Raw genomic sequence first — 115,343 nt, forward strand, 5'->3', positions numbered from 1 at the left:
CACCGGGTCTTATTAACTTAGACTTTGCAGACGTGAAAACGATTATGTCCAACAAAGGTTCAGCCTTAATGGGAATTGGTATCGCGACAGGCGAAAACAGAGCTTCTGAGGCTGCAAAGAAAGCTATTTCAAGTCCATTGCTTGAATCGTCTATCGACGGTGCAAAAGGTGTTCTTATGAACATTACAGGTGGTTCAAATCTTAGCTTATTTGAAGTACAAGAAGCGGCAGATATCGTAGCTTCTGCGTCAGATGAAGAGGTAAATATGATTTTCGGTTCTGTTATTAATGAAAATCTTAAAGATGAAATCATTGTTACAGTCATTGCGACAGGCTTCACAGAGGAAGCTTTACAGCAACAACGACCAACAGCAAAACCGACACTTAACATGAACAGACAATCTGCTCCACAGCAACAAGCACCTATTCGTGAACAACGACAAGAAATGCATGTGCAACATGAGCAGCCACGTCAAAATCAGCAAAATTATGCACAGGATGACATGCTTGAGGTTCCAGCATTTTTACGTAACCGCAAAAATCGTGGTTAATTAACTTCTAAAAAGCTCGTATTTTACATATGTAAAATACGAGCTTTTTATATTGACTGTCATGATGTTCAAATGTGTAAGGAAACCATGTTTTTTGTCAAAACATTTTTAGGAAATGATGCGATTGTTTGACAATATTTGTGGGAGTAACGTGCTAACTTTGTAAGTAGGAGGCGGCTGTTATGTATGGAGAATGGCTGGTGCTCATTAATACGCTTTTTAATCTAGCGATACTCACGTTTACGGCAAGAGTAACAGGAGTCCTTGTAAAAAATTCAAGATTATTAATGAGTTCTATTTGTAGTAGTTTTGTAGCTGTCATTGGCGGTCAAATGCTGTGGACGACAATTCTTAGTTTTATATTATTAATTGGTATAGCGTTTCATTTTAAGATTCGAAGCTTTCAGAAGCAAGGACCGATTGTGTTAACAGCAACGATCGTTATTGGCGGATTGTTAACAGCACTACAACCTTTTTTAAAAAATCTTTCTGCCACCCATTTCATAATCATTTGCTTTTTGCTGGCAGTTTTAAATCTTGTTGCATTTTATAAGCAATGGGGTTTTGTAAAGTTAGAACGCTTAAGTGGTCAATTTGTATTTGATACGAATTTAACAATCTTTGGGGCAACAATACCACTATCTGCCTTTGTAGATACAGGAAATCAAGCTATTGAGCCATTATCAGGAAAGCCGGTTCATTTTGTTTCCTATACTGCTTTGAGACCACATTTACCTTCAGCGTTCAGGGAAGCATTAATGGAATGGCAAGAAACAGATCCGTACAATGTATCTATGTTTTCAGAAGATTATCAGCGTTATATACGATTTATTCATGTCAATACAGTACAACAGCAAACCGTTGTCCTTGGTTTTCGCTTTGATGAGTGGCATATAAAGGGGGAGCCTTCACAAGTGAAAATGAATGAATATATTGTATTAACCAAAAAAGCTAAAAATTTTCCACATAGCACAGCAGCAATTTTACATTTTTCAGCGCTTTCAAATAACTCATAGAGGGGGAGAACTATTGCTTCTTAGGCTACTTGCTAGCTTGAAAAAATTATGGAGTAAGTTTCGGAGTCGTGAAACGTACTATATAGGGGGAAATGATTCATTGCCAGTGCCATTAAGTCGAGAAGAAGAAGTTACAGTCATTGCATCCTTTATGAACGGTGATTTACGAGCTAGAGACACACTAATTGAACGTAATTTACGTCTTGTTGTTTATATTGCTAGACGTTTTGATAATACGGGAACGCCAATCGAAGACTTAATCAGCATTGGCTCCATTGGTTTAATAAAGGCGATTGAGACGTTCAATACGGATAAAAATATTAAGCTTGCAACATACGCATCACGCTGCATTGAAAATGAAATTTTAATGCATTTACGAAAAACAAGTCGTATGAAGGGTGAAGTATCCTTAGATGAGCCACTAAATTCTGATGCAGATGGAAATGAATTATTACTGTCAGATATTTTAGGAACAGAAGAGCATATTATTTTAGATAATGTGGAGAAAAAAATTGAACGTCAGCATATGTTCCACGCTATTAATTTACTAGGTGCGCGTGAACGTTATATTATGGAATGTCGCTTTGGTCTCAATGGAAAAGTTGAAATGACACAAAAAGAAGTTGCAGATCATTTAGGCATATCGCAATCATATATTTCCCGTTTAGAAAAGAAAATTATTCAAGATTTACGTGAAAATTTAAATCAACCAATTTCTTAGAAAGGGAAATTTAACCTACCTAAAATTGGTCGCAGCTTTTGTGCATATTCTTGTTTCTCTCGGACAAACTGATGTCACGGTTTAGTCAGAGAATAACATCCGGAGGAATCGAATATGCGAACAAAAGTAGATCTTTGCGGCTTAGATACATCGACTTTGCCAATTCTAAAGCACGAGGAAATGAAGGAACTCTTCATCCGGTTACAAGCTGGAGAAACAGAGATTAGAGAAGAGCTTGTGATGTGCAATTTAAGGCTCGTGCTTAGTATTGTCGGTAGATTTGCCTATAGAGGTGAACAGGCAGATGATTTATTTCAAGTGGGCTGTATTGGCCTCATGAAAGCCATTGATCATTTTGATTTAAAGCATAATGTACGATTTTCGACATATGCTGTACCAATGATTATTGGTGAAATTCGTCGCCATCTGCGTGATCATCATGCATTACGTGTATCTCGCTCTCTAAGAGATATAGCTTATAAGGCAATGCAGGCAAAAGAGCAATGGATAACCGATAATTTGCGAGAACCAACGATTGAAGAAATTGCTGAAATGATTGACATGAAAAAGGAAGATGTTTTATTTGCTTTAGATGCCATTCAAGATCCAGTTTCATTACAAGAGCCCATTTATTCAGATGGCGGAGATGCTGTTTATATGATGGACCAATTACGTGATGATGATGTATCTGAGGATCAATGGGTTGCCTATGTGTCGGTAAAGGAAAGCTTGCAAAAGCTAGATGAACGTCAGCAAATGATCGTTGCCAAACGATTTTATTATGGAGAAACCCAAACTGAGATTGCCAAAGAACTTGGGATTTCTCAAGCACAAATATCACGTCTTGAAAAAAATGCAATTGAAACAATGCAAAAAGATTACAAATAAAAAAATGCGCATCGTATAATTCGGTGCGCATTTTATCTTCATTCAATGAACAAGTAATACATAAATATAATGTAACAGCAAAGTTTGATGGTAGAAATGATTATACGAAAGTAAACAATAGAGGAGGTATGTCATTGCGTTTTTCGATGTTACAACAAAAAGAAGTCATTGAAGCAGGAAATGGACGATTTATAGGCTTTGTAATAGATGCTGAAGTATCAAAAGAAACGGGCTATGTGACAGCATTTTTGATTGCAGAGCCTCGCAAATATCTTGGTTTTTTTAAAGGCGAAGAGTCTGTGAGGAAAGTGTATATGAAGGATGTGCTTGTTGTTGGCAAGGATGTCATTTTAGTCAAAGCCCTTTCCTAAGACATAGGCTCATTAAAATTATGAGGATTGTATGCTGACATAGGTCAGGCTATTCATTGATAAATCAAGCATTGCTTGTTACAATAAAAGAAACTATTGTTGTAAAGTTGGGAAAAACAGTGACAAAAATCTTAACAAATTTAAACAAACTAAATGAATTAATAACAGCAGCAGAAAAAAAAGGGAATCGTGTGGGCGAGAAAGTCCAAATAATTGCCGTGACAAAGGAAGTTTCTGTTGAAAGAACGCAAGAAGCAATTGAAGCAGGACTCACTCATTTAGGAGAAAACAGACCAGAAGGCTTACATCGCAAAATTACTGAGATTCACGCTGATGTACATTGGCATTACATTGGGTCGCTTCAAACACGTAAAGTAAAACAAGTGATAAACAGCATCGATTATTTGCACTCCTTAGATCGTTTGAGTTTGGCAGAAGAAATTGAAAAAAGAGCAGAACAACCTGTTAAATGTTTTGTACAAGTAAATGTTTCTGGTGAAGAATCAAAGCATGGGTTAACTATCGAAGAAGTTTTGCCTTTTGTAGAAGCATTAAAAGGTTTTACTAAAATTCAAGTTGTAGGTTTAATGACTATGGCACCAAACACCGAAAACGAAGCAATTATTCGCTCTGTTTTCAAGCAATTAAAACAATGTCAACAGCAAATAGCCGAGCAAGGATTCGCACACGCACCTTGTACCGAGTTATCAATGGGCATGTCTAATGACTTTGAAATTGCGGTAGAGGAAGGGGCTACTTTTGTTCGAGTCGGAACGGCTCTTGTTGGAAATGAAAGAGGGGAACAGGATGAGCATGAAAAATAAGATTAAAAACTTCTTTTACCTTGAAGAAGAATTAGAAGAAGAAATCACGCAAGCTCCTATTCAGCAACAACAACCCATACAACAACAGCAACCGATTCATTCAGTTAAGCCAAAAAAAATGATGAAAGAACGCAAAGCACCTATTCATGAAATCATGCCACAAAGCACAGCAACTCCTAATAACATTGTCAGTTTGCAGGCAGCGATGAGTTCTAAGGGAGCAAAAGTTGTTTTAATAGAACCGAGAGTTTATGCAGAAGCACAGGATATCGCAGAGCATTTAAAAAATAAACGCGCAACAATTGTCAATTTACAACGTATTGAACGAGAGCAAGGCAAACGCATTATTGATTTTTTAAGTGGCACAGTCTATGCTCTTGCTGGAGATATTCAACGTATCGGTAAAGATATCTTCCTTTGTACGCCAGATAATGTAGAAGTGACTGGTGAAATTACAAACTTTATTTTAGACGATAATTAATAGCGAGGATTGTAGTTTATATGACTTTTTTTATTATACTTGGTTATGTATCATTAGCATTTAAGATTTATTCATTCATGCTAATTGCATATATCTTAATGTCTTGGGTGCCTGCCGCTCAAAATTCAGCCATTGGTCGCATGCTTGAAAAAGTGTGTGAGCCATATTTAGGGATTTTCAGAAAATTCATTCCGCCACTTGGTATGATTGATATTTCGCCAATTGTAGCCATCTTTATGCTGAATTTTATAGAAAGAGGGCTTTATATAGTCATTCAGAAAATATATTTTATGTTCGCTTAGAAATAAATCCTCACGTTTTGGTGGGGATTTTTTATTTATTTTAATTATCTCCGCTATTAAAGCGACTAATAAAAAATTTTAAAACAATGACGTCCAAACGTCATTAATTGGGAATACTAAGTTTCCAACTAATAAAGCAAAAAGGAACGAGTGAAAGAGGAGACAACAAGATGGAACACTTAATACAGCATTTTCGAAAAGATGAACAGCCCTTTATTGAACAGGTAATAAACTGGCAGCGTGAGGTTGAAGATCGTTATGCACCTAAGCTGACAGATTTTCTTGACCCAAGACAGCGTTTTATTGTGACATCGATTATCGGGCAAGATGATACCCTGAAAACTGCCTGTACAGGTTTATTTGAAGGGGCAGAGAGGCAGCGTATGCTCATTTTTCCTACTTACTATGAAGCGACAAATGAAGACTTTCAGTTAGTAGCATTTACGATTCAGTACCCGGTGAAATTTGTCCAATTACGACATCCCGATGTTTTAGGTGCATTGCTATCATTAGGTTTAAACCGTGGCAAATTTGGCGATATACGTGTAAATGATCAGCAGGTGCAATTTGTTGTAGCTCAAGAAGTAGCAGAATATGTTCGGTTACATTTAACAGGTATTGGTAAAGTAAAGGTGCATATCGAGTCTTTAAAAGAATCAGAGTCCCTTATTATTAATGAGGAAGAATGGTTGGAGGAATCTCATACAGTATCTTCGATGCGATTAGATGTAATTATTGCGACTATATTAAATGTATCACGCCAAAAAGCTCAAGCTTTAATTACTGGAAAAAAAGTGCGTGTTAATTGGACAGAACGAGATACAGTTGCTTTTGAATTACAAGAAGGAGATATATTATCAATACGAGGAAGTGGTCGGGTGAAAATTATTATGACTGAAGGCCGAACAAAAAAAGATAAAATCCGTCTTCAAATCGGTCGATTGGCCCAAAAAAGCTGAAAGTGAAGTAAATTTCATTAATTTTTACTGCTAAGTTGTCGGAACAATTGTATAATAGGAGTTACGAATGTACATGTAAAGGAGAGAAGGATTGTATGCCATTATCACCTATTGATATACATAATAAGGAGTTTACAAAAGCCTTCAGAGGTTATGCTGAAGATGAAGTAAATGAATTTTTAGATCAGATTATTAAAGACTATGAAATTCTGCTTCGTGAAAAAAAGGAAGTTGATAAGCAATTAGAGATGGCTTTAGAACAAGCGAGACATTTTAACTCCTTAGAAGAAACTTTGCAGAAGTCTATTGTCGTTGCACAAGAAGCGGCTGATGAAGTGCGAAGAAATTCTCAAAAAGAGGCAAAGCTCATTGTAAAAGAAGCTGAAAAAAATGCTGATCGAATTGTCAATGAAGCTTTGACGAAGGCTCGTAAGGTGACAATTGAAATTGATGAGCTGAAAAAGCAATCTAAGGTATTCCGTAATCGTTTCAAGATGCTTGTAGAAGCACAGCTAGATTTACTAAATGCAGATGATTGGGATCATTTGCTGCAATATGATATTGATTTAACAGAAATTCAAGCATCTGTTGATGAAGCACAGGATGCTGAAGATATTTAACTTTTCTTTTTAATTGTTGCAATTGACAAATGAAACTTGACGCGATTGTGTGAATTTCATATACTTTGTAATAGTAATTATTTTGAACAGATATGCATAAAAGCAGAGACGAAGACAGTATTTGTTAGGCGTTGTTAAGCGATTTGGGGACAGTGAGAGCCCAAACATACAACTAGCATTGAACATCACTTCTGAGCTAAATAACTGAAAAAAGTAGGTTATTTCGTGATGCACGACGTTAAATGTGCTTTTAAGAGGTAGTGCAATTTTTTGTGCTACAAGTAGGGTGGTACCGCGAGTAGAAGCTTCTCGTCCCTTAGTGGGATTGAGGGCTTTTTTTGTTTGTTTCCGAATCGTTTTAGATAAAATTGCCAATAACTGTCTTATGAGAAAAATGTCTAACTGTTTATGTAAAATAAAGGAGGAATTTTAATGGTTGAATACAAAGATACTTTATTAATGCCAAAAACTGATTTCCCAATGCGTGGAAATTTACCAGCGAATGAGCCAAAAATGCAAGAAAAATGGAATGGTATGGATATTAACAAATTACAGATGGAACGTACGGAAGGTCGTCCAGAATTTGTTCTACATGATGGTCCTCCCTATGCAAATGGTGATATCCATATCGGCCATGCTCTAAATAAAGTATTGAAGGATATGATTACACGTCATCGTTCCATGACTGGCTACCATGTCAACTATATTCCAGGCTGGGATACACATGGTTTACCAATTGAGCAAGCATTGACTAACAAAGGTGTAAAACGTAAAGAAATGTCAGTAGCAGCATTCCGCCAACTTTGTGAAGAGTATGCTTACGAGCAAATTGACAATCAACGTGCTCAATTCCGACGTCTAGGCATCCGAGGTGATTGGGAAAATCCTTATATTACGTTGAAGCCTGAGTTTGAAGCACGTCAAATTGAAGTATTCGGTAAAATGGCGGAAAAAGGGTATATCTATAAAGGGTTAAAACCAGTTTATTGGTCTCCATCTTCTGAATCTGCTTTGGCGGAAGCTGAAATTGAATATAAGGACATCAAATCCCCATCAATTTATGTAAGCTTTGCTATTAAGGATGCGAAGGGCGTTGTTCCAGCAGATGCAAAATTTATCATTTGGACAACAACACCATGGACATTACCAGCAAACTTAGGGATTTCTTTGAATCCTGAATTTATCTATGTAGTAGTTGCAGTGGCTAATAAAAAATTCATCATTGCCAAAGAATTATTAGAGTCAGTGGCAAATACGCTTGGATGGGAAGACTATGAGGTTGTACAAGAAGTAAAAGGTGAGGCACTAGATCGTATTGTAGCGCAACATCCATTCTATGATCGTGAATCTCTTATTATGGTAGGTGAACACGTAACTGCTGAAGCGGGTACAGGTTGTGTTCATACAGCACCAGGACACGGTGAAGACGATTATCATATTGGTAAACAATATGGTTTAGGTATTCTTAGTCCTCTTGATAATAGTGGCTGTTATACAGACGAAGCACCTGGCTTTGAAGGCGTGTTTTATAATGATGCGAATAAACTAGTCACAGAAAAACTAAAAGAAGTAGGAGCATTAGAAAAGCTTGATTTCTTTACGCACTCCTATCCACATGACTGGCGTACGAAAAAGCCTGTTATTTATCGTGCGACTCCACAATGGTTTGCATCTGTTGAAGCATTCCGTGGGGAGTTATTAGAGGCTGTAAAAGCAACAGCATTTACACCAGCTTGGGGAGAAACTCGTCTTTATAATATGATTCGTGATCGTGGAGACTGGGTAATTTCTCGTCAACGTGCGTGGGGTGTGCCAATTCCAATTTTCTATGCTGAAAATGGTGAACCTATTATTACACCTGAAACAATTAGTCATGTCTCAGCATTATTCCGTGAGCATGGATCAAATATTTGGTTCCAAAAAACAGCGAAAGAATTATTACCAGAAGGCTTTACACATCCAGGTAGCCCGAACGGCGAATTTACAAAAGAAAATGATATTATGGACGTTTGGTTCGATTCAGGGTCATCACACCAAGGTGTACTTGTAGAACGTGGCATGAAATATCCTGCTGATCTATATTTAGAGGGTTCTGACCAACACCGTGGTTGGTTTAATTCATCTCTAATTACATCTGTAGCAATTAACGGCTATGCACCATATAAAGGACTTTTAACACATGGTTTTGTTCTTGATGGTGAAGGACGTAAAATGAGTAAATCTTTAGGGAATGTGATTATTCCACAAAAAGTAATGGATCAGTATGGAGCAGACATTCTTCGTTTATGGGTTGCATCTGTTGACTATACAGCAGATGTGCGCATCTCTATGGATATGTTAAAGCAAGTATCTGAAGTGTATCGTAAAATTCGTAACACTTTCCGTTTCTTACATGGCAATATTGCTGATTTCGATCCTAAGCAAGATCGTGTAGCTTATGCAGATCTTCGTGAAATGGATCAATATGTGTATATGCGCTTACAGGATGTCTTAAAAGCTGTGCGTGCTGCATATGATCGCTATGATTTTGCTGCTGTTTATCATGTAGTCAATAATTTTGTAGCTGTGGAGTTATCTTCATTCTATCTTGATATTGCAAAAGATGTAGTCTATATCGAGGGTCATGACAATAAGGATCGTCGTGCGATGCAAACAGTTATTTATGATACATTGATGACATTGGTAAAAATCATGACACCAATTATCCCACATACAACAGATGAAATGTGGTCTTACCTACATGCTCAAGGTATTGTAGAAGAAGTTTCTGTTCAATTAACAGATTTCCCAGAGGTAGATGTTCAAGCGAATTTTGATAGCCTACGTACAAAATGGGAAAAAATTATTGATGTACGCGACGATATTTTAAAAGCATTAGAGGAAGCACGTAATGCGAAAACAATTGGTAAATCACTTGAAGCAAAAGTCACTGTCTACGCAAAAGAAGATGTTGTTGCATTATTGAACGATGCGAACATTGACTTTGCACAACTTTCTATCGTCTCAGCTTTTGAGGTAGCTGCCATTGAAGAGGCACCTGCACAGGCTTTAGCACTTGAGCATGTTTCCATTGTTGTTGAAAAGGCTACAGGTGAAAAATGTGAGCGTTGCTGGTCAATTTCTGAAACAGTTGGTTCAAATGAGGCGCAACCTACAGTATGTGCTCGTTGTGCAGAAGTTGTAGAAAAGTATTACGTTTAATCGATAAATAATAAGAATCTGCATTTTAATGTAGAGGATGTGCAAGTCTCCTTGATGGAGGCTTGCTTTTTTCATGGAAGTTTTGCAGATTCTTTTCCATTATTTAAATAAAATTTCTGTCGTATTGCGATAGTCCGTAGGAGAGATACCTACATATTTTTTAAAGGTTAAACTATAGTAATTTGGTGTATTGAAGCCACAGGTGAAGGAGATTTTTTCTATGGTGTAGTCGTACTTGCGTAAAAAAGGTAAGGTTTTGATAATACGTGTATAAGCAACATAGTCAACAAAATTGCGACCCGTTTCTTTTTTAAATAGTCTACTAAAATGAGTTGGGCTAAAGTTAATATATTTTGCAACATCACGAATGGTCAGTTGTTCGTCGTAGTGTTCTTCAATATACTGAATAGCTTTTTGAAGCTGTTCATGCTTTGTTAAATCTTCGTAATATCTGATGTGTATATTATGAATAGGTGGTTTTCTACGTGCTTTTCTTGCCTGACTATAGGATTCCTTCACTTGCATAGCATCCTGAAATACACCCCCAACCCCCATAAAAAGATGAATAGAATAATCCCTTTTTAGTGTCTCGATCACCTCTAATAAACAGGCTTCACCCTCTGTCCAATGTTTAAAAGAGTTGTACTCAGACGGAATTCGCATGAGAAGTAATAAATAGCGTTCAAAATGTAAAAAGGATATTGAGGCCTTATCAGCAAAGTGCTGGCGAAAAACAGTTGTAATACGACTACTTGCATCATGTGGGAGAGCTCTCTTATTATCCCCATCAATATAGCCTTGAATTAAAAATACAATATTAGGAATACAGCTTGTCGATAAAAATGATGCAGATTGTATTATTTCTTGTTCATTGTCAATTTCTCCGCGGATCAGACGTTTTAAAAATGCTTCCCTGAATGGAGAGGTATGTTGTTGGGATACTTGTTGTGATAGCTCAAGCATTGTAAGTGTACTCGCCTTTTTTTCCTGATAGGACGTATACAGCTTTTTTACGATTCGCAAAAACTTTGATTTTTGTAATGGTTTTATGAGAAGTGCAGGTAAAGCTAATTCAATTGCTATACCAGTCGAGTAGGTAAGGTGTTCTGTAACAAACGGGACAATTATACTATTAGGATAATTTCTTTTTAATCGATTAATCTTTACCCAATCAAATAACCGATTGACTTCATAGACAATAATGACCTCATCTTCTGGCTTTGGCACTTTACATTCCTCTAAAGCGTTTGGTAAAACCTCTTTTAACCATTCACTCATTTGCTGCTTGTCAAATGAGCTTTCCATATACCATACCACCTTTAAAATGCTATCAGCCCCCTATGAATAAAAAGATAAAAATATTTTAACTTAAAATAGCAATTTTTTGTACTAATACAGCAATATTTTATATCTATATTGAAGTTGAAATAGAATAGAATAATTGTAGTGAATAATAATTTGAAATTTCAGACAATTATTCACTTATCAGAAAAGGGGGAGTTTGCTGATGGCGGAAGTAGGCAGTCATGATTATGACTATGTAGAAGCAGGAACAATTGATGTGAGAGATCTACCACCTTTAGATGCGACAACAAACAAAATTATGAAAGATGAATTTACTACAGGTTTAGGTTTAACGATATTTTATTTTATATTGATTTTTAGTATCCCTGTTATGAATTGGTTTGCGCCAGCATTTGCATTTAAGAAGATCTGGGGTGGTATGACAGTCACATGGTTTGTGACAACGATTGTAATGATGGCTATGGCATTTATTATTGCATATGTTCACACAGCCATGTACGAGAAACGTCTAAAAAAATACGATATAGCAAATAAGTAGTTGGTACGAAGGGGGAAATGTTGAATGATGGAAGCTCTATTAGAACCAAAGATGTTAATGACCATTGCTTTAATGGGAACAATTGTATACATTACGTATTTAACAAAAAGAAATGCAACAGCATCGGATTTCTTTGTAGGAGGCCGAAGCTTCGGATGGTTTACAAATGGTTCTGCTATCGGTGGGGATTACTTAAGTGCAGCAACATTCCTGGGCATCGCAGGTTTAACATTTCAACTTGGATATGATGGTGCTTATTATGCTTTTTGCTTCTCCATTGGGTTAACATTATTAGCGATTTTTGTGGCGGGTCCTTTAAGACGCTTTGGTGCGTTTACTGTTGCAGATTTTTTAGGCTATCGTTTTCACAGTAGACGAGCACGGCTTGTAGCAGTGGCAGTGGTTTTAGCTATTTCTGGTTTTTATGCAGCTCCCCAATTATTAGGTGCTGCACAAATTTTAAGTATGTTTTTTGGTACTTCTTATGAATTTGGCATTATTTTTACTTGTGTGGTAATGATTTTTTATGTAGGTATTGGAGGTATGAAAGGCACAACCATCAACCAAGCATTAGAGTTGTGGATTCGTCTTGGTGCGTTTATCGTGATGTTAATTGCAGCGGTTTATGGTGGTTTGCATTACGATAAAATTTTAGCAGCCATCCATTCATTTAGTGGTCCGATCACAGGCACTTCACCGTATGCCTTAGATGGCAATGAAATAAATTTTGATGGTGCTGCTTGGACAGGCACGGGCTTCTATTTCCCGACGTTCTGGCAAACCATTAGTATGACGATTGGATTAGCGCTAGGTACAATTGGACTTCCTCATATATTATTGCGCTTTTATACAAATCCAAGTGCTAAAGCAGCACGTAAATCTGCACTCATGGCCATTGGGATTGCAAGTGCATTCTTCTTATTAGCTGTTTATTTAGGTGTTGTAGGTCGATCTATTTTCATTTCTGGAACAGCTAGTGAGGAAGTTATGCGTGATTTAGTGCTAGGTGGTAATAATATGGTTATTCCTACTACAGCCCTTGCACTAGGGGGTAAATGGCTACTAGGATTAGTTATAGCAGGAGCATTTGCAGCGATCTTCTCCAATCTTTCAGGGTTGTTTATTACAAGCTCAGGTGCACTAGCTCATGATTTATATGCCAATATCATGAAAAAGGATATTACACAAAAGCAACGAGTGATTGCTGGGAAAGTGGCTATTGTATTATTAGGTATTTTATATGGAGCATTGGGCTTACTTGTAAAAGATGCATCCATTGGTCATTTAGTGGCGCTCGCCTTTACTGTCGCTGCAAGTACATTTACACCAATATTTATTTTAGGTATTTGGTGGAGAGGCATGACAGAGAAGGGAGCCATTGCTGGATTATTAATAGGACTTGGCGTGTCGATGTGGATGATCTTTTTACCAGGAACGTTACCAAGCTTCTTGCAGTTTAAAATTCCAGGTATTGTGACTGTGCCTGTGGGCTTCTTATCTGTTATTATTGTGTCATTAATAGATCGTAAAGTACCTGCTGATGTAAATGACTTCATGAAGCGAGTACATTCAAAAGAATCTGAAACTGTCTAACCAATAAGTTATGGCTATTTCTATTGCGTAAACGTAATAGGGATAGCCTTTTTATATTTCTTGAAGAGATTTAGAATCAGCCATATTTAGATGTGATATTAGTTATTGTGAATGGTACTGTTATGGTAGAATAGGTAAGATGTTGAGTGAACGGAGGAATGTCTGTGTATAAATATTATGGATTAGCCGCTTTTGTCGTTTTATTGGATCAATGGACAAAATGGCTAATTGTGAAAAATATGGAATACGCTGAACGCATTGCTGTATGGGACCCATGGTTTGGTATTTTGTCTCATCGAAATAGAGGAGCAGCATGGGGGATGTTAGAGGGGCAAATGTGGCTGTTTAGTATTGTTACAGTTGCTGTTATCTGTGCGATTATCTATTTTTATCATAAAGAAGCAAAGGGAAAGCCTGTTTTTCAAGTCGGCTTAATGCTCTTGCTTGGTGGTGCAGTAGGAAACTTTATTGACCGTCTATTTAGAGGAGAAGTGGTCGATTTTGTAGATGTATTAATTCCAATTATTAATTATGATTTCCCTATTTTTAATGTAGCGGATGCTGCATTAACAATAGCGGTAGTTGTGCTGATGATTGGCTTAATTATGGAAGATAAAAAAGAGAAGAAACAGGTGAAACAATGACGCAAGTAACATATACAATCGAAGAACAGCAGCAAGGAGAGCGCATTGATAAAGCACTTTCCAGCATACAATCTGAGTGGTCACGCACGCAAATTGGGAACTGGATTAGTGAGGGAGTCATTAAAGTAAACGGTGATGCTGTAAAGGCAAAATATAAGGTGAAAGCTGGTGACATCATCGCTATTGATGTACCAGAAGTGGAAGAATTGGATGTTGTCCCAGAAGATTTAGCTTTAGATATTGTTTATGAGGATGCACATGTTCTTGTTGTGAATAAACCAAAGGGTATGGTGGTACATCCAGCACCGGGCCATATGGGAGGTACACTGGTAAATGGGTTAATGTATCATTGTAAAGACTTATCAGGGATTAATGGTGTACTACGACCAGGAATTGTCCATCGTATCGACAAAGATACATCGGGCTTATTGATGGTTGCTAAAAACGATACGGCTCATGAATCATTAGTCAATCAATTAGTTAATAAAACAGTTACTCGTAAATATATTGCTCTTGTCCACGGGCATATTGCACATGATAAGGGGACAATTGATGCGCCAATTGGACGTGATCAAAAAGATCGCCAAAAACAGGCAGTCGTTGATAATGGTAAACATGCTGTCACACACTTCCAAGTTGTTGAACGTTTTGGTGACTATACGCTAGTGGAATGCCGTTTAGAAACAGGACGTACACACCAAATTCGTGTGCATATGAATTATATTGGTTTCCCACTTGTTGGAGATCCAAAATATGGTCCGAAAAAGACAATCGACTTTGGTGGACAAGTTTTACATGCAGCGACTTTAGGATTTGATCATCCTTCATCTGGAGAATATTTGGAGTTTGAAACACCACTTCCTGCTGATTATGAACAATTATTAAATGATTTACGAAATAGGCATTGACGTATACGAAAAGAAAGTCTATACTAACGACAGTGAATGAACAACCTAACTAAATATTCACCTTTAATGGCAGTCCAGAGAGGCTGAGAAGGGACATGTGATAGTGTTGTGGAAATTTGTGCTGCAAATTTTTCCAACATGCTTTTTCGACACGTATACAACCCTCTCAGGCTATTCGCCTCGAGAGGTTTTTTTATGGACACATGGCCAACACTAGATTGAAGAGAGGAGGATACGAATATGGCACAAAATGAATTATTAGATGGCCCATCAATGACACGAGCATTAACACGTATTGCCCATGAAATTATTGAACGTAATAAAGGAATCGATGAATGTATTTTAGTTGGCATTAAAACAAGAGGTGCCTTTCTAGCCAGACGTTTAGCACAGCGAATTGAAAAAATAGAAGGTAAACCAATTCGTACAGGGGAACTTGATATTACACTTTACCGAGATGATTTAACAACAAAACATGAAAACGAACAAGCACATGTAGAACAAGTTGATATCGAGTATCAAGTGAAAAATCAAAAGATCATCTTAGTGGATGATGTACTTTATACAGGTCGAACAGTACGTGCAGCTTTAGATGCTGTAATGGATTTAGGAAGACCTGCACAAATTCAGCTTGCCGTTCTAGTGGATAGAGGACATCGAGAGCTACCAATTAGAGCCGACTATGTGGGAAAAAATGTTCCAACTTCTGGCTCTGAGCGCATTGTTGTCAATTTACAGGAAGTAGACGGAGAAGATTGCGTCATTATTTACAAAGAAGACGAACAATAAAGTGAGGAAACAGTATGTCAAATGCAGTTTTAGATATTAAGGATAAACCGACCCCGCTCCAGCTAGTGACATTAAGTTTCCAGCATATGTTTGCGATGTTTGGTTCAACGATTTTAGTACCGCAGTTAGTAGGACTTAGTCCAGCGATTGCCCTTTTAACAAGCGGAATTGCTACATTATTCTTCCTATTAATTACGAAATTTCAGGTACCCGCTTATTTAGGATCATCTTTCGCCTTTATTGCACCAATTTTACTTGCTGCAGGTGGTTTAAATGAAGACGGTTCAAGTGTAAACCCAGGCAATGCCATGATCGGTGCCATGGCTGTCGGCATTACGTACGGAATTGTATCCTTAATTATTTGGAAAAGTGGTTATAAGTGGATTATGAAAATCTTGCCACCGATTGTGGTAGGCCCAGTAATTATGGTAATTGGGCTTGGACTTTCTGGTACGGCTGTGAATATGGCGATGAACGTCAATGGAGAGTATAGCTTTTTACACTTCTCAGCTGCTTTAGTGACGGTCTTTACAGCTATCATCTTTACGATTTTCTTTAAAGGAATTTTAAGCACTATGCCAATTTTGATGGGTCTAATTGTAGGATACATTTACTCCATGATGATCGACATAGTAGACTATACACCGATTGCTAAAGCAAAATTCTTCGCAATGCCTGATTTCTTACTACCAGGTGTGCATTATGAGTTTGAAATAACAACAAAAATTCTACTTATCATGGTGCCAATCGTAATTGTAACAATTTCGGAACATATTGGTCATCAACTGGTATTAGGAAAAGTAGTAGATCGGGATTATATTAAAGAGCCAGGACTACACCGTTCGCTACTAGGTGACGGGCTTGGTACATTTGTGAGTGCTTTAATCGGAGGTCCTCCGAAAACAACGTATGGTGAAAATATTGGTGTACTAGCCATTACTCGAGTATACAGTATCTATGTTATTGCAGGGGCAGCAGTGGTTGCTATCTTACTATCATTCTTCGGGAAAGCAATGGCAGTAATTGCAACGATTCCAACCGCAGTACTTGGTGGAGTTTCCATCTTACTCTTCGGAATTATCGCGGCAAGTGGCTTACGTATGCTAGTGGATAATCATATTGATTTTGGTAACAGTCGTAACCTAGTAATTGCTTCGGTGATTCTAGTCATTGGTATTGGCGGTGCCAAGTTTGTTATCTCAGAATCATTGAGTGTTGAAGGAATGGCACTAGCGGCGATTATTGGTGTGCTATTGAATGCGATTCTACCAGGTAAAAAAGAAGCTGATATACCCGTACAATACAATCAAAATAAAGATTCATAGTAGTACCTTTTAATGAATTGTCCAGAGAGGCAAAAAAAGGGAAGTTGTGGACAGGCTGAAGTAGGATATATGTCTTGCTGTAGTTTGTCACGCCTCCTCATGCCTCGTTGATGACATCAACGGGGCTTTTACTTTATATACAGAGAACGTCATATATAGACGTTCACGATTCACAACCTAATGGAGGTCACATGATGAAGAACTTATTATCGATGGAACATTTAACAACAGAAGAGATTAACCAAATCCTAGATCTTGCGCAAGCATTTGAAAATGGTGAAACATCATCGTTATCTCGCACACACAAAGTGGCCAATTTATTTTTTGAACCAAGTACTCGCACAAAAACAAGCTTTGAAATGGCAGAATACAAAATTGGCTGTCATGTTATTTCTTTTGATGCAGGGTTTTCGAGTGTTACGAAAGGGGAAACGATGTACGATACTGTCAAAACGTTAGAAATGATTGGTTTAGATGCTGTCATCATTCGAGCGTCAGAAGATGAGTATTACAATGAGCTGCTGGATGGTATTAATGTAGCGATTATTAATGCAGGGGACGGTGCTGGACAGCATCCTTCACAATCCTTATTGGATCTTTATACCATCAAAAAAGAGTTTGGCTATTTCGAGGGGTTGAATGTCACAATTGCTGGAGATATCTCACATAGTCGAGTAGCGAAATCAAATGCAACAGCATTACAAAATTTAGGGGCAAATGTTCATTTCCTTTGTCCGGAAGAATGGTCTGGCGGCTTTGAAGCGCACCATTCATGGGATAATCTGATCGAAATAAGTGATGTCATTATGTTACTACGTGTGCAACATGAACGTCATAAGGTAAATAAAAGCTTCTCAAAGGAAGGTTACCATCAAGAGTTTGGTTTAACAATTGAACGAGAAAAGCAAATGAAAGAATCAGCCATTATCATGCATCCAGCACCCGTCAATCGTGATGTCGAAATTGCTTCTGAGTTAGTCGAGTGTGATCGCTCTCGAATTTTTGAACAGGTGCGGAACGGTGTTTACACACGGATGGCTATTATGGAAACCATTTTAAAGGGGAGAGAATAAAATGACAAAGGTACTTCAAAATGTACAAATGCTAGATGAACAAGGTGAATTGAAGACAGTCAATATAGCAATGGCAGACGGAAAGATTACGGCTATTGGTCAGGATGTAACTGTAGCAGGTGCAGAGCAAATTGAAGGACATGGTTTAATCGTGGCACCAGGCTTTATCGATGTTCATACACATTTACGAGAGCCAGGATTTGAGCATAAGGAAACCATTGCAACAGGTTCGGCATCAGCAGCAAAAGGTGGCTTTACAACAATTTGCGCAATGCCTAATACAAAGCCAGTACCTGATTCAGTTGAAAACATGCAGCTCATCAATGGGCTCATTAAGGACAGCGCTGTTATTCGAGTACTCCCATATGGTTCCCTAACAAAGGATATATCGGGTGAGGTTCGAACAAATATCGAAGAATTAAAAGCATATGGAGCAGTAGCATTCTCAGATGATGGTGTTGGCATTCAGCTAGCCTCTACGATGTATGAGCAAATGAAAGATGCAGCCCAGCACGATATGGTCGTTGTAGCACATTGTGAGGACAACTCATTAATCTATGATGGTGTGATGCATGAAGGAAAGCGTAATAAAGAGCTAGGCCTCCCAGGAATACCTTCCATTTGTGAATCCGTACAAATTGCACGAGATGTACTACTTGCAGAAGCAGCAGGCGCTCGTTACCATGTTTGTCACGTATCGACGAAGGAATCAGTGCGTGCGGTCAGAGATGCAAAGGCTGCAGGAATCCGTGTCACAGCAGAAGTTTGTCCACATCATTTATTACTAGAAGAGATGGATATTCCATCTGATGATGCGAATTGGAAAATGAATCCACCATTACGCGCAGCGGATGATAAAGATTCTCTACATGCAGCACTACTTGATGGCACAATCGACTGCATCGCAACAGATCATGCGCCACACACAGTAGAAGAAAAATGCTGCGGTATGGTTGGCGCACCATTTGGTATTGTAGGTTTCGAAACAGCTTTCCCACTACTTTATACACAGTTTGTAGAAACAGGAAAGTGGACGTTAAAACAATTAGTTGATTGGATGACAGTGAAGGCAGCTGAGATTTTTGATCTGCCATATGGCACATTAGAAGTGGGTGCTTCAGCTGATATGATTTTAATTGATACTCAAAAAGAACAAACGATTGATGCAGAAGGCTTTGTATCAAAAGGTCGTAATACACCATTCAATGGCTGGGTGGCAAAGGGTTGGCCAGTACTAACGATTTTTGAAGGCAATATCGTATATCAGGAGGCAGAGTAATGAAAAAACGTTTACTAGTTTTAGAAGATGGCACAGTATTTACAGGTACAGCATTTGGTAGCGAGCGCGCTTCACAAGGTGAGGTTGTATTCACAACAGGGATGACGGGTTATCAGGAAACGATTTCAGATCCCTCATTCTATGGACAAATTGTCACTTTAACTTATCCTTTAGTTGGTAATTACGGCATTAACCGTGATGACTTTGAATCGATTACGCCAGCCATTCGTGGATTTGTTGTGCGTGAATTAGCTAAAAATCCTTCAAATTTCCGCTGTGATTTAACTTTAGATGATTATTTGACATCAAAGGATATCCCAGGAATTGAAGGGATTGATACACGAAAATTAACACGTATTATTCGTAGTAAAGGTTCCGTAAAAGCGATTTTGACAGCTGCTGATGAAGAAGTAAATGTGGATGAAATTGTGGCACAATTACAAGCAACGCCAGCCATTACGCACCATGTTCGTGAAGTATCACCAAAAGCGGCCTACCCATCTCCAGGACGTGGTAAACGAGTTGTCCTAATTGATTATGGTATGAAGCATGGGATTTTACGTGAATTAAACAAACGTGATTGTGATGTGCTAGTAGTACCTTATAATACGTCAGCTGAGGAAATTTTAGCTTGGCATCCAGATGGCATCATGCTGTCGAATGGACCAGGAAATCCTGAAGATGTTCAAGAAGGCATTGAAACAGTACGTAACTTAATTGGGAAAGTGCCAATGTTCGGTATTTGTTTAGGCCATCAAATCTTTTCTTTAGCGAGTGGTGCGAAAGCCTTTAAATTACCGTTTGGACACCGTGGTGGTAACCATCCAGTAAAAGATTTACGCACAGGTCGTACAGATTTAACATCTCAGAACCATGGCTATGCCATCGATATCGAATCATTGAAAGATACTGATTTAGAATTAACACATATCGCGTTAAATGATGGAACATGTGAAGGTGTGCGTCATAAAAAATATCCAATTTTCACTGTGCAATATCACCCAGAAGCATCACCAGGTCCAGAAGATTCAAACCACTTATTTGATGAATTCATCGAAATGATGGAAGTAGAAGCAGGGAAGGGGAAACAACATGCCTAAACGTACAGATATTGAAACTATTTTAGTAATCGGCTCAGGCCCAATTGTTATCGGACAAGCAGCAGAATTTGACTATGCAGGAACACAAGCATGTCTTTCATTAAAAGAAGAGGGCTACCGCGTTATTTTAATCAATTCAAACCCTGCTACAATCATGACAGATACAGAAATTGCAGACAAAGTCTATATTGAGCCAATTTCTCTTGATTTTGTATCACGTATATTACGTAAAGAACGCCCAGACGCGATTTTACCAACACTTGGTGGTCAAACGGGCCTAAATATGGCGATCGAATTAGACAAATCAGGTATTCTAGATGAGCTTGGGATTGAAATTCTTGGTACTAAATTAGATGCCATCCATAAAGCAGAGGACCGTGATTTATTCCGTAATCTAATGTATGAGCTAGGAGCTCCAGTTCCTGAATCTGATATTATTCATAACTTAGATGAAGCGAAAAGATTTGTTGCGAAAATTGGCTATCCTGTTATTGTTCGACCTGCCTTTACACTTGGCGGTACAGGGGGCGGTATTTGCTACAACGATCAAGACTTAGAAGAGATTGTGACATCGGGTTTAAAATATTCACCTGTAACGCAATGTCTATTAGAGAAATCAATCGCAGGCTATAAAGAGATTGAATACGAAGTAATGCGTGATGCAGCTGACAATGCCATCGTTGTATGTAACATGGAAAACGTTGACCCAGTAGGGATTCATACAGGTGACTCAATCGTTGTTGCACCAACGCAAACACTATCTGATCGCGAAAACCAAATGCTACGTAATATTTCACTCGATATTATTCGCGCATTAAAAATAGAAGGTGGTTGTAATGTACAGCTTGCACTTGATCCATATAGCTTTAATTACTATGTGATTGAAGTAAATCCACGTGTCTCTCGTTCATCTGCATTAGCATCAAAAGCAACAGGTTATCCAATTGCTAAGCTAGCCGCTAAAATTGCAGTAGGCTTAACGTTAGATGAAATTAAGAACCCTGTAACAGGTTCAACATATGCTTGTTTTGAGCCTGCACTGGACTATATCGTAGCAAAAATTCCTCGCTGGCCATTCGATAAATTCGAATCTGCTAAACGTAATCTTGGTACGCAAATGAAAGCGACTGGTGAAGTAATGGCGTTAGGTCGTACTTTTGAGGAAGCTATGCTAAAAGCGGTTCGTTCTCTTGAGACAGGTCAAGTACATTTAGAGTTAAAACATGCTGAAGAAAATTCCGATTCTTGGATTGAAAAACGTATTCGCAAGGCTGGGGATGAACGTCTATTCTTCATCGGTGAAGCTTTACGTCGAGGTGTAACAATTGAACAAATTCATGAATGGTCAGCAATCGATCAATTCTTCTTAAATAAATTTAAAAATATTGTGGATATGGAACAAACGCTTGCAGACAATAAGAATGACAAAGACGTACTACGAACAGCTAAACGTTTAGGCTTTGCAGATAAGAAAATTGCTGAACTTTGGGAAACGACACCAGAAGATCTTTACGCTTATCGTAAAGAGCATGGCATTATGCCAGTCTATAAAATGGTGGATACATGTGCAGCAGAATTTGAATCAGAAACACCATATTTCTATGGCACATATGAAGACGAAAATGAATCGATTAAGTCAGAAAAACCTTCTGTTGTGGTACTTGGTTCAGGTCCAATCCGTATCGGGCAAGGGGTAGAATTTGACTATGCCACTGTACACTCAGTATGGGCGATTCAAGAAGCGGGTTATGAAGCAATCATCATCAACTCAAATCCAGAAACGGTGTCAACAGACTTCTCAATTTCCGATAAGTTATACTTTGAACCATTAACAATTGAGGACGTTATGCATATTATCGACTTAGAACAACCAATTGGTGTTGTTGTTCAATTTGGTGGTCAAACGGCTATCAACCTTGCTGATAAATTAGCTGCTAATGGCGTGAAAATCCTAGGTACATCTCTTGAGGATATTGACCGTGCAGAAAACCGAGATAAATTTGAGCAGGCGCTACGTGAATTAGATATTCCACAACCTCAAGGAGAAACAGCGGTTTCTACAGAGGAAGCTCTTGCCATTGGTGAGCGTCTAGGCTTCCCAGTGCTTGTTCGCCCTTCATATGTACTTGGTGGACGTGCAATGGAAATTGTTTATAACCAAGAAGAATTACAGCACTATATGGAAAATGCGGTAGAGGCATCTCCAGATCATCCAGTTTTAGTAGACCGTTACTTAACAGGTCAGGAAATTGAAGTAGATGCTATCTGTGACGGTGAGAATGTGTTAATTCCAGGAATTATGGAGCACATCGAGCGTGCAGGAGTTCACTCTGGTGACTCAATCTCTGTTTACCCACCGCAAAAATTAACACAGGCACAAAAAGATACATTAGTTGACTATACAACTCGTCTTGCGAAGGGGCTAGGCATCATCGGCTTAATGAACATTCAATATGTTATTTCACAAAACGAAGTATTTGTTATCGAGGTGAACCCACGTTCATCACGTACAGTACCGTTCCTAAGTAAGATTACAAATATTCCAATGGCTAATATTGCAACAAAAGCAATCCTTGGCAAATCCATTGTAGAGCAAGGCTATCCAACAGGCTTAGCAGCGGAGCAAAAAGGCGTATTTGTAAAAGTACCAGTGTTCTCATTCGCTAAATTACGTCGTGTAGACATTACATTAGGGCCTGAAATGAAATCTACTGGTGAAGTAATGGGGAAAGATGCAACATTAGAAAAAGCTCTTTATAAAGGCTTAGTTGCAGCAGGTATGGAAATCCGAACAGAAGGTACAGTATTATTCACTGTGTCTGATAAAGATAAGGAAGAAGCGATTGCATTAGCAAAACGCTTCTCAACAGTAGGCTATCGCATTGTAGCTACTGAAGGTACAGCAAAAGCATTTGAAGCAGCAGGCGTAAGAACGGATGTAGTAGGTAAGATCGGGGCGAAAGGACAAACATTGATTGACCTTATTCAAAATGGGGAAGCTCAGCTTGTTGTCAATACATTAACAAAAGGCAAGCAACCAGCTCGTGACGGCTTCCGAATTCGTCGTGAGTCTGTAGAAAATGGTGTACCTTGTCTAACATCTCTAGATACAGCAGAAGCAATGGTACGTGTTATCGAATCTATGACATTTACAGCAGAACAAATGCCAAAAGCGGAGGTAGTACACTAATATGATACGTCAAGAGAAAATGACGGTCGTCTCTCAAAAGCAAATTGCGACAAACATTTTCGAACTGACACTTCATGGTGAACTGGTTCAGGAGATGACTCCTGGCCAGTTTGTCCATGTAAAGGTGTCGGATTCACTGGAGCCGCTTTTACGTCGACCAATTAGTATTGCAAATATTGATCAAGACAACAATGAATTTACGATGATTTATCGTGCCGAGGGGCGCGGTACGAAAGTGTTAGCGACGAATCGTGAGGGGCAACAAGTCGATGTACTTGGCCCAATAGGGAATGGCTTTCCAGTAGATGCAGTTCAGGAAGGAGGCACGGCGCTATTAGTTGGTGGTGGTATTGGTGTACCTCCATTATATGAGCTAGCCAAGCAATTGAATGCTCGTGGTGTGAAAACAATCCATGTCCTAGGCTTCCAAACAGAGGATGTCTGCTTTTATGAGGATGAATTTAGTGCACTTGGTGAAACGCATTATGTTACGGTGGATGGCTCGAAAGGTACAAAAGGCTTTGTAACCACGGTTTTAGAGACGCGTGCTCCTGAATTTGATGTTTTTTATTCCTGTGGCCCCTTACCAATGTTAAGAGCATTAGAAGGCTATTACCCTGAAAAAGAGGGCTATTTATCATTTGAAGAACGTATGGGCTGTGGGATTGGAGCTTGCTTTGCATGTGTATGCAAAACAACGGATCAAGTTGAAAAAGACTATGTTAAAGTTTGCTCTGATGGTCCAGTTTTCCCGAAAGGAACGGTGGCACTATGAGTCGTTTAGCAATTCAAATACCAGGCTTAGATTTAAAAAACCCTATTATGCCAGCCTCAGGTTGCTTTGGCTTTGGTCGTGAATATGCACAGCTTTATGATTTGTCTAATCTAGGTGCTATCATGATTAAGGCAACAACGGTCGAAACGCGTGCGGGTAACCCTACGCCTCGTGTTGCCGAAACAGCAGCAGGAATGTTAAATGCCATTGGTCTACAAAATCCAGGCATTGAAAAAGTGATGAATGAGGAATTAAAATTTTTAGAGGGTTTTGATGTGCCTATCATCGCCAATGTCGCTGGAACAGAGACAGCAGATTATGTAGAAGTAGCACGCCGTATTTCAACAGCACCAAATGTTAAAGCGCTGGAGCTGAATATTTCTTGCCCTAATGTGAAATGTGGTGGTATTCAATTTGGAACAGATCCTGCTACAGCCCGTGAGCTTGTCAAGGCAGTAAAGGCTGTGTCAGAAGTGCCAGTCTATGTGAAGCTATCACCAAACGTGACGAACATCGTTGATATTGCCCTAGCTGTTGAAGCAGGTGGAGCAGATGGTATTACGATGATTAATACATTGGTTGGTATGCGATTAGACGAGCGTACAGGTAAGCCAGTCATTGCTAATGGCACAGGTGGACTATCTGGTCCTGCTGTAAAGCCTGTAGCAATACGAATGGTTTATGAGGTGTACAAGGCTGTCAATATTCCGATAATTGGTATGGGCGGTGTAACAGAAGCGCAGGATGTCATTGATTTTATGTCTGCAGGTGCTTCAGCTGTAGCAGTAGGAACAGCTAACTTTGTTGACCATTTCGTTTGTCCGAACATTATTGAAGAATTACCAGCAAAGCTGGATGCATTAGGTGTAGAACATATAACAGAGATTATTGGAAGGAGCCATCGTTGATGAATACGAAACCTATACTAGCTCTAGATTTTCCAGGAGAAAAAGAAGTATTCGATTTTCTTAAAAAGTTCGATGAGCCTCTTTTCGTGAAAATTGGAATGGAATTATATATGCAAGAAGGACCTGATATCGTACGCAAAGTAAAGGATTTAGGTCATGATATTTTCCTTGATTTAAAATTACATGATATCCCAAATACAGTAGGCTCTGCGATGAAGGGTCTAGCAAAATTAGGGGTAGATTTAGTTAATGTCCATGCTGCAGGCGGACGTCCTATGATGGAAGCTGCTCTAGAAGGACTTGAAGCGGGAACGCCATTAGGCAAAGTACGTCCTGCACTAATAGCCGTTACTCAATTAACATCCACAACAGAAGAACAAATGCAAGCAGAGCAAAAAATTGCTCTTTCATTGCAAGAGTCTGTCCTACACTACGCAGGGCTCACAAAGGAAGCTGGCTTACAAGGTGTTGTTTGCTCTGTCCATGAGGCTAAGGCGATTGCTGAGGCGTGTGGAGATGAATTTCTACGTGTCACACCTGGAATTCGTTTAGCTGGCGGTGCTGCACACGATCAAAAACGTATAGCAACACCTGATGGGGCAAAGCGTGATGGTTCATCACTCATCGTTGTTGGCCGTGCTGTAACAGGTGCACAGGATCCAGTAGCAGCGTATAAAATCGTAAGTGAATTATGGGAGGCATAAATTATGACATTACAAAATGAAATTGCACACGCTATGTTAAAAGTTGGGGCTGTAGAATTAAATCCTACAGAGCTATTTACATGGGCATCTGGTATTAAATCACCTATATACTGTGATACACGTTTAACCATTTCCGATCCAGTTATTCGAAAACAATTAGCAAATGGTTTAGCCTCTGTCATCAAAGAGAACTTCGGTGCGACAGAAATTGTAGCAGGAACAGCTACAGCAGGTATCCCACATGCAGCATGGGTAAGTGATATTTTAGAATTACCAATGGTTTATGTACGCTCGAAAGCGAAGGAGCATGGTCGTGGCAATCAAATTGAAGGAAAATACGCAGCAGGACAAAAAGTAGTGGTTGTGGAGGATATCGTCTCTACAGGTGGCTCTTCCATTACAGCAGTAGAAGCATTGCGTGCAGCAGGCTGTGAGGTGCTTGGCGTTGTATGTGTTTATACATATAATCTTCCACGCGCTGAACAAGCATTTGATGAGGCTGGCATCCAATATGTATCATTAACAAATTTTGATTATCTGATTGAAGCAGCAAATGAATCCGGCGCTATTAAAGAAGAAGATATTCCATTCTTAAAAGAGTGGCATGGAAAATTAAAAGCTGGAGAGCTATAATTAGAAATCTTGTAAAAGTAGTAGTAAAACATAGAGTTACTGGAATATAAAAGAGAGCAAATGCATAGAAACAACTATCGATACTTTTGTTGATAGTTGTTTTTTGTGTTTTTTCGACGTAGTCAAAGGAAAATAAACTTTGTTAACTTTTAAAAGAAGTATGGCCTATAGATTAAAGAAATTGTAAAAATAATTTATTTTTCTAATGTAATATAAAATACTTTATTTGTTTAGCACTTTAATAAATAAAATTATTCATTAATAATAATTAGGAAAATTTAGTATCATTCTATGAATTAAATAAACAATAAAAATCCTTTTATAATCATGTTTTCCAAATAAAAGTAAATTTTAACGTAGTATGAATAGGTCAATTGAGTAGGTTGTTATTATTTTAGTAAAATAAAAAAATGATACTTTAGGCAAATAAAGTTAAAAATGAACAAATGTTCAGTATGGCAAAACCTAAAGCATCTAATTTAAAATGGTATAGTTGTATGGATTATTTTGTATGTAATATTATGAGAATTGTAAAAATTCACTTGATTAAATGTATTATTTCCAGATAAAATAGCATTACGCCTAATTGTCAGAATATTATATACTGATCCAGTTACTATTACATTTGGAAAATAGGGTCAATTTTATGTAAGGAAGATGTTCTTTTTAAAATTTGATGTTTTTTTTAGCTAATATAATTTTGAAATAGGTTTAACACCTTATGATCTAATTTTTCGGAATATTGGATCTTATGAGGGAATCCAAAAGCTAATTTCTTTTTACATCTTTTACTTAAAGAATACATTTTAGACATATGTTTCTGTTGCTTACATAAAGGATGTAGTGATTTTTAGTAAAAAAATTAAAGGTGTGATATTAAATGAGCTTAATGTTAGAAGTGAAAAACCTTAAAACTGGTTTTGATATAGATGGGGAGATTTATCATGCTGTTGATGATGTTTCTTTTTCAGTCAAATCAGGTCAAATTATTGGGGTAGTTGGAGAATCTGGATGTGGAAAAAGTGTCATGTCCCTTTCAGTTATGCAGCTTCTTCCAAAAGGGATTGGTAAAATTACAGGCGGAGAAATTAAGTTTGAAGGCAAAAACATCGAAAATTATTCTAGCGATGACATGAATAAGATTAGAGGAAAAGATATCAGTATGATTTTCCAAGAACCCATGACATCATTAAATCCCGTTTTTACAATTGGTTCACAAATACAAGAGATTATCTTAAATCACTCTAAAATCTCAAAGGCAGAGGCTAAAAGTAAAGCAATAGACTTATTAAAACAAGTTGGCATACCGAGAGCGGATCAAATTGTTGATGAGTATCCACACCAATTATCTGGTGGTATGAGACAAAGGGTTATGATTGCCATTGCCATTGCATGTCAACCTAAACTATTAATTGCAGATGAACCTACTACGGCTCTTGATGTGACGGTACAAGCTCAAATCCTAGATCTATTAAAGACAATTCAAGCAAAGAATGATATGTCCATCGTGCTTATTACACATGATTTAGGTGTCGTAGCCGAAATGTGTGATGAAGTAATTATCATGTATGCAGGGAAAATTGTAGAAAGAACAAATGTAGATAATTTGTTCCACAACCCTCAGCATCCTTATACAAAGCTATTAATGGCTTCTATACCAAGAATCGATGAGGAAGTTGAAAAGTTAACGACCATTCAAGGGATTGTACCTTCGTTGAAAAATATGCCCCAAATAGGTTGCCGTTTTGTGGATAGATGTCCTTCAGCTATGCCTGATTGTAGCAAGGTTACGCCGCAACTTTCCTTTATAGATGATGGACATGAGGTATCTTGTTTACTTTATGAAAGTTGCGATACTAGAAAGGGTGTGAGCTGACAACATGAATGAAACAATCGTAAAACAAAAAAAGGATAACTTATTAGAAATAATTGATTTGAAAACATATTACCCAATCAAAGGTGGCTTCTTAAGGCATACTGTTGGTCATGTAAAAGCAGTGGATAACATTTCTTTTTCTATTAAAAATGGTGAGACATTAGGGTTAGTTGGAGAATCGGGTTGCGGCAAATCGACAACTGGACGGACAATTTTAAGATTATTAGACTCGACGGATGGAAAAATTATCTTTGACGGTAAAGATATTACAAACTTGAGAGGGAAATCTTTAAGAGATATACGAAAAGATATTCAAATGGTATTTCAGGATCCATACGCATCTTTAAATCCTATGCAAATGGTAGGAAGCATTGTTGCAGAGCCGATTATGAATTTCAGTAACAAATCATTGAAATCATTAAAAGGCGAGGTAATGGAGCTATTAAGAAAAGTCGGCTTACCTGAAGATGCCTATTATAAATATGCTCATGAGTTCTCAGGTGGCCAGCGCCAGCGTATTGGTATTGCTCGGGCACTTGCACTTAGACCAAAGCTTATTATTGCAGACGAGCCTGTTTCAGCCTTAGATGTATCAGTACAATCACAAGTTCTTAATCTATTAAAAGAACTTCAGGATGAGTTTGATTTAACATTCCTGTTTATCGCACATGATTTAAGTGTGGTCAAGCATATGAGCGATCGAATTGGCGTGATGTATCTAGGAAATATTGTAGAAATAGCTGATAAGGAACATATTTACGATGAGCCATTACATCCTTATACACAAGCATTGATCTCTGCAATACCTGTGCCAGATCCGAGAAAGAAAAATAGTCGTATTGTTTTAGAGGGAGATATACCGAGCCCTGCTAATCCACCATCAGGCTGTCCATTCCATCCAAGATGTCCAAAGGCAATGGCAGAATGTTCATTATCTAAGCCAGCTTTAAAGGAGGTGAAGTCGGGGCATAGTGTTGCTTGTCATTTATATTAAAAACTAAAAACGGAAAATAGTTATTGACAAAAATAAAATTACGGGGGGAAAAAAATGAAAAAATCAGCATTATGGTCATTTATGCTATTGCTAGTTATGGCATTATTTTTAGCTGCATGTAATAATGACTCATCAAAAACAGAGAAGGAAAATGAAAAGGATACAAGCGGGGATACAACGACAACAACAGATGAACCTTCTACAGAGGGTGGCATCGTAACATATGGTACAGATGTTGCACCTGAAGGCGTATATGATCCTGCTTATTCAGGTAGTATTGTAGACAGCTATATTCAAAATTTCACAATGGAAGGTATTTATGATGTAAATGATGACTTAGAATATGTTCCAAACTTAGCTTCATGGGAAATTAGTGAGGATAAATTAACGTATACGTTTACATTCCAGAAGGGTGTAAAATGGCATAATGGTGAGGAATTAACAGCTGATGACTGGGTTTTTGCTTTAGAAACTCTTGCGCATCCTGATTATGCTGGACCTCGCTACAATTATGTTGAGGGAATTAAAGGTGCCAAAGCTAAAAAAGAAGGTAAGGCTGACAAAATCGAAGGTATTGAAGTAGTAGATCCATACACTGTAAAAATCACTTTTGAACAAGTGAAAATTAATAATTTAGAAAATCTATGGTCAAATCCAATGCCGAAGAAACATTATGAAGGTATTGCTGTTAAGGATTTAGAGGAGTCAAAGCAAGTTCGTGAAAATCCTGTTGGCTTAGGGCCATTTAAGGTGAAAAAAGTTGTAGATGGAGAATATTCTGAATTAGAGCGTTTTGATGATTACTGGAAGGGCAAACCACAGCTTGATGGTGTTATTGTAAAAGTAATTGACCCATCATTAGCAACTGGTGCATTCCAAAATGGAGAAATTGACATTATGGATATTAGACCACAATCTGTAAAAGAATTAGAAGCATTAGGCAATGTACGTATTGAAGAAACTAATGGTGTGGGCTATTCATATATCGGACTTCGTTTTGGTCATCGTGATAAAGCTACATTAAAAAATGTGGCAGATTTTGATAAATTTAATGCAAAAGAATTACGTCAAGCATTATTATATGCAATTAACCGTCCAGCAATGATCGATGCTTTCTTAGAAGGAAAAGCAACAGTTGCCAACACTGTGATTCCAACTACTTTCTGGACTGCTGCACCAGAGTCAGAACTAAACCAATATGAATTCAACCCAGAAAAAGCAAAAGAGCTATTAGCATCTGCAGGTTATGTAGATAAAGATGGTGATGGTTTCGTAGAAGATCCAAAGGGACAACCATTTAAAATTTCATTTGGTCACTATGCAGGTTCCGCAGCATTTGAAGGACGTGCACAAGCAATTGTTCAATCTTGGAATGATATTGGTGTAAAAACAGAATTAGCGACAGGTAGTTTAATTGAGTTTAACTTATATAATGATATGAAAGATAATGATGATGCAGCTTTAGAAGCATTCTTCGGTGCGTGGAGTACAGGTGCTGATCCAGATCCATCAGGATTATGGGGTAATGACGCTGAGTGGAACTATGGTCGTTGGGTAGATCCTAAAAACCAAGAATTATTGGATAAAGGCTTAAGTGAAGAAGCATTTGACAAAGAAAAACGTATGGCAACATATGTTGAATGGCAAAAATACTTCAACGAAGAATTACCTGCACTTCCTTTATGGGAAAACTTAGATTTATATGGTATTAATAACCGTTTACAAGGTGTTCATGTCAACGCTGTTGGCTTCCAAACGGATGTTTATAAATGGCATATTAAAGAATAAGCTATTGTGTACTTTAATTCTTGCTAACTAAGTCCTTGAAAAGAGGACTTAGTTAGTAAATTTATAGATAAGGAGACGTTACATGCTTCAATATACACTTCGACGACTACTTGGCATGATCCCATTGTTACTCCTTATTTCGTTGGTGGTATTCTTTTTAGCGAAAATGATGCCAGGAGATGCATTTGCTGGTGAAATTGATCCTTCTAATACGAATCCACAATATATCGAAGAAATGAGAGAAAAATTAGGCTATAACGATCCTATTATCCAGCAATACGGTAGATGGATTGTTAATTTTATGCAAGGGGATTTTGGTAAATCAACTGTTTATAAGAAACCAGCAGTAGAAATTATTGCGCAGCGTATACCTAATACCATATTTTTAGCCCTAACATCGTTAATTTTTACCTACATATTTGCATTTATCATGGGCATGTATGCTGGTAGAAAACCCTATACACTTGGGGATAATTTGATTGCAACGTATAATTATCTAGCTTTAGCCATTCCGTCATTTGTTGCGGGAATTGTAGCCATTTACTTTTTCTCGTTCAAGTTAGGTTGGTTCCCATTTAACGGATCTGTTGGTGTCGGGCTAGAGCCTGGAAATTTGGACTACTATATAAGTAGATTCCACCATGTTTTACTACCTGCGCTTATATTAGGATTGATGGGAACAGCATCCTATACACAATTTTTGCGGAATGACATTATTGAAAATAGTAGAAAAGATTTTGTAAGAACTGCGAGAGCAAAGGGAACAAAAGAATCGAAAATTTATAACAAACATATTTTACGAAATTCTATTATTCCTCTTATTACGTTCCTTGGGTTTGATATCGCAACTTTAATTAGCGGTGCGGTAATAACAGAAACAATCTTTACGTATCCTGGAATAGGTGCTCTCTTCCTTGAATCAGTTGGAAGAAGGGATTATGCAGTCATGATGTCGATCACAATGTTACTTTCGTTTTTAACACTTTTTGGAAATTTAATAGCGGATTTATTATATGGTGTAGTAGATCCACGTATTAGATTGGATTAAGGAGGGGGAAATATGACATTGGTAACGGATCAAGAAGTTTTAACGCCAAAATCGCCAAAGAAAAGCCCCTCGCCATGGGTAATTGCGAGACGAAAGTTCTTTAAAAATAAACTAGCCTTGATTAGCCTTATATTTCTACTGATCGTTATTATCTTATCGTTTCTAGCACCATATATTACAACTAAAGATATTGTCCGGGTTGATTTTACCCAAATAAGTAAACCACCATCTAGTGAAAATTGGTTAGGAACAGATACAAATGGACGAGATGTGTTTACAAGAATGCTCTATGCTGGTAGATCCTCCTTAACAGTAGGATTAAGCTGTATGTTCTTTATTGTTTTAATTGGAACTGCTGTCGGCGCCATTTCAGGGTACTTTGGTGGAAAAATAGATCAAATACTCATGAGATTTACAGATTTTATCTTAATGTTTCCATTTATGATTTTTGTAATTGTTTTAAATCAAATTCTAATTGGAAAAGTATCTGGTCTATGGACTTTGATTTTTGTTATCTCACTGTTAATGTGGGGATCAGTTGCAAGGATTGTACGGAGTAGGGTGCTTGCTGAAAAGGAAAATGAGTATATATTAGCAGCTCAATCAATAGGATGTAAATCATCAAAGATTATTATGAAGCATTTACTACCTAATGTTGCTTCGACGATTATTGTACAAGCAACATTGCTGATGGCTGTAACAATCGTCGCTGAATCTGGTTTAAGCTTTTTAGGGTTGGGCGTACCAGCAGATACACCAAGTTGGGGGAATATGCTGTCCGAAGCTAGAAACTCAGAGGTATTAAAGGAGAAGCTTTGGATGTGGGTGCCTCCTGCAACAGCTATTACGCTAGTAATTTTGTCCATTAATTTTATCGGAGAAGGGTTAAAGGATGCATTAAATCCAAAATCTAGAAGGTAATTAAAAAATGGATATTAAATAAGTGACAAGAAAATAGGGCACCTTTAAATGTAAAAGTAATCACATTTAAAGGTGCCGAATTTTATAAAGGATAATAGTTTAATACATAGTAATATTGATTGTCCTTACAGAGACCATAGAGACCTGGAAATAATGTTTTGAGAGCAACTATTATGGTCTAATCACACAAGGCTTTGGACTGTGGCATGGACCAGGGTAGGCAGATGCTGTGGTAGAACCAACACTAATTAATACGATTGTAAAACAACATGTAGCAAGAAGAAGTTTCATACTTTTTTTCATTGAATACACCCCTTTATTCGTGTTAACTCTATCATAATATATTCCTTAAAATATTTAAACTAATTTTACATAAATGGTATTTATTAACTAATTATTTTATGTAAAATAAAAGAATGAAGGGAATTATAGTCTACTAAAAGGTAGTAAGTTTATTTAGGTTTACACTGATCGGGATATTGGGTAAGGAAGAAGTAAAATTAAAAAAACTCCCATCTCAGTAATTATACTGTCGATAGGAGTTATAGCTTTTAGCGATTAGCAACCCAAGTTTTTACTAGATCAGCAGTACCATAAACATAATGCTGATCACCTACTTCATGGTAGGTTGCACTTTCGTCAACCTCTGTATGCTTGTACTGAATACGTTGACGGCGCTTCTCTGACATTGGATCAGGAAGTGGGATAGCTGATAGTAAAGATTTTGTATACGGATGAACAGGGTGATTGTAGATATCATCTGCTTTACCGATTTCCATGATTTTACCACGGTACATTACAGCAATACGGTCACTGATGTATTTTACCATAGATAAGTCATGGGCAATGAAAAGATATGTTAAGCCACGTTCTTTTTGTAGTTGTTTTAGTAAGTTAACAACTTGCGCTTGGATAGATACGTCTAGCGCAGAGATTGGCTCATCTGCAATGATAAACTTAGGATCTAAACTTAGTGCACGGGCAATCCCAATACGTTGACGTTGACCACCAGAGAATTCGTGTGCGTAACGATTCGCGTGTTCTTTGTTTAAACCAACAGCTTCAAGTAACTCTTGAATTTTTGCACGACGTTCTTTTTTATCCTTGTAAAGGCCATGAATATCAAAGGCTTCACCAATGATCTCACCAGCCGTCATACGAGGGTTTAAAGAAGCATAAGGATCTTGGAAAATCATTTGCATTTGACGGTTAAATTTCTTTAACTCATTTTTAGATTTTTTTCCATGGACATTTTCACCATCGAAAACAATCTCGCCACCTGTAATATCATATAAACGAATAATTGAACGACCAGTTGTTGACTTACCACAACCTGATTCACCCACAAGACCAAGTGTTTCACCTTCGTAAACATCGAAGCTGATACCATCTACAGCTTTGATAGGATTACTTGGCGAACCAAAATGCTGCTGTAAATTTTTGATTTCAAGAATTTTTTTCGCACCAGTTTTAGTCATTTTCTTGTGCCTCCTTTGCTAAATACCCTTCAATACGTTTAGCAACCGCATCTGGAAGAGGAATCTTTGGTGCATCAGGATGCAACAACCAAGTCTTTGCAAAATGTGTTTCACTTACTTGGAACATTGGTGGCTCTTGTTCATAATCAATGGCCATAGCATACTCGTTACGAGCTGCAAATGCATCACCCTTAGGTGGATTCGTCAGATCTGGTGGTGAGCCTGGAATCGTACGTAATAGCTCATCAGTATCATTATCTAAATCTGGCATTGAACCAAGTAGACCCCATGTGTAAGGATGCTTTGGATTATAGAAAATATCATTTACAGTACCATATTCAACGATTTGTCCAGCGTACATTACTGCTACACGGTCAGCGATATTCGCCACTACTCCTAAATCGTGTGTAATGAAAATGATAGATGTTTGCGAGTTTTTCTGAATTTCTTTCATTAATTCTAAAATTTGCGCTTGAATTGTTACGTCTAGAGCTGTTGTCGGCTCATCTGCAATTAATAGCTTAGGATCAGCTGCAAGGGCAATGGCAATAACAACACGTTGACGCATACCACCTGAAAATTCATGTGGGTATTGGTTATAGCGTTTTTCAGGGAAGGGGATACCTACCTGTGTTAAAAGCTCAATCGCACGTTTTTTCGCTTCGTCTTTAGAAACTTTTTTGTGTTGCAAAATTACTTCAGTTATTTGACGTCCGACCTTCATTGTTGGGTTCAAACTTGTCATAGGATCTTGGAAAATCATTGCAATTTCATTTCCGCGTACTTTAGACATTTCTTTATCAGTTAATGGAACTAAATCACGGCCATTAAATAAAATTTGTCCTGACTCATAAATACCAGGTGGCTGGGGAATTAGTTTCATTAATGCATTACTTGTAACACTTTTACCAGAGCCTGATTCACCTACTATAGCGAGTGTTTCACCCTCTTTTAAATCAAAGTTAACACCACGTACAGCATGGACAAGCCCTGCATAAGTTTTAAAGTTAATTCTTAAATCTTTTACTTCTAGAATTGTTTTACTCATTTCGGCCACCTCCTTATTTACGTAGTTTTGGATCTAGAGCGTCACGTAAGCCGTCACCAACTGCGTTAAACGCAAAGATTGTCAGTGAGATAAATACTGCTGGGAAAATCAAGCGCCATGGAGCATTGGCAATAGCTTTATTACCATCAGAGGCCATTGTACCCCAAGAAGCAGTTGGAGCAGGCACCCCAAGACCAAGGTAGCTTAGGAATGATTCAGTGAAAATAGCAGATGGAATTGTTAACGTCATCGTTACTAAGATTGCACCAAGAGCATTCGGAACTAAGTGTTTAATAATTAAATGGCCTGTACTAGCACCTAATGTACGAGCAGCAAGAACATATTCTTGATTTTTAATAGATAATACTTCACCACGAACGATACGAGCCATGTTAATCCATCCAGTGATGGACAGGGCAATAATCATAGGAATTAAACCAGGTTGCATAACAACTAAAAGTACGATTACTACTAGAAGGTAAGGTACAGCTGTTAAAACGTCGGCAATACGCATCATGATGTTATCAACACGACCGCCTGCTAAGCCTGAAATACTTCCCCATAAAACACCGATAATTAAATCAATAATCGCTGCAGCAATACCGATAAATAGGGAAATACGAGCGCCTTCCCAAATACGAACGAAAATATCACGACCAAGGTCATCCGTTCCAAACCAAAATTGTGCAGATGGTGGTGCGTTGTAAACACCTAGCTGATCACTTGCTTTATATTGAGAAAACATTGGTACGAATGTAGCCATTAAAATAACAATGATTAAAATGATTATCCCAATGATGGCTAATTTGTTATGAGAGAAACGGAGAAATACTTCTTTCCAAAAGGAGACTGATTTATCAGCTAATTTTTCCGTTGCTTCATGATTTCCACCAACAATTTTAAACTTATCTTTTTCAATTTGTTGCTGTGTCATTATTTTTTCGCTCCTTTCAGTTTAATACGCGGATCAATCACACTATATAGAATATCAACGATTAATACCGCAAATAAAAGGATGATGGAATAGAACACCGTCGTACCCATAATTACTGTATAGTCACGGTTTGTAATACTTTGAACAAAGTGCTTACCAAGTCCAGGAATAGCGAAAATTTGCTCAACAATGAAACTACCTGTTACAACACCAGCTGTTAATGGACCAAGGTATGTTACGACTGGCAGAAGGGCATTTCGTAATGTATGACGGAATACGATTGTCCATTTACCAATACCTTTTGCACGAGCCATTTTTACATAATCACTATTGTTTTGTTCAAGCATACTTGAACGTGTTAATTTTGCGATAAAGCCCATGTGAGAGAAAGCGATTGCAAGGGCTGGTAAAATACTATAAATAAAGCCCTTCCACCCACTAATAGGGAACCAGCCTAGCTTAAAGGCTAAGAAATACTGCATTAAACCTGCTAAGATAAATGAAGGTACTGATATACCGAGCACCGCAAAGGACGTTGCCAAATAATCCGGGAACCTATTATGATATAGCGCGGAAACTACGCCAATTAATACACCGAATCCAACTGCTAATAGCATAGCTTCAATCCCTAATGTTAATGAAACAGGGAAACTTTCAGAAATCATATCATTTGTAGAACGCGCTTTATATTTCATTGACTCACCGAAATTGAATGTGGCCGTATCGATTAAATAATCTTTATATTGAATATACCAAGGGTTATTTAATCCATACGTTTCGTTTAACTTCTCCTCAATTTGAGGTGGGAAATTACGTTCACTCGCGAAAGGACTACCAGGAGCGAGACGCATTAAGAAAAACGTAACCGTTACGATGACGAAAAGCGCGAGAAGTATATACATCAGCCTTTTCAAAATATATTTAATCACATAAAACTCCTCCTTCTATTTGTCAATTTTCAGACAAATATATGCCTTCGTATTTTAAAAAGAGCTGACTCGCGCCGAAGTGGCTACGAGGCAGCTCTTCGCTGTAGAGCTAAATAAGCGAATTATTTGTTGATTATTTCTCTACTTTAACCTCTTTAAGAGAGATGTTACCAAGGATGTCTGCCTTCATGTTTTTCACATAATCTTGTACTACAGATAGGTTCGTGTAGTAGTAGATTGGAATAACTGGGAAATCATTTACAGCAACTTTTTCAGCTTGTTTTAAAAGCTCAAGACGTTTAGCAGGATCTGCTTCAACGTTAGATTGATCTAATAATTTTTTGTATTCTGCACTTTCCCAACCAGTATCGTTGTTACCGTTTGCAGCAGTGTCATACATTTCTAAGAATGTATAAGCATCGTTGTAGTCACCAACCCAGCCCATACGGCCAACTTGGTAATCTAATTGGTTAAGTTTTTCTAAATATACTTGCCATTCAGAGTTATCTAGACCTACAGTGATACCTAGGTTTTTAGTCCAGCCCTCTTGAACGTATTGAGCGATAGCAGCGTGTGCTTCACTAGTGTTGTAAGAAAGGTTAATTTTGATATCTGCTGGGTTTGTAATTCCAAGTTCTTTCATACCAGCTTCAAGTGCTGCTTTAGCACCTTCGATATCGTTATCTTTGAAGTAACCACGGTCTTCTTCAAAGCCATGAACTGCGATAGGAACCATGCCTAATGCAGGTTTTTGCTCACCTTTAGTAATGTTGTCAATTAAACCTTGACGATCAACTGCTAAAGCTAACGCTTTACGGATGTTAGCGTTTCCAGTGATTTTATCTTTTGTATTTAGCTTGTACCAGTAAACAGAAGCTTGGTCATTAATATTTAATGAACCATCAGCTTTAAATGCGTCGATTGAATCAAGTGCCACAGATTGGAATGGTGCACCTAAGTAGTCAATTTCTCCAGCTTTGAAGCTTGTTGCTGCAGTTGCTTCAGACTCAACCATACCGATATTAACAGTTTCTAAAGAAACTTTATCAGCATCCCAGTACTCTGGGTTTTTCTTTAATACGATTGTATCATTGTGTCTCCATTCAGCTAATGTGAAAGGACCGTTTGTTACATAGTTTTCACCAGCATCTGCATACCACTCATCATTACCTTCAACTACTTTTTGGTTTAATGGTGCATATGTTTTGAATGCTGTTAATTCTAAGAAGTAAGGTGTTGGGTTTTCTAAAGTTACTACTAATGTTTTTTCGTCTTGTGCTTTAACGCCTACATCATCAGCAGAACCTTCACCATTGTTGTATGCTGCAGCACCTTTAATTGGGTAAAGGATTGAAGCATATTCAGAAAGATTGTCTGGGTTTAATGCCCATTTCCAAGCGTATTCGAAGTCACCAGCTACTACTGGATCTCCGTTTGACCATTTAGCATCACGTAATTTGAACGTGTATGTTTTTAAATCTTCACTAACTTCCCAGCTTTCAGCAGCAGCTGCAACTGGACGAGCGTCTGCATCAAGTGTTGTTAATCCTTCAAAAGTATTTGTTAGAATAACACCAGAAGTTGTATCTGTTGCTAATGCAGGATGAAGAGATGGCGGCTCAGAAGCTACTACTACATTTAATTCGCCACCTGATGAAGTTGTTTCTGAAGAACCAGAATCTTTTCCTTCGTCTTTAGATTTGTCAGACGAATCTCCACCGAAGCCACATGCAGCAAGTACTAAAGAAAATACTGCAAGGACTGTTAGTAATAAAAACTTTTTGTTTTTATTCATGTGAATCCCCCTTATACAATTTTTAAGCCTTTTGTGAAGCTCCTATTTAATATACCAAAAAAATCATTGTGTACAAAATAAAAAAGATTCGAATTTATATAGTATTATCTGACATTTAGGAGAATAATAAATTTTTCCGATTTATCACGCTAAAGAGGCGAAGTGTATATATATTAAAAATTTGATATTTACTTATTCTGAATATCAAAAATAAAGTAAAAATAAAAAAATGATTTACTATACGGAAAATTCCTATTTTTTTGATAATATTATCGATATTTGAAAAATGAATCAAAAGTCATAGATGTAATACCTTGAGGAATTTGTATAGATTTGTAGAAAATCTATGTAAAACTCAGTGAATTAGATTCTTTTACAGGTAATTTCTTGTAATTTATTATCGCAAAACATGAATATTTTTATCTATTAATGATATATAAGAAACTTGTTTTGTATTTTTCTAGGATTATCCATTTGTGGGGAAGAAAAAGAAAAAAATGAGCATTTGTATGAAAAAAGGTACCCATACTAAGAAAAATTTGGATTTAGTGACAAGCTAGTTTACGAGATTAAGTTTTTTTGAAATAATTTTGGGGCTAGTTGTATATACATGCATATATGCAGTCGGTTACTGTTTTATTCATCAGTTAAAAAATAAAAGGAATGCTTCATTTCGCCTTGTATTCTTCCAAAGAGAACTGTTTAAATCGTATTGTTTTTTTGAGGATGTCATTTGTCTTACTGAAGAGGATTGATAATGCAAATAATTACTAAAAATCTGTTTATTCATCGAATGAAAACGTTAACAATAGCTATTCAGAAGGATATTCTTCCACTTTTTAAGTGGTATACCATGAAAAAATATAAAAAACAGTGCATCCCATTTATAAAATGCACTGTTTTCTATTTAAAGTTTAAATTGATTGATCTGATTCTGTAAATCTAAGGACTTTTCGCTTAGATCTGAGGCAACTTGGTTTACTTGTTGTACTGTTATAGATTGTTCTCTTGTTGCTGAAGCTACAATTTTTGTATTATCCGCGCTCGTTGAAGCACCATGGGCGATTTCTGCAACGGACGCTGCAACCTGTTCAGCGCTAGCTGAAATTTCTTCAGAGGTAGCTGATATATCTTCTATTTGATCTGTCATCGTATTAATTGCTTTCACAATTCCTTCAAAGGCTTGTCCTGCATGTCCGATGATTTTAACGCCCTCTGTGACAGAATGAAGTCCATCAAAGACTGCTTTTTCTACATTATGTGTATCCTGTTGAATATCTAGCGTTAAGGCAACGATTTGGTTGGCTGATTGTTTGGATTCCTCAGCTAACTTACGAACCTCATCTGCTACTACCGCAAATCCTTTACCATGCTCTCCAGCTCTAGCCGCTTCAATTGCTGCATTGAGTGCCAATAAATTTGTTTGATCTGTAATAGCTGTAATAACAGCTGTGATCTGACTAATCTCATCTGATTGCTTACTCAATTTTTGAACAAGATTATTAATCGTTTGTGTTGATTCATGGATGACATTCATTTGTTGCTGAGCTTCTTCTACCGTCTCATTTCCATTTGTTGCTAATTCTGAAGTTGTTATAGCATTCTGATGTAGTTGTTGAGTTGCCTCAGCTATTCGTTGAACACCTACAGCCGTTTCATCCATAGCGTGTGCGCTTTCGTTAGCTGCAACTGTAGCTGTCACTGCAGCCTCAGCTGTTTCGTTAATCCGTATTGTAATTTCATCAGCAGTGGCAGTAATTTCTTCAGTTGAGGCAGAAAGTTCCTCTACTGAAGCTGTTAAATGCTCTGCATTGTCCTGTATATGCGTTAATAAATTTTTCAGATTCCCCTTCATGGCATTAAAAGCTGCTGAAAGTTGACCAATTTCATCTTTTGATTGATGGGTAATATCTGGATGAATTAATTCTCCATTAGCTACATGGTTTGCAGCCAGAACGACAGATTTTAAAGGGCGTGAGATTGTCCGTTGTATATAGAAAATAAGGAAAATACCTAGAGCGATACCAATAATGATTGCGATAATGGAAATAATTTGTGAATTAAACACGGCCTGTTTAGATTCTTTTGTCACAATATCTAGTTGTTGCTTTTGATAGTTTCCAATTTGATCGGATACATCTTGTATACCTTTATTAGCTTGTTGGACTTCACCATTTACCTTCTGCAAAGCACCTTCTAGATTACCAGCTTCAAATAAAGCTATTGCTTCAGTTGCTGCCTTGTTAAAAGAATCATTATGAACTTTTAATTCCTGTGCATATGTTTCCATTTCAGCTGAATTCGATTTTTCAGTGATTTCATCTACATGTGTGTCGAGCATACTTGCATATTTTGAGAAACTCTCTTTGTTAGCAGGTTTGTCTTCGATGATGATGGCACGAATGAAAAGACCTTGCATAGCCATTTCGTATTGAATATCATCTGCTAATTCTACCAGGGCAACATGTCCTTCTAATGCATTTTCAATCTTTTTTTCAATGTTTGAAAATAACAGGAACATAATGAACAAAGAAATGATTAATGTGAGAATAATTGCAAAGAAACCAAAGCTTAATTTTTTACCTACAGACATATAGATACGCCCTTTCCTGAATGCTCTATAAAAATTTTTATACTTTAATTTAGCGTTTCTCAGTAGTAGAAGTCAATATACGTTGAAGGAAACAGTGCAGATTATTCATGTGTTTTTATATTGTTATTATAATAAGGAAGATTGTCTGTAAAAATCAATCAAGATAAGGTTGTTTTCATCGTTTTATAGTACGGATTACGTGTACTCGTTATAAAAAGGAAGAAACCGATACTATTTGTATCGGTTTCTTCCTTTATGACTGTTTCTTTAACTGTAAAATGACTGCCTCATCCGGGTCAATATACAGTGTCTTTTGTTCAAAATAGATGACGAAACCAGGTTTGGCACCATTTGGTTTTTTGACCTGTCGTATTTCGGTATAATCTACAGGCACAGAAGAGGATTCTCTGGCCTTAGAAAAATAGGCGGCTAGAGTGGCAGCTTCTCGCAATGTCGTTTCATCGGGTTCACTTGAATGAATGACAACATGAGATCCAGGAATATCTTTTGTGTGTAACCAAATATCAGTCCGCTTTGCTAGTTTGAATGTCAGCATGTCATTTTGTTTATTGTTTTTTCCAACAGAGATTGTTACACCTGTAGAAGAAACATAGCGTTCTGGTTCAGGTTTCGCTTGTTTTTTCTTTTTCTTCGCATGACGTAGTTTTAAGTAACCTTGCTCTGCTAGCTCTTCACGAATTTCCTCAATATCTCCAGGAGAAGCCTGCTGAACTTGCTGTGCAAGCATTTCGAAGTAAGAAATTTCATCAGTAGTTTTTTCTAGCTGCTCTTGAACCATGACCAGGGCATTTTTTGCCTTTGTATATTTTGTATAATAACTTTGGGCATTTTCAATAGGTGTTTTACGTTCGCTTACTGGAATCGTTATTTCTTCGCCAGTTTCACTATAGTAATTTGTGACAGTAACTTCCTTAACTCCTTTTTCAAAGGCATAGATATTAGCCATTAATAGCTCACCATATAGTTGGAATTGATCGAGCTTGGAGGCACGTTCATAATCCTTTGTTAACTTTTTTGTTTTTAAAGCTAATTTGTCAATCTCATTTTGTAGCCAGCGCTCTAAATCGCCTGCTTGTTGTTTTACACGATCTCGCTCTGCACGGGCAAAGAATACACGATCAAGAAGCTCATGGACATTAGGATAGATTGTTATATCCCCATCATGCAAATGCGTTAATTCGATAGGGGAAAAGTATACTTTCTGATTGAAGAGTACGTACATAGGCTTCATTCCACCGTTCGCAAAGGAGGCCATAAAATCCTTGAAACATACTAGCGTATTTGAAGTCGTCTTCATTCGATACAATAATTCTTCCGCGTGAAGAGGTGAAAAACCAGCTAATTGTTGCACTAGCTCTTTAGAGGTTTTCCCTTCAGCAAAAAATGCTGTTAGCTCTTCATCTGTCACCGTTAAAGGATTCCATTTGTTTTGTGAGGGTGGTGCAATATACGGTTGCCCTGGTAGTACAGTACGGAAGCTATTGACTGAAGGCGGTAAATGTTTTAGGCTGTCAATAATTTTTCCCTGCTCTTGATCAATCAACAGTAGATTACTATGTCTACCCATAATTTCAGCATGTATTTCTCTTACAATTGGATCTCCAATTTCATTTTTACTTTCAATTTCTACTATTATAATGCGATCAAAATCACGCTGTTTTATAGAAGCAATAAAACCACCCTCTATATGCTTACGCAAAAGCATACAAAACATTGGCGGCTCTGCTGGATTTTCAATCACCTGTTCAGTAAGGTGTACACGTGCATAAGAAGAGTGGATGGAAAACAGTAATTTATGATTCTTTCCGTTCGCTCGCACATGTAAAATAACTTCTTGTGCATTGGGTTGATGTATTTTGGTAATCCGACCAGTGACTAGCTGTTGTAGGTCGGCAGTTATTGAATAAGTAAATAAGCCATCAAATGCCATATGAATTCCTCTTTCCAACGATATCAAGCATCTTGGTACTTTCGTATTTTTTTCTTAATGTATCTGCATGCACTATTTTTAAGCTCGCAAATACTCTTTTGGTATGTTTATCATAGCATTTTTTAGGTGAATATTAAAATATAGCTTCAATTGTGGTAGAATTAGCTTTTACTTTAACCAAATTTTTTTGGAGAGTCGTCATAATCGACAAAGCTTATGTTATAATAATCCCAGTATGCAAAGAAAGGTGTGACGAACCTTGGTGCGTAGTATGACTGGTTTTGGCAGAGGTGTCACAACAACTAGAGACTTTCAATTAACCGTGGAAATGCGCTCGGTCAACCATCGTTTTTTAGAAATTAATGCAAAATTTCCGAAAGAATGGCTTGAAGCTGAAATTTTTGCAAAGAAACTAATTTCTCAAGCTTTGTCACGCGGCAAAATTGATGTGATGGTATATGTGAAGGACTTAGAGAACGTAGAGCAATCTATTGAGATTAATTGGTCATTAATTGAAGCGTATCGTAAGGCAAAAGAGCAATTAGCAAGTAAAGTACCACTTGAAGAAAAATGGACGATGCAAGAGCTTTTATCGTTAGAGCAGGCACTTGTACAGCAAAAACCCCAGCTTACACCAGAGGATTTGCTCAGTGCTGTAGAACAAGCGATTTCACAAGCGATTTCACAGCTCGTTCAAATGCGTGAGCGTGAAGGGCAAGAATTACAAGAGGTTGTTGTACAATATAAAGAACAGTTAATGGAGCAAGTCAATCAGATTCGTTTGTGTTCTTCACTTGCTGTTGAAAAATATCGTACACGATTAATAGAGCGAATTAATGAAGTTGCAGATGGCACATTGCTAGAAGATCGTTTACTAGCGGAAGTAGCCATTTTTGCAGAACGAGTAGACATCTCCGAAGAATTAGACAGATTAGATAGTCACTTCAATCAGCTGGAGGAAACATTACTTGAAAAGATTTCGGTTGGGCGTAAATTGGACTTTTTAATGCAGGAAATACATCGCGAGATTAATACGATTGGTTCAAAAAATCAATCTACAGAAGCAGCGATTGCTGTTGTTCAGGCGAAAACAATTTTAGAAAAGATGCGTGAGCAAGTGCAAAACATCGAATAACTTGCACGTGTCTGTTATAAATTAAGGGAGATATAGAGAATAAATGATAAAAGAACGTGGATTATTAATTGTTCTGTCTGGCCCCTCTGGTGTAGGTAAAGGGACAGTGCGAAAAGAATTATTTTCTCAGCCGAATACGAATTATGAGTATTCCATCTCGATGACAACACGAAATCCTCGCGAAGGTGAAGTAGATGGTGTAGACTATTTTTTCAAGACACGTCATGAATTTGAAGTGTTAATCGAACAAGGTGGCTTATTAGAGCACGCTGAATTTGTCGGTAACTATTATGGAACACCATTAGCTTATGTAAATGAAACACTTGATGCAGGTCGTGATGTATTTTTAGAAATCGAAGTGCAGGGTGCAGCACAAATTCGTAAAAAAGCACCAGATGCCTTATTTATTTTCTTAGCCCCTCCAAGTTTAACGGAATTAAAAGATCGTTTAGTTGGACGTGGGACAGAAACGGAGGATATCATTGCCAAACGAATCGCTACTGCAAGTGAAGAGCTTGAAATGATGAGCTTGTATGATTATGTTGTGGAAAATGATGAAGTGACGAATGCCTGTGATCGTATAAATGCGATTATTAAAGCCGAGCATTGTCGTAGAGAACGTGTTGAAAAAAGATATTTGTCAATGTTGAGAGGAGAATAAAACAATGCTATACCCATCAGTAGACGCTTTAAAAAAAGAAATCGATTCAAAATATTCATTAGTGAGCCTTGCTTCTAAACGTGCTCGCCAAATGCAAGAAGAGCAAGACACAGAACGCTTACACAAGTATGTTTCCCATAAATATGTTGGGAAAGCGCTTGAAGAAGTAGCGGCAGGTGTACTTACGAAAGTATCACAGGATGAGTCAACTGTGTATGAGGACGAAATCTAACATCATGTAAAGAGCTTTACTATGTTTACATGCATGCTAGTCTAGTTAGCAGTAGATTTTAATTATACAGAATGCCGAAAGCTCCCAGGGAATCCTTCTTTGGGAGCTTATCATTTGAAAGGACGACACCTAGCATGAATAAAAATATTTTACTTTGTGTTTCAGGCGGGATTGCCGTATATAAAGCTGTGGCACTTGTAAGCAAGCTCTCACAAGCAGGAGCCAATGTAAAAGTCATCATGACAGCCTCTGCTAGACAGTTTGTAAATCCATTAAGTTTTCAAGTGATGTCCAAAAATGATGTTTATTTTGACACGTTTGATGAAAAAGATTCAAGTGTGATTGCTCATATAGACTTAGCAGACTGGGCTGATTTAATTTTAGTAGCGCCCGCTACAGCAAATATAATAGGGAAAATGGCCAATGGTATAGCAGATGATATGATCACAACAACCCTGCTTGCTACGACAGCACCTGTATGGATTGCACCAGCCATGAATGTACACATGTACGACCATCCAGCGGTAAAACGTAATTTGGATAGGCTATCAGCTGATGGCTACAAATTTATTGAGCCTTCCGAAGGCTTTTTAGCATGTGGCTATGTCGGGAAGGGCCGTCTAGAGGAGCCAGAAAAAATCACTGCACTTGTACAAGATTTTTTTTCTGGAAAAACTACACCACTAACAGATAAAACAGTCATAGTGACTGCGGGTGCCCTACATGTACCATTGGATGAACAGCATGTAATTAGTCCACAGGCAAATGGAGCCATAGGCCGAGCTTTAGCACATGAAGCAAGAATGCTAGGCGCACATGTAATTGAAATAGAAAATTCTAATTTGTTTGATGCTATACAGCAACTGGAGGCTTATAAAATCCAATATCCTCAGGCAATATTGATCCATGCAGCAAATGTGCCGACTATAAAGGAAACGCCGATCATTTCGGTAGAAGGCATAAAAGCGATCACTTTCGGACAAAAAGTGCAAGGAACTCCAATGCTTAATATACTTTCTGAGAGATGGATTGATTTTAGTGAAAAAGCGCAGCTTAACGGACAGTTTTTGGCTACAATTAACCCACAACTTTTTGCTCAGACATTATGGTCATATATTATAAAGGGTGAGGAACAATGAGCTTCTTGATAGCAGAGGTCATTGTAGATGTCTCTACTTACCATGTAGACCGTCCATTTGATTATCAAGTACCTGTAGAATGGGTTAGTGTTATCGAATTAGGAAGTCGTGTTAAAGTGCCATTTGGTCCAAGGAATGTCCTGGGTTTTGTTGTTGGATTGAAGAAAGAAACAGATGTACCGTTAAATAAACTAAAGGCAATCAATCAAATTTTAGATATGGAGCCAGTCCTAACAGAAGAGATGTTGCGAATGGCGAAGTGGTTGAAGAACGATACGATTTGCTATGAAATAGATGCCTTGCAAGTGATGTTACCATCTGCACTTCGAGCCAAGTATGAAAAAATGATTAAGCTACAACAAGGTCAACAATTGCCACTAGAGGTACAGGCTATATTCGGGAAGCGTCAACGAGCAAATTTTAAAGAATTTGAGCGAGCAGGTTTACTACCCCTTTTGAAGCAATTGGTTGCAGAAAACATTGTTTCAATCGAAAATGTTGTGAAGCAACAGGGAAATGTGAAAGAAATTCGAATGGTTCAAATAACAGCAGACCAACAACTTATTGAACGTGCTTTAGAGCAATCATCCAGAGCAGCTAAACAACGGCTATTACTGCAATGGATGTGCCAACACTTAGGAGAGATTTTTACTCCCCAACAAATTTGTGACGAAGCAAGGGTCTCTATTTCAGTTTTAGAGGCAGTAATTGATAAAGGAGCTGCTCAATTTATTCAAGAGGAAGTATTTCGTGATCCATTTACGAAGGAAGTTTCACGTACACATGCCTTACAATTAACGAGTGAGCAGCAGGTTGCTCTCCAAGCTATTACTACAGCTATGGACCAGCAAATAGCGCAAACCTTTTTATTACATGGTGTAACAGGAAGTGGCAAAACAGAGGTTTATTTGCAGGCTATTCAAAAGGTATTAGAAGAAGGAAAAGAAGCCATTATGTTGGTACCTGAAATCTCTTTAACTCCACAAATGACCGAACGATTCCGCAGTCGCTTTGGTGAGATGGTTGCTGTGATGCATAGTGGATTATCTGTAGGGGAGAAATATGATGAATGGCGTAAAATCCAACAAGGCAAAGTGAAGGTCGTAGTTGGAGCTCGTTCAGCTATTTTTGCTCCTTTTACGAATATAGGGCTTATTATATTGGATGAGGAACATGAATCAACTTATAAGCAAGAAGATTCACCGCGTTATCATGCAAGAGATGTAGCCATCTGGCGTAGTGAATATTATAAATGTCCTATTATTTTAGGAAGTGCGACACCAGCATTAGAGTCATTTGCAAGAGCTAAAAAGGGCGTGTATACGCTACTCTCATTAAAACACCGTGCTTTACATCAGGCTTTGCCGACTGTTTTTATTGCAGATATGCGTGAAGAGCTGAGACAAGGTAATCGTTCAATGTTTTCTCAAACACTGATTGAGGCAATCCGTGCAAGACTTGAGAAAAATGAGCAAATGGTGCTGTTTTTAAATCGTCGTGGCTATTCTTCGTTTGTACTCTGTCGAGATTGTGGTACAGTCGTTCAATGTCCAAATTGTGATATTTCCTTAACCTATCATCGAACAACTGAAAAATTGAAATGTCATTATTGTGGTTACGAGGAACATGTTCCTCAAATATGTCCGCAATGTCAAAGTGATCATATTCGTTATTTTGGTACTGGTACACAAAAGGTGGAAGAGGAACTGTATAAATTGTTTCCTGAGGCAAGAGTAATACGTATGGATGTAGATACTACGAAGCATAAAGGGGCCCATGAAGAAATATTGGAGACTTTTGGGGCAGGGCGAGCAGATATTTTGCTGGGTACTCAAATGATCGCAAAGGGCTTGGATTTTCCAAATATAACACTAGTCGGTGTACTTAGTGCCGATACATCCCTACATTTACCTGATTACCGCGCAGCAGAGCGGACCTTTCAGCTATTAACACAGGTAAGTGGCAGGGCTGGGAGACATGACAAGCCAGGGGAAGTCATCATTCAAACGTATACACCTGAGCATTACGCAATTGAATTAGCTAAAACTCAGGATTATGAGCCATTTTATGAACGAGAAATGTTTTTACGTCGCCGATCCAACTATCCACCTTATTATTTTGTAGCTCTTATTCAATTATCCCATGAAGATGTCATGATGGCTGCTGAATATGCTGGTCGAGTGGCTGATTGGTTACGAGGAAACTTATCGAATCAAGTAGCAATTATAGGACCAACAACTGCGAGTATTGCTCGTCTTCAAAATAGATATCGTTATCAATGTTTGATAAAATATAAAATTGAACCAAATCTAATTCCAGTGTTACAACGTCTACTTGCCATGTATAGAGCAGAGTGGGTTAAACAAGGAATATTAATGACCGTAGATTTAGATCCGTCTACTATATAGTTAGCGTGTAATAATAGCACGATTATTAATAAAAGTATCAAATAGCTAGTGAACTAGCTTTAAAGCAGAAATGAGGAAATCATAATGGCAATAAAAAAAGTAATTGAAAACCCTGCAAACGTACTATCAACACCGTGTGCTGAAGTGACAGAAATCAATGATGAAATTATTACATTACTTGATGATTTATATGACACAATGGTGGAATATGATGGCGTTGGAATTGCGGCACCACAAATAGACGTAGGGTTACGCGTAGCAATTGTTGAACTAGGTGAAGAACGTGATATTTTAGAAATGATTAATCCAACTGTCGTTGAAACGGACGGAGCAGAAGTAGATATTGAAGGATGCTTGAGCTTTCCAGGGTTATATGGAGAAGTGGAACGTCCTAGTTATGTCAAAATTGAAGCATGTGATCGTGAAGGACGTGTTTATGAATTAGAGGCAGGTGGCTTTGATGCTCGTGCGATCTTACATGAAATTGATCATTTAGATGGCGTGCTTTTCGATTCAAAAATCAAGCGTATTGTTACTGCAGAAGAGCTAGAAGAAATGTACGCAGAAGAGGAGGAATAAAATGACATCTATCATTTTTATGGGGACACCTGACTTCTCCGCACCTATTTTGCGTATGCTACATGATGAAGGATATGCTATTAAGGCAGTTGTAACACAACCAGATCGTCCAGTAGGGCGTAAGCGAGTACTAACACCGCCTCCTGTAAAGGCAACGGCATTGGAACTTGGCATACCGATTATTCAACCCGAAAAATTGCGTGGCTCTGAGGAATTACAGCAAATTCTTGCTTTACAGCCCGATTTAGTAATAACTGCTGCGTTTGGTCAAATATTACCAAAAGAGCTATTGGATGCACCATCTCTTGGTTGTATTAATGTCCATGCCTCACTATTACCAAAATATCGTGGAGGTGCTCCAATTCACCAAGCCGTCATGGATGGTGAAAAAGAAACTGGGGTAACAATCATGTATATGGCAGAAAAGCTTGATGCGGGAGATATTATCTCTCAAAAAGCAATCCCTATTGAGGAAGATGATCATACTGGTGGCCTTTTTGATAAGCTAAGTAAGGTTGGGTGTGAATTACTTAAGGAAACACTTCCTTCTATTATAAATGGTACAAATAACCGTACAGTTCAAGATGAAGCACAAGTTACCTTTGCAAGTAATATTTCAAGGGAGCAGGAACGCATCGATTGGACAAACGATGCTACTACTCTGTACAATCAAGTGCGCGGTCTTCATCCGTGGCCTGTTGCTTATACGACTTTTGAGGATGGGAATTTTAAAGTATGGTGGGCAACGATTGGCAAAAGTAAACATGAGGCTAATCCAGGTACAGTGGTTGCCATTGACAAAGATCATTTTGAGGTAGCAGCTGGCAACGGAACAACTTTAGCATTATATGATGTGCAACCAGCTGGTAAAAAGCGCATGACCGCAGAGGAATATTTACGTGGGACAGGTTCTAAATTACAGATTGGGGACCAATTTAAATGAGTAAAAAAAGTGTAGTGATTTGGGATGGCAATGTACGAGATGCCGCCTTGTCAATTCTATTAGCAGTTGATAAAAATCAGGCCTATAGCAACTTATTGCTAAATGAAACAATTAAACGACATAAAATTGAAGCAAAAGATCGTGCTTTATTGACTGAAATAACGTATGGAACTTTACAGCATAAAATGACACTTGATTATTACTTAGAGCCATTTATTCGCGGTTCAATTGATCATTGGGTTCGCTGGCTATTAAGAATCTCGTTGTATCAAATCCATTATTTAACACGTATTCCTCCACATGCTGCGGTAAATGAAGCAGTAGAAATTGCCAAGCGTCGAGGACATCGTGGAATCGCCTCTATGGTCAATGGCATATTAAGATCCGTGTTACGCAGTGGAGTCCCTTCAACAGATGACATAGCAGATCCAATTGAGCGTCTTTCTATAGAAACAAGTCATCCAGTGTGGTTAGTTCAACGATTTGTTGATAACTATGGTCTGGCAGTAGCGACTGAGATGTTACATGAAAATAATAGACCGCCTGTGCAGACTGTTCGTGTTAATAAAACAAAAGCAACCGTTGAACAGGCTATTGTCGAGTTAAATTCAGAGGGTTTAACTGCCAAGCAAAGCGATGTTATACCAGAGTGCTTACACATTACAAACGGCCAACCAGCTCGTACGAAAGCCTTTAAAGAAGGTATGATTACTATTCAGGATGAAAGTTCAATGATACCTGCTAATGTGCTAAATCCATCTCCAGGTATGCGTGTCTTGGATATGTGCGCGGCACCTGGTGGAAAAACAACGCATATAGCCGAAATAATGAAAAATGAAGGTTCCATTTTAGCAACAGACCTTCATCCACATAAATTAGATTTAATCGACCATAATACAGAGCGTCTAGGGCTTGATATTGTTGAAACAGCCCCGATTGATGGAAGGAAAGCGCCTGAATTTTTACAAGCAGCGTCTTTTGATGCTATCTTAGTGGATGCACCATGTAGTGGACTAGGGGTTATGCGACGTAAGCCAGATATTAAATATACAAAGCGTGAGGAAGATTTAGAAAGTCTTCAAAAAATCCAATTAGCTTTACTCGATGCAGCCACAAAAGTATTGAAAACTGATGGCAAGCTTGTATACAGTACGTGTACAGTAGACATACAAGAAAACGAAGGTACAGTGCAAGCCTTTTTAATAGCACATCCAGAAATGGAAGCTATACAACTAGAGTCTTTACCAACAAAATTAGCGGAAAAGCAAGCTAATGGCATGCTTCAAGTCTTTCCACAAGACTTTGGCAGTGACGGTTTCTTTGTCGCCGCCTTTCGTAAAAAAGGAGAATCCAACTAATGGTGGATCAAGAGAAATTTAATGAACGTATTAACGATTTAGTCGAAGAAGCAGAAGAAAAGCCCGTTCGACGTGTAAAAAAAGAAAAGCCAAATTTAAAAGAATCCATTTATTCTTTACAACCTCATCAATTAGAAGAATGGCTAAAGGAAAATGGTGAAAAGCCTTTCCGCGCTGCTCAAATTTTTGACTGGTTGTATAATAAACGTGTAAAGACATTTGAAGAAATGTCAAACCTTTCAAAGGGATTACGCGAAAAGCTAACAGCAAATTTTGCATTATCCACACTCTCAACCATTATTAAACAGGAATCTAAAGATGGTACCATTAAATTTTTATTTCAACTACAAGATGGGTATTCAATAGAAACGGTATTAATGCGCCATGAGTATGGAAATTCTGTTTGTGTAACAACACAAGTAGGCTGCCGAATTGGCTGTACGTTTTGTGCATCCACTCTAGGTGGTTTGAAGCGACATTTATTAGCAGGAGAAATCGTTGAGCAAGTTGTCAAAGTGCAGCAAACTTTAGATGAATTGGGTGAGCGAGTATCCCATATTGTCATTATGGGTATTGGCGAACCTTTTGATAACTATGATGCAATGATGAACTTCTTAAAAGTGATCAACCATGAAAAAGGTTTAAATATCGGTGCACGTCATATTACAGTATCAACATCTGGTATTGTTCCGAAAATTTATCAATTTGCAGATGAACAATTACAAATTAACTTTGCTGTCTCTCTGCATGCGCCAAACCAGGAAGCACGTCAAAAGCTAATGCCAATTGCTCGTGCTTATAAATTAGAAGAATTAATGGAAGCTGTACGATACTATACTAAAAAAACAGGTCGACGAGTGAGTTTTGAGTATGGATTAATGTCTGGCGAAAATGATTCAGTAGAAATAGCAGAGGAGCTATCTGCATTAATTAAAGGAATTAAATGTCATGTCAACTTAATTCCTGTAAACTATGTACCAGAACGTGATTATGTTCGTACATCTCGTAGTCAAATTTTTGCTTTTGAAAAAACATTAAAGAAAAATGGTATTAACGTAACGATCCGCCGAGAGCAAGGTACAGATATCGCTGCTGCGTGTGGTCAATTACGTGCACAAGAGAGATCTGAAGAAACGAGGTGACCAGTATTGGAATACACAGTCGAAAGTGATATTGGTTTAAAACGATCCATTAATGAGGACCGTGCTGCATTCTTTAAACGTCCAGATGGGCTTGCACTAGCACTTGTTGCGGATGGCATGGGTGGTCATAATGCTGGTGATGTAGCAAGTGATATGGCAATCCAACAGATGGAATCCTTTTTTTTACAGGCAGACACACATCATTTTGTATCCACAACATCAAAAAAAGAATGGTTATTACAAACAGTTCAACAATTGAATAAAACAATATATGACTATTCTTTATCACATGAAGACTGTAAAGGAATGGGCACGACATTTATTGCGGTGTTAATCGAAGAACAACATTGCTTCATTGCACATGTGGGGGACAGTCGTGTGTATTATTTCTTTGAAGATGGTGCACAACAAATAACAAGAGATCATTCATATGTGAACGTCTTGGTTGAAAATGGTGAGATAAGCGAAGAAGAGGCTTTGACACATCCAAAGAAAAATTTCATCTTAAAAGCGGTTGGGACAGAGGAAACAATCGAACCAGACTTTTATGAAGTAGATTTAGCATCAGAATCGTATTTACTCATTTGTTCAGATGGACTAAGCAATAAACTAACAGTTTATGAAATGGCATCGATAATTACGTATCCAGATTCTATTGAGGAGAAGGGACGTAAACTTGTGGAATTAGCAAATGCCAGCGGGGGAGAAGATAATATCTCCCTCGTGCTATTAACAAAAAAGGATGAGGAGGTGTAAGAATGCTTGTAGGTAAAAGAATTAGTGACCGTTATAAAATTATAGAACTCATTGGTGGCGGAGGTATGTCCAATGTTTATTTAGCACACGATATGATCTTAAATCGTGATGTAGCCATTAAAATATTACGCTATGATTTTTCCAATGAGGATGAATTACATCGACGTTTTCAACGTGAGGCACTGTCTGCTACAAGTCTTACACATCCGAATATTGTTAGTGTTTATGATGTAGGTGACGATGGGGATCTACATTATATTGTGATGGAATATGTTCAAGGAAAAACATTAAAGCAGTACATACAAGAATTTGCACCAATTTCTCCTGCTAGAAGTGTGCATATTATGAAGCAATTAACGTCTGCCATAGCTAATGCCCATGAAAACCATATTATCCACCGTGATATTAAACCGCAAAATATTTTAATGGATGCAGAAGGTAATGTGAAAATTACGGATTTCGGTATTGCCATGACGTTAAGTGCTACATCGTTTACTCAAACAAACTCTGTGCTTGGTACAGTGCATTATTTATCACCAGAGCAAGCGCGCGGCGGTACAGCTACAAACAAATCAGATATTTACGCACTCGGTATTGTGTTATATGAATTATTAACAGGTGAACTTCCATTTTCTGGTGAATCAGCTGTTTCAATTGCTCTTAAGCATTTACAAGCCGAAACGCCTTCTGTCCGAGCTTTTGATGCAACGATTCCTCAAAGCTTGGAAAATGTAGTTTTAAAGGCTACTGCCAAAGATTCATCCCATCGTTATACTACAGTGGAAGAAATGTATGAGGATTTGGAAACCGTACTATCACCGTCTCGAATCAACGATCCCAAATTTGTCATCCCTGTGGATAATGATGTGACGAAGGCTATTCCCATCATTAAAGAGCAGATGCATAAAAAAGACGAAGATTTAACCAAAACAAGAGTTATTGAACCGATTATGGAAGCTAAAGCTCCTTCTCAACCACAGCCTAAAAAGCCTGTAGAAAAGCCAGTTCCCGTTAAGGCAAAGAAGAAAAATTGGCCAAAGTATGTTGCGGGACTATTTATTGCAGCGATTGTCATTTTCCTATTCTTTATTTTTGCAAAAGATTTATTTAGCCCGAAAAAAGTGGCTATACCAGATGTAGCAAATTTAACAATAGAGGAAGCGACAAAAAAATTAGAGGCAGATGGATTTGTTGTTGGTGAAGAGCATCAGGAGCGAAATCACGAGGAAATTGAAAAGGGGAAGGTTATTGAAACGGACCCTGCAAAAAATGCATTACGTGAAAAAGGCTCAGAGGTAGACTTAATCGTTAGTTTAGGTGTAGAGATGACGACTGTTGATAATTATGTAGGACAAAATTATAGTCAAGTTGAAGCTTTAATAAAAGGTAAATATAAGGATGTCATAAAAGAGGATGTTCCTTCTCGTGAACCAGAAGGAAGAATCATTGAGCAAAGCATACCGCCAAATTCTGAGGTAGTAGCGAAAGAAGAAACAATCACGTTTAAAGTTAGCCAAGGAGTTAGGATGGTAAGGGTTGAAAACGTTGTAAATTATACGAAAGCGGATATGGATGACTATGTGAAAAGAGTAGGTCTCAATTGGCGTATCTCTCGTGAAGAACATCATGAGACCATCCCAGCTGGCAGTGTAATTTCGCAATTGACAAAAGCGGGTACTATGGTAGAGGAAGGTTCTATGATATCTGTTGTCATAAGTAAAGGACCAGCGAAACAGCCTGATAAACTACGTCTCATACCTGTAGTCATTGAGTATAAACCTACAGAAGAGGGAATAGCCCAAAACATTCGAGTTGAAATTCAAGATAAAAATCATACATTGTCTGAACCAGTGGAAGTATTTGAAATTTTAAGTGATACGCCATACAACATTCAGCTTACAATTGAAGATGGCAAAGATGCGAGTTATAGAATAATCCGTGACTCAGAAATAATTTTAGAAGGCAAAGTTAATTATAAGGATGTCGATTAAGGAGGAATTGGATGGCGCAAGGCCAAATAAGAAAAGCATTAAGCGGTTATTATTATGTATTTGATGGACATCAACTGATTCAATGTCGAGGACGTGGGGTATTTCGTAACCGTGGCGAATCCCCACTTGTTGGCGATATTGTAGAGTATACAATGGAAACAGAAGGCTCCGATGGGACTATACAAAAGATTTTAGAGCGTCAAAATGAATTGGTACGTCCGCCAATTGCTAATATTGATCAAGGTATTTTGGTATTTTCCGTAAAGGAGCCAAATTTCAATACCATTTTACTGGATCGTTTTTTAGTTGTGTTAGAATCCTTCCATGTACATCCTATTATTTGTTTAACAAAAATGGATCTGCTAGAAAAAGATGAACGTGAGGAATTACAAAATTATATAGCAGATTATGAAAACATGGGCTATACAGTTTTGCAAACATATAAAGATGAAGAAGAATTAGTTGAACGATTACGTCCTATTTTAAAGGGAAAAACCACTGTTTTAGCTGGCCAATCGGGTGTTGGGAAGTCAACTTTGCTTAATACACTAATTCCAGAGTTGAACTTAAAAACGGGTATTATCTCCCAAAGTTTAGGACGGGGTAAACATACCACTCGTCATGTTGAACTGATAGAGGTCTGTGATGGTTTATTGGCAGATACACCTGGATTTAGTTCCTTTGATTTTGACGAAATTGAGAAAGAAGAATTAGGTGTATGTTTTCCTGAAATGGCTAGAGTGGCGGATGATTGTAAATTCAGAGGTTGCTTACACTTGAAAGAGCCTAAATGTGCAGTAAAGGCAGCAGTCGAATCAGGAGAAATTCGAGACTACCGCTACAAGCATTATGAACAATTTATGCAAGAAATTATGGATCGAAAGCCGAGGTATTAATGATGATACAAATAGCACCATCAATATTAGCAGCGAATTTTGCAAAGTTAGGTGAAGAAGTAAAGGAAGTAGAGCAAGCAGGTGCACAACTTATTCATATTGATGTAATGGATGGTCACTTTGTACCGAATATCTCATTTGGTTCCATTGTATTGGACGCCATCCGTCCTTTAACAAAGTTACCATTAGATGTGCATTTAATGATCGAAAATCCAGATCAGTATATTGAACAGTTCGCAAAAGCTGGAGCAGATTATATTACGGTACATGTAGAAGCATGCCGTCATTTGCATCGCACAATTCAATTAATCCGTTCCTTTGGTGTAAAAGCTGGTGTCGTATTAAATCCACATACACCGATAGAATCAATTCAACACATTTTAGAAGATATTGATATGGTATTATTAATGACTGTTAATCCTGGATTCGGTGGACAAAAGTTTATCCATTCTGTTGTACCTAAAATTGAAGCATTATCAACAATGATTAAGGAGCGAGGCTTAGATATTGCCATTGAAATTGATGGTGGTATTACTGCTGAAACAATTGTGCCATGTGCACAGGCTGGAGCGACAATTTTTGTAGCTGGGTCAGCCATCTATAGTAAAGAAGATCGAACAGCTGCTCTTCAAGAGATTTTACTTGCTGGCGAGGCAGCGATTAAAGGATGACGACAGTCGTTGTTTGTGCAGGTGGTCCAAAAAATGAGCTTTGTTCATTTTCATCGTTTCAGCAGCAACAGGATGTTGTGTTTATCGGGGCAGATCGTGGCGCATTATATTTAATTGAGCAGGGAATTACGCCTCATGCCATTGTTGGTGATTTTGATTCTTTAACAGATGAAGAATATCGACAGGTGATGGCACAAACCAATGATCAGCAACGTTTTCAAGAAGAGAAAAATGAAACAGACACGGATTTAGCTTTGCTTAAAGCCTATACGTTTGCACCAAAAGAAATTGTTTTGACAGGTGTGACGGGTGGGCGTTTAGATCATTATGAGGCAGCTGTTCGTTCTATTTATCGGTTACAAAAAGAGCATCCTCAAATTGAACTTAAGATAATCAATCATACTAATATGTTGCAATTTTTACTGCCAGGCACACATACAATTTATGCAGATAATCGATACCGATACTTGTCTTTTTTTGCTCACGAGGAGCCTATTCAAGGTGTAACATTACGACAAGTAAAATATGAAACAACGAATGAGGAAATTTCTTTAGGAACATCTCGATTTACAAGTAATGAAATAATAGGAACTTCAGGGTCTATATCTTTCTCGCAAGGCATATGTTTAATGATAAGAAGCATAGATTAGCGTAAGGGGGAGAGAGTCCTGAAAGTATATACGTTCCAATTGCCGAAATTCGTGAGTAGTATCACGCGTACGTGTATTAACCTATTTAAGAAAGATAAGAAAGTAAAAAAATCCGACTAATGTTAGTCGGATTTTTTACTTTCTTATAGAATACTAATCAAGAAAAAAATCGATTGCGCTCAATGCGAAATCGATTTTTTAGAAGCAGCGATTAAACGCGCTCGATTTTACCTGATTTTAATGCACGAGCAGAAACCCATACACGTTTTGGTTTACCGTCAACTAAGATACGAACTTTTTGAAGGTTAGCACCCCAAGTACGTTTGTTAGCGTTCATAGCGTGGGAACGGTTGTTACCAGTACGAGCTTTACGTCCAGTGATTACACATTGTTTTGGCATGTTGTATTCCCTCCTTACTGTTGATGCTGAAAGATTATTATTTCAGTTCGGTATTTCACATACCATAATAATTTAACATACGATGGCGTTCAGTGCAACAGTTTTCACATAACCTTTCAAGAAAAAAACCTTTACAGACAAAAAACGTTTATGAAAAGTAGAGAAGTTATTGGGGAATAGTTCTCCTATCCTTTTCCTCGATAACCAAGTTTCAGCGATACACGTCTACCAGTATCAACTAATCGCTCAATTAATGTATTAATATGATCTTGAGAGACATTAAAGTTTACAAAACCAATACTGACTGCTCCTATCACTTCACCAAAACCATCTAAAACAGAGACGGCAATGGAGGAAGTACCTGCAGTTCGTTCTCCGTGACTTATTGCATAGCCTTGTTGTCGAATTTGGTGAAGCTGTTCCTCTAATTCGGCCATTTCATCTTTAGTTACTAGTTGCTCTAGTATTTCTTTTGATTGTATCGCTGACATTGAGGCAAGTATGGCTTTATTGGCCGCTCCAATATGCATAGGTATGCGAATCCCTAGCTGATCATAAATACGAATCGGATTTGCTGCACTGTCTATCCGTTCTATAATAATCGTATCTAATCCAGCTGGTTTACTTAAATAGACGCTTTCTTCAACCTCTCTGGCTAATCGTTCTAACTCAGGTCTAATTTTGCTAATATAATCCATCGTATCATACACCTGTAAGCCAAGTTCCATCCATATGGTTCCAAGCCGATAATGTTTAGTCTGCTCATCTTGCTCAATCATCCCTTGTTTAATCATGGCTTTTAAAATTCTATGTAAAGTACTTAGCGGTAAATCGCATTTTGTAGAAAGCTCTGAAATGGACAAGCTACTGTCGTTTGCATCGGCAGCTAAAACCTTGGCAATGGTCATTGCCCGCTCTAATAATTGCATTTGTCCCACCTCCCTTCATCCTATTTTATTTTTAATCTCCATTTACGTCTAGTTCCAATATTCCCGAACGAATCTGTAGCCTAAACAAAGACTGTATTTTAATTCAAGAAAGCTTCAAAGGGATTCTTTTAATGAATGCGAATACAGCTCTTTTTCCAAGAGTGAATGCAATTTAGATTAAAAGAAAAATAAAAGTTTTCTAAATATATTGACAGTATAGCATAAAACGAATATATTCTTCATATAAACTTTCCTCTTAACGGAAACGTTTTCCACTACACGGAAATGAGGTGAAAGGAATGCATTATTGTTCATCAATGTATGCACCTTTGAAACACGTTATTGTAAAAGATCCAAAAGATGCTTTTCGAAGCCAAACACATCTTAGTGAGGAATGGAAAACATTTAACTACTTATCAGAGCCTAATTATGAAGAAGCTCTAAGCGAATACGCTGAATTTATTGGGATTCTTGAAAAGTATGTTGAAACCATTGATTATCTGCCAATAGCAGAAGAAGTAGGATTAGATTCTCTCTACGCACATGATCCAGTTAAATTCACACCAAATGGTGCCATTATACTGAAATCGGGCAAAAAATTAAGACAGCCAGAAGCAGGAGTATACAAGGATTTTTTACAGCAAAAGGGTATTCCCGTAATCGGTGAACTAACAGGTGAGGCAGTTTCGGACGGTGGAGATATTGTTTGGCTAGATGATCGAACGCTCGTTGTGGGCAGAGGTTATCGAACAAATGATGAAGCCATTCGTCAGTTAAAGGATATGACAGCCGATTTGGTAGATGAATTTATAGTTGTACAGCTACCACATGATCTTGGTGAAGCTGAGTGTTTACATTTAATGTCTTTCATAAGTATGGTAGACCAAGATTTAGCTGTTGTGCATTCGCGCTTAATGCCAGTATTTTTCAGACAACTGCTAATTGAGCGTGGCATCCAGCTAGTAGAGGTATCAAAAGATGAATACGATTCATTAGGTTGTAATGTGTTAGCGCTTGCACCAAGGGTCTGTGTAATTCCTCAAGGCAACAAAGAAACAAAGCAACAGCTACTTGATGCAGGAGCAACTGTGTATGAATATAAAGGCGATGAAATTACTGTTAAAGGAACAGGTGGGCCTACGTGCCTAACTTGCCCAGTAGTAAGAGGATAAAGGAGAAGATGAATATGTTTAAAAATGTTATTGTTAAAAATCCAGGTAATAGTTTTGTAAACGGTTTAACGACTAGTGATTTAGGAAAGCCCATTTTAGAAAAATTATTTGAACAACATGAACACTATGTAGAGGCTTTAAAAAAATGTGGTGTTGAAGTAACACAATTACCAGCAAATGAAGCATTTCCAGATTCAACATTTGTAGAGGATACAGCTGTATTAACAGCTGAATTTGCTATTATATCGAATCCTGGAGCAGCAGCTCGTAACCGCGAAATTGAAGAAATCGAACCAGCTGTAAAACAATTCTATGAAAAAATTTACTATATTAAAGGTTCTGGAACACTTGATGGTGGAGATGTATTACAAGCAGAGAAAAAGTTTTACGTAGGGATCTCAGATCGCACAAATGAAGAAGGCGCTCAGCAATTTAAAGAGATTGTTGAACAAGAAGGTTATGAAGCAACTATTATCCCATTAAAAGAATTCTTCCATTTAAAAACTGGAATTGCCTATGTTGGGAACAATCGTATGGTGCTAGCTGGTGAATTTGTCGATCATCCTGCATTTGAATCTTACGAAAAAATCGTGATTCCTAAAGAGGATGAATATTCAGCTAACTGTATTCAAGTAAATGATTATATTATTATTCCAGCTGGCTATCCAGAAACAAATCGTAAATTACTAGACCTGGGCTATCAAACTATTGAACTTGATATGTCTGAATTTAGAAAACACGACGGTGGTTTAAGCTGTTTATCATTACGTTTTTAAGTAAATCAAACTATACCCAATCAATTTAAAAGAGAAAATTGATTGGGTACTTTCATTCTTAAAATATCAGAATATTTAATATTTTTACATTATATGGGAAGTAGGGATGGATGTTGAATAAAGGGGATCAGCTTGACAATAATCAATTAAAACGTTCGATGAAAAGTCGTCACTTATTAATGCTTTCACTTGGGGGTGTTATTGGAACAGGCTTATTTTTAAATGTAGGCTATACCATTAATCAGGCAGGACCCGGAGGTGCACTGATTGGTTACTTGTTTGGTGGCTTAATTTTGTTTATGGTCATGAACTGTCTTGGAGAATTGGCTGTTTACATGCCTGTTACAGGCTCTTTCCAAACATATGCAACACGTTTCATTAGTCCTTCTGCTGGTTTTTCATTAGGTTGGATGTATTTTGTCGGGTCTGCTGCCACAGCAGGCGTTGAATTTACGGCTGCAGGTATTTTAATGCAGCATTGGTTTCCAAGTGTACCAATTTGGATATGGTGTGCTGTGTTTATGGTTCTTTTATTTGTCTTAAATGCTTTAACAACGAAGGGCTTTGCTGAAGCAGAGTTCTGGTTTGCTAGTATAAAAGTTGTTGCAGTGATTGCATTTATTATTATTGGTGGAGCGGCTATCTTTGGTTTCATTCCATTAGCAGATCGTCCTACTCCACATCTCACAAATTTAGCACCTTCTGGTTTATTCCCAGCAGGTATTACGATTATTTTTGTCACAATGATGAATGTAATTTTTTCTTATCAGGGATCAGAGCTGGTGGGTATTGCAGCAGGGGAGACCGAGAACCCTGAAAAAAATATTCCAAGAGCGATTCGTACAATTCTATTCAGAATCATCGTTTTCTATATTGCTTCCATTATTGTATTATCAGCAATATTCCCAGCATCAGAGCTTGGGCTTATGGAAAGTCCATTTGTCACGTTAATGAATTTAGCTGGTGTACCATATGCCGCTAGTATCATGAACTTTGTTATTTTGACAGCTATTTTATCAGTCGGTAATTCATGTTTATATGCATCAACACGTTTATTATTTTCCATGTCACAAGAGGGGATGGCGCCCAAGTTATTTGGTCGATTAACGAAAAATAAAGTACCTTTAAATGCGCTTATTTTTACGATGGTATTCTCACTCTTATCTTTATTAACTAGTGTAATGGAAGCCGATGCTGTATTTGTATTACTAATGTCGGTAGCTGGTATATCTGTCACAATTTCATGGATGGGGATTTGTGCTTCTCAGTTAATGTTCCGTTATCGCTATGTGAAGTCAGGAGGAAATGTGGCTGATCTAAAATTTAAAACACCACTATTCCCGTTGATTCCAGTATTTTGTATAATCTTTTGTGTTTTAATTCTAGTATTTTTAGCGTTTGATCCAACGCAAAGGATTGGTTTACTATACGGGATTGGCTTCTTTATTGCCTGTATGATCTTTTATCAATTGAAATTAAAAAAAGCGGCGACTGCTGCTACAGATAGCAAAAGTGAAGAAACACTAGAAGTTCGTTAATCGTACCACTAACGAATGGGAGTTAAAGGAGAATTTTATGAATGCTTTTATGTGGGATACACCTGAAAAACTACGTGCCCTATTATGTGAACTTGTGAGCTGGGAAAGCCGAACATTAACGGAGGGCGAAAATAAATTTGCCTATCAGTTAAAAGATAAATTGTTAACGCTTCCATATTTTGAAAAACACCCTGAGTTGATTGAATTACATGATGCAGGACTTGGCAGAAATGCGGTGACAGCCTTCTATAAGCATCCAACAGCAACAGAAACCGTTGTATTAATCAGTCACTTTGATACGGTGCATACGGAGGAATATGGTGAACTAGAGCCGTTAGCCTTTTATCCAGAAGAACTAACGAAAAAGCTCCTAGAACCTAAATACCTAAAAGACTTACCAGAGGCAGCCCGCATTGACCTGGAGTCAGGGAATTACTTATTTGGACGCGGCACAATGGATATGAAAATGGGTCTTGCCTTACACATGCAGCTGATCGAAAAGGCAAGCTTTGAGCAATGGCCGATTAATTTGATTTTAACGACGGTTCCTGATGAGGAAGTCAACTCTGCTGGTATGAGAGCGGCTGTTGTGGAACTGGTGAGACTACGTGAGCAGTATGGTTTATCCTATAAATTATTTTTAAATAGTGAGCCATCGTTTTCACAAGGGCCGTCAGATACGAATGAATATATTTATTCAGGTACAATTGGTAAAATCATGCCTGCTGCGCTGTTCTATGGAAAAGAGACACATGTTGGTGAGCCATTAAAAGGAATGACGGCTACCTTTATCGCCTCCTATATGACACAGCATATGGAGTGGAACCCCCTTTTCCGTGAAACAGATTTAGGTGAAAGCACACCACTACCTGTCTCTCTACAATTAAAAGATTTAAAAATGGAGTATTCTACACAAACACCATACCGTGCGGCGGCACTTTACAATGTCTTTTTATTAAAACGGACAGCGGCAGAGGTGATGGCTATTTTTGAGGAAGTTGCGTTACAGGCTATGGCTGCTTGCAATGCACACTATCAGGCCATTTGTACACGAGAAAATGTGCAGGGGGTGGGCAAGGTAAAGGTTTTACGCTATGAGGCCTTATTGGAGCATGCCATCCATAAGCTAGGGGCTGAAGAAGTTCAAGCGATTAAGCAGCAGGTGCAGCAGCATCGTGCCTGGGATGATCGTGAAAAATCCATTCGTATTGTGGATCAGCTCATGATTCGCTGTCAGGAATTAGCGCCTGCTACCGTCCTGTTATATGCACCACCTTACTATCCAGCCATTAATTCATCCAATCATCCATTAGTGAAACAGTCGATTGAATTAATGAAGCAAACAGCTCAAACCTTTGATATTGAGGTGGAGCAGATCCATTACTTTAACGGAATTTGTGATTTAAGCTATGTCAACTATTCAGATGCATCCAATGAGTGGCTAGCATTTGAACGGAACACACCAGTATGGGGCGATACGTATCATATTCCATTCAAAGAAATGACGGCATTACAAGGTCCTGTCTTAAATGTCGGTCCATTTGGGAAGGATGCCCACCAAAAAACAGAACGATTGCATGTGGATAGTGCGTTTAAAGAGATGCCTGTTATGATTGATACGCTTATTAAAAGTCTATTTTAGCTAGATAAATTTTTTGATATTTAATTGAATACAATGTAAAAAGTTGATGCTATAAAGGTATCAACTTTTTTATTTATCAGAAAAATTTAGATTGACTTGTATTTTTCATTATCATGACGATACATATAGGACATTATAATTATTTGAAAGTGGGCATGAGGAGCGAGCATGATGGAAAATCAAGAAAAAATAGCTTTTTTTATTCGCGAAGAAATGGTTCAGTCGAATTTAAAAGGGATGAGAATAGTTGCTTGGACACTCATGTATGTATCAGTCATTATTTCGGTAATACATTATGGAGAGGTATTTTTTGTGAAGGCGGAAAGAGCCATGGTTCCCGTCTATATTGCCATTCATATCGCCATGTTTTATATAGATGTTGCAGTATTATTGTTTATCAGAGAAAAGCGAATTCATATTACTCCTTTAAATATACAGAAGTATGAACGGTTGGTTGTTGTTTATATTTACACAATAATGCTATTGATTACTGCGATATCGGTATTGGATGTTTACTTTTTCCGTCATGCAGCATTGTATGAGGTTATTTTAATCATTATTTGTACAGTATTCGCATTACCTTTACGAAAAATTGTCTGGATTATTTTGCTTTCTGCATCAGCCATTATTGTGAGTGCATATATGAGTGCTGGAATATCGAGTGAAAATATAAAAATTATATTACCCATGTCATTATTAATACCTATTGGTGTAATGATTCAATATCAGACCTATAAGGTTCGTAAACAAATCCATATCCAGCATATTTTATTGAATGAGGAAATGACCAAAACGAAGCGACTATCAGAATTGTTGGCTATTAAAAATAATGAATTAGCAGAGCAAGCATTAAAAGATTCTTTAACGAATCTACCTAATCGACGTGCATTTAATCAAAAATTGAATAAGATAGCACAGCAACTTCATCAAACGCAACCTTTAACAGTCATAATGATTGATATTGATTGCTTTAAAAAATTTAATGATTACTATGGACATTTACAAGGCGATGCAGCAATTGTCAAAGTCGCCTCTCTATTGGAAGAAATTGCAGGGAAGTATGATGCATTTGTTGCCCGTTGGGGAGGCGAGGAATTTGTTATGATAAGCCAGCAGATTCACAAGTTTGCCGAACCTGTGTGTGAAGAAATTTTAGAAGGAATTCGACAACTTCATATTCCACATATACAATCTACTATTGCCCAACAAGTTACGGTCAGTATTGGCATGTGTCAGGCTAAAATCGCAAAAAATGAGCATTTACAAACATGTTGTGAATTAGCTGACCAAGCGTTGTATTTGGCAAAGCAAAACGGACGAAATAACTATTATTGTAAAATGGCCATATTTGATGAAGAAGCAAATGCGTCTATTTAAAGTCAGAAAACGTTGCTATGAAGCCTTTCAATACCCCCTTAGGTTGCTTAAATTATAACGGAAGTGTTACAATATAGTTTAGTCAAAAAGAGCCAAGGGGGCATTTCTATGTCAATTGAATTAAACAATGAATTCGGCCAAATTGATATTTCAACAGATGTACTTGCACAAATTGCTGGTGGAGCTGCTGTAGAATGCTACGGTATTGTTGGCATGGCATCTAAACATCAAATTCGTGATGGTCTAACTGATATTTTACGTAAAGAAAACTTCGCAAAAGGTGTTGTAATTCGACAACAGGACGACGATTTACATATAGATATGTACATTATTGTTAGTTACGGGACAAAAATTTCGGAAGTGGCTTATCAAGTACAATCGAAAGTGAAATATACAGTAGATAAAACATTAGGTATGAGCGTAAAATCTGTCAATATCTTTGTACAGGGCGTTCGTGTAGCGAATTAAGAGGAGGAAGTAAATCGAATGCAGTCTTTAGACGGTATAAAGTTTGCTGAAATGGTACAAATGGGTGCGCATCACCTTTACCAAAATGCAAATTATGTAGATTCATTAAATGTTTTCCCAGTTCCAGATGGTGATACAGGTACAAATATGAACTTATCGATGACATCTGGTGCAAAAGAAACAGAGCATGCTGCTTCAGAGCATATTGGTAAAACAGCACAGGCATTATCAAAGGGCTTGTTAATGGGAGCGCGCGGAAATTCAGGCGTTATTCTATCTCAATTATTCCGTGGCTTTGGGAAGTTTATTGAAAAAGAGTCAACAATTGATGCAAAGAGCTTTGCTGGAGCCTTCCAAGCAGGTGTCGATACGGCATATAAAGCTGTTATGAAGCCAGTAGAAGGAACGATATTAACAGTAGCACGTGAAGCTGCGAAAAAAGGTGTAGAAGTAGCAGAAACTGAAAACGATATCATTGCCGTAATGGAAGCTTTTACAGCAGAGGCAAAGGCATCGTTGGATCGTACACCTGACCTACTACCTGTTTTAAAAGAAGTCGGTGTGGTAGATAGTGGTGGTCAAGGCTTATTATTTGTGTATGAAGGATTTTTAGCTTCCTTGAAGGGTGAGGCTCTTCCTGAGAAAAATGATGCGACACTTGATGATTTAATCAATGCAGAACATCATAGAGCACAAGATTTCATGAACACTGCCGATATTGAATTTGGCTACTGTACAGAAATCATGGTACGCTTAGAAGATGGAAAAGAACCTTTTAATGAGGAACAATTCCGTAATGAGCTAAATCCTTTAGGTGATTCTTTACTTGTGATTTCAGATGAGGAAATTGCGAAGGTTCATATCCATTCCGAGCAACCGGGTTCTGTTCTATCGATTGGACAAAAATACGGTAGTCTTATAAAAATTAAAGTCGATAATATGCGTGAGCAGCATTCAGCAATCGTGGGTGAAGAACATAAAGCGCCAACGCCTACCAAAAAAGTAGAAAAGCATCCGTATGCTATTGTCACGATTGCTATGGGTGAGGGTGTAGCAGATTTATTGCGCTCTATCGGTGCTTCCTATGTCATTGAAGGTGGTCAAACAATGAATCCTTCAACTGAAGATATCGTGAAAGCTGTACAAGAAATCGGGGCAGAAAAAGTATTAATCTTACCGAATAATAAAAATATAGTGATGGCAGCAGAGCAAGCGGTTGAACTATTAGAAATTGATGCAGCAGTTGTTCCTACTAAGACGATTCCTCAAGGAATGGCAGCGATTTTAGCGTTTAATCCAGAGGCGGCTGTTGATGTAAATAAAAAAACAATGTCAGACGCATTTGCAAATGTGAAGACAGGTCAAGTTACCTATGCAGTGCGTGATACATCTATAGATGGTGTTGAAATTCGCAAAGATGATTTTATGGCATTGGCAGAAGGTAAAATTGTCCTTTCTACACCAGCACTAAAGGATGCAGCTGAAAAAGTAATCAAGGATTTAGTCGATGAAGATGCTGAGATTGTTACAGTCATTTATGGTGAAGATACAACCGAACAAGCTGCATCTGAGTTGGTAGCTTTCATAGAAGAGAATTATCCAGATGTAGAAGTTGAATTATTTGATGGCAAACAAGGGTTATATCCATATATTATTTCAGTAGAATAATTACATGCTACTTTGCTATTCCGTAAAGAAAGCAGTGCACAAAACGTGTACTGCTTTTGTTTATGCTACAAAGAGAATGTTGGATTAAATTTATTAAAAACGTACTAAATATGAATAATTCAATGTGCGTACCCACAGGATATAAAATTTGGAAATATTGGAATGTCAACGCTTTTATAGTTGTGTATATATGGTGCGGACAATAAAGAAGCATAAATATTTACTATAAATTATAGTAGTGGTAATTTTCTGAAAGTTGATAAATTAAATGCTTTACTTTTATAGTAACTATCAAGCATGATATAAATAAAAATAAATATTATTATACGAATAGAATAGAGGGGTGTTTGTATGAAGTTTACTTCAGTATTTGATATTATTGGACCAGTCATGATTGGGCCTTCCTCCTCTCATACGGCAGGAGCAGCTCGCATCGGGCGTGTTGCAAGGGATTTATTTGGTAGACAACCTAAATGGGCAAAAATTCATTTATATGGATCATTTGCAGAAACGTATAGAGGGCATGGTACAGATGTTGCGATTGTAGGAGGCTTATTAAATTACGATACATTTGATGATCGTATTAAAACGGCATTTGAAGATGCCAAAAAAGCGGGATTAACTTACGAATTTATTCCTGAAACAGCTAATACGGAGCATCCAAATACGGCTCGACTTGTCATTGGAGACGATGAAGGGGAAATGTCAGTAGTCGGTATTTCGATTGGTGGCGGAAAAATTGAAGTTAGTGAAGTCAATGGCTTTAAGTTACGTTTAACTGGTGGCATGCCAGCTATTCTTGTTGTTCATGATGATCGTGCAGGCTGTATTGCCAATGTAGCCAATTGCTTGGCAATGCATGAAGTCAACATTGGGCATATGGAGGTTTCACGTATCGAACGTGGTTTAACTGCTTTAATGGTCATTGAAGTTGATCAAAACATTGAGGATAAGGTGCTACAGCAAATATCTTTAATTCCATATATTACAAAGGTCTCAAAAATTAATAACTAAGGAGGTGTCCCGTGATGGACGTTTTATTTCATAATGTTCGTGAACTTGTTGAACGAGCAGAGAAAGAAGAAAAATTAATATCAGAAATTATGATTGAACAGGAAATATTGATCACAGGTAGAACGCGTGAAGAAATCATCCAGCAAATGGATCGAAATCTGACGGTAATGGAAGAAGCAATTGAACGTGGATTACAAGGTGTGCAATCAGTAACAGGTCTAACTGGTGGGGATGCCGTATTGCTTCAAAATTATATTGCGCAAGGAAAGTCACTTTCAGGTGACTTATTATTAGATGCAGTAAGTAAAGCGGTTGCAACTAATGAAGTAAATGCGGCAATGGGCACAATCTGTGCAACACCAACAGCAGGTTCGGCGGGTGTAGTACCAGGAACACTATTTGCTGTAAAAAACAAACTAAATCCAACACGTGAGCAAATGATTCGTTATTTATTTACGTCAGGAGCATTTGGATTTGTGGTAGCTAATAACGCTTCCATTTCTGGAGCTGCTGGCGGATGTCAGGCAGAGGTTGGGTCAGCTGCAGGTATGGCTGCTGCTGCTATTGTCGAAATGGCTGGAGGTACGCCACAGCAATGTTCAGAAGCATTTGCCATTACACTAAAAAACATGCTAGGTCTTGTCTGTGATCCCGTAGCTGGCTTGGTTGAAGTACCTTGTGTTAAACGTAATGCAATGGGTGCATCTAACTCTCTTGTAGCAGCGGATATGGCACTTGCTGGTGTAACAAGTCGTATTCCATGTGATGAAGTAATTGGTGCTATGTATCGCATCGGACAATCTATGAGTCCTAATCTTAAAGAGACGGCACGAGGCGGTCTAGCAGCAACTCCAACAGGTAAGGCGATCAGTAAAGCCATTCTTGAAAATGGTGGCTTACAGAGTATTAAAGCCCTTCAATAAAAACAAGAAACATGCTATCTGAATAGGTAGCATGTTTTTATGTTGGTTTCGTTAAGAAAGATTTTAGTATAATGAAATAAGTACAAGGAATAGTGGTGGCAAGTCATCTGCATAGGACCTCAGGGGAATTTTTCTTATGTAGAGCGTTAAAGGAAAATAAAAGGAGTTTTTTTAGTGGAAATAGATTTGCAATATTTAGCAAAACAAGCAATAGAAGATCGACGTTATCTTCATCAATATCCAGAGCTTTCTGGTCAGGAATTTGAAACAAGTCAATTTATTCGCAAAAGATTAGAGCATCTTCAAATAGAAATATTAGCGTATGATTCCCCAAACGTAGTAGCTATGGTTCAAGGGACAAAAGGTACAAAGACGATTGCTTTACGGGCCGATATAGATGCATTACCGATAGTTGAAGAAGGTGATAAGCCATATATCTCCCAAAAGCCAGGAGTGGCTCATATGTGTGGACATGATGGTCATACAGCCATCTTATTAGCAGTTGCAGAATGGATAGCTAGAAATAAGAAAGAAATTGAGCCAAATATAATGCTTATTTTTCAATCAGCTGAGGAAATTACACCAAGTGGAGCAGATTATTTAATTCAAAACGGCGTTCTAGAAGGTGTCGATGCTATTTTTGGTATCCATTTATGGCAGGGTTTAAAGAAGGGGAAAATTGGATTAACACATGGACCAATGATGGCCTCTGTTGATGATTTTGAAATTGAGATTCAGGGTCATGGTGGACATGGCTCAATGCCGCATGAAACGATTGATCCAATCTATATTGCAAGCCATTTAATGCAAGCCTTTCAAAGTATCATTAGTCGAACTATTAATCCTATAGATGCTGGCGTTATAACAGTAGGCAATATCCAAGCAGGAACAACGTATAACATTATTCCAGACACAGCAAAATTAATAGGAACGATTAGGGCATTAACACCAGAAACCGTAGCTACGATTCAAACGAAGATGGTGAGTTTAACAGAAGGGATTTGCCGTTCGTTTGGAGCGGAGGGGAAAATCGACTTTATTATAGGGACACCTCCACTTATCAATGATCCTCGGCAATCTCGCTTTGTGGAATCTATTGTTTGTGAAGAATTTGGGAAGGATGTATTTGAGCTTGTCGATCCAGTTATGGGTGGTGAGGATTTTTCCTATTATCTAAAGCATAAACCTGGTGCATTTATATTTGTCGGAATGGGCGGTGAGAAAAGCCAATATCCTCATCATCATCCAAGGTTTGATTTAGATGAAGATGTTTTCCCTGATGCCATAAAGCTCTTCATTGATATTATTATGAAATATAAATGATGTAGTTTAACCCTATCAATCATTGGTAGGGTTTTTGCTTATGTGTAGGGTTAGGGAAATAATTTATGGTACATTAGATAGAGAGTATAACACTACATAAACAATCAATGAAGGGAGTTGTGGGATAAGGTGACTGAATTATATGGACCCGTCAATGAATTAAAAGGCGTCGGGAAAGAAACAGCAGCCCATCTTGAATCACTAGGAATCAATACAATAGCTGATTTATTATGGACGTTCCCACATCGACATGAAGATTTTCGTTTAAAAGATTTAACGCAAACGCCACATAACGAACGGGTTACAGTTGAGTGTAAGGTGGAGCGGGAGCCTACGATTTTATTTTTAGGCCGCAATAAGTCAAGACTCCAAGTAACTGTTTTAGCAGGAAGACATTTAGTGAAAGTCGTATTTTTCAATCAGGGCTATTTAAAGCAAAAGCTTGTACCTGGTTCTATTATTACGGTGACTGGTAAATGGGATCGTGGTAGACAAGTTATCAATGGCACTTCAGTTACATTTGGTCCTAAAACTGATCAAGTTGACTTTGAGCCTGTCTATAGTCTGAAAGGTTTGATCCCCCAAAAAAGATTTCGTAAATATATGCGACAAGTGTTAGATGACTGTGGGGCCATGTTGCCAGATACCATTCCACAATATTTACAAGAGTCGTATAAGCTCGTTTCAATAAGAGAGGGCTTGGAGGGTATTCATTTTCCGTTGGATGCTGGACATGCTAAACAAGCAAGAAGACGTTTTGCCTATGAGGAGCTATTAAACTTTCAATTGCGTATTCAAGCTTTGCGGAAAATTAGGAAGGATAGTGAACACGGTACAGTTATTCAATTTGATGTGCATAAATTACGGGATTTTATCGCTTCATTACCCTATGAATTAACGAATGCCCAAAAACGTGTGGTGAATGAAATTTGTAAGGATTTGAAGGAACCACACCGAATGAATCGCTTGCTACAAGGGGATGTAGGTTCAGGTAAAACCGTCGTAGCAGCAATAGGGCTATATGCGGCCGTAACAGCAGGCTTTCAAGGAGCCTTAATGGCACCGACTGAAATATTAGCAGAACAACACTTAGAGAACTTGCAAGAATGGTTCCAACCATTTGGCGTTCGTGTTGCCCTGTTATCTGGGTCCACTAAAACAAAGGAGCGACGTGTCCTATTAGCTGATTTGGCAAATGGAGAGCTTGATATTGTTATTGGTACACACGCGCTAATCCAACCAGATGTTGTTTTTCATAAGCTAGGCTTTGTCATCACGGATGAACAGCACCGCTTTGGTGTGGAGCAACGACGTATTTTGCGTGATAAAGGGGAGAATCCCGATGTGCTTTTTATGACAGCTACTCCGATACCACGAACATTAGCTATTACTGCATTTGGGGAAATGGATGTATCGATGATTGATGAAATGCCGGCAGGGCGTAAACAGATTGAAACGCATTGGATGAAGAAAGAGCAATTCGGCTCCGTTTTATCTAAACTAGAATTAGAATTAGCGGCTGGAAGACAAGCCTATGCGATTTGTCCACTTATCGAGGAATCCGATAAGCTTGATGTTCAAAATGCTGTGGAAATATATGAGCAGCTAGCGACTTATTTTAAAGATCGTTACCATGTCGGTTTAATGCATGGGCGCTTATCCGCTGATGAAAAAGATGCGGTTATGCGTGCTTTTAGTGAAGGGACTATTCAGGTTTTAGTTTCTACAACCGTTGTAGAGGTAGGTGTAAATGTACCGAATGCTACCTTTATGATAGTCTATGATGCTGAACGCTTTGGCTTAGCACAATTGCATCAGCTTCGAGGCCGTGTTGGACGTGGTGAGCATCAATCATACTGTATTTTACTTGCTGACCCTAAGTCTGATGAGGGAAAAGAACGTATGCAATCAATGACGGAAACAAATGATGGCTTCCGTTTAGCTGAAAAAGATCTTGAATTAAGGGGACCAGGAGACTTTTTTGGTAGAAAGCAAAGTGGTTTACCAGATTTTAAAGTAGCTGATTTAGTACATGATTATCGTATTCTGGAGACCGCTAGAAAAGATGCCGCAGAGATGCTTGAAACAAAAGCGTTTTGGCAGGATGACGACTATCAATACTTGCGTAAAATGCTAGAAGATACTGGCGTTTTACAAGGAGAGCGCTTCGATTAATATGTGAAGCTTATTAGCAAAGAAAGAATGTAAGTACTTGATTTCAAAACAAGTCTTGCATTCTTTTTTTATACTCTATATACTGATATTAGTACCAAGTGCTAATAACAACTCAAAAGGTGGCGGATGAAGTTGAGACGAACGAAAAAAGAGCGACAGCGACTACTATCTGAAACGATAGCTGAAAATCCATTCGTCACAGATGAACAGCTAGCAACACAGTTTCAGGTAAGTGTCCAAACAATTCGTTTAGACCGTATGGAATTATCAATACCAGAATTACGCGAGCGAATTAAAGATGTTGCTTCAAAAAGCTATGAAAATGAAGTAAAATCTCTCCCGATTGATGAGGTCATTGGTGAGATTGTAGATATTGAATTAGATCATCGAGCACTCTCGATTTTTGATGTACAAGAAGAGCATGTGTTTCAGCGTAATGGCATCGCACGTGGTCATCATTTGTTTGCGCAAGCAAATTCATTAGCGGTTGCAGTAATTGATGATGAACTAGCATTAACCGTACATTCTAATATTACGTTTGTGAAACCTGTACGAGCTGGAAATCGTGTTATTACAAAAGCGATTGTTATCGGACGAGATGAACAAAAACATCGTACAAAAGTCGAGGTAACATCTACTGTTAATGGTGAAACCGTTTTTGTTGGTGAATTTGATATGTACCGCACGAAAGGTAAAGGTGAGTAACAATGAAATTAGCGCTTGATGGAATGGGTGGAGACAACGCACCAAAATCAGTTGTTGAAGGTGCATTTTTAGCATTAGAGCAAATTCCAAACTTAGAAATCCAATTATATGGTCATCAAGATAAGCTGGAACCATTTTTAAAACAACACGATCGATTAAAGGTTATACATTGTGAGGAAGTAGTAGAAGGAACTGATGATCCTGCCCGTGCTGTTCGTAGAAAAAAGGATTCTTCAATGGCGCGTATGATGGATGCAGTAGAAGAGGGTAAAGCAGATGCTTGCCTTTCTGCAGGGAACACAGGGGCCCTGATGGCGGGTGGCCTATTTAAAGTAGGTCGCATTGAGGGAATAGCCCGACCAGCATTAGCTACAACGCTACCAACGCTAGATGGTAAAGGATTTTTAATGCTTGATTTAGGGGCAAATGCAGATGCTCGACCAGAGCATTTAGTGCAATATGCCATTATGGGTGATATTTATGCTAAAAAGGTTGGAGGTATACAAAAACCACGTATTGGCTTATTAAATATCGGTACCGAGGATAAAAAAGGGAATGAATTAACAAAAGCTGCCTTCGAATTATTGAAGGAAGCAGATTTGAATTTTATTGGAAATGTAGAAGCACGTGATTTACTTGAAGGAGTAGCTGATGTTGTTGTAACAGATGGCTTTACAGGAAATATGGTGTTGAAGTCTATTGAAGGGACAGCAGGTGCTTTATTTTCTATGTTAAAAGAGGCCTTTATGTCTTCAACGAAAACGAAAATTTCAGCAGCGCTCATGAAAAATAATTTACGTGACTTGAAAAATAAAATGGACTATACAGAGTATGGTGGCGCAGGATTGTTTGGCTTACAAGCACCTGTTATTAAGGCACATGGATCATCAAATGCAAAAGCGATTTTCAGTGCCATTCGACAAGCCAACACGATGGTAGAGCATACCGTTATTTCAACGATTACGGAGACAGTACGTCACATAGAAATTGATTAAGCAAAGGGGATTATTCAAATGACGAAAATAGCATTTATTTTTCCAGGACAGGGATCGCAGGTAGTTGGAATGGGTCGAGAGTTTGTTGAAAATGCTGTAGAAAGTAAAGCGTTTTATGATCGTGCAGATCAAGCTCTTCAGTTTGAATTATCTAAATTAATGTTAGAGGGTCCAGCAGAAGAGCTAACACTGACATATCATGCACAGCCAGCGCTTCTTACTACTGGTGTAATGGTGGCTGAAAAGTTACGCGCAGCAGGTATTCAACCACACTACGCAGCAGGTCATTCACTTGGAGAATATGGTGCATTGGTGTTAGCAGGCGTTATGTCATTTGATGATGCCGTGTCGATTGTGCATAAACGAGGTCTTTATATGAATGAAGCTGTGCCGGCAGGACAAGGTGCAATGGCAGCAATTTTAGGAATGGAACTTGAGGCATTGAACGAGGTAACAGAGCAGGTGTCGGCATCGGGTGACTCTGTTCAGGTGGCAAATGTGAATTGTCCAGGACAAATTGTTATTTCGGGCACGAAAGAAGGTGTAGATAAAGCAAGCGTTGCTGCTAAAGAAGCTGGTGCAAAACGAGCAATACCTTTAGTTGTAAGTGGTCCCTTCCACTCTGATTTGATGCGACCATCTTCAGAGAAACTGCAAGCAGCATTAGCAGAAATTCCTTTATCCGCACCTGAAATACCTGTAATTGGCAATGTGATGGCGAAGGAATTGAAAGATGTAGCAGCAATACAACAAGAGCTAGTTGAACAGGTATATAGTGCTGTACAATGGGAAGCTTCTATGCGTGAAATGCTTGCGCAAGGTGTTGACGTCTTTATCGAATGTGGACCAGGTAAAGTATTAAGCGGTCTCTTGAAAAAAATTGATCGCTCTGCTGCAGCCTATTGTGTTTATGATGAAGCTTCGTTAGAAGCAGTTTTAGAAGCGTCGAAGGAGTGGTCAATCAATGCGTAAATTAGAAGGAAAAGTAGCCGTTGTAACGGGAGCTTCAAGAGGAATCGGACGCGCTATTGCTTTAAAGCTTGCAGAAGAAGGTGCTAAGGTTGTTGTGAACTATAGTGGCTCACAGGCAAAAGCAGAAGAAGTAGTGGCGATGATTCAAGAAAACGGTGGCGAAGCAATTGCTGTGCAAGCTAGTGTTTCAAAGACCGAAGAAGTCACAGCTTTAATGGATGCTGCAGTGAAAACATACGGTTCCCTTGATATTTTAGTTAATAATGCTGGTATTACAAGAGATAACTTGATCATGCGTATGAAAGAAGACGAATGGGACGATGTATTAAATACCAACCTTAAAGGTGTTTTCCTTTGTACGAAAGCGGTCACACGTCAAATGATGAAGCAACGTGCAGGTCGCATCATTAATATTTCTTCCATCGTTGGTGTAGCGGGTAATGCTGGTCAAGCCAACTATGTTGCGGCTAAAGCAGGTGTTATTGGATTAACGAAAACGACGGCAAAGGAATTAGCTTCTCGTAATATATTAGTTAATGCTATTGCACCAGGTTTTATCGAAACAGAAATGACAGAACAATTGCCAGAGGATATCAAACAAGGTATGCTAACACAAATTCCTCTTGCGAAACTTGGTCAGCCAGAGGATATCGCAAAAGCAGTAGCTTTCCTAGCATCGGATGACGCTAATTATATGACTGGGCAAACACTTCATATTGATGGCGGTATGGTCATGTAATTTCAATTAGGCATATACGCTGATTTTTTGTATAATCATTTGAGGGGAGGTGAATCATTTGTCTACAGTATTAGAACGCGTAACAAAAGTAATCGTGGACCGTTTAGGTGTGGAAGAAAGCGAAGTAACGCTTGAAGCTTCTTTCCGTGATGATTTAGGTGCTGACTCATTAGACGTAGTTGAGCTTGTAATGGAGCTTGAAGACGAATTCGATATGGAAATTTCTGATGAAGATGCTGAAAAAATCTCAACAGTAGGTACTGCAATCTCATACATCGAAAGTAAATTAAACTAATTTCGTTAAAACTTTATTTAGTGAAAATAGATCACCTCTAATGGTGTAATGGTCATCGTAATCATACAATGGTTTTATGGTAGCTTGAATAAAGTAGAAATTACTTTTTCTGCATTCCTTGTTAGAAGGAGCAGATTTCAATGAATGAAGATGTATTTAAAGGGGACGAAATGGATCGGTTTTCGATCTATTCACGTCCCTTTTTTATGTTAAAAATCTAATGACAAGTCGGCTTCAAAATTCTCTCTAATGGGAGATGTATGCTGAATCAAGAGGAATTTCCGGAAAAATTTCCAAAACATTGTGTTTAAGCTGAAATACTTTTGCATAAACGCCCTGAAAAAGGTACACTAAAACGGTAGAAACTATTAGGAAGGCAGATTTGTTCAATGGCTATGAAAAGAAAAGGAACTATGCAGAAATCTGGCGTACTTCCTGAAAAAGTACGCAACCAATTTGAGCTGTTACAGCATGAATTAAATATCACATTTATTAATAAAAATTTATTGTATCAAGCATTCACGCATTCATCTTATGTGAATGAGCATCGCCGTAAACTATTTACGGATAATGAGCGTCTTGAATTTTTAGGAGATGCAGTACTTGAACTGTCTGTTTCTAAATATCTTTTTGAGAAATACCCAAATATGAGCGAGGGTGAGCTAACAAAGTTAAGAGCTTCCATTGTATGTGAGCCATCACTAGTGATTTTTGCTAACGAGCTAGGCTTTGGACGCTTTGTATTGCTTGGAAAAGGTGAGGAATTAACAGGTGGTCGGGAACGTCCAGCGCTACTTGCAGATGTATTTGAGTCATTTGTAGGTGCACTTTATTTAGATCAAGATTTACAAACGGTCGTGTCATTTTTAGAACGAATCGTGTTCCCAAAAGTAGAAGTCGGTGCTTTTTCGCATGTGATGGATTTTAAAAGTCAATTGCAAGAAATGGTACAGCAAACGAATAATGGACTTCTTCATTATGAGATTATCGATGAAAAAGGCCCTGCACATAATCGTACCTTTGTATCAAGCGTATTATTAAATGGACAAGAGCTTGGTATTGGTCGTGGAAAATCAAAAAAAGAAGCCGAGCAGCAAGCTGCACAATGTGCAATGCGAATGATGCGTGAAGAAGCTGCAAAAGAGGAGGCTTAATAGATGTTCCTAAAACGACTAGAAGTGATTGGCTTTAAATCTTTTGCGGAACGCATTGGAATTGATTTTGTACCTGGTGTTACAGCCGTTGTTGGACCAAATGGCAGTGGAAAAAGTAATGTCACAGATGCGATTCGTTGGGTACTTGGGGAGCAATCGGCAAAGTCGTTACGTGGAGCAAAGATGGAAGATGTTATTTTCGCTGGGAGTGACTCTCGTAAGCCACTCAACTTTGCAGAGGTAACACTTATTTTAGATAATACTGACGAGCAACTTGCTTTTTCTTATACAGAAGTCAGTGTAACAAGACGCGTATACCGTTCAGGTGATAGTGAATATTTATTAAATAACCAACAGTGTCGCCTGAAGGATATTACGGACTTGTTTATGGATTCAGGACTTGGAAAAGAGGCATTTTCAATCATCTCTCAAGGCCGTGTCGATGAGATTTTAAATAGCCGACCTGATGATCGTCGTTCTATTTTTGAAGAGGCAGCTGGCGTTTTAAAGTATAAAATAAGAAAGAAAAAAGCTGAGCATAAGCTTGTTGAGACAGATGAAAATTTGTATCGCGTATTAGACATTCTCCATGAATTAGACAACCGATTAGAGCCGCTTGAAATGCAGGCATCTAGTGCAAGAGATTATGTACAAATGTCTTCTGAGCTAAAGGATTTTGATATTGCAATTCTTGTGCATGATTTTAAAAATTGTGCACAATCTTTGCATGCGCTAAAAGAGGAATTTACGAAGCTTTCTGCAACAGAGCTAGAACAAGCTCAAAATATTTCCATGATTGAGAAACGGACCGCCAATATACGGAAGCTATTAAAAGATCTAGATGATTATTTGGATGTTTCGCAGGCTGAGCTTGTCAATGCCACTATGGAGGTAGAGCGTTGGGATGGTCGTAAGGCATTGATGGCTGAAAAACGCCAAAATGCATCGAATCAACTACTACAGCTGAATACGACATTACAAGAGGCTAAGGCGGAAGTAGAATTACTCCTGGTTCAAGAACAGGAGAAAAAAGAAGTATTCTCCGAGAAGCAACAAGCCGTATCCGTGTTAAAGCAGAGCATCAAGCAGTTAGAACAATCATTAAATCGATCTGTGACAGAAATCGAGGAAGAAATAGAAGACTATAAAAATCGATATATCGATTCATTAAATGAAGAGGCAACAGTCAAGAATGAATTGAAAAATATCGATCAGCAATTAGCGCAACAAAAAGCAATGGCGGCAAAAATGTCCAATCAAACAGATGAAATTGGACAAGAGCTTATGCAAATCATTGCTGAAAAAGAAAAGCTAGTGGCTGAACATTCCTTAACAACCAATGATTTGCAGAAAAAACTAGAGCAACATGAAACATTACAAATACAGTTGAAAAATGTCAACATATCCTTTACAGAAAAGCAGGATATGTTGTACAAAGCCTATCAGCATCAACAACAACTAAAGGCTAGAAAAGATACATTAGCTGAACTTGAAGCTGATTTTTCTGGGTTCTTCCAAGGTGTTAAAGAAGTTTTACTTGCGCGAGATAAAGGCGAACTACAAGGAATTGAAGGTGCAGTAGCAGAGTTAATCCAAGTTGAAGGAAAGTATTCACAAGCGATCGAAACAGCGTTAGGCGCAGCCTCTCAACATATTGTCACAACCAATGAACGCCACGCACAGCAGGCCATTCATTGGTTAAAACAAAAACGTGCTGGACGTGCTACTTTTTTACCAAAAACAGTCATGAAATCACGCAAAATTAATCCAGGCACTATTCAGCTAGCAACTGAACACCCTGCCTTTGTTCAAATGGCAGATGCGCTTGTCACTTTTAATGAAGACAATCGAACAATTGTTGAAAATCTTTTAGGAAATGTCATAGTGGCAGCAAATTTAGAAGGCGCAAGTCAAATTGCCCGAATATGTGGTTTCCGATACCGAGTTGTCACACTTGAAGGAGATATTGTCAATGCAGGGGGCTCCTTAACAGGTGGAGCTCTGAAACAGCAATCCTCACTCTTTACAAGAAAAGCTGAGCTAGATGATTTAATCATTAAGCTAGAATCGTTACAAGCTTCCATTTATAGTGCTGAACAGGCTGTTGCAGCCGAAAAAGAGAAGCTTGCGGAATTGCGAGATCAAGTAGAGCAACTAAAGCTTGAAGGAGAGCAATTACGAAAAGAGGAGATGCAACAGTCTAGTCGTATTCGTGAGCTAGAGGTCGTTGAAAAAAGCTTATCGGCCAGAGTAAACTTTGCTTCAACTGAAACAAAGGATGTAAAAACTCGTGAGGAAGCATTATTGATACAAAAACAGGCAGCAGAGGAGCGTTTAAATACCCTTGCTATAGTCCTTGTCGAAATCAATGAAACTGTCGAACAATTAAGTAAGGTAAAGTTACAAGGTGAGACAGAGAAAGATGTATTACGAGAACAGCTTGCTGAAAAACGTTCACAGTTAGCGGTTATGCAGGAACAGCTGTCGCAAGTTCAAATTACGACTGCTGAACTAGCACTACAATTAAACAAAGCGCACCAAAAAGTCAAAAATATTTCTCAGGAAATAGTGTGGCTTCAATCTGACGAATCGACAAATCATTTAAGTGATGAAGAGGTCGAGGAACAGGTTATGACATGGAAAGCAAGAAGAGATGCCCTACAAGAGACTATTGCTGAAAAGAAAGAGCAGAAATTAGGACAGCAACAAGAACTTTCTACATTAGAAGAACAACTCAAGGAACTGCAACGTATTCATAAAGGATACCTTGAAGCAATACGTGCCAATGAGTTAAAACGTAATCGGGTAGAATTTGAAATGGATAATTTTATCGAACAACTCGAAGAAAATTATCAGTTAACATTCGAAGAGGCTGAAAAAGAAGCTCTAGCAATAGAAGATGAAGAGTTTGTGCGAAGACGTGTGAAATTGTTAAAAAGATCCATTGAAGAGCTAGGCCCCGTTAATTTAGGTGCGATTGAGGAATATGATAGAGTGCTAGAACGTCATACATTCTTAACTGAACAACGAGAGGACTTGCTTGCTGCACAGGAAACATTACATGAAGCAATCAAAGAAATGGATGAAGAAATGACGTTGCGCTTTAGTGAAACGTTTTATGCTATTAGAGAGCAATTTAAACGTGTTTTCCGTGAATTGTTTGGTGGAGGTCAAGCTGATTTGGTTTTAATTGACCCACAAAACTTATTGGAAACAGGTATTGAAATTGTGGCACAGCCTCCAGGAAAAAAATTACAAAATTTAAGCTTGCTTTCTGGTGGTGAGCGTGCACTTACGGCGATTGCTTTACTATTCTCCATTCTAAATATTCGACCTGTGCCATTTTGTATTCTTGATGAGGTAGAGGCGGCTTTAGATGAGGCGAATGTTGTGCGTTATAGCCAATATTTGAAAAAGTTTAGTCTCGACACACAATTCATTGTGATTACTCATCGTAAAGGTACAATGGAGGGGGCTGATGTCTTGTATGGTATAACAATGCAAGAATCAGGTGTATCGAAACTTGTATCAGTAAAACTAGAAGATGAACCCGTACTTGCGGAGCAAAGGAGCGAACAAGCATGAGTTTTTTTAAGCGTTTAAAAGATAAATTAATGGGTAATCCGGAAGAGGAAGAGAAACTAGACACAGCTGACAAAGAACAGGAATCTGACCAGTCGGAGCCGGAGCTTGAGGAATTAAACGAGCCTGCTGCCATTGAGACTGCTGATCTAAAAGTACCTGAACAAGGTGAAGAAGCATCAGCAATGACGATTGTGAAAGAAATTGAAGTGCAAGCAGACCCCTCAGCTGAAATAGAAGAAGGACAGCCAGATGTTCAGGAGCTAGCAGTAGTAGAGGCCGAACCACTGGAAGAGAAAAAGCCTTCTGCTTGGTCAATAACACAAAAATTCAAGGCTGGCCTTGAAAAAACACGGAATTCCTTTACTTCAAAAGTGAATGACCTTGTTGCACGTTATCGTAAAGTGGATGAAGATTTCTTTGAAGAATTAGAGGACTTACTATTACAGGCTGATGTTGGATTTGAAACAGTCATGGAACTCATGGATAAACTACGTTATGAAGTGCAACGTAAAAATATTAAAGATACAAATGGCATCCAAGCTGTGATTTCTGAAAAGCTTGTAGAAATTTATGAGCAAGGTGAAGAAGATTTAATTGAGCTAAATATGCAGCCAGATGGTGAACTAACTGTTATTCTATTTGTTGGCGTAAATGGTGTTGGGAAAACAACGACAATAGGTAAGCTAGCGCACCGTTTAAAATCTCAAGGGAAATCAGTTGTATTAGCTGCGGGTGATACGTTCCGTGCTGGTGCTATTGATCAATTACAAGTATGGGGAGATCGTGTCGGCTGTGAGGTTATTAAACAATCAGAGGGCTCTGACCCAGCAGCAGTAATGTACGATGCGATTCGTGCAGCAAAAAATAGAAAAGCAGATGTGTTGATTTGTGATACAGCTGGACGCTTGCAGAACAAAGTGAACCTAATGAATGAGCTTGAAAAAGTTCATCGTGTGATTTCACGTGAAATTCCAAATGCTCCACATGAAGTATTATTAGCATTAGATGCAACAACTGGCCAAAATGCGCTTGTTCAAGCACAAACATTTAAAGAAGCAACGAATGTAACAGGGATTGTTTTAACAAAGCTTGATGGCACAGCTAAAGGTGGTATTGTCCTTGCTATTCGAAACAAGTTACACATTCCTGTAAAATTTGTGGGTCTTGGTGAGAAAATGGATGATTTACAGCCATTTGATGCAGAACGATATGTTTATGGACTATTTGCCGATGGTTTGGATAAGGAACTAGAAAATAATGAAGAGTAACAGTTAACTGTAGCTAAATAATTTTATCTTGCTTGGCATTTATCTCTTTTCTTTTGGAGAAGCTGGATGCTTAGTTTGCTTCAATTTTTGAACAAAAATGGATAAAAAGACGCTGACACGTATAGGATAAAAACGCTCGACTGTGTATAGGTGAATTGACTTGTTTAAAAGAGTAATACTAGCCAAAGGCAAGAAATGCCTGAAAGCAGCAATTTAAGCTTTTAGACAAGGAGATTACCTTGACACAGACGGGCGCTTTTCGTTATGATACAAATGACTAATAGCGGGAGGAGAAACATTCGATGCTACTTGAAAAAACAACACGCATGAACTTTCTCTTCGACTTTTATCAAGCATTATTAACTGATAAACAAAGAAGTTATATGGAGCTATACTATTTGGATGATAACTCTCTAGGAGAAATTGCTGAATCGTATGGTGTTTCACGCCAAGCTGTTTACGATAATATTCGTCGTACAGAAGCGATGCTTGAGGAATATGAAGAAAAATTACGTTTACTTGAAAAATTTCAACAACGTACCCAAATGCTGTCACAGCTAACAATGGGGATTACAGAAAAGAGTATGACAGCTGAAGAGCAGCTAGCACTTATTGAACAGCTGAAAGAATGGGATTAGGAGGCGAAAGCAATGGCTTTTGAAGGATTAGCGGAACGACTCCAAGGAACGATCCAAAAGATTAAAGGCAAAGGGAAAGTATCAGAGCAAGACGTTAAGGAAATGATGCGAGAAGTCCGATTTGCTTTAATCGAGGCGGATGTTAACTTAAAAGTAGTCAAAGAATTCGTAAAAAAGGTAAGTGAACGTGCTGTCGGTGTTGATGTTATGCAAAGTTTAACGCCAGGTCAGCAAGTTATTAAAATTGTACAGGATGAACTAACAGAATTAATGGGGGGCGAACAAAGTCCCATTAAGTTTAATACGAAGCCACCCACTGTCATTATGATGGTTGGTCTACAAGGTGCGGGTAAAACGACAACTACAGGTAAATTGGCAAATGTTCTACGAAAAAAATATAATCGTAAACCATTACTAGTTGCCGCTGACGTTTATCGTCCAGCTGCTGTTCAACAATTACAGACATTAGGAAAACAGTTATCACTACCTGTTTTTGCATTAGGTACCGAGGTATCTCCTGTAGAAATTGCACGTCAGGCAATTGAATTGGCAAAGGAAGAGCATCATGATGTGGTAATTATCGATACAGCTGGTCGACTTCATATCGATGAAGACCTAATGCAAGAGTTAAAGGATATTCGTGCATTAAAAGAGCCAGATGAGGTTTTCCTAGTTGTTGATGCCATGACGGGTCAAGATGCAGTCAATGTAGCAGAAAGCTTTAATGAAGCAATCGGTATTACTGGGGTTGTTTTAACAAAACTTGACGGTGATACGCGTGGTGGTGCTGCATTATCTATCCGCTCTGTGACACAAAAGCCAATTAAATTTGTCGGGATGGGCGAAAAAATGGATGCGCTTGAACCATTCCATCCAGAGCGTATGGCATCTCGTATATTAGGTATGGGCGATGTTCTGTCACTTATCGAGAAAGCTCAGGCAAATGTAGATGAAGCTAAGGCAAAAGAATTAGAAGAAAAGTTTAAATCTCAAACATTCACTTTTGATGATTTTGTCGAGCAATTGCAGCAAGTCAAGAAAATGGGCCCTCTTGATGAAATTTTAAAAATGCTACCAGGTGCTAACAAAATCAAAGGCTTAGATAATGTAAAAGTTGATGATAAGCAAATGGGGCGTGTAGAGGCCATTATTTACTCGATGACGCCTGCTGAAAAGACCAACCCAGAAATCATGAATGGTAGCCGTAAAAAGCGTATTGCGAAAGGCTCTGGGACATCTATTCAAGAGGTGAATCGTCTCATTAAGCAATTCGATGAAATGAAAAAAATGATGAAGCAAATGACTGGAATGACAAGTGGTAAAGGGAAGAAAAAAATGAAATTACCAGGCTTTGATTCATTGTTTAAATAATAATTTTTAGGTGTTAAGAAAAAACACTTTACAAACAACCTAAACATTGATAATATACTATCTTGTGTGAAACTTATTCGGAGGTGCTATTAAAATGGCAGTTAAAATTCGCTTAAAACGTATGGGAGCTAAAAAATCTCCTTTCTATCGTATCGTAGTTGCAGACGCTCGTTCACCACGTGACGGTCGTCAAATCGAAACAGTTGGTACTTACAACCCACTAACTCAACCAGCTACTGTAAACATTGATGAAGAGAAAGCTCTTAAATGGTTAGCTGACGGTGCAAAACCATCAGATACAGTACGTAACTTGTTCTCAGAACAAGGTATCATGGAAAAATTCCATAACCAAAAATTCAGTAAATAATCGGGGGCGACGTCTTTGAAGCAGCTGATTGAAGCAATCGTTTTACCGTTAGTCGATTATCCAGAAGAAGTTCGTATTGAGACGGATGAAAATGCAAATCGAATTGTTTATAAACTTTTTGTTCATCCAGAGGATAGAGGGAAAGTCATAGGCAAGCAAGGGCGAGTAGCAAAAGCGATTCGTACAATTGTTTATTCAGCGGCAGGTAGTCACCATCAAAAGAAGACCTACGTCGATATATTGGATTAATAGAAAAGATTTTCACGCTCTTGCAACAAGTACTAGTGAGTCCTGATAGGTGTGTTTACATGTCGCTTAGGAGTTCGAAGTGGCCTTTTAGTATGAAGCGTAAAATCTGGACGAAAAAGGAGGGAGCTTGTAGGTTCCTTCCTTTTTTTATCTTTTTTTAACATCAGCATATCGCTATGACTTCTATTTAAGTGGAAATTAAAGCTTGAATAAGGAGTATAGCTAAAGGATATTGCTTATATTATTCTTAACAAGACAAATGAGTCTTAGCTAAAACAACATTCTTCCAAAGCACATTTGCAAGAACGGAACCTTTTTTGGATAAGCGAGATGCATTGTGGAGATAAGCATGTTTTTTACGAGGTGAAAGTAGAATGGAATGGTTTAATGTAGGTCGAATTGTCAATACGCACGGTATTCGTGGTGAGGTACGTGTATTATCGACAACAGACTTTGAAGAAGAGCGTTTTGCGGTAGGAAATAAGCTTGCTGCCTTTAAAAAAGACGATAAGAAGCCAACCTGGGTAACGATTGACTCTATGCGTCGTCATAAAAACTTTATTTTATTAACTTTTGAAGGCATGAACAATATCAACTTGGTTGAGCCATTTAAAGAAGGCATGCTGAAAGTGACTAAAGATCAAATGACTGATGATCTTCTTGAAGAAAATGAGTTCTTTTTCCATGAAATAATAGGCTGCACAGTTATTTCTGAAGAGGGCGAAACAATCGGTGTTGTGACAGAGATCCTGCAAACAGGGGCAAACGATGTTTGGGTAGTAAAAGGCTCTAAGAAAGAACACTATATCCCTTATATAGAAGATATCGTGAAAGATATTGATGTTATGGACAAAAAAATAGTCATTCATGTTATGGAAGGCTTATTATGATGAATATTCATGTATTGAGCCTGTTCCCGGATATGTTTTCAGGCGTTTTTGGTGCATCTATTTTAAAGAAGGCACAAGAAAAGGGTGCTGTAAAGTTAGAGGTAACGGATATTCGTACATTTTCAGGGAACAAGCATAATCAGGTTGACGACTATCCATATGGTGGTGGTGCAGGTATGGTATTAAAGCCTGAACCGATGTTTAGTGCAGTAGAGGCTATAACGGCAGATAAACAGCCACGTATCATATTAATGTGTCCTCAGGGTGAACGCTTTACGCAGAAAAAAGCAGAAGAGCTAGCGCAGGAAACAGAGTTGGTGTTCTTATGTGGTCATTATGAAGGCTATGATGAGCGTATACGTCAGCACCTCGTGACAGACGAAATTTCCATTGGCGATTTTGTCTTAACAGGTGGGGAATTAGGGGCTATGACTGTTATTGATAGTGTAGTTAGATTGTTACCCGGTGTCTTAGGGCAAGAGGATTCACATATCCAGGATTCTTTTTCAACGGGTCTACTTGAGCATCCACATTATACACGACCTGCTGAGTTCCGTGGCATGAAGGTACCCGATGTTTTATTATCGGGGAATCATGCTAAAATCGAGCAATGGCGAGAGGAACAGTCACTGAAAAGAACTTTTGAGCGCCGTCCAGACTTACTGGAGCAATATCCATTAACAGATAAGCAAAAATTGTATCTAGAAAAACTAAAAAACAATCATCTAGATGCTTGATTGCCGACCCTATTTATGATAACATCTAATCTGTACTTCTATGTGAAGTACTGAATTACGGTGTTCCGCTGTGGCATAGATTGCGTGCAAGAGCATCTGTCTAAGGAGAGAAAACAATGTCAAACATTATTGCAGAAATTACAAAATCTCAGCTTCGCTCTGATCTACCAGCTTTCCGTCCTGGTGATACTGTTAAGGTACACGTGAAAGTAGTAGAGGGTACTCGTGAACGTATCCAAATTTTCGAAGGTGTAGTAATTAAACGTCGTGGTGGCGGAATTAGCGAAACTTTCACAGTTCGTAAAATTTCTTACGGTGTAGGTGTTGAGCGTACATTCCCTGTACACACACCAAAAATCGCTAACTTAGAAGTTGTACGTCGTGGTAAAGTACGTCGTGCTAAACTTTACTACCTACGTAACCTACGTGGTAAAGCTGCTCGTATTAAAGAAATTCGATAATTATGACTTAAAAGTGAGGGGCTTGTGTTCAAGCCTCTTTTCTTTTTGCTTGTCATCTTTATTCACTATCATCTAAAATGGTGTTAGACGAGGAGGCAATTCTCAATGGAAAAACAAGTGAAAGAAAAAAATGAATTATGGGAATGGACAAAAGCACTATTAATTGCATTTGCGATTGCTGCAGTTATTCGATATTTTTTATTTACACCCATTGCAGTTGATGGAGAGTCCATGATGCCAACCCTTGAAGATGGCGATCGAATGATTGTGAATAAAATTGGTTATAAAATAGGTGAGCCAAAACGCTTTGACATTGTTGTATTTCATGCACCTGAACAAAAAAATTACATAAAGCGTGTAATTGGATTGCCAGGAGATACACTAGAGTATAAGGATGATCAATTGTATATAAATGGTGAGCCAATTGATGAACCCTATTTAGATGCCTATAAAGCGCAAATTACTGAGGGGACCTTAACAGAAGATTTCACCTTAAATGACATTGATGTTTCCTTGGATAGCAATACCATTCCTGAGGGGTATATCTTTGTTATGGGGGATAATCGTCGATATAGTAAAGACAGTCGACATATTGGCCTTGTTGACCAGAAAGAAATCATTGGTAATACCAGTCTGATTTTCTGGCCGTTTAGTGACATAAAAATTGTAAAGTAATGCATGAAAGGGAGAGCAAAATTACTCCCTTTTTCTTTTAGTTTAGGAGGTATAGCTGTGACGATACAATGGTTTCCAGGGCATATGGCTAAAGCCCGACGTGAAGTAACTGAAAAATTAAAGCTTGTCGATATTATATTTGAATTAATAGATGCACGTTTACCGCTATCCTCACGTAATCCGATGATTGATGAAGTCATTAACCAAAAACCTCGTCTTTTGATCTTAAATAAAGCGGATATGGCAGATGAACAAGAAACACGGAAATGGGTAGAGTATTTTGCAAAGCGTGGTCATAAAGCAGTAGCCATTAACTCACTTGAGGGCAAGGGCTTACAGCAAGTCACGAAAGCGGCACAAGAAATTTTAAAAGAAAAATTTGACCGCATGAAAGCAAGAGGAATGAAACCTAGGGCTATTCGTGCCATGATTGTGGGCATTCCAAATGTGGGCAAATCCACATTGATTAATCGCTTAGCGAAAAAAAATATCGCTAAAACGGGCAATACACCAGGTGTGACAAAGGCACAGCAATGGATCAAAGTAGGTAAAGAGCTTGAACTATTGGATACACCAGGTATTTTATGGCCAAAGTTTGAGGATCAAGAAGTTGGCTTTAAATTAGCTTTAACTGGAGCTATTAAGGATACTATTACAAATATGGAAGACCTAGCTGTCTATGGGTTACGATTCTTATCTAATCATTATCCAAAGCGTATGGAGGAGCGTTACGGTCTCGAGTTTATCCATGAGGAGTTAGTGGATACTTTTGACCATATTGGTAAGCTACGTCGTGTATTTGGTCCTGGTGGAGAAATAGATTATGATCAAGTGGCCCAATTAATTGTTCGAGATATCCGTGGATTACAATTAGGTAAACTTACCTTTGATTTTGTGGACGAGCAGTTAGAAAAAGAAACAACTGAACAACTATAAGGATTTGAAACTGTCACACGTTCTTTTGTGGCAGTTTTTCTTTTAGGAATACATTTTTTAACCGATAATGATGATAGAGAGGAAATAGTTTTCAAGTTAAAGAGACTACATAAGAACCGAACATGATATAGTTTGATTGAATAGAAGTAAGAAGGAGTACACAATGAAAACCATTAAGGAAATTACAAGTGCATTGAAGGCTGCTGAGGAATGGCAAGATTGGATGAAAGAAATTGCAGCGGATGAAAGAGCAGGTGTACAAAAGGCATGGCTAACTTGGCAAAAGAGACAGGATAAAAAACGTCAATTACTGCAAGAGCACCAAAAAAAAGTTGCATTCGATTTAAGCTATGGGGGAACTGATGCATTTATTGCGGGTGTAGATGAAGCAGGACGGGGACCACTAGCAGGACCAGTCGTGACGGCAGCTGTAATTTTACCGACAAATTGTGAGGCACTTGTTGGTCTGAATGACTCAAAGCAATTATCGAAGGATAAACGAAACGGCTTTGCAACATTAATTAAAGAGCATGCCATAAGCTATTCAATTCATTTTCAACCTGCCGAACAAATTGATGAACTGAATATATATGAGGCAACAAAACAATCTATGAAGGCAAGTGTTGAATCATTATCGACCAAGCCTGATGTTGTTTTAATCGATGCTATGACATTACCTATTACAATTCCTCAAGATTCGATTATAAAAGGAGATGCTAAGAGCTTAGCGATAGCAGCTGCATCCATTTTAGCTAAAACAGCACGGGATGAGTATATGGAGCAATTAGACGAGGAATTTCCGATGTATGGCTTTGGGCAACATGCAGGGTATGGGACAAAGCAGCATTTAAAAGCGTTAGAAGAGTTTGGACCGACTATTCACCATCGTAAATCATTTGAACCAATAAAATCTATGTTTTCATAAAGTTAAAATACGGTAGACAATTACACGAAGGAGTAATTGATGAAAGGAGTATGTATATGACAGCCACATCATTTAATCCGATTCAACTGCAGCAAAATGCAATAACTTCGACAAATCAACCACTTGCTTTAAAACAAGGACAAGTATTTCACGGAACAATTAAGCAATTATATCCAGATCAAATGGCAGAAATACAAGTAGGTAATCAAAAATTTATAGCTAAACTCGAAGTGCCGTTAAAAGCTGGGGATGCCCATTTCTTTCAGGTAACAGGAACAAATCCACAAACGGAATTGAAAATAGTGACTGGACCAATGGCACAGGCAGCTACCCCTAGTCAGCAAATTAATCAGTTATTAGAATCCATGAATTTGCCTAAATCAGCAGAGATGCAGCAATTATTAGGGCATTTTATGAAAGCGCAGCTACCCATTTCGAAAGAACAAATGCTGCAAGCTGAAATGTGGTTAAAGGCATTACCAGAGGGTATATCAAAAGTAGATGCTCTGCAAACCATTCAAAAAATGATAGAGCTTAAAATGCCTATGACAAATGATGTGTTTCAAGCATTGATGAGTGGTCAAAAGACTTCTGGTATGACCACTATCATGGATAACTTTGCTCAGCTTTTAGCGAAGGATACAACTCTATCTGAGTCATTGAGGCAAAATTTAATGCAACAAATACAAGCGATTGCAAAGCCCTTTGAAGTAGAAACAGGTAGTGTTGTGCTTGCTAGGGTTTTACAAAGTTTAACCAATAGCGCTGCGACAATGAGTGAAAAAATGCAAGCTTTATCAATTTTAAAAGAGTCGGGGATTCTGCCTCAGCAAGCTACATTGCAAAACTGGTCAAATATGAATGAAGCAAAAGCCTTTCAGCCAATGCAGCAAGCTGGTCAAGTGATTCAAACCATACTTGCTACAAGGCCAGAAAATGCTAGTCAACTAGTGAAGCAACTTAAATCCTGGACTGGAAGTCAAAATTTATTAACCAATGAGCAAAAACAGCAAATCAATCAACTGGTGGATCGTTTTAATCAGTTACCAGTAACAAAACAAACGTTAGAGGTTTTTGCTAAACAAATGCAGGATCAGTTATTAAAAGCATTTACTCAAAATACAGCTGATCGTTTATTTACACAGGATGCCCATGCACTTTCGGTGAAAGATCATTTGTTATCCCTATTTAGGCAAGAGGCCAATTCTCCTTCACAGAATGAGGCATTCATGCGCAATCTTGTAAAAAATAGTATTGATTCTTCGCAACCATTCATACAACAAGTTGTAACGCAAGCAGATGCACTAGTGCAAAATTCAATGGATAGTAAAGCAATGGAACATGCTCTTAAAACGGTGTTGAAAAATTTGGGAATTAGCTATGAGGCAACACTAGGGAACAAGTCTGCTGATTTACACATGATTGCACATCAGCTAAAACCACAGCTCCATACATTATTGCAGGAAACTAATATAACCCCTCAAATGAAGGAAGCGGCAGAGATGCTTATGACGCGTATGAATGGAATGCAGCTATCTTCAGGAGAAAATGGTCATCAACATCAGCTCATCATGCAAGTCCCACTTGAATTTTTTGGCAAGAAGATGGATGCAACCTTACAGTGGAATGGTCGCATGAAAGATAATGGCAAAATTGATGCTAACTATGCACGCGTTTTGTTTTATTTACAAATGGCTTCCATGCAAGAAACAGTGATTGATATGCAGGTTCAAAATAGAGTTGTCACAGTAACGGTCTTTAATGAAAATTCGGAAATTCAATCACTTGCCGAGCCGTTAAAGGCTGCCTTAAAAATTGGATTGGCAGAAAAAAATTATCAACTTTCAGGTGTGTTTATTAAACAATTTGACAAAGGGCAAACAGAAAAAATAAGTCCTGTAGTAGAACAGCGAGAGGAGCAGAGTGGGGTGGATATCCGCGTATGAGCGAAGAAAAATTTACCCGAAAAGAGGCAATTGCGCTTACCTATAAGCTTGGTCAATTTGATAGTCCCACTGTTGTAGCAAAGGGAAAAGGGAAAATTGCAGAAAATATTTTAGCTCGCGCAAATGAGCATAATGTGCCGATTTATGAGGATCCTAACCTTGTGCAGTTGCTTGGTCAATTAGATTTAAACGAGTCTATTCCTGAAGAATTATATCAGGCTGTAGCTGAAGTTTTCGCATTTATTTATCGTTTGGATCAACAACATGCGCGAAAATATAGAAAAAATGAATTATTCTGATTATTTTTGCAAGCTGTTTTAGTACACAAAATAGAAAAAAGCGTCATAATAAGAGAGAAAATTCGAACTAAAGACAAAGTGTAGACTTTATCAGAATCTTTCGTTAGAATAGTCTATGTTAGTAAAACAATTCTATGCAAATGTTTGATGGGAGGATGTATTATGAATATCCATGAATATCAAGGGAAAGAGATTCTGAGAAAATATGGTGTAGCTGTACCAAACGGAAAAGTTGCTTTTTCCCCTGATGAAGCAGTAAAAGTAGCGAAGGAACTTGGCTCAAACGTAACAGTAGTCAAGGCGCAAATCCATGCAGGTGGACGCGGTAAAGCAGGCGGTGTCAAAATCGCTAAAAACCTTGACGAGGTGCGCACATACGCAAAAGAGTTATTAGGAAAAATTTTAGTGACTCATCAAACAGGTCCAGAAGGAAAAGAAGTAAAACGTTTGTATATTGAAGAGGGTTCTGATATCCAAAAAGAATACTATTTAAGTCTAGTATTAGACCGTGCCACATCTCGTGTTACAGTAATGGGATCTGAAGAAGGCGGTATGGATATTGAAGAAGTAGCGGAAACGAATCCGGAGAAAATCTTCAAAGAAGTAGTAGATCCTGTAGTTGGATTAACAAGCTTCCAAGCACGTCGTATGGCGTTTAATATGAATATTCCAGCAAACCTTGTAGGGAAAGCTGTTAAATTAATGTTAGGCTTATATCAAGCATTTATCGACAAAGATGCATCAATTGTAGAAATTAATCCACTTGTTGTAACTGGACAAGGCGAAGTAGTAGCATTAGATGCTAAATTCAATTTTGATGCTAATGCATTATATCGACATAAAGATATTGTCGAATTACGCGATTTCGACGAAGAAGATGCAAAAGAAATCGAAGCATCAAAATATGACCTAAGCTATATTTCATTAGATGGAAATATTGGCTGTATGGTAAACGGTGCTGGTCTTGCAATGGCAACGATGGATACAATTAGTTATTATGGCGGAAGCCCTGCTAACTTCCTAGATGTAGGGGGCGGTGCAACAGCTGAAAAAGTAACAGAGGCTTTCAAAATTATCCTTTCTGATCCAAACGTAAAAGGCATTTTCGTTAACATCTTTGGTGGAATTATGAAGTGTAACATTATCGCTGAGGGTGTAGTAACGGCTGCTAAAGAAATTGGTTTAGCTGTGCCATTAGTTGTACGCTTAGAAGGTACAAATGTTGAACTTGGAAAAGAAATTTTAAATGCGTCTGGTTTAAACATCGTTGCAGCGGATTCAATGGCTGACGGTGCACAAAAAATTGTGGGACTAGTAGGCTAAGGAAGGCAGGGAGAACAATGGCTGTATTTATTAACAAAGATACGAAGGTAATTGTACAAGGGATTACGGGCGAAACAGCTCTTTTCCATACGAAGCAAATGCTTGAGTATGGTACTAAAATCGTAGCAGGTGTAACACCAGGTAAAGGTGGACTTGAAATCGAGGGAGTTCCTGTTTTCAATACAGTAGCAGAAGCTGTAGCTGCAACAGGTGCTACAACTTCAGTTATCTATGTACCTGCACCATTTGCGGCAGATGCAATTTTAGAAGCTGTTGATGCTGAATTAGAATTAACAATCTGTATCACAGAGCATATTCCTGTCCTTGATATGGTTAAGGTTAAACGTTATATGGAAGGCAAAAACACTCGCCTAGTAGGTCCAAACTGTCCAGGTGTTATTACAGCTGATGAATGTAAAATTGGTATCATGCCTGGCTATATTCATACAAAAGGCCATGTAGGAGTTGTTTCTCGTTCTGGTACATTAACATATGAAGCAGTACATCAATTAACACAAGCTGGAATTGGTCAAACAACTGCAGTAGGTATTGGTGGAGACCCTGTCAACGGTACAAACTTCATTGATGTACTTGAAGCCTTTAATAATGATCCAGAAACTTACGCAGTGGTTATGATTGGTGAAATCGGTGGTACAGCTGAGGAAGAAGCAGCTGCATGGATTAAAGCAAATATGACAAAACCTGTTGTAGGCTTTATTGGTGGACAAACTGCACCTCCAGGAAAACGTATGGGTCACGCTGGTGCTATCATTTCTGGCGGTAAAGGAACAGCAGCGGAGAAAATTAAAGCAATGAACGAAGCTGGTATTGAAGTTGCAGAAACACCTTCTGTAATTGGTGAAACATTGATTAAAGTAATTAAAGAAAAAGGGCTATACGAAAAGTGTAAAACCCATTAAAATGGAAGATGTAGCCATTACGGCTACATCTTTTTCATTATTTATACACTGTTTATCATACTTCATTCAACAATTACCTACTTACTTATGAAGAAATCAACAATTTTGTGGCAGATGTTATAAATAATAATGAAATGTTGTGTTGAAAATTATCATGCGGTCATTTAATTTCTTCTATTATAAAAGGAGGTTTATTGAATGATCCTAGCAGTAGATACGCAGAGATTACTAGCCTTACATTATGTATACCCATTACCACTTCAGAAACTTCAGCAATTGTTGTCTCCTGTGAATTTTTTAAGCACTTTTGAAGACATTCATTATGACGACATCGCAAAGGTTTTACAAATATCGGCACATAAAGCATCTCAACTTTCTCAGCGCTTTCGACAAATTATGACAATACCACTTGAAGAGGCCTATGAACGGGCTCATATTTTCCCCATCCCGTTTTATCATCCCTATTTCCCAGCGCAATTATTTGAAATATCAAGTCCACCTACTGTATTGTATGTGAAAGGTCAATATTCCCTGTTAACAAACAAAAAACAGATAGCTATTATAGGCTCTAGGAAGGCGACAGCGTATTCGAAAAGAGCGATAGACTTAATTGTCCCACCTCTTGTTCAACGTGATTATACGGTTGTTAGTGGGCTTGCAAGAGGTGCAGATACAATGGCACATAGGGCGACAATGGATATGGGCGGTCATACAATAGCAGTGCTTGGACATGGTTTTAATTATCTCTATCCTGCAGAAAATCGCATTCTTGCTACACAAATGGCAGAGCACCAGTTATTAATGACAGAATATCCTCCTTATATGAAGCCTGAAAAATGGCATTTCCCAATGCGTAACCGAATCATTAGTGGTTTATCGCGAGCATTAGTTGTGACAGAAGCGGCATTAAAAAGTGGCACACTCATTACAACAGAGCTTGCATTAGAGCAAGGAAAAGATGTATTTGTGGTGCCAGGTCCTATAGATGCAACTCAATCGAAGGGGACAAATCAATTGCTTTTAGAAGGAGCAATTCCGATAGTGAATGGTCATCAAATCATTGAAACAATGGACCTCTTTTCTAACAAAAATTGAAAAAAAGTTGCATTATCTTAAAATCTGTTATACATTTTGCAACAGGTAACTTAAAAAATTAGTAATAGACCTCGCTAAGGGGGAGACATAGATGGCGGATTATTTAGTGATTGTAGAATCACCAGCAAAAGCAAAAACAATTGAACGGTATTTAGGAAAGAAATATAAAGTGAAAGCGTCGGTTGGACACGTACGAGATCTTCCACGTAGTCAGATGGGCGTTAGCGCTGAAAATAATTTCGAGCCTAAATATATTACGATACGTGGTAAAGGACCTGTGTTACAGGAATTAAAGTCTGCAGCTAAAAAAGTAAAGAAAGTTTATCTAGCGGCCGATCCAGACCGCGAGGGAGAAGCAATTGCTTGGCACCTTGCGACTGCATTAAATATTGATATTCACTCAGATTGTCGTGTTGTATTTAATGAAATAACTAAAGATGCGATTATAGAGTCTTTTAAAAATCCACGTCCAATTAACATGGATTTAGTAGATGCGCAGCAAACAAGACGTATATTGGATCGACTTGTTGGCTATAACATTAGTCCAATTTTATGGAAAAAGGTGAAAAAAGGTTTATCAGCGGGTCGGGTACAATCTGTAGCGCTCCGCATGATCATTGATCGTGAAAATGAAATTAAAAACTTCCAACCAGAAGAATATTGGACAATTGAAGGAACGTTTGAAAAAGGAAAAAAATCATTTGATGCTCTTTACTATGGAAATGGTAAAGACAAAATAAAATTAACAAATGAAGCACAAGTAAAGGCAATCTTAAAAGATGTTAAAGGAACAAACTTTGATGTTGTCAATGTAACGAAAAAGGAACGTAAGCGTAATGCAGCACCAGCCTTTACAACATCATCTTTACAGCAAGAAGCAGCACGAAAATTAAATTTCCGAGCTAAGAAGACCATGATGCTAGCACAGCAATTATACGAAGGTATTGATATTGGAAAGAAAGAGGGAACAGTCGGGTTAATCACTTATATGCGTACCGATTCCACACGTATTTCTGATACGGCAAAAGCAGAAGCGGTTACCTATATTGAGGGGAAATATGGCAAAGAATACATTGCAACAGAGATAAAGCAAACCAAGAAAGCTTCAAATGCACAGGATGCTCATGAAGCGATACGTCCAACAAGTACAATGCGGACACCAGATGAATTAAAGGCAGTACTTAGCCGTGATCAGTTACGCTTATATCGCTTAATTTGGGAGCGCTTTATTGCAAGTCAAATGGCACCAGCAGTACTTGATACGGTAGCTGTAGATCTTCAAAATGGTGATGTTTTATTCCGTGCAAACGGCTCACAAGTTAAATTCGCAGGCTTTATGAAACTATATATTGAAGGTACTGATGATCAAACAGAAGAGACAACAAAACTTTTACCTGAGATGGAAATTGGTGATCAAGTAAAATCGCTTGAAATTGAGCCTAAACAACATTTTACACAGCCACCACCACGATATTCTGAGGCGCGACTTGTTAAAACAATGGAAGAACTAGGAATTGGGCGCCCGTCCACATATGCACCGACCCTCGATACAATTCAGCGCCGTGGCTATGTTGTATTAGATGCTAAACGCTTTATGCCAACAGAGCTGGGCGAGATCGTACACCAACTCGTACTAGAATTTTTCCCAGATATCATAAACATCGAATTCACAGCACAGATGGAACAAGATTTAGATGATATTGAAGAAGGTAATCGACAATGGAAAAAAGTTGTGGAAGAATTTTATAAGGACTTTGAAGTCCATGTAAAACATGCGGATGAGGCTATGGAAAAGGTTGTCATTAAAGATGAGCCTGCAGGTGAAGACTGTGAACTTTGCGGATCTCCAATGGTCTTTAAGCTTGGACGATATGGCAAATTTATGGCTTGTTCTAATTTCCCGGATTGTAGAAATACAAAAGCGATTATGAAGCCTATTGGTGTGAAATGTCCTTCCTGTGAAACGGGCGAAATTGTGGAGCGAAAAAGTAAAACAAAGCGTCTATTCTATGGTTGCAATCAGTATCCTGAATGTGAATTTGTTTCATGGGACAAGCCAATTAATAGACCATGTCCAAAATGTAGTGCATTATTAGTAGAGAAAAAGATAAAAAAAGGTGTGCAAATTCAATGTACGAAATGTGACTATGAAGAAGCACCAACTCAATGATAGGAAGATGGTAAGAAACATGACTGAACAAGTAGTAAATGTAATAGGAGCAGGACTTGCAGGTAGCGAGGCAGCTTGGCAAATTGCTAAGCGTGGTATAAAAGTTAAACTTTATGAAATGCGTCCTGTAAAGCAGACTCCAGCCCACCATACTGATAAATTTGCGGAACTTGTTTGTTCTAACTCATTGCGTGCAAACGGGTTAACGAATGCTGTAGGCGTTATAAAAGAAGAAATGCGTATGTTAGATTCTGTTATCTTAAAGGCAGCAGATCAATGTTCAGTACCTGCTGGAGGCGCTCTAGCAGTAGACCGTCACGAATTTGCAGGGTATGTAACTGATGCTGTGAAAAACCATCCACTTGTGGAGGTTATTCATGAAGAAGTCACAGAAATTCCAGAAGGTATTACAGTTATTGCAACAGGACCATTAACTTCAAAAGCTTTGGCTGAAAAAATTCAAGGTTTAACTGGCTTAGACTATTTATACTTTTACGATGCAGCAGCACCCATTATCGAAAAAGATAGTATAGATATGAATAAAGTTTATTTAAAATCTCGTTATGATAAAGGGGAAGCGGCTTATTTAAACTGTCCTATGACAAAGGAAGAATTCGATCGTTTCCGCCAAGCATTAATCGAAGCTGAAGTTGTACCATTGAAGGAATTTGAAAAAGAAATTTACTTTGAAGGTTGTATGCCAATTGAAGTCATGGCAGCTCGTGGAGAGAAAACGATGTTATTTGGTCCGATGAAGCCAGTGGGTCTTGAGGATCCTAAAACAGGAAAACGTCCATATGCAGTTGTTCAACTTCGTCAAGACGATGCAGCAGGCACGCTTTACAACATTGTAGGCTTCCAAACGCATTTAAAATGGGGGCCACAAAAGGAAGTGCTACAGCTCATTCCTGGGTTAGAGAATGTAGAAATTGTTCGCTATGGCGTCATGCACAGAAATACCTTCATCAATTCACCGAAAGTTTTAGAAAAAACATATCAACTTCGTGAGCAAAAGAATATTTTCTTTGCAGGTCAGATGACTGGTGTAGAAGGCTATGTTGAATCAGCAGGTAGTGGATTAATTGCAGGAATAAATGCAGCTCGTTTAGCATTAGGACAAGAGCCAATTATTTTCCCATTCGAAACGGCATTAGGAAGCATGGCGCGTTATATAACAGAAGCACAGTCGAAAAACTTCCAGCCTATGAATGTAAACTTCGGCATCTTCCCTGACTTACCACCTGGTCGTCGTTCTAAGCCAGAGCGTGCGGAAATGCATGCAACACGCGCAATAAGCACAATTCGAAATTTTGTGAATTCACAAACAATTTAATTGCCAAAAGCCTCTAAAAGTTGTTATACTCTTAGAGGCTTTTTCTTTTTGTAGACAAAATGCTTAATTAGACGTATTTTATTATTTTGTATGGAGTTTTTCTCAAAATATAACTATTTACACTTGCTATATTATGAAGATAGGTTTAGTGTCAATATGTATGTTTATTAATGATCAGGAAAACGATACAAACTTGTAAGAGATGACAAAGGATTGTATATCCGTTATATTACAAGTGTCAGTCATTTAAGAAAATTATTAATAAATTATTGGTGGTGAATCTTTCTGTGTTAGTTTCGTCCCAAGATGCACTCGAACAGTTCATGCTTTACATCCAAGTTGAAAAGAACTTCTCTGTTCATACAGTGCGAGAATATGAATCAGACCTGCTAGATTTTTTAACCTTTTTACAAACAGAGGGAATTGATGATTTAGCAAGTGTTGAATATATACATGCACGTCTTTATGTAACAAAGTTGTACGATGAGAAAAGGGCGAGGGCTTCTATTTCTAGGAAAATTTCCTCGATCCGCTCCTTTTTTCGCTTTCTAAATAGACAGTACGGATTAGATGACGGAGCATTTCGTTCGCTCTATCATCCGAAAAAAGAATCACGCTTACCCAATTTTTTCTACGAAGAAGAATTAAAACAGTTATTTGATGCGAATACTGGTGATGATTTGAAATCATTAAGAAATATAGCTATATTAGAGCTGTTATATGCAACAGGTATTCGTGTGAGTGAACTGACTTCAATTCATGTAGAGGATGTGGATTTTCATTATTCGATCATTCGAGTAATGGGCAAAGGTCGAAAAGAACGAATCATTCCATTTGGTCAATTTGCGAGTTTAGCAATGCAGGACTACATAGAGCAAGCTCGTCCACGGTTGATGAAAAAAACGAATCATCAGCAGTTGTTTGTCAATATGCGTGGTGGGGAACTTACTCCTAGAGGGGTACGTCATATTTTAAACGAAATGATTGACAAGGCCTCACTCCATACGAAAATTTACCCACACATGCTTCGCCATACTTTTGCCACCCATTTATTGAATAATGGCGCAGATTTGCGGACTGTGCAGGAGTTATTAGGTCACTCACATTTATCTTCTACACAAGTTTACACACATGTAACAAAAGAGCATCTTCGTCAAACATATATGAATGCTCATCCAAGGGCATAATAGAGCTAAGGAGGAAGGCAGATGGGACAAATTCATGCAACAACGATATTTGCGGTTCATCATAACGGAGGCTGTGCCATGGCTGGTGATGGTCAAGTAACATTGGGAAATGCAGTTGTGATGAAGGGTACAGCAAGGAAGGTCAGACGTCTGTTTAATGGGCAGGTCCTCGCTGGTTTTGCAGGTTCAGTTGCAGATGCCTTTACACTTTTTGAAATGTTTGAAGGCAAATTAAATGAGTATAACGGTAATTTGCAGCGTGCAGCCGTTGAGGTCGCAAAGCAATGGCGTGGTGATAAAATGCTGCGCCAGCTAGAAGCAATGCTACTAGTAATGGATAAAACGACTTTATTACTCGTTTCAGGTACAGGAGAAGTGATTGAACCTGATGATGGCATTTTGGCCATTGGTTCTGGTGGCAATTATGCATTGTCTGCAGGTAGAGCATTAAAAAAATATGCAGGTGAAACAATGACTGCTCGTGAAATTGCTGAAGCGGCATTAGAAACAGCTGCTGAAATCTGTGTATTTACGAATCATAATATTATCGTGGAGGCGCTGAACTAATGACACAAAAAAATTTAACGCCAAGACAAATTACTGAGCATTTAGATCGTTACATTGTTGGGCAGAATGAAGCTAAGCGAGCAGTAGCTATTGCGTTACGAAACCGCTATCGTCGTTCGTTGTTAAATGAAGATATGAAGGCTGAAGTTATTCCGAAAAATATTTTGATGATTGGGCCAACTGGTGTCGGCAAAACAGAAATAGCCAGAAGGATTGCAAAGCTTACCAATGCACCTTTTGTAAAAGTTGAAGCGACAAAGTTTACCGAAGTAGGCTATGTGGGTAGAGATGTTGAATCAATGGTCCGTGACTTGGTAGAAGCTTCTCACCGTCTAGTTAAAGAAGAAATGATGGAGTCTGTCAAGGAACAAGCAGAAGAATTAGCAAATGAAGCAATCGTGAAACTTTTGGTGCCTTCTTTACGTAAAAAACAGGCGATGCAAAATCCGTTTGAAATGCTATTTGGTGGGAAAGAACAACCAACAAATGATGATTCATCAGCAGATGATGGAGAAGTTCGCTCGAAGCGTGCTCAAATTGCGATTGATTTACGCAGTGGTAAGTTAGAAAATGAGTGGGTTACTGTAGAGGTAACAGAACAAAATCCATCCATTTTTGATGCGTTACAAGGAACTGGGATGGATATGTCTGCGAATAGTGGTATGCAGGATATGCTATCTAGTTTAATGCCTAAAAAACAGAAAAAGCGCCGTGTGCAAGTAAAAGACGCACGTCGTATTTTAACAATAGAAGAAGCAAATAAGCTGATAGATGCAGATGAAGTAGCACAGGAAGCCATTAATAGGGCTGAGCAATCGGGTATCATTTTTATTGACGAAATCGATAAAATTGCTAGTAAAGAAGGAAATACCTCGGCGAATGTCTCCCGTGAAGGGGTTCAACGTGACATTTTACCAATTGTAGAAGGTTCTACTGTGACTACCAAGTATGGTGCAGTGAAAACGGATTATATGTTGTTTGTTGCTGCTGGGGCATTTCATATGTCAAAACCATCGGACCTAATTCCCGAGTTGCAAGGCCGTTTCCCAATTCGAGTAGAGCTAGAAAAATTAACAAAACAGGATTTTGTGCGTATTTTACAAGAACCTGATCAATCATTAATTTTGCAATATAAAGCACTTTTAGAGACAGAAGGCGTAGCAATTCATTTCACGTCAGATGCTATTGAACGAATTGCTGAGATAGCAACTGAAGTGAATCAGGAAACAGATAATATCGGAGCCCGTCGTTTACACACGATTTTAGAACGTTTACTGGAAGAACTATCGTTTGAGGCATCTGAAATTGCACCAGCAAGTATCCCGATCAATGCGGCGTATGTGGATCAAAAACTTGCGGGTATAGTAAAAAACAAAGATTTGTCACAGTTTATACTGTAAGATAAAGCTGATTAGTATCATTCAATAATAAAAACCTTTAGAATATTTAGTAAATACTCTTCGGATTATTTATAGGAGGAACATATAATGAATTTATTAGAAAAAACACGTAAAATTAACTCGATGCTTCAAGCTTCTGCTGGTAAGCCGGTAAACTTTAAGGAAATGGCCGATACATTAGGCGATATTATCGATAGTAATGTCTATATTTTAAGTCGTAAAGGTAAATTATTGGGTATTTCAATTCACCAACAAATTGAAAATGAGCGTATGAAAAAAATGTTCGAAGAGAGACAATTCCCAGAAGAATACACACATAGCTTATTTACGATCTCTGAAACATCCTCAAATTTAGACATTAATAATGAACATACTGCTTTCCCAGTAGAAAATAAAGATTTATTCCAAAACGCTTTAACAACAATTGTACCAATCGTTGGTGGTGGTGAACGTTTAGGCACATTAATCCTTGCTCGTTTATCTTCACAATTTGAAGATGATGATCTAATTTTAGCTGAATATGGTGCAACAGTAGTTGGTATGGAAATTTTACGTGAAAAGTCTGAAGAAATTGAAGAAGAAGCTCGTAGCAAAGCTGTCGTGCAAATGGCTATTAATTCACTTTCATACAGTGAGTTAGAAGCAATTGAACACATTTTCGAAGAACTTGATGGTAATGAAGGTTTACTAGTTGCTTCTAAGATTGCTGACCGAGTGGGTATTACACGTTCAGTGATCGTAAACGCATTACGTAAACTTGAATCAGCAGGTGTCATTGAATCTCGCTCTTTAGGTATGAAAGGTACTTATATTAAAGTACTAAACGATAAATTCTTAAATGCTTTAGCAGAAATTAAAATGAAATAAATGCTTCTTATAAGAAGCTAACGAAAGCGTCTATGGCAAACATAGACGCTTTTATTGTTGTTGAAAAAGAGAATGATGTACATGACCTTTTGGAAAGGAGAAGGGCTGATTTCCGTTCCGCCAGCATACAGGGGAGTGATTAATTCACTAGGAATGCAGCTAGCTATCAGGATACAAAAATGCCTTTTCATAATAGCAGTAGAAAATATAAAACGTATTATGTCTACTTTCAATGTGAAAAGGTGAATAGTCACAACAAAGCGTGATAAAGCAACCTTCGCTAAAAAGAGAGTACACCTTTAAGGATTAGAGTGGAAAGCCTATAGATTTCTGCGTGAGATAGTGAGAAAGATGAGACCTTAAACAGAGTGGTAGTTTTATAAGATGAAAGGTTAGCAACACGAGTATAAGAAGTTTAGAACAGAGTGAGAGAAGCAAACGCTAACGCGTTTCACCTTTCTTAAAAAGTTTATTAATTGTATTGTTTTTCAAAATTATGAAAGTGTCTATGGTAAATATAGACGCTTTTTTGCGTATTTTCGAAATTTTATAGCTCTTCTTTTTTAGAGATTTAATACAAAAACATAGATTTCGTTGCTTTTAGCCTAAGAATGTTCTATAATTTGTCACTACCATTAGCATATAAAAATTCCATATATGTTACTTTGGAAGAATGGTGAATAAACGTATAGTATCTCTATATAAAATACTCTACTATTGATCGAACTAGTAAAAAGGGACCTTTCTTAATTAAGATTAAAAAAGGCGATTAACCTCATAAAAAGGCATATTTCACAATAAAATCGTAAACACTGTCGAAATGGTGTAAAATAACTAGATGATTAATAATCTTTACTGAAGCTTAGAGGCACAAAGGATGGGGAAGTTTTGTCATGGTTGAGAGGGAGAAAAAATAGGGCGTATAGACTATTAAAAAGTGACAAAAGACAATAGACACTAGGTATCATCTTAATTACAATTGTATTATTGGATAAATTAACAAGTACATAGATTGAAATAAAATGAGGTGAACAGTTTTGAATATATTTGGAGGAACTATTAGTAGCCTGGAAAAAGGACTTTCCTATGCCACTTTAAATCATAAAACAATCGCAAATAATATCGCCAATGTCGATACACCTAATTATAAGGCGAAAAATGTAAGTTTTAAGGATATGCTGCAAGAGCAGAAGAGCATAGCTATTTCTGCATATCGTACTGATAATAGACATTATGATTTCACGTTTCGACAATCTACACCAGGTGTCAATATTGTGGAGAACTTGCGATATAGAAACAATGGGAATGCTGTAGATATGGATGCCGAGCAAGCAAAATTAGCAGAGAATCAAATTTATTATAATGCGCTAATCGATCGTGTTAATGGGAAATTAAACACATTGAATACCGTTATTAAAGGAGGTAAGTAATAGATGTCTATATTTCATGGGATGAATACCACTGCCTCCGCTTTAACAGCGCAACGTTTACGTATGGATGTTATTTCTTCTAATATGGCTAACATGGATACAACTCGCGCTCGTCAAGTGAATGGGGAATGGGAACCATATCGACGTAAGTCAGTGACGCTAACAGCACAAGAAGGACAATTCTCAAATTTTTTGAATATAGCACTAGGTAAAAATGCAAAAAGTGGTGTTGGTAATGGTGTAAAAGTTACTCGAATTTCAGATGATCAAGAAACACCTTTCAAACTTGTATATGACCCAACTCATCCAGATGCAAATGCAGATGGTTATGTAAATATGCCCAATGTCGATCCATTGAAAGAAATGGTTGATTTAATGTCGGCTACTCGTTCTTATGAGGCTAATATAACTGTATTTAATGCAAATAAATCCATGCTTACAAAGGCTCTAGAGATTGGTAAATAAATTTAAGTAGAAAGGAAGATACATACATGGCCATTTCGTCCATTTCGCTAATGACACCCACTCAGGTTGTAAATAACACGAATAAACTTAATGCAACACCTTATGAAGCGCAACAAAGCTTCGCGAACTCGCTAAAAGAAGCAATTGCAAAAGTAAATGATCAACAAATAACTTCTGATAAGTTTACTCAGAAGCTAATTAAAGGTGAAGATGTGGAGTTGCATGAAGTGATGATTGCTTCGCAAAAGGCAAGCATTACCCTAAACGCAACAATTGAAGTTCGCAATAAGGTGATTGAAGCTTACCAAGAAATAATGCGCATGAGTGTTTAATTTTATTGTAAAGATAAGAAACCTCTTTTCAATATAGATTAACAACCACAATTTAAAGTGGCTCATTATGTTCGCAAATTATTGATGGCTAGGTTATTCACTATAACCGGAGGATTCATAATGAATGAACGATTGACAAAAATAAAAAACGACACCAGTCAATTTTGGACAAGTCGAAGTAAAAAGCAAAAAATAGTTATGATTGGCTCCGTGGTAGTTGTAATCGCACTAGCAGCAATTGTGACATTTTTTGCTTCCAAAACTACATATGTTCCACTTTATAAAGATTTATCAACACGTGAAATTGGACAAGTAAAGGAAGCGCTAGATTCCCAAGGTGTGACCTATCAAATTGCTCCAGGTGGAACATCTATTTTAGTGCCAGAAGAACAAGTTGACTCCTTATTAGTGCAGTTAGCTTCAGAGGGATATCCACAAACAGGATCAATTGATTACTCATTTGCTAATAGTTCAGGATTTGGTATGACTGATAATGAATTTAACCTATTAAAAAAAGCAGCAACTGAAACTGAAATTGCTAAACTTTTCAAAAACTTGGAAGGTGTAAAAGATGCAAAAGTGATGATTACTGTTCCTGAGGAAGGGGTATTCGTCACAGATGTTCAAGGAGAGGCAACAGCATCTATCGTTTTAAATACAGACCCTGGCTATAAATTTACGGAACAGCAAATTACTACTATGTACAATTTAGTGTCAAAAAGTATTCCAAATTTAAAGACTGAAAATATCGTGATCTCTAACCAATTCTCAGAGTACTTTGATCTGAATGCAGCAACAGCTGATGGTACTTCCACAACAACAGCTGAAGGCCAATTGCAAATGAAGAAATTGGTAGAAAGAGATTTACAACGCCAAGTGCAAAATATGCTTGGAACATTGATGGGACAAGATAAAGTAATGGTTTCTGTCACAACGGATATTGATTTCAAGAAAGAAAACCGTGAAGAAAATCTTGTGACACCTGTTGATGAAGAAAATATGGAAGGTATTGCCATTAGTGCTCAGCGTATTACAGAGCAATATTCTGGTACAGGAGCAGCTGCTGCAGGAACACCTGAGGCTGAAACAACTACCGATAACTTCACAACATATAATGAAGGTACAGCAGGAAATGGTGATTATGAGCGTACGGAAGAAACGATTAATAATGATGTGAACCGTATACGTAAGGATATTCAAGAAGCTCCTTATAAAATTCAGGATATTGGGATTCAAGTAATTGTTGAACCACCGACAGCAACTGACGCAGCGTCATTACCAGACGGTGTTCGTGAAGATATTGAGAAAATTTTAAGTACAATTGTACGTACAACAATTTCCAAAGACGTAGCAGCAGAACTTACTCAAGAGCAAATCGATGAAAAAGTGGCGGTATCTGTACAACCATTATACGGTAAAGCAACAGAGGTAGCTGATGAAAAACCAATCATTCCATGGTGGGTTTGGGTTATCGGGGGTATCTTGTTAGCTGTTATCTTATTACTAGCATTCTTCATTATCCGTTCACGTAAGCGTGCGAAAGAAGAAGAAGAACTAAGTATCCTAGAGGAACAAGAAGAATTAATGGTTGATGATATTAATGAAGAAATTGAAACGGAAGCTACAATGCGTCGTAAGCAGCTAGAAAAAATGGCCAAAGAAAAGCCAGACGATTTTGCAAAGTTACTGCGTAGTTGGATTGCTGAAGACTAACTAGGAGGTTCGGCTGTGTCCAAGAAAGATAAAGAATTAACCGGAAAACAAAAGGCCGCTCTCTTGTTAATTTCATTAGGGCCTGAGGTTTCAGCTTCTGTCTATAAACACTTAACAGAGGAAGAAATTGAACGTTTAACATTAGAAATTTCAAGTGTTAAAAAAGTAGAATCAAATGTAAAAGAAGAGATCATTGAAGAATTTCACAATATTGCACTCGCGCAGGACTATATCACACAAGGTGGTATTGGCTATGCAAAAACAGTATTAGAAAAAGCACTTGGTGTAGAACAAGCACAAACGATCATTAATAGACTAACATCTTCTTTACAAGTGCGTCCGTTTGATTTTGCTAGAAGAGCTGATCCAGCGCAAATATTTAACTTTATCCAAAATGAGCATCCTCAAACAATTGCCCTGATACTCTCTTATTTAGAGGCAGGGCAAGCAGGGGTTATTTTATCTTCTTTACCACAGGAAGTACAAGCTGACATTGCTAAACGTATAGCGGTCATGGAATCGACTTCTCCAGAAGTGATCAGCGAAATTGAATCTGTGTTAGAGCGTAAATTATCATCAACTGTTACGCAGGATTATACAGAAACGGGCGGTATTGATGCAGTCGTTGAAGTTTTAAATGGAGTAGATCGACAAACAGAAAAAACAATACTCGATGCACTGGAAATACAAGACCCAGAACTTGCAGAAGAAATCAAAAAACGTATGTTTGTGTTCGAGGATATTGTTACACTCGACAATCGTTCTATTCAGCGTGTTATTCGTGATTGTGAAAACGAAGACTTACTGCTTTCAATGAAGGTATCAAGTGAAGAGGTAAAAGATATTATATTCCGCAACATGTCACAACGTATGGCTGAAACATTTAAAGAAGAAATGGAAATCATGGGACCTGTACGCTTACGTGACGTAGAGGAGGCACAATCTCGAATTGTTGCTGTTATTCGTCGTCTAGAGGATGCTGGAGAGATTATTATAGCTCGTGGTGGAGGAGATGACGTCATTGTCTAGAATCATCCGTTCTATTTACACACAGTCTGATAGCGATAATGTAAAAGAAATACAGATCCGTGATATGTTTGAACCGATGGAAGAATACCAAGACGAAGCCCTTCCTCAGCATCAATTAACGTTGGATGAAATCATGGCAGAGCGAGATCGTTTACTTGCTGAAGCAAGAAAGGCTTTGCAAGCGGAACGAGAGATGTTTGAACAGGAAAAACATCTGCACTTTCAAGAGATTGAACATTTAAAGCTAAGTTGGGAGGAAGAGAGGCCCAATCGTGTTCAAGAAGCTTATGATGAGGGATTTGGACAAGGCTATGAAGATGGATTAAATAAAGCCACTGAAGCAATGGCTCAGTCACTTCAAACAGCGAATGAAACAATGATGCTAGCGAAAGAAAATGCTCAAAAATATATTGAGGATCAAGAAGCGGTAATTTTAGAGTTAGGTTTAACGGCTGCAGAACGAATTATTGGCACTTCTTTAGAACAGGATAACGAACTATTTGTATCGATTGTGCGCAGAGGGCTGAAAGAAGCGAGAGAAATGAAAGAAATTAAAATTTATGTTTCGCCAGCTTATTATGCTTTAATTACGGCAAATCGAGATGAATTAGCAGAAATGTTCCCAATAGACGTACCATTTATGATTTTTGTTAATGAAGATTTGGACAATGAGACAGATTGCTATATTGAAACAAATCATGGGCGAATTATGGTTAGCATCGATGAGCAATTAAATGCACTCAGATTAAAGTTACATGAAATATTAGAGAGTAAGGAATGATCTTGATGAAAGCGGCTCAATTAATTGAACAAATTCCGCAAATCCCAACTTTTAAAAAGTTCGGTAGGGTTACTAGAGTTGTTGGCTTAATGATTGAGTCGCAAGGTCCAGATAGTTCTATAGGTGATGTCTGTAAAATTCATGTGGAAACTGTAAATCATGGTCACCAGATTATTTTAGCAGAGGTCGTTGGTTTTAAAGATGAAATAGTCGTCTTGATGCCTTTTACCTCCTTACGTGAAATATCTATTGGCTGCCTTGTCGAAGGGACGGGTGCTCCACTGGAAGTAAAAGTGGGTCCTGAGTTGATCGGCAAAGTATTGGATTCTATGGGGAATCCAATTGATGGCACACTATTACCTAAAGGTCTCATGACAGTCCCTACAGAGCAAGATCCACCAAACCCACTAACTCGTCCACCGATTAATGAAAGGCTTGAAGTGGGAGTCAAGGCTATTGACGGTATGCTAACGGTTGGAAATGGACAACGTGTTGGTATTTTCGCCGGTTCAGGTGTAGGTAAAAGTACATTACTTGGTATGATCGCAAGAAATACACAAGCTGATTTGAATGTCATTGCGTTAATAGGAGAGCGTGGTCGTGAGGTTCGAGAATTCATCGAACGTGATCTAGGTGCTGAAGGCTTAAGTCGGTCTATTGTTGTTGCAGCCACTTCCGATCAACCAGCATTAATGCGGATTAAAGGGGCATTTACAGCTACAGCAATCGCTGAATATTTTAGAAATCGAGGCTTAAATGTCATGTTGATGATGGACTCCGTTACACGTGTGGCTATGGCACAACGTGAAATTGGACTTGCCACAGGAGAACCACCAGCACAAAAAGGCTATACACCTTCTGTTTTTGCGATTTTACCTAAATTACTAGAACGTACAGGCACTAATGAAAAGGGCTCTATAACAGCATTCTATACGGTTTTAGTAGATGGGGACGATATGAATGAACCGATTGCGGATACTGTCCGAGGGATATTAGATGGTCATATTGTATTGGATCGAAATCTTGCCAACAAAGGGCAATATCCAGCAATAAACGTCTTGAAAAGTGTGAGTCGTCTGATGAATCACGTTGCAGAGCCAACTCATAAAAAAGCTGCTGAACGATTAAGAGAGCTCTATTATACATATGACAAATCAGAGGATTTGATTAATATTGGTGCTTATAAAAGAGGAACCTCTAAAGAAATTGATGAAGCAATTTATTATGAACCGCTCATTACTGCTTATCTTAAACAGGGTTACTTAGATAAAGTGACCCTAGAAGAAAGTGTCAATGAGTTAATAACATTATCGAACGGTGGTGCGAAATAGATGGTCAGTTATGTGTATCGTTTTGAAAAAGTGTTAACTATTCGCGAACAGGAAAAAAACGAAACCGAAATGGCTTATAAGGAATCTGTCCGTTCTTTTGAAGAAATAGCAACGAAATTATATGATTTGCTAAAAAAGAAAGAAGATTTAATTGCATTTCAGCAGGATCGTTTAATGGTCGGCTCATCCATAGATGAAATTCATCATTATAGTCGTTTTATTGATAGTCTCGAGAAGACAATTGCAGATGTGCAACAAAAAGTGATACAAGCCCGTGCAAAGATGAATTGGCATGAAGAAAAACTATTAGAAAAAAATTTGGAAGTACGTAAATTTGAAAAAATGAGAGAAAAGGATTTTAAGCATTTCCAACAAGAGCAAGATCGTATAGAAAGCCTTTTTTTAGATGAAATTTCATTACAAACGTATAACAAGAAAGAAATCAGGTGATTTCATGGCAAAGAAAGACAATCGAATAGCAACAGAATTAGCAGAAGAGCAACCGAAGAAAAAATCTGGGGGCTTTCTAAGGTTTTTTACTTGGATTGTACTGCCGATTATGTTTGTAGTAGCGGTTTTGCTTGTTGTGGCAACCTTAATGAATACAAATGTCTTTGATTTAGGAAAAAAGGCAATTGGTAGTTTACCTTTTATCCCGTCAGAGGAACAACAAGCAAAGGATGCTGTCGTTAATAATGACTCTAAAATAGTAGGTTTACAGGCAGAGATCCAAGAAAAAGAAGCAGAAATTACACAGCTTCAGAAAAAACTAGATACAACTATAACTGAAAAAGAGAAGCTGCTGACTGAAAAGGAACAACTTCAATTTGAAATTGAAAAATTAAATCGTGATCAAGATGATGTAAAGCGTGATTTTAACGATATTTTATCAACGTTTGATAAGATGTCACCAAAAGCCGCAGCACCTGTGTTAATCAATATGAGTGATACAGAAGCACTGCGAATTTTAACGAATTTAAAGCCTGATAAATTAGCAGCCATCTTAGAGAAAATGGATGCAAAAGATGCAGCAAAATATACGGAACTTATGGCTAAACAATAGGATAATTGAAAGGAGGTGAAAAAATAGTGGATGTAGCGATGATGCAAATGATTAATAAAACAGTACCTACAAAAACTGCAGCAACAAAGTCAACAACAGTTGGAAACGCTGATGGAAAAATAGACAGCACACCGAAGAAAGATAATTTATCAAATTTTGGTTCTGTTTTTGGGCAAGTATTAACTTCTTCAACTCAAACAACCCAGTCATCACAAACGACTTCAACAAATGAACTCGAGGATTTACAAGCGGTATTAAATGCTGACTCAATGGAGGAAGTACTAGATTTACTGGGGATTTCTCACGATGATGGCTTATTAATGCTTCAACTTGGAGAAGACGGTAAGGCAGTGGCAATGGATGAAATGCTTCATTTAGAAAATATTTTAAATGCTTTAGGGATTGATGAAGAGCAGCTTCAAAAAATCGTCCAACAGTTACTAGGAGAAGAAAAGGAAGCAAGTGATGTTTGGGAGCTCTTAACATTAGTAGATGCCCAAGCACCAGTACTACAGGCGAATATAAGCACTGCGTTACAAGGTGAAGGTCAAGTGACACCAAAAGAGGCATCACAACTTCTTCAAGTGTTGAAATTAGCGCAATTAGTAGGGCAGAAGACCGACTTAACAGCACCTCAAGAAGACCTGTTAACGACGGTGAAAAGCCTATTAACGACTTTACAAACGCAAGTAGGAACGTTGCAGGTAACAACAACTAAAACAACTGTTACATTGCCATTACAAGGCTTCCAGCAAGTTGTTCAGCAAGTCCAAGTGACGAAACAAAGTGAAACAAATACAAATGACATGGTGACGCCACAAACTGTACAAACGAAACCAGACACATTCCATGTAACGTTACCGACGGCTAAGCCTGCTCAATCCGAAGCTTTACTAAAAGAAATGCAAGCCATTATCAATCGAGCACAGATTTCGAATGCTCAAGGTATTACACGTTTAACCATAAAATTGTATCCAGAAAATCTAGGGACGGTTCGTATTGAACTTGTACAAAATGATGGAGTTCTTACAGCCCGTATACTTGCTTCTACAGCCCATGGACGTGAATTGCTTGATAACCAAGCACATCAGCTAAAACAGGCTTTTACTCAGCAAAATATACAAGTAGATCGCCTTGATATTGCACAATCATTACAAGATGCTGATCGTCAACAACGTGATCAAAGCTTCTTCAATAATTTCTTTAAACAACAGCAGGACGAAGAACAGGATCAAAAAAGTGATGATGAAGATGAAGGAATGTCCTTTAGTGACTATTTAATAAGTGAGGAGGTGTAATTATGGCAGATACTACAACAAAAGTGACAAATACATCAATAACGGATGATCTTTACTACTCCAATTATAGAAAGCCAACGAAGCAAACAGGAAATAGTGAGCTTGGTAAAGACGCATTTTTAAAATTGTTGATTACACAATTACAGCATCAGGACCCTACAAATCCAATGGACGACAGGGAGTTTATTTCTCAAATGGCGCAGTTTTCTTCGTTGGAACAAATGCAAAATATGACAAAGGCAATGGAATCATTATTGTCATCACAGCAACAATCTCAAATGATGAATTATGCAACCTTTATTGGCAAGGAAGTCAAATGGCATGAAATAACAGAAGAAAAAGATGAAAAAGGAAATCCTGTAATCAAAGAAGGTACAGGTGTAATCGAATCGCTTAAATTTGTGGATGGTAGTGTTGTTTTCAAATTAGTAGATGGAAAAGAAATCACACCTGGTAATATATCTGGAATTTTAGGTGGAGCTGGCAATTCTAGTTCAAATGGCAGTAATAATGTTCAAGAATCTCCGTTAGTGAAGGCTAGCCAATTAATTGGAAAGAATGTAACGTATAAAGATGGTGACCAAGAGCTAACAGGACGAATTATCTCTGTTTCCAATAAAGATGGGGTCATTAATTACGTACTTGACAATGATAAAAAGCTAACAGATAAAGATTTTACTGTTATTAGTGAATAAAGGTGGAGAATAATGATGGATAAGTTTTCAATTCATCGTGTACCCTTGCATCCATCTATTCGCACAGTACAGCCTAAGCCAATCAATACACAACAATCGTTTAAAGCGCATTTACAGGAAGCTTCTAAACATGAGCTAAAGGTGAGTAAGCATGCGAATGAACGTATTATTGAGCGTAAAATTAATATCTCTGAACAAGAATGGCAGGTTGTATCGGATAAGGTATTTGAAGCACACTCAAAAGGTGTCAAACAACCATTAGTCTTGATGGATCAAGCAGCTTTAATTATCAGTGCTAAAAACGCTACGGTTATTACAGCAATGGATCGCACGGAAGCAAAGCAACAGTTATTTACTAATATTGACGGCACAATTGTGCTTTAAAGGCTGGACCTTCTTACGTAAGGAAGCCTTGGTGAGCTGACTGATAGAGGCTCACCCTATATAAAACGAAGGGAGAACGAAAACATATGTTACGTTCTATGTATTCAGGTATTTCAGGTCTTAAAAACTTCCAAACAAAGTTGGATGTAATTGGTAATAATATAGCAAACGTTAATACAATTGGCTTTAAAAAAGGGCGTGTAAATTTTAAAGATTTAATGTCTCAAACGCAGGCAGGTGCATCCGCAGCAACAGCTACGCGAGGAGGAGTTAATCCACAACAAGTTGGTTTAGGTGCCCAATTAGCAGCAATTGATACAATACATGGTGGTGGCTCATTACAAGGGACTGGCCGAGGACTTGACTTAGGGATTGAAGGAGATGGCTTCTTCATGGTTGCCGATGCAAATGGAGCTCCAGACCCAGATACTGGCTTTATTGAAGAAGAGGGCTTCAACAATACCCTATTTACTCGTAATGGTGTGTTTTATATGGATAGCAATGGTTATTTAGTTAATGCTGATGGTAAATATCTAGTAGGTGTATCTGCTGGAGATCAAATTGTAATGGTAGCTGATGATGATGGTATCAATCCAGAGGATGCACCAATTGCTTCAGGTGAAGAAGGTGCAAATTTATTTGACGATGATGGTGTACTAGCCCCTGATACGGGAGATGTAGGTCCGATACGTATCCCAACGACTGCTAAAGAGATTAATATAGGACAAAATGGT

General features: G+C 38.0%; 108 protein-coding genes and 1 other annotated feature (2 of these 109 running past the window's edge). Of the genes, 98 read left to right on the forward strand and 10 right to left on the reverse strand.

The genetic code is table 11. From position 1 onward, the window contains the following. The 11 genes from ftsZ to ileS form a co-directional block, all read left to right on the forward strand. A protein-coding gene (gene ftsZ, locus MHB39_RS04890) for a cell division protein FtsZ (protein ID WP_004224858.1) crosses the window boundary here: on the forward strand, positions 1-551 show its end. 607 nt of this gene lie to the left of the window's left edge; 551 of the gene's 1,158 nt are visible here — the last part of the coding sequence; its start codon lies off the left edge, out of view; the stop codon is at positions 549-551. Positions 552-733: 182 nt separating this feature from the next. Next, positions 734-1,567 (forward strand): sigma-E processing peptidase SpoIIGA, encoded by an 834-nt coding sequence (locus MHB39_RS04895; RefSeq protein ID WP_342545951.1) that lies wholly within the window; start codon positions 734-736, stop codon positions 1,565-1,567. Positions 1,568-1,580: 13 nt separating this feature from the next. Next, entirely contained in the window at positions 1,581-2,288 is a 708-nt protein-coding gene (gene sigE, locus MHB39_RS04900) for an RNA polymerase sporulation sigma factor SigE (protein WP_009373518.1), read from the forward strand. A 114-nt stretch (positions 2,289-2,402) separates the two neighbouring features. Further along, positions 2,403-3,176 carry an RNA polymerase sporulation sigma factor SigG gene (sigG, locus tag MHB39_RS04905; protein WP_004227313.1) on the forward strand — a complete coding sequence of 258 codons (774 nt, stop codon included), beginning with the start codon at positions 2,403-2,405 and terminating at the stop codon, positions 3,174-3,176. 128 nt (positions 3,177-3,304) lie between these two features. Then, on the forward strand, positions 3,305-3,547 hold the full coding sequence (locus tag MHB39_RS04910; protein ID WP_225340754.1) for a YlmC/YmxH family sporulation protein: 243 nt from the start codon (positions 3,305-3,307) through the stop codon (positions 3,545-3,547). A gap of 119 nt (positions 3,548-3,666) precedes the next feature. Then, complete coding sequence (locus tag MHB39_RS04915; RefSeq protein WP_342545952.1) at positions 3,667-4,371, forward strand: YggS family pyridoxal phosphate-dependent enzyme; 705 nt, start codon at positions 3,667-3,669, stop codon at positions 4,369-4,371. Then, positions 4,355-4,852 carry a cell division protein SepF gene (locus MHB39_RS04920; protein ID WP_004227319.1) on the forward strand — a complete coding sequence of 166 codons (498 nt, stop codon included), beginning with the start codon at positions 4,355-4,357 and terminating at the stop codon, positions 4,850-4,852. Before MHB39_RS04915 ends, MHB39_RS04920 begins: the two co-directional genes overlap by 17 nt. A gap of 20 nt (positions 4,853-4,872) precedes the next feature. After that, the gene (locus MHB39_RS04925; RefSeq protein ID WP_004227322.1) at positions 4,873-5,154 is read left to right on the forward strand and encodes a YggT family protein; all 282 of its coding nucleotides are present in this window, start codon (positions 4,873-4,875) and stop codon (positions 5,152-5,154) included. A 170-nt stretch (positions 5,155-5,324) separates the two neighbouring features. After that, positions 5,325-6,113 (forward strand): RNA-binding protein, encoded by a 789-nt coding sequence (locus tag MHB39_RS04930; RefSeq protein WP_016994236.1) that lies wholly within the window; start codon positions 5,325-5,327, stop codon positions 6,111-6,113. A 95-nt stretch (positions 6,114-6,208) separates the two neighbouring features. Further along, a complete protein-coding gene (locus MHB39_RS04935; RefSeq protein WP_016994237.1) occupies positions 6,209-6,733 on the forward strand; it encodes a DivIVA domain-containing protein in 525 nt (174 codons plus the stop codon). Positions 6,734-6,829: 96 nt separating this feature from the next. Next, positions 6,830-7,053 (forward strand) — a binding site (T-box leader). Positions 7,054-7,165: 112 nt separating this feature from the next. Further along, positions 7,166-9,934 (forward strand): isoleucine--tRNA ligase, encoded by a 2,769-nt coding sequence (gene ileS, locus MHB39_RS04940; RefSeq protein WP_342545953.1) that lies wholly within the window; start codon positions 7,166-7,168, stop codon positions 9,932-9,934. 99 nt (positions 9,935-10,033) lie between these two features. Here the strand turns inward: ileS and MHB39_RS04945 are convergent, their stop codons facing one another. Beyond that, entirely contained in the window at positions 10,034-11,239 is a 1,206-nt protein-coding gene (locus MHB39_RS04945) for an AraC family transcriptional regulator (protein WP_036077145.1), read from the reverse strand. A 202-nt stretch (positions 11,240-11,441) separates the two neighbouring features. Between MHB39_RS04945 and MHB39_RS04950 the strand changes: the two genes are divergently transcribed. The 19 genes from MHB39_RS04950 (at position 11,442) to opp4C (ending at position 33,325) form a co-directional block, all read left to right on the forward strand. Next, a complete protein-coding gene (locus tag MHB39_RS04950; RefSeq protein WP_036077146.1) occupies positions 11,442-11,777 on the forward strand; it encodes a hypothetical protein in 336 nt (111 codons plus the stop codon). A 24-nt stretch (positions 11,778-11,801) separates the two neighbouring features. Further along, on the forward strand, positions 11,802-13,370 hold the full coding sequence (locus MHB39_RS04955; protein ID WP_016994242.1) for a cation acetate symporter: 1,569 nt from the start codon (positions 11,802-11,804) through the stop codon (positions 13,368-13,370). Between the two features lie 164 nt (positions 13,371-13,534). Beyond that, positions 13,535-14,014 carry a signal peptidase II gene (lspA, locus tag MHB39_RS04960; RefSeq protein ID WP_016994245.1) on the forward strand — a complete coding sequence of 160 codons (480 nt, stop codon included), beginning with the start codon at positions 13,535-13,537 and terminating at the stop codon, positions 14,012-14,014. Further along, positions 14,011-14,922 carry an RluA family pseudouridine synthase gene (locus MHB39_RS04965; RefSeq protein ID WP_342545954.1) on the forward strand — a complete coding sequence of 304 codons (912 nt, stop codon included), beginning with the start codon at positions 14,011-14,013 and terminating at the stop codon, positions 14,920-14,922. Before lspA ends, MHB39_RS04965 begins: the two co-directional genes overlap by 4 nt. A 240-nt stretch (positions 14,923-15,162) precedes the next feature. Then, positions 15,163-15,711 (forward strand): bifunctional pyr operon transcriptional regulator/uracil phosphoribosyltransferase PyrR, encoded by a 549-nt coding sequence (pyrR, locus tag MHB39_RS04970; protein WP_004227349.1) that lies wholly within the window; start codon positions 15,163-15,165, stop codon positions 15,709-15,711. Positions 15,712-15,725: 14 nt separating this feature from the next. Further along, entirely contained in the window at positions 15,726-17,036 is a 1,311-nt protein-coding gene (locus MHB39_RS04975) for a solute carrier family 23 protein (RefSeq protein ID WP_036077150.1), read from the forward strand. Positions 17,037-17,230: 194 nt separating this feature from the next. Next, on the forward strand, positions 17,231-18,109 hold the full coding sequence (locus MHB39_RS04980) for an aspartate carbamoyltransferase catalytic subunit (protein ID WP_342546887.1): 879 nt from the start codon (positions 17,231-17,233) through the stop codon (positions 18,107-18,109). A gap of 1 nt (position 18,110) precedes the next feature. Next, positions 18,111-19,388, forward strand: coding sequence for a dihydroorotase (locus MHB39_RS04985; protein ID WP_342545956.1), 1,278 nt, complete (start codon positions 18,111-18,113; stop codon positions 19,386-19,388). Continuing rightward, positions 19,388-20,488, forward strand: coding sequence for a glutamine-hydrolyzing carbamoyl-phosphate synthase small subunit (gene carA, locus MHB39_RS04990; protein WP_016994256.1), 1,101 nt, complete (start codon positions 19,388-19,390; stop codon positions 20,486-20,488). The genes MHB39_RS04985 and carA overlap by 1 nt, the downstream gene beginning before the upstream one ends. Continuing rightward, a complete protein-coding gene (carB, locus tag MHB39_RS04995; RefSeq protein ID WP_342545957.1) occupies positions 20,481-23,678 on the forward strand; it encodes a carbamoyl-phosphate synthase large subunit in 3,198 nt (1,065 codons plus the stop codon). The genes carA and carB overlap by 8 nt, the downstream gene beginning before the upstream one ends. Position 23,679: 1 nt before the next feature. After that, positions 23,680-24,453: a dihydroorotate dehydrogenase electron transfer subunit gene (locus tag MHB39_RS05000; RefSeq protein ID WP_016994259.1), complete on the forward strand. Its 774-nt coding sequence runs from the start codon at positions 23,680-23,682 to the stop codon at positions 24,451-24,453. Then, on the forward strand, positions 24,450-25,361 hold the full coding sequence (locus tag MHB39_RS05005; RefSeq protein ID WP_016994261.1) for a dihydroorotate dehydrogenase: 912 nt from the start codon (positions 24,450-24,452) through the stop codon (positions 25,359-25,361). The genes MHB39_RS05000 and MHB39_RS05005 overlap by 4 nt, the downstream gene beginning before the upstream one ends. Further along, positions 25,361-26,065: an orotidine-5'-phosphate decarboxylase gene (pyrF, locus tag MHB39_RS05010; protein ID WP_036077160.1), complete on the forward strand. Its 705-nt coding sequence runs from the start codon at positions 25,361-25,363 to the stop codon at positions 26,063-26,065. Before MHB39_RS05005 ends, pyrF begins: the two co-directional genes overlap by 1 nt. A 3-nt stretch (positions 26,066-26,068) precedes the next feature. Further along, positions 26,069-26,698 carry an orotate phosphoribosyltransferase gene (gene pyrE, locus MHB39_RS05015; RefSeq protein WP_016994265.1) on the forward strand — a complete coding sequence of 210 codons (630 nt, stop codon included), beginning with the start codon at positions 26,069-26,071 and terminating at the stop codon, positions 26,696-26,698. Positions 26,699-27,578: 880 nt separating this feature from the next. Continuing rightward, the gene (locus MHB39_RS05020) at positions 27,579-28,574 is read left to right on the forward strand and encodes an ABC transporter ATP-binding protein (protein WP_342545958.1); all 996 of its coding nucleotides are present in this window, start codon (positions 27,579-27,581) and stop codon (positions 28,572-28,574) included. A 4-nt stretch (positions 28,575-28,578) separates the two neighbouring features. Next, positions 28,579-29,568, forward strand: coding sequence for an ABC transporter ATP-binding protein (locus MHB39_RS05025; RefSeq protein WP_048395393.1), 990 nt, complete (start codon positions 28,579-28,581; stop codon positions 29,566-29,568). A 54-nt stretch (positions 29,569-29,622) separates the two neighbouring features. Continuing rightward, on the forward strand, positions 29,623-31,356 hold the full coding sequence (opp4A, locus tag MHB39_RS05030; RefSeq protein WP_048395392.1) for an oligopeptide ABC transporter substrate-binding protein: 1,734 nt from the start codon (positions 29,623-29,625) through the stop codon (positions 31,354-31,356). Between the two features lie 82 nt (positions 31,357-31,438). Further along, a complete protein-coding gene (opp4B, locus tag MHB39_RS05035; protein WP_016994271.1) occupies positions 31,439-32,404 on the forward strand; it encodes an oligopeptide ABC transporter permease in 966 nt (321 codons plus the stop codon). A gap of 12 nt (positions 32,405-32,416) precedes the next feature. Then, positions 32,417-33,325 carry an oligopeptide ABC transporter permease gene (opp4C, locus tag MHB39_RS05040; RefSeq protein ID WP_259950982.1) on the forward strand — a complete coding sequence of 303 codons (909 nt, stop codon included), beginning with the start codon at positions 32,417-32,419 and terminating at the stop codon, positions 33,323-33,325. Between the two features lie 551 nt (positions 33,326-33,876). Here the strand turns inward: opp4C and MHB39_RS05045 are convergent. The 7 genes from MHB39_RS05045 to MHB39_RS05075 form a co-directional block, all read right to left on the reverse strand. Continuing rightward, the gene (locus MHB39_RS05045) at positions 33,877-34,803 is read right to left on the reverse strand and encodes an ATP-binding cassette domain-containing protein (RefSeq protein WP_054549873.1); all 927 of its coding nucleotides are present in this window, start codon (positions 34,801-34,803) and stop codon (positions 33,877-33,879) included. Then, positions 34,796-35,851 carry an ABC transporter ATP-binding protein gene (locus MHB39_RS05050; RefSeq protein ID WP_048395385.1) on the reverse strand — a complete coding sequence of 352 codons (1,056 nt, stop codon included), beginning with the start codon at positions 35,849-35,851 and terminating at the stop codon, positions 34,796-34,798. Before MHB39_RS05050 ends, MHB39_RS05045 begins: the two co-directional genes overlap by 8 nt. A gap of 13 nt (positions 35,852-35,864) precedes the next feature. Further along, positions 35,865-36,785, reverse strand: a complete 921-nt coding sequence (locus MHB39_RS05055; protein WP_048395384.1) for an ABC transporter permease — start codon at positions 36,783-36,785, stop codon at positions 35,865-35,867. Then, a complete protein-coding gene (locus tag MHB39_RS05060; protein WP_004227372.1) occupies positions 36,785-37,714 on the reverse strand; it encodes an ABC transporter permease in 930 nt (309 codons plus the stop codon). The genes MHB39_RS05055 and MHB39_RS05060 overlap by 1 nt, the downstream gene beginning before the upstream one ends. Positions 37,715-37,847: 133 nt before the next feature. Then, on the reverse strand, positions 37,848-39,509 hold the full coding sequence (locus MHB39_RS05065; protein WP_054549875.1) for a peptide ABC transporter substrate-binding protein: 1,662 nt from the start codon (positions 39,507-39,509) through the stop codon (positions 37,848-37,850). Positions 39,510-40,416: 907 nt separating this feature from the next. Further along, positions 40,417-42,102: a HAMP domain-containing methyl-accepting chemotaxis protein gene (locus MHB39_RS05070; RefSeq protein ID WP_066037180.1), complete on the reverse strand. Its 1,686-nt coding sequence runs from the start codon at positions 42,100-42,102 to the stop codon at positions 40,417-40,419. Positions 42,103-42,355: 253 nt separating this feature from the next. After that, entirely contained in the window at positions 42,356-44,053 is a 1,698-nt protein-coding gene (locus tag MHB39_RS05075) for an NFACT RNA binding domain-containing protein (protein WP_342545960.1), read from the reverse strand. 259 nt (positions 44,054-44,312) lie between these two features. Here MHB39_RS05075 and MHB39_RS05080 point away from each other — a divergent pair, with 259 nt between their 5' ends. The 15 genes from MHB39_RS05080 to spoVM all read left to right on the forward strand — a co-directional run bounded on the left by MHB39_RS05080 (position 44,313) and on the right by spoVM (position 58,734). Next, a complete protein-coding gene (locus tag MHB39_RS05080; protein ID WP_066037833.1) occupies positions 44,313-45,188 on the forward strand; it encodes a YicC/YloC family endoribonuclease in 876 nt (291 codons plus the stop codon). A 43-nt stretch (positions 45,189-45,231) separates the two neighbouring features. Beyond that, positions 45,232-45,849, forward strand: a complete 618-nt coding sequence (gene gmk, locus MHB39_RS05085; RefSeq protein WP_004227379.1) for a guanylate kinase — start codon at positions 45,232-45,234, stop codon at positions 45,847-45,849. Positions 45,850-45,853: 4 nt separating this feature from the next. Continuing rightward, positions 45,854-46,081, forward strand: a complete 228-nt coding sequence (gene rpoZ / locus MHB39_RS05090) for a DNA-directed RNA polymerase subunit omega (RefSeq protein WP_004227380.1) — start codon at positions 45,854-45,856, stop codon at positions 46,079-46,081. 134 nt (positions 46,082-46,215) lie between these two features. Beyond that, positions 46,216-47,220: a bifunctional phosphopantothenoylcysteine decarboxylase/phosphopantothenate--cysteine ligase CoaBC gene (gene coaBC, locus MHB39_RS05095; protein ID WP_279494114.1), complete on the forward strand. Its 1,005-nt coding sequence runs from the start codon at positions 46,216-46,218 to the stop codon at positions 47,218-47,220. Further along, entirely contained in the window at positions 47,217-49,628 is a 2,412-nt protein-coding gene (priA, locus tag MHB39_RS05100; protein WP_342545961.1) for a primosomal protein N', read from the forward strand. Before coaBC ends, priA begins: the two co-directional genes overlap by 4 nt. An 84-nt stretch (positions 49,629-49,712) precedes the next feature. Then, the gene (def, locus tag MHB39_RS05105) at positions 49,713-50,207 is read left to right on the forward strand and encodes a peptide deformylase (protein ID WP_016993576.1); all 495 of its coding nucleotides are present in this window, start codon (positions 49,713-49,715) and stop codon (positions 50,205-50,207) included. 1 nt (position 50,208) lies between these two features. Continuing rightward, complete coding sequence (fmt, locus tag MHB39_RS05110) at positions 50,209-51,150, forward strand: methionyl-tRNA formyltransferase (RefSeq protein ID WP_016993575.1); 942 nt, start codon at positions 50,209-50,211, stop codon at positions 51,148-51,150. Next, positions 51,147-52,508 carry a 16S rRNA (cytosine(967)-C(5))-methyltransferase RsmB gene (gene rsmB, locus MHB39_RS05115; protein WP_342545962.1) on the forward strand — a complete coding sequence of 454 codons (1,362 nt, stop codon included), beginning with the start codon at positions 51,147-51,149 and terminating at the stop codon, positions 52,506-52,508. Before fmt ends, rsmB begins: the two co-directional genes overlap by 4 nt. Further along, positions 52,508-53,650 (forward strand): 23S rRNA (adenine(2503)-C(2))-methyltransferase RlmN, encoded by a 1,143-nt coding sequence (gene rlmN / locus MHB39_RS05120; protein WP_342545963.1) that lies wholly within the window; start codon positions 52,508-52,510, stop codon positions 53,648-53,650. The genes rsmB and rlmN overlap by 1 nt, the downstream gene beginning before the upstream one ends. A 6-nt stretch (positions 53,651-53,656) precedes the next feature. Next, entirely contained in the window at positions 53,657-54,406 is a 750-nt protein-coding gene (locus tag MHB39_RS05125; protein WP_036077180.1) for a Stp1/IreP family PP2C-type Ser/Thr phosphatase, read from the forward strand. 2 nt (positions 54,407-54,408) lie between these two features. Beyond that, on the forward strand, positions 54,409-56,397 hold the full coding sequence (pknB, locus tag MHB39_RS05130; protein ID WP_342545964.1) for a Stk1 family PASTA domain-containing Ser/Thr kinase: 1,989 nt from the start codon (positions 54,409-54,411) through the stop codon (positions 56,395-56,397). Positions 56,398-56,408: 11 nt separating this feature from the next. Continuing rightward, on the forward strand, positions 56,409-57,293 hold the full coding sequence (gene rsgA, locus MHB39_RS05135) for a ribosome small subunit-dependent GTPase A (protein WP_342545965.1): 885 nt from the start codon (positions 56,409-56,411) through the stop codon (positions 57,291-57,293). A gap of 2 nt (positions 57,294-57,295) precedes the next feature. Further along, on the forward strand, positions 57,296-57,964 hold the full coding sequence (gene rpe, locus MHB39_RS05140) for a ribulose-phosphate 3-epimerase (protein ID WP_026023442.1): 669 nt from the start codon (positions 57,296-57,298) through the stop codon (positions 57,962-57,964). Further along, positions 57,961-58,614 carry a thiamine diphosphokinase gene (locus MHB39_RS05145; protein ID WP_016993569.1) on the forward strand — a complete coding sequence of 218 codons (654 nt, stop codon included), beginning with the start codon at positions 57,961-57,963 and terminating at the stop codon, positions 58,612-58,614. The genes rpe and MHB39_RS05145 overlap by 4 nt, the downstream gene beginning before the upstream one ends. A gap of 18 nt (positions 58,615-58,632) precedes the next feature. Next, a complete protein-coding gene (spoVM, locus tag MHB39_RS05150; RefSeq protein WP_099805045.1) occupies positions 58,633-58,734 on the forward strand; it encodes a stage V sporulation protein SpoVM in 102 nt (33 codons plus the stop codon). Between the two features lie 91 nt (positions 58,735-58,825). On the opposite strand, the gene rpmB is transcribed toward spoVM, so the two are convergent. Then, the gene (rpmB, locus tag MHB39_RS05155; protein ID WP_004227417.1) at positions 58,826-59,014 is read right to left on the reverse strand and encodes a 50S ribosomal protein L28; all 189 of its coding nucleotides are present in this window, start codon (positions 59,012-59,014) and stop codon (positions 58,826-58,828) included. A gap of 185 nt (positions 59,015-59,199) precedes the next feature. Further along, complete coding sequence (locus MHB39_RS05160) at positions 59,200-59,943, reverse strand: IclR family transcriptional regulator (protein WP_016993568.1); 744 nt, start codon at positions 59,941-59,943, stop codon at positions 59,200-59,202. Positions 59,944-60,242: 299 nt separating this feature from the next. Between MHB39_RS05160 and MHB39_RS05165 the strand changes: the two genes are divergently transcribed. From MHB39_RS05165 to flgG, 53 genes are all read left to right on the forward strand, one after another. Then, positions 60,243-61,115: an arginine deiminase family protein gene (locus MHB39_RS05165; RefSeq protein WP_016993567.1), complete on the forward strand. Its 873-nt coding sequence runs from the start codon at positions 60,243-60,245 to the stop codon at positions 61,113-61,115. A gap of 14 nt (positions 61,116-61,129) precedes the next feature. After that, positions 61,130-61,891 (forward strand): arginine deiminase family protein, encoded by a 762-nt coding sequence (locus MHB39_RS05170; protein WP_081977486.1) that lies wholly within the window; start codon positions 61,130-61,132, stop codon positions 61,889-61,891. A gap of 110 nt (positions 61,892-62,001) precedes the next feature. After that, positions 62,002-63,429 carry an amino acid permease gene (locus MHB39_RS05175; protein ID WP_016995626.1) on the forward strand — a complete coding sequence of 476 codons (1,428 nt, stop codon included), beginning with the start codon at positions 62,002-62,004 and terminating at the stop codon, positions 63,427-63,429. 37 nt (positions 63,430-63,466) lie between these two features. Beyond that, complete coding sequence (locus MHB39_RS05180; RefSeq protein WP_258859573.1) at positions 63,467-65,071, forward strand: M20/M25/M40 family metallo-hydrolase; 1,605 nt, start codon at positions 63,467-63,469, stop codon at positions 65,069-65,071. Between the two features lie 168 nt (positions 65,072-65,239). Then, a complete protein-coding gene (locus MHB39_RS05185) occupies positions 65,240-66,448 on the forward strand; it encodes a diguanylate cyclase (protein WP_342545967.1) in 1,209 nt (402 codons plus the stop codon). Between the two features lie 108 nt (positions 66,449-66,556). Beyond that, positions 66,557-66,916 carry an Asp23/Gls24 family envelope stress response protein gene (locus MHB39_RS05190; RefSeq protein WP_004269431.1) on the forward strand — a complete coding sequence of 120 codons (360 nt, stop codon included), beginning with the start codon at positions 66,557-66,559 and terminating at the stop codon, positions 66,914-66,916. Positions 66,917-66,934: 18 nt separating this feature from the next. Continuing rightward, positions 66,935-68,584, forward strand: coding sequence for a DAK2 domain-containing protein (locus tag MHB39_RS05195; protein WP_036080531.1), 1,650 nt, complete (start codon positions 66,935-66,937; stop codon positions 68,582-68,584). A gap of 351 nt (positions 68,585-68,935) precedes the next feature. Beyond that, complete coding sequence (sdaAB, locus tag MHB39_RS05200; RefSeq protein ID WP_036080529.1) at positions 68,936-69,598, forward strand: L-serine ammonia-lyase, iron-sulfur-dependent subunit beta; 663 nt, start codon at positions 68,936-68,938, stop codon at positions 69,596-69,598. A 14-nt stretch (positions 69,599-69,612) separates the two neighbouring features. Further along, a complete protein-coding gene (sdaAA, locus tag MHB39_RS05205; protein ID WP_036080527.1) occupies positions 69,613-70,521 on the forward strand; it encodes an L-serine ammonia-lyase, iron-sulfur-dependent, subunit alpha in 909 nt (302 codons plus the stop codon). A gap of 174 nt (positions 70,522-70,695) precedes the next feature. Continuing rightward, on the forward strand, positions 70,696-71,844 hold the full coding sequence (locus MHB39_RS05210; RefSeq protein WP_036080525.1) for an amidohydrolase: 1,149 nt from the start codon (positions 70,696-70,698) through the stop codon (positions 71,842-71,844). Between the two features lie 129 nt (positions 71,845-71,973). Continuing rightward, entirely contained in the window at positions 71,974-74,019 is a 2,046-nt protein-coding gene (recG, locus tag MHB39_RS05215) for an ATP-dependent DNA helicase RecG (protein WP_016994906.1), read from the forward strand. 132 nt (positions 74,020-74,151) lie between these two features. After that, positions 74,152-74,724 carry a transcription factor FapR gene (gene fapR, locus MHB39_RS05220; protein ID WP_016994907.1) on the forward strand — a complete coding sequence of 191 codons (573 nt, stop codon included), beginning with the start codon at positions 74,152-74,154 and terminating at the stop codon, positions 74,722-74,724. Positions 74,725-74,726: 2 nt separating this feature from the next. After that, positions 74,727-75,719, forward strand: coding sequence for a phosphate acyltransferase PlsX (gene plsX, locus MHB39_RS05225; RefSeq protein WP_342545968.1), 993 nt, complete (start codon positions 74,727-74,729; stop codon positions 75,717-75,719). A gap of 18 nt (positions 75,720-75,737) precedes the next feature. Continuing rightward, complete coding sequence (gene fabD, locus MHB39_RS05230; protein WP_342545969.1) at positions 75,738-76,691, forward strand: ACP S-malonyltransferase; 954 nt, start codon at positions 75,738-75,740, stop codon at positions 76,689-76,691. Further along, positions 76,684-77,430: a 3-oxoacyl-[acyl-carrier-protein] reductase gene (fabG, locus tag MHB39_RS05235; protein ID WP_016994910.1), complete on the forward strand. Its 747-nt coding sequence runs from the start codon at positions 76,684-76,686 to the stop codon at positions 77,428-77,430. The genes fabD and fabG overlap by 8 nt, the downstream gene beginning before the upstream one ends. Positions 77,431-77,488: 58 nt before the next feature. Continuing rightward, entirely contained in the window at positions 77,489-77,725 is a 237-nt protein-coding gene (gene acpP, locus MHB39_RS05240) for an acyl carrier protein (protein WP_009371143.1), read from the forward strand. Positions 77,726-78,114: 389 nt separating this feature from the next. Continuing rightward, positions 78,115-78,879: a ribonuclease III gene (rnc, locus tag MHB39_RS05245; protein ID WP_012293239.1), complete on the forward strand. Its 765-nt coding sequence runs from the start codon at positions 78,115-78,117 to the stop codon at positions 78,877-78,879. A gap of 3 nt (positions 78,880-78,882) precedes the next feature. Further along, a complete protein-coding gene (gene smc, locus MHB39_RS05250) occupies positions 78,883-82,464 on the forward strand; it encodes a chromosome segregation protein SMC (protein ID WP_342545970.1) in 3,582 nt (1,193 codons plus the stop codon). Continuing rightward, positions 82,461-83,732, forward strand: coding sequence for a signal recognition particle-docking protein FtsY (gene ftsY / locus MHB39_RS05255; protein WP_258859566.1), 1,272 nt, complete (start codon positions 82,461-82,463; stop codon positions 83,730-83,732). The genes smc and ftsY overlap by 4 nt, the downstream gene beginning before the upstream one ends. Before the next feature lie 302 nt (positions 83,733-84,034). After that, positions 84,035-84,370 (forward strand): putative DNA-binding protein, encoded by a 336-nt coding sequence (locus MHB39_RS05260; protein ID WP_342545971.1) that lies wholly within the window; start codon positions 84,035-84,037, stop codon positions 84,368-84,370. Positions 84,371-84,382: 12 nt separating this feature from the next. Next, positions 84,383-85,741 (forward strand): signal recognition particle protein, encoded by a 1,359-nt coding sequence (gene ffh, locus MHB39_RS05265; RefSeq protein WP_016994913.1) that lies wholly within the window; start codon positions 84,383-84,385, stop codon positions 85,739-85,741. 94 nt (positions 85,742-85,835) lie between these two features. Then, positions 85,836-86,108, forward strand: a complete 273-nt coding sequence (gene rpsP, locus MHB39_RS05270; RefSeq protein WP_004269411.1) for a 30S ribosomal protein S16 — start codon at positions 85,836-85,838, stop codon at positions 86,106-86,108. A gap of 15 nt (positions 86,109-86,123) precedes the next feature. Continuing rightward, on the forward strand, positions 86,124-86,357 hold the full coding sequence (locus tag MHB39_RS05275; RefSeq protein ID WP_004269410.1) for a KH domain-containing protein: 234 nt from the start codon (positions 86,124-86,126) through the stop codon (positions 86,355-86,357). Positions 86,358-86,731: 374 nt separating this feature from the next. Then, on the forward strand, positions 86,732-87,247 hold the full coding sequence (rimM, locus tag MHB39_RS05280) for a ribosome maturation factor RimM (protein ID WP_016994914.1): 516 nt from the start codon (positions 86,732-86,734) through the stop codon (positions 87,245-87,247). Further along, the gene (gene trmD / locus MHB39_RS05285; protein WP_026023516.1) at positions 87,247-87,984 is read left to right on the forward strand and encodes a tRNA (guanosine(37)-N1)-methyltransferase TrmD; all 738 of its coding nucleotides are present in this window, start codon (positions 87,247-87,249) and stop codon (positions 87,982-87,984) included. Before rimM ends, trmD begins: the two co-directional genes overlap by 1 nt. A 116-nt stretch (positions 87,985-88,100) precedes the next feature. Next, complete coding sequence (gene rplS, locus MHB39_RS05290) at positions 88,101-88,445, forward strand: 50S ribosomal protein L19 (protein ID WP_016994916.1); 345 nt, start codon at positions 88,101-88,103, stop codon at positions 88,443-88,445. A gap of 105 nt (positions 88,446-88,550) precedes the next feature. Continuing rightward, on the forward strand, positions 88,551-89,120 hold the full coding sequence (gene lepB, locus MHB39_RS05295; protein ID WP_036080510.1) for a signal peptidase I: 570 nt from the start codon (positions 88,551-88,553) through the stop codon (positions 89,118-89,120). A 57-nt stretch (positions 89,121-89,177) separates the two neighbouring features. Continuing rightward, positions 89,178-90,056 (forward strand): ribosome biogenesis GTPase YlqF, encoded by an 879-nt coding sequence (gene ylqF / locus MHB39_RS05300; RefSeq protein ID WP_258859565.1) that lies wholly within the window; start codon positions 89,178-89,180, stop codon positions 90,054-90,056. A gap of 163 nt (positions 90,057-90,219) precedes the next feature. Further along, entirely contained in the window at positions 90,220-90,981 is a 762-nt protein-coding gene (locus MHB39_RS05305; RefSeq protein WP_258859564.1) for a ribonuclease HII, read from the forward strand. Between the two features lie 56 nt (positions 90,982-91,037). Beyond that, positions 91,038-92,927 carry a hypothetical protein gene (locus tag MHB39_RS05310; RefSeq protein ID WP_342545972.1) on the forward strand — a complete coding sequence of 630 codons (1,890 nt, stop codon included), beginning with the start codon at positions 91,038-91,040 and terminating at the stop codon, positions 92,925-92,927. Continuing rightward, the gene (locus MHB39_RS05315; protein WP_036080498.1) at positions 92,924-93,226 is read left to right on the forward strand and encodes an EscU/YscU/HrcU family type III secretion system export apparatus switch protein; all 303 of its coding nucleotides are present in this window, start codon (positions 92,924-92,926) and stop codon (positions 93,224-93,226) included. Before MHB39_RS05310 ends, MHB39_RS05315 begins: the two co-directional genes overlap by 4 nt. 162 nt (positions 93,227-93,388) lie before the next feature. Continuing rightward, positions 93,389-94,549 carry an ADP-forming succinate--CoA ligase subunit beta gene (sucC, locus tag MHB39_RS05320; RefSeq protein ID WP_036080495.1) on the forward strand — a complete coding sequence of 387 codons (1,161 nt, stop codon included), beginning with the start codon at positions 93,389-93,391 and terminating at the stop codon, positions 94,547-94,549. A gap of 17 nt (positions 94,550-94,566) precedes the next feature. Next, positions 94,567-95,469: a succinate--CoA ligase subunit alpha gene (gene sucD, locus MHB39_RS05325; protein ID WP_004229280.1), complete on the forward strand. Its 903-nt coding sequence runs from the start codon at positions 94,567-94,569 to the stop codon at positions 95,467-95,469. Positions 95,470-95,667: 198 nt separating this feature from the next. After that, complete coding sequence (gene dprA, locus MHB39_RS05330; RefSeq protein WP_036080493.1) at positions 95,668-96,564, forward strand: DNA-processing protein DprA; 897 nt, start codon at positions 95,668-95,670, stop codon at positions 96,562-96,564. Positions 96,565-96,655: 91 nt separating this feature from the next. After that, a complete protein-coding gene (gene topA, locus MHB39_RS05335; RefSeq protein ID WP_016994084.1) occupies positions 96,656-98,734 on the forward strand; it encodes a type I DNA topoisomerase in 2,079 nt (692 codons plus the stop codon). A gap of 19 nt (positions 98,735-98,753) precedes the next feature. Further along, positions 98,754-100,067, forward strand: coding sequence for an FADH(2)-oxidizing methylenetetrahydrofolate--tRNA-(uracil(54)-C(5))-methyltransferase TrmFO (gene trmFO / locus MHB39_RS05340; protein ID WP_036080490.1), 1,314 nt, complete (start codon positions 98,754-98,756; stop codon positions 100,065-100,067). 287 nt (positions 100,068-100,354) lie between these two features. Beyond that, positions 100,355-101,254: a tyrosine recombinase XerC gene (gene xerC, locus MHB39_RS05345; protein WP_342545973.1), complete on the forward strand. Its 900-nt coding sequence runs from the start codon at positions 100,355-100,357 to the stop codon at positions 101,252-101,254. 21 nt (positions 101,255-101,275) lie between these two features. After that, positions 101,276-101,821: an ATP-dependent protease subunit HslV gene (gene hslV, locus MHB39_RS05350; RefSeq protein ID WP_004229270.1), complete on the forward strand. Its 546-nt coding sequence runs from the start codon at positions 101,276-101,278 to the stop codon at positions 101,819-101,821. Beyond that, complete coding sequence (gene hslU, locus MHB39_RS05355; RefSeq protein WP_342545974.1) at positions 101,821-103,221, forward strand: ATP-dependent protease ATPase subunit HslU; 1,401 nt, start codon at positions 101,821-101,823, stop codon at positions 103,219-103,221. The genes hslV and hslU overlap by 1 nt, the downstream gene beginning before the upstream one ends. 87 nt (positions 103,222-103,308) lie before the next feature. Next, positions 103,309-104,088, forward strand: coding sequence for a GTP-sensing pleiotropic transcriptional regulator CodY (gene codY, locus MHB39_RS05360; protein ID WP_004229266.1), 780 nt, complete (start codon positions 103,309-103,311; stop codon positions 104,086-104,088). 1,037 nt (positions 104,089-105,125) lie between these two features. After that, positions 105,126-105,518 (forward strand): flagellar basal body rod protein FlgB, encoded by a 393-nt coding sequence (gene flgB, locus MHB39_RS05365; protein WP_016994580.1) that lies wholly within the window; start codon positions 105,126-105,128, stop codon positions 105,516-105,518. Between the two features lie 3 nt (positions 105,519-105,521). After that, entirely contained in the window at positions 105,522-105,983 is a 462-nt protein-coding gene (gene flgC, locus MHB39_RS05370; RefSeq protein ID WP_342545976.1) for a flagellar basal body rod protein FlgC, read from the forward strand. Positions 105,984-106,009: 26 nt separating this feature from the next. Continuing rightward, on the forward strand, positions 106,010-106,315 hold the full coding sequence (fliE, locus tag MHB39_RS05375; protein WP_004269303.1) for a flagellar hook-basal body complex protein FliE: 306 nt from the start codon (positions 106,010-106,012) through the stop codon (positions 106,313-106,315). Between the two features lie 120 nt (positions 106,316-106,435). Further along, on the forward strand, positions 106,436-108,028 hold the full coding sequence (fliF, locus tag MHB39_RS05380) for a flagellar basal-body MS-ring/collar protein FliF (protein ID WP_036080483.1): 1,593 nt from the start codon (positions 106,436-106,438) through the stop codon (positions 108,026-108,028). 15 nt (positions 108,029-108,043) lie between these two features. Next, entirely contained in the window at positions 108,044-109,057 is a 1,014-nt protein-coding gene (gene fliG, locus MHB39_RS05385) for a flagellar motor switch protein FliG (RefSeq protein ID WP_008180783.1), read from the forward strand. After that, positions 109,050-109,838: a flagellar assembly protein FliH gene (gene fliH / locus MHB39_RS05390; RefSeq protein ID WP_342545978.1), complete on the forward strand. Its 789-nt coding sequence runs from the start codon at positions 109,050-109,052 to the stop codon at positions 109,836-109,838. The genes fliG and fliH overlap by 8 nt, the downstream gene beginning before the upstream one ends. 5 nt (positions 109,839-109,843) lie before the next feature. After that, positions 109,844-111,169, forward strand: a complete 1,326-nt coding sequence (gene fliI, locus MHB39_RS05395) for a flagellar protein export ATPase FliI (protein ID WP_026023492.1) — start codon at positions 109,844-109,846, stop codon at positions 111,167-111,169. Beyond that, positions 111,170-111,619, forward strand: coding sequence for a flagellar export protein FliJ (gene fliJ, locus MHB39_RS05400; RefSeq protein WP_036080477.1), 450 nt, complete (start codon positions 111,170-111,172; stop codon positions 111,617-111,619). 4 nt (positions 111,620-111,623) lie between these two features. Further along, complete coding sequence (locus tag MHB39_RS05405; RefSeq protein WP_342545979.1) at positions 111,624-112,232, forward strand: hypothetical protein; 609 nt, start codon at positions 111,624-111,626, stop codon at positions 112,230-112,232. A gap of 26 nt (positions 112,233-112,258) precedes the next feature. After that, on the forward strand, positions 112,259-113,530 hold the full coding sequence (locus tag MHB39_RS05410) for a flagellar hook-length control protein FliK (RefSeq protein WP_342545980.1): 1,272 nt from the start codon (positions 112,259-112,261) through the stop codon (positions 113,528-113,530). Positions 113,531-113,532: 2 nt separating this feature from the next. Continuing rightward, entirely contained in the window at positions 113,533-114,225 is a 693-nt protein-coding gene (flgD, locus tag MHB39_RS05415) for a flagellar hook assembly protein FlgD (protein WP_258859558.1), read from the forward strand. A gap of 15 nt (positions 114,226-114,240) precedes the next feature. Beyond that, positions 114,241-114,609, forward strand: coding sequence for a TIGR02530 family flagellar biosynthesis protein (locus MHB39_RS05420; RefSeq protein ID WP_258859557.1), 369 nt, complete (start codon positions 114,241-114,243; stop codon positions 114,607-114,609). 86 nt (positions 114,610-114,695) lie between these two features. Beyond that, positions 114,696-115,343, forward strand: the 5' portion of a protein-coding gene (flgG, locus tag MHB39_RS05425) for a flagellar basal body rod protein FlgG (RefSeq protein WP_312123996.1). It continues 321 nt past the right edge of the window; 648 of the gene's 969 nt are visible here — the first part of the coding sequence; the start codon lies at positions 114,696-114,698; its stop codon lies off the right edge, out of view.

The sequence above is a fragment of the Lysinibacillus sp. FSL K6-4013 genome (genome assembly GCF_038630435.1).
Classification (GTDB): Bacteria; Bacillota; Bacilli; order Bacillales_A; family Planococcaceae; genus Lysinibacillus; species Lysinibacillus boronitolerans.

Bases quoted from the DNA above. Each gene is read 5' to 3' on its own strand.
- fliI (WP_026023492.1), top strand. From the start codon at position 109,844: ATGAAAGCGGCTCAATTAATTGAACAAATTCCGCAAATCCCAACTTTT.
- hslV (WP_004229270.1), top strand. From the start codon at position 101,276: ATGGGACAAATTCATGCAACAACGATATTTGCGGTTCATCATAACGGA.
- MHB39_RS05195 (WP_036080531.1), top strand. From the start codon at position 66,935: ATGCAGTCTTTAGACGGTATAAAGTTTGCTGAAATGGTACAAATGGGT.
- MHB39_RS05160 (WP_016993568.1), bottom strand. From the start codon at position 59,943: ATGCAATTATTAGAGCGGGCAATGACCATTGCCAAGGTTTTAGCTGCC.
- priA (WP_342545961.1), top strand. From the start codon at position 47,217: ATGAGCTTCTTGATAGCAGAGGTCATTGTAGATGTCTCTACTTACCAT.
- coaBC (WP_279494114.1), top strand. From the start codon at position 46,216: ATGAATAAAAATATTTTACTTTGTGTTTCAGGCGGGATTGCCGTATAT.
- MHB39_RS05405 (WP_342545979.1), top strand. From the start codon at position 111,624: ATGGCAAAGAAAGACAATCGAATAGCAACAGAATTAGCAGAAGAGCAA.
- rsmB (WP_342545962.1), top strand. From the start codon at position 51,147: ATGAGTAAAAAAAGTGTAGTGATTTGGGATGGCAATGTACGAGATGCC.
- flgC (WP_342545976.1), top strand. From the start codon at position 105,522: ATGTCTATATTTCATGGGATGAATACCACTGCCTCCGCTTTAACAGCG.
- opp4C (WP_259950982.1), top strand. From the start codon at position 32,417: ATGACATTGGTAACGGATCAAGAAGTTTTAACGCCAAAATCGCCAAAG.
- opp4B (WP_016994271.1), top strand. From the start codon at position 31,439: ATGCTTCAATATACACTTCGACGACTACTTGGCATGATCCCATTGTTA.
- hslU (WP_342545974.1), top strand. From the start codon at position 101,821: ATGACACAAAAAAATTTAACGCCAAGACAAATTACTGAGCATTTAGAT.
- MHB39_RS04945 (WP_036077145.1), bottom strand. From the start codon at position 11,239: ATGGAAAGCTCATTTGACAAGCAGCAAATGAGTGAATGGTTAAAAGAG.
- MHB39_RS05055 (WP_048395384.1), bottom strand. From the start codon at position 36,785: ATGACACAGCAACAAATTGAAAAAGATAAGTTTAAAATTGTTGGTGGA.
- MHB39_RS05170 (WP_081977486.1), top strand. From the start codon at position 61,130: ATGTTTAAAAATGTTATTGTTAAAAATCCAGGTAATAGTTTTGTAAAC.
- sucC (WP_036080495.1), top strand. From the start codon at position 93,389: ATGAATATCCATGAATATCAAGGGAAAGAGATTCTGAGAAAATATGGT.
- MHB39_RS04895 (WP_342545951.1), top strand. From the start codon at position 734: ATGTATGGAGAATGGCTGGTGCTCATTAATACGCTTTTTAATCTAGCG.
- MHB39_RS05050 (WP_048395385.1), bottom strand. From the start codon at position 35,851: ATGAGTAAAACAATTCTAGAAGTAAAAGATTTAAGAATTAACTTTAAA.
- MHB39_RS05305 (WP_258859564.1), top strand. From the start codon at position 90,220: ATGAAAACCATTAAGGAAATTACAAGTGCATTGAAGGCTGCTGAGGAA.
- pknB (WP_342545964.1), top strand. From the start codon at position 54,409: ATGCTTGTAGGTAAAAGAATTAGTGACCGTTATAAAATTATAGAACTC.
- MHB39_RS04985 (WP_342545956.1), top strand. From the start codon at position 18,111: ATGACAAAGGTACTTCAAAATGTACAAATGCTAGATGAACAAGGTGAA.
- topA (WP_016994084.1), top strand. From the start codon at position 96,656: ATGGCGGATTATTTAGTGATTGTAGAATCACCAGCAAAAGCAAAAACA.
- MHB39_RS05185 (WP_342545967.1), top strand. From the start codon at position 65,240: ATGATGGAAAATCAAGAAAAAATAGCTTTTTTTATTCGCGAAGAAATG.
- pyrE (WP_016994265.1), top strand. From the start codon at position 26,069: ATGACATTACAAAATGAAATTGCACACGCTATGTTAAAAGTTGGGGCT.
- MHB39_RS05000 (WP_016994259.1), top strand. From the start codon at position 23,680: ATGATACGTCAAGAGAAAATGACGGTCGTCTCTCAAAAGCAAATTGCG.
- MHB39_RS05175 (WP_016995626.1), top strand. From the start codon at position 62,002: ATGTTGAATAAAGGGGATCAGCTTGACAATAATCAATTAAAACGTTCG.
- MHB39_RS04980 (WP_342546887.1), top strand. From the start codon at position 17,231: ATGAAGAACTTATTATCGATGGAACATTTAACAACAGAAGAGATTAAC.
- rpsP (WP_004269411.1), top strand. From the start codon at position 85,836: ATGGCAGTTAAAATTCGCTTAAAACGTATGGGAGCTAAAAAATCTCCT.
- carA (WP_016994256.1), top strand. From the start codon at position 19,388: ATGAAAAAACGTTTACTAGTTTTAGAAGATGGCACAGTATTTACAGGT.
- MHB39_RS04935 (WP_016994237.1), top strand. From the start codon at position 6,209: ATGCCATTATCACCTATTGATATACATAATAAGGAGTTTACAAAAGCC.
- trmFO (WP_036080490.1), top strand. From the start codon at position 98,754: ATGACTGAACAAGTAGTAAATGTAATAGGAGCAGGACTTGCAGGTAGC.
- fabD (WP_342545969.1), top strand. From the start codon at position 75,738: ATGACGAAAATAGCATTTATTTTTCCAGGACAGGGATCGCAGGTAGTT.
- trmD (WP_026023516.1), top strand. From the start codon at position 87,247: ATGAATATTCATGTATTGAGCCTGTTCCCGGATATGTTTTCAGGCGTT.
- opp4A (WP_048395392.1), top strand. From the start codon at position 29,623: ATGAAAAAATCAGCATTATGGTCATTTATGCTATTGCTAGTTATGGCA.
- MHB39_RS05310 (WP_342545972.1), top strand. From the start codon at position 91,038: ATGACAGCCACATCATTTAATCCGATTCAACTGCAGCAAAATGCAATA.
- MHB39_RS05165 (WP_016993567.1), top strand. From the start codon at position 60,243: ATGCATTATTGTTCATCAATGTATGCACCTTTGAAACACGTTATTGTA.
- MHB39_RS05020 (WP_342545958.1), top strand. From the start codon at position 27,579: ATGAGCTTAATGTTAGAAGTGAAAAACCTTAAAACTGGTTTTGATATA.
- sdaAB (WP_036080529.1), top strand. From the start codon at position 68,936: ATGAAGTTTACTTCAGTATTTGATATTATTGGACCAGTCATGATTGGG.
- MHB39_RS05005 (WP_016994261.1), top strand. From the start codon at position 24,450: ATGAGTCGTTTAGCAATTCAAATACCAGGCTTAGATTTAAAAAACCCT.
- codY (WP_004229266.1), top strand. From the start codon at position 103,309: ATGAATTTATTAGAAAAAACACGTAAAATTAACTCGATGCTTCAAGCT.
- fmt (WP_016993575.1), top strand. From the start codon at position 50,209: ATGACATCTATCATTTTTATGGGGACACCTGACTTCTCCGCACCTATT.
- MHB39_RS05025 (WP_048395393.1), top strand. From the start codon at position 28,579: ATGAATGAAACAATCGTAAAACAAAAAAAGGATAACTTATTAGAAATA.
- MHB39_RS05315 (WP_036080498.1), top strand. From the start codon at position 92,924: ATGAGCGAAGAAAAATTTACCCGAAAAGAGGCAATTGCGCTTACCTAT.
- MHB39_RS04910 (WP_225340754.1), top strand. From the start codon at position 3,305: ATGTCATTGCGTTTTTCGATGTTACAACAAAAAGAAGTCATTGAAGCA.
- MHB39_RS05065 (WP_054549875.1), bottom strand. From the start codon at position 39,509: ATGAATAAAAACAAAAAGTTTTTATTACTAACAGTCCTTGCAGTATTT.
- rpe (WP_026023442.1), top strand. From the start codon at position 57,296: ATGATACAAATAGCACCATCAATATTAGCAGCGAATTTTGCAAAGTTA.
- MHB39_RS04950 (WP_036077146.1), top strand. From the start codon at position 11,442: ATGGCGGAAGTAGGCAGTCATGATTATGACTATGTAGAAGCAGGAACA.
- gmk (WP_004227379.1), top strand. From the start codon at position 45,232: ATGATAAAAGAACGTGGATTATTAATTGTTCTGTCTGGCCCCTCTGGT.
- ileS (WP_342545953.1), top strand. From the start codon at position 7,166: ATGGTTGAATACAAAGATACTTTATTAATGCCAAAAACTGATTTCCCA.
- sucD (WP_004229280.1), top strand. From the start codon at position 94,567: ATGGCTGTATTTATTAACAAAGATACGAAGGTAATTGTACAAGGGATT.
- MHB39_RS05260 (WP_342545971.1), top strand. From the start codon at position 84,035: ATGCTACTTGAAAAAACAACACGCATGAACTTTCTCTTCGACTTTTAT.
- MHB39_RS05070 (WP_066037180.1), bottom strand. From the start codon at position 42,102: ATGTCTGTAGGTAAAAAATTAAGCTTTGGTTTCTTTGCAATTATTCTC.
- MHB39_RS05075 (WP_342545960.1), bottom strand. From the start codon at position 44,053: ATGGCATTTGATGGCTTATTTACTTATTCAATAACTGCCGACCTACAA.
- rpoZ (WP_004227380.1), top strand. From the start codon at position 45,854: ATGCTATACCCATCAGTAGACGCTTTAAAAAAAGAAATCGATTCAAAA.
- MHB39_RS04975 (WP_036077150.1), top strand. From the start codon at position 15,726: ATGTCAAATGCAGTTTTAGATATTAAGGATAAACCGACCCCGCTCCAG.
- smc (WP_342545970.1), top strand. From the start codon at position 78,883: ATGTTCCTAAAACGACTAGAAGTGATTGGCTTTAAATCTTTTGCGGAA.
- MHB39_RS04925 (WP_004227322.1), top strand. From the start codon at position 4,873: ATGACTTTTTTTATTATACTTGGTTATGTATCATTAGCATTTAAGATT.
- MHB39_RS04930 (WP_016994236.1), top strand. From the start codon at position 5,325: ATGGAACACTTAATACAGCATTTTCGAAAAGATGAACAGCCCTTTATT.
- sigG (WP_004227313.1), top strand. From the start codon at position 2,403: ATGCGAACAAAAGTAGATCTTTGCGGCTTAGATACATCGACTTTGCCA.
- fliE (WP_004269303.1), top strand. From the start codon at position 106,010: ATGGCCATTTCGTCCATTTCGCTAATGACACCCACTCAGGTTGTAAAT.
- def (WP_016993576.1), top strand. From the start codon at position 49,713: ATGGCAATAAAAAAAGTAATTGAAAACCCTGCAAACGTACTATCAACA.
- MHB39_RS05145 (WP_016993569.1), top strand. From the start codon at position 57,961: ATGACGACAGTCGTTGTTTGTGCAGGTGGTCCAAAAAATGAGCTTTGT.
- rlmN (WP_342545963.1), top strand. From the start codon at position 52,508: ATGGTGGATCAAGAGAAATTTAATGAACGTATTAACGATTTAGTCGAA.
- rplS (WP_016994916.1), top strand. From the start codon at position 88,101: ATGTCAAACATTATTGCAGAAATTACAAAATCTCAGCTTCGCTCTGAT.
- MHB39_RS04920 (WP_004227319.1), top strand. From the start codon at position 4,355: ATGAGCATGAAAAATAAGATTAAAAACTTCTTTTACCTTGAAGAAGAA.
- MHB39_RS05180 (WP_258859573.1), top strand. From the start codon at position 63,467: ATGAATGCTTTTATGTGGGATACACCTGAAAAACTACGTGCCCTATTA.
- rnc (WP_012293239.1), top strand. From the start codon at position 78,115: ATGGCTATGAAAAGAAAAGGAACTATGCAGAAATCTGGCGTACTTCCT.
- fliJ (WP_036080477.1), top strand. From the start codon at position 111,170: ATGGTCAGTTATGTGTATCGTTTTGAAAAAGTGTTAACTATTCGCGAA.
- dprA (WP_036080493.1), top strand. From the start codon at position 95,668: ATGATCCTAGCAGTAGATACGCAGAGATTACTAGCCTTACATTATGTA.
- ffh (WP_016994913.1), top strand. From the start codon at position 84,383: ATGGCTTTTGAAGGATTAGCGGAACGACTCCAAGGAACGATCCAAAAG.
- rsgA (WP_342545965.1), top strand. From the start codon at position 56,409: ATGGCGCAAGGCCAAATAAGAAAAGCATTAAGCGGTTATTATTATGTA.
- pyrF (WP_036077160.1), top strand. From the start codon at position 25,361: ATGAATACGAAACCTATACTAGCTCTAGATTTTCCAGGAGAAAAAGAA.
- rpmB (WP_004227417.1), bottom strand. From the start codon at position 59,014: ATGCCAAAACAATGTGTAATCACTGGACGTAAAGCTCGTACTGGTAAC.
- fabG (WP_016994910.1), top strand. From the start codon at position 76,684: ATGCGTAAATTAGAAGGAAAAGTAGCCGTTGTAACGGGAGCTTCAAGA.
- rimM (WP_016994914.1), top strand. From the start codon at position 86,732: ATGGAATGGTTTAATGTAGGTCGAATTGTCAATACGCACGGTATTCGT.
- fliF (WP_036080483.1), top strand. From the start codon at position 106,436: ATGAATGAACGATTGACAAAAATAAAAAACGACACCAGTCAATTTTGG.
- lepB (WP_036080510.1), top strand. From the start codon at position 88,551: ATGGAAAAACAAGTGAAAGAAAAAAATGAATTATGGGAATGGACAAAA.
- MHB39_RS04955 (WP_016994242.1), top strand. From the start codon at position 11,802: ATGATGGAAGCTCTATTAGAACCAAAGATGTTAATGACCATTGCTTTA.
- MHB39_RS04965 (WP_342545954.1), top strand. From the start codon at position 14,011: ATGACGCAAGTAACATATACAATCGAAGAACAGCAGCAAGGAGAGCGC.
- carB (WP_342545957.1), top strand. From the start codon at position 20,481: ATGCCTAAACGTACAGATATTGAAACTATTTTAGTAATCGGCTCAGGC.
- flgD (WP_258859558.1), top strand. From the start codon at position 113,533: ATGGCAGATACTACAACAAAAGTGACAAATACATCAATAACGGATGAT.
- MHB39_RS05190 (WP_004269431.1), top strand. From the start codon at position 66,557: ATGTCAATTGAATTAAACAATGAATTCGGCCAAATTGATATTTCAACA.
- plsX (WP_342545968.1), top strand. From the start codon at position 74,727: ATGAAATTAGCGCTTGATGGAATGGGTGGAGACAACGCACCAAAATCA.
- pyrR (WP_004227349.1), top strand. From the start codon at position 15,163: ATGGCACAAAATGAATTATTAGATGGCCCATCAATGACACGAGCATTA.
- sdaAA (WP_036080527.1), top strand. From the start codon at position 69,613: ATGGACGTTTTATTTCATAATGTTCGTGAACTTGTTGAACGAGCAGAG.
- MHB39_RS05045 (WP_054549873.1), bottom strand. From the start codon at position 34,803: ATGACTAAAACTGGTGCGAAAAAAATTCTTGAAATCAAAAATTTACAG.
- ftsY (WP_258859566.1), top strand. From the start codon at position 82,461: ATGAGTTTTTTTAAGCGTTTAAAAGATAAATTAATGGGTAATCCGGAA.
- MHB39_RS05420 (WP_258859557.1), top strand. From the start codon at position 114,241: ATGGATAAGTTTTCAATTCATCGTGTACCCTTGCATCCATCTATTCGC.